This window comes from Duganella zoogloeoides, assembly GCF_034479515.1.
Lineage (GTDB): Bacteria > Pseudomonadota > Gammaproteobacteria > Burkholderiales > Burkholderiaceae_D > Rugamonas > Rugamonas zoogloeoides.
Map to the genome: position 1 here is coordinate 3726048 of NZ_CP140152.1, position 113797 is coordinate 3839844.

Sequence of the window (113797 nt, forward strand, 5' to 3'; positions counted from 1 at the left end):
CCCGGTTCCACAATTCGGCGCAGGCCTTGAGCTTGTCGTCGGTAACGGGTTCCACGTCGTAGTACAGGCCTGCCGGCATGACGATGAAGTTTTCCACCCCCAGGCCCTGGCTCGAGCGCATGATGTGCTGGGCGTAGTTGAAGAGATGGTCGTGGGTGCTGCGGATGTGCGGCGCGCTCTGGCGCTCGTCGTACATCACCGCGTGGAACAGGCTCAGTACCTTGTCGATGCCGCGCTCCTGCATGAAGGAGCGGGCATTCTCCAGTGAGCCGAACAATTCGCGCAACGGTCCCAGGTGGAAGTCGAACGTCTCGATGGCCTCGTAGCCGATGGCCGAGATCTGCTTGAGGAAGGCGTCGAAGCGCTTGACCGACGTGTATTGCGAGAGCTGCCCTTGCGGGGTGTCGATGCGCCAGTGGTCCATATAGGCCCAGCGCAGTTTCGGAGCAGGTGCAGGTATAGATGAACTCATGCCGATTCCTTTTCTAGAATTAGAATGTTGATTATGTTTCAGGCGAATGCCCTGGATGCGCGACCTGGCACGCGGCGAACGCCGCGCACCACGCCCGGTCAGCGCTTGGGAGGCGTAAACAACAGGAATGCCAACATCATGTCACTGAGGTCGTCGAGCAGATCGTGCCAGTCGGCGTCCTCGCCCTTGCCGCCAAAGCTGTCCAGGCCCAGAAAACGCGCCTGGGTGGCATAAACCAGCAGCAGGCCCGAGTCGATGGCGCGGTCCGGCTGCGGGTGGCGGATCTCGTTGGCGCATGCCTTGAGCAGGCGGATGAATTTGGCGTGGTTCTCGTCGGCCGACTTTTTGCCGGCCGTGTTGATGGCCGCATCGGTGGGGCCGCGCAGCATGAACGAGCGCAGCACGCTGGCGTTCTCGCGCAGCAGGTTGCCCAGGCTTCGCACCACGGCCGGCACCACTTGCGCCAGCCCGGTGGCCTCGCGTTCGATGCGCGCCGCCTCGTCGGTGAATTGTTCGGCCAGGCGTTCGAGGAAGCGCACCTGCACCACGCGCAGCAGTTCGTCCTTGCCCGCCACCCGTCCGTACAGAGAACCGGTGGACACTTCCGAGCGCTCGCAGATGTCGGCCAGCGTGATCTGGTCGTATGCGCGCTCGCGCAGCAGGTCGATGGTGCCTTCGATGATGCGCTCGAAAGACAGCCGGCTGCGGCCCTGTTTGGGCGCGCGGGCGTGGGCACTGAGTGGCGGCATGGGTGTCGTGGTCCGGATAAGAATGATGGGTCGGATTATAGCCAAAGGTCGCTGTTAGAGCCGCCCCGCTTTGAGCTCGGCCACCGCGAAGTGGACCGCCCGCACCGTCAGCGCCATATAGGTCAGCGACGGATTGACGGTGCCGCTCGACGCCATGGCCGAACCGTCGGTGACGAACAGGTTGCGCACGCCGTGCACCTGGTTGTGGGCATTGAGCACCGAGGTGGCCGGGTCGTGGCCCATGCGCGCGCCGCCCATCTCGTGGATTGACGTGCCGGGCAGGCTGCGCACCGGCGCCAGCTGCACGCGCGCGGCGCCCGCCGCCTTGAGCATGGCTTCCGCCTGCTTGCCGGCATCGACCGCCATGCGCTTTTCGTTGTCACCGTAAGCGACGTCGAAGCGCAGCTGCGGCAGGCCGAAGCCGCCCTTGTTGCTCTCGTCGAGCGTGACGCGGTTGTGCGCCTGCGGCAGCTGCTCGCCGAACGCGCCCAGGAACGCCACCCATTTGCCGGGACGGGCGATATTGTGTTTCATCCCGGCGCCGAAATCGTCGGTGAGCGCAGCGGTATTGGTCCAGTCGTCGCGCATGGCGCCGCCCTGGAAGCCATAGCCGCGCGTGAAATCGGCGTCCGCATCCTGCCCGCCCACGTTACGGAAGCGCGGGATCAGGATGCCGGTGGCGCGGCGGCCCTTGTAGTTGCGGTCTTCGAATCCCGGCACCTCGCCGAATGCTGCCACGCCATGGTGATCGACCAGGTAGCGCCCCAGCACGTCGCTGTGGTTGCCGATGCCGTTCGGGTGCGCCGCGCTGCGCGACTGCAGCAGCACCTGCAGGCTGCCGTAGGTGGACGCGCACAGGAAAATTACCTTGGCCTTGAACGTGGTGCGCGCGCCGCTCTGCGCATCGATCACGCGCACGCCGGTGGCCTGCTTCGTGCGCGGATCGACATCGATCGCTTCGACCACGCTGTTGGTGCGGATGGTGAGGCGCCCGGTCTTTTGCGCAGCCGGCAAGGTGGAACTGAGCGAACTGAAATACGCGCCGAACGAGCAGCCCCGGTTGCAGATATTGCGGTTCTGGCACGGCCCGCGGCCGTCGTGCGGCACGGTGAGATTGGCCACGCGGCCGATGGTCACGCGGCGGTCCTGCCATTTCGCCTCGATGCGCTGCTTGAGCGCGCGCTCCAGCGCCGTCATTTCCATCGGCGGCAGGTAGTGCCCGTCCGGGAAGCTCTCCAGCCCTTCGGGCTGGCCGCTCACGCCGATGAATTTTTCCACGTGCGTGTACCACTTTTCCAGGTCGGCGTAGCGGATCGGCCAGTCGTTGCCATGGCCGTCGCGCGCATTGGCCTTGAAGTCGTCGTCGCCCCAGCGGTACGACTGCCGGCCCCAGGTCAGCGAACGCCCGCCCAGCACGTCGGTGCGGTGCCAGCGGAATGGCTTGGTTTCCTGGTACGGATTGTCGCGGTCGTTGATCCAGTAATGGCGGTTGGCCCAGCTGAAAGCGCCGCGCTCGATCTTGCTCTGCACCGGGTACTCGCGCGCAAACAGTTCGCGCTCGGGCAAGCCCTGGTTGGGCGCCTGCCATGGCGGCGTGAATTCGTGGATGTAGCCGGTTTGATGTTCGAGCGGCTTGCCGCGTTCGAGTATCAGCACCTTCAAACCCTTTTCGGTCAGTTCCTTGGCGGCCCAGCCGCCGGTGATGCCGGAGCCGATGACGATGGCGTCGAATTGCGTGTTCTGCTGTTTCTGGTTCATGTGCGGTCCCGTGCTTTCAGATGACGACCTGGTACGGCCAGGTCTTGATGTCCACATTCGATTCGAACTTGCCGGGCACCGGCATGTAGCGCAGTTCGCGGTTGCTGCCCACTTCGGACGTGAAGTAGCCGAGCACCACGAGGTCGCGCAGGCGCAGGTAGAACGGCGATTTGGGATCGAGGATGCGGTCGGTCAGCGAGAAGGTGCGCCCGCCATACGGACTGGCGGCGCGCAGCGCTTGCAGCACGTCGGCGCCCTGCTCCGCGCTGCACGCGGCAAAGGCGCGGCCGTGGCGCTGCTGCGCGCCGGCGTCGAGGTCCGCCAATCCCTTGCGGAAGAATGCCGCCTCGTCGGCCGTCATCCAGTTGGCCACCATGGTGGCGACGAACTGCGGCACGCCGGCCTCGGTCGCACCCGGGGTGTCGGTGGCGGGGATGATCGTTTCGGCGGCCGCCGTGAGCGTGGCCAGCTCGGTGGCGGTCAAGGGCTGGGCGGTGCTGGCGGCGGCGGGTGCGCCAGCGGCTTTCAGGGCTTGCGCCGCCGCCGGCGCGGTCCACACGGCAGCGAGCGTGGTGGCTGCCAGCAGCGCGCCCAGCACGTCGCGCCGCGAAACGCCGCGCTCTTCATGCGCCGCGTGGTGCTGGCCGGCGTTACGGTCGAAATGCACTTTGGTGATGTTCATGGTTCGCCTCTCTGCTAGAACTGGGTGCCGGCACGCAGGCCGATGGTGCGCGGTGCGCCGATGCCGAAGCCGCCCGGCACCAGGCTGTCGATGGTGATGGTGTTTTCCAGGTTGCGGGCAAACGCCTGCACGTAAAACTTTTGCGCGGCCGCCGTGTAGGTCACGCTGATGTCGCTCTTGCGGTACGACGGCTGGCGGTAGCGCGAGGCGGACGCCGAATCGCTGAGGAAGTAGGCGCCGTTCAGGCGCGTGCCCACCTTGGCCACGACACTGGCGCCGCTGTCGAACATGAACGTGTGGGCATAACCGAGGCTGGCGTTGTAGGCCGGCGCGCGGTCGATCTGCTGGCCCGACCAGTCGGCCACGCCATCGGGCGTGTACGACTTGAACTTGCCGTCGGCAGTAGCCAGCGAGAAGTTGATGCGGTCGTCCGCCGTGGCCTGCCAGGTGCCTTCCACTTCCACGCCGTCGATGGTGGCGTTGGAGGCGTTGGTGGTGAGCGCGCCGCAGGTGGCTGCCGTCGAACCGGTGCACACCACGGAGGTCAGCTGCATGTCCTTGTAGTCGTAGCGGAACACGGCTGCGCCCAGGCGCAGGCGGTTGTCGAGAAAGCGGCCCTTGACGCCCGCTTCCAGCGACGTGATGTTCTCGGGCAGGTAGGCCGAGCCGCTGGTGTCGTTGAAACCGCCCGCCTTGTAGCCAGTGGACAGGCTGGCATACACCATCACGGCCGGGCGCAGGTCGTAATCAAAGGCCAGCCGGTAGTTGGACTTGCTGCTTTCCACGTGGGCGGTGTAGCCGGGACCGGTGAGGCTGCCGCTGAGCGGATCGAAGCCCGATTTTTCATCGCGCGTGGTGCGCGCCCCGAACGTCACGCGCAGCCGCGGATCGACGCGGTACGTCAGCTGGCCGAACGCCGCCTTCGAGCGGCTGTGGACCGTGGGCGTGAACGGCAGCACGATCAGCGGACCGGGCGTTTGCGTATTGAAGGTGGACGAGCGGAAGATGTCCTCGTCGTAGTGGTACAGCCCCGCTACCCACGACAGGCGCGGCGCGCCGGCGGAATTGAACCGCAGCTCGTGCGTGCGCTGGGTGGAATCGCCAAACATCGGGTTGTACATCGGGAAGCCGAAATAGGTGCCGTTGTTTAGTTCATCGAGTTTCGATTCCAGGCGGGCGAACTGCCAGGTCACATCCACCGCGTCGCCCAGCGTGGTTTTCAGTTCCGAACGCAGCGACGTGGCCACGTCGTCCTTGTAGCTGCCGGTGTCCGTGTAGCGCGCGGCGGCAGTGCGCTGCGTGTCCGCGCCCCGGTCCACGTACACGGGATGGGCCAGGTTGTTGCCGCTGGCGATAGGCGTGCCGATAAAGAAATTCGTCAGCGGCACCGAGCTGGCGCCGTTGCCGCCAGCCTTGCTGCGTTCGGCCGTCAGCAGCCAGGTGGTCGTCGGCGAGAAGGTCAGCAGCGCGTGCACGCGGGCGGCGGTGTCATCCTGGTCGGTCAGGCCCACGGTGTTGGGACCGGGTTTCAAATAGCTGTCGTGACGCACCTTGACGGCGGCCGCGCGCAGCGCCAGCGTGTCGTTGACGGGGATGTTGACCATGCCCTCGACGCGGCGGGCGCCGAAGTCGCCAATCTCGGTATCGATGCGGCCCTCGAGCTTTTTGCCCGGCTTGTTGGTGATCAGGTTGATGGCGCCGGCGGTGGCGTTGCGGCCGTACAGCGTACCTTGCGGGCCGCGCAGCACTTCGATGCGTTCGAGATCGAGGAAGCTGCCCAGTTGCGCCTCGCTGCGGCCGATGTAGGCGCCATCGACGTTGAAGGCGGTGGACGAATCGCCCTTCTCGCTGGTGTCCAGGCTGACCACGCCGCGTATGGCGACCTGCAGTTTGCCGGAGTCGGTGGAGATCTGCACATTGGGCGCCAGCTCGGTCAGCGCCACGGCGTTGGTGGCGCCGCTCTGGCGCAATTCCTCGCCGCCCAGCACCGACAAGGCCAATGGTGTCTTGGACGCCGGCTGCGCGGTTTTCTGCGCAGTGACGATCACTTCGATCAGCGGGTTGTCCTGGGACGGTTGCTGAGCGGCGGCGCTGCCGCAGGCGGCCAGCAGGATGGCGCCGAGGCTGGCGATGCCGACACGGTGGTGAACATGGTTGTGGGCATGGTGGTCAGCATGAGGCGGGCGCGCAGCAACAGCGCGCAAGCCGGGGCTTGCATCGATTTCAAGGGGCACTTTTTGTCTCCGACGTTTGGACTTTTGCAGTCTCGTTCTGGGCCGCGCCATCGGGTGGCGCGTGTCACTTGCAAATCAGGATAGCACGAATTTAGAACCGTAATTCCAGTTTTTATTATGCTGTTGTAACCGGGCTGCGCACACCCACCACCTGCTCTGCCAGCAGGCGCAAACTGCTGGTCACCTGCGGCTCCAGGCACTGGCCGTCACCATCGAACAGGCGCACGCCGGCGGTATTGAGGGTGACGCCCATCGGCGTGGGCCAGCCACGCAGCGCGTGCACGATCGAGCGCATCGCGCCCAGCGTGGTGTTGCAGCCCTGCCAGCCGGCAGCCGTGACGATGCAGCCCACCGGCATGCCGTCGAGGTACACGCGCTCGTCGGCGCGCAGGTCTTCCAGCAGGTCGATGGCGTTTTTCACCAGGCCCGACACGCCGCCGTGGTAGCCGGGCGAGGCGAAGATCACGGCGTCGGCCCGGCGCACCGCCTCCACCAGCGCGCGCTGGCCTTCGGTGCGTTCCGGCTGCTCGGGGTTGTAGCCGGGCAGCGCGGCCAGCGCGGCGCCGCCGAACAACTCGGTGCGCGCGCCCAGTTCGGCCGCGTGGGCCAGCGCCACCCGCAGCGCGGTCTCGGTGCTGGAACCCGGGCGCGTGGTGCCGCCGATGCCGACGATGTAGGGGGTGCGGCCGTTGGCGCGGGCGTTGTTGGTGTAGTGGTTCATGGTGTTCGTCTCCGTTTATATTATTTAGATGGTGATGGTGAATGGCAGGTCGATGCTGGAGCGCCCGACCAGCAGCCGCACCGGTCCGGCCACGCCGGTCCAGCCGCCATCCCACACCTGCATGCGGCGCGCGGCAATCGCAATGCGCAGTTCCTGCTCCTCGCCGGCGGCCAGCGTGGCCTTGGCAAAGCCCACCAGGGTCAGCTCCGGCTGGTCGCGGTACACCTGCACCACTTCGGCGCCTGCGCGGAGGCTGGTGTTGCGCAGCTTGACGGTGACCTCCCAACCGTCCGCCATTTCGTGCAGCTGCGGTGCATCGAGTTCAAAGCTGGCGTAGCCGAAGCCGGCGCCAAAGGCCTGGCGCGGCGCCACACCGTTGGCGGCCAGGCCGCGATAGCCCACGCGCACGCCATCGCTGTAATGCAGGTCGCCGTTGGCGTCCGGCTGCAGGGAGAGCGCCGGGTAGTCGGCGTCGGCAGCGGCGATGGTGACCGGCAGGCGGCCGCCCGGTTCGCGGTCGCCTGCCAACACCTGCGCCAGCGCCGCGCCGAATTCCTGCCCCGGGTACCAGCAGTGCAGCACCGCCTGGGCCATTCCTTCCCAGCGAGTGTCGAACGCGTGGCCCACGTTGGTGACGATGACGGTGTTCGGATTGGCGGCGCATACCTGCTCGATCAGCGCGATCTGTTCGCTCGGCAGGTGGGTGTCGGGACGGTCCTTGCTTTCCACGCTGGCGTCCGATGTTTCGCCCACCATCAGGATCACGGCGTCGGCCTGCTGCGCCGCTGCCACGGCCTGCGCCATCATCGACTGCGCGCTGCCCGGGCCGCGCACGCCGTACCACAGGCCCTGGCACCGCGCCGCCGCGTAGCGCAGCTCCGCCACCACGGCCACCGTTTGCCCGGCTGCCAGTTGTACGGTCACGCTGTCGGCATCACCGCTTTTCAGGCGGCCCATCACGTCGCCGGGCGCCAGCTGCTCGTCGCGCCGGAAGACTTCCTGGCCATCGACCAGCAGCCGCAGCGCGCCGGTGCCGCCCACGTAGAACAGGTGGCCGCCGGTGTCGGAAGCCGTGTAGCTGCCGCTGGCGCGGGTGGCGGCGTCGCGCTGCAAGGCGCCCGCCTCGTGCACACCGTGGAACCAGGTGAGCGAGTTGGTGTCGCGCGTTTCGCTCACCAGCGGTGCGCCGTCGCAGTCCTGGTTGTCGAAGTAATCAATGGTCATGCCGCGCACGCAGCCGTCGCCGAGGTCGCGCGCCGGCCGCGCCGCCATGCGCGGCAGCTTCGGTTGCGGATCGACGCCGGGCGTGTAGCCGGTAATCGCTGCGCCGAAGCGCTGGCGCAGCGCCTCGATCGGCAGCACGGCATCGGGTTTCACTGCGATCTTGGCAAAGGTGCCGCCCTGGAAACACGGTGCGCTGGCGTTGGGGCCGATCACGGCGATGCGCGGGCAGCGCGCCGGGTCCAGCGGCAAAATCCCGCCTTCGTTGCGCACCAGGGTAAAGCCGGCGGCGGCGGCTTGCACCAGCAGGTCGGCTGCCGCGCTGTCGTTCATCGGCGTGCCCTTGGCGCCGCCGAACCGGCGCGCGGTCTTCGCCACGCGGGCGGCAGCGTCGGCCAGCCGGGCCGCCGGTACCGCGCCCTGCTCCACCGCGGCGGCGCTGTGCGCGCCCAGGAAGCGCGCCGGTCCCGGCATTTCCAGGTCCAGGCCGCCCTGCAGCGAACCGACCGTGGAATGGGTGCCGAACCAGTCACTCATGAACACGCCGGGAAAGCCCCATTCGTTCTTGGCGATCGCCGTGACAACCGGCGCCGCTTCCGCGCACCAGCTGCCATTGACCTTGTTGTAGGCGGTAAGCATGCCGGCGCAGCGGGCTTCAGCCGCCAGCTCGAACGGCAGCAAATACACTTCGCGCAGCGTGCGCTCATCGACCACGGCGTTCATCTGGTCGCGCGCGGTTTCGCTGTCGTTGCACACCAGGTGCTTGGCCACGGCGCCGGTGCCGGTGGACTGACAGCCGGCTATCCACGCCGCGCCCAGCTGGCCGCACAGCAGCGGGTCTTCGGAAAAATATTCAAAGGCGCGCCCGGCCAGCGGGCTGCGCGCCAGGTTCAGGTTGGGCGCCAGCATCAGATCGACGCCCCGGCGGATCGCCTCGCCGCCCACCAGTTGCCCGACCTGCTGCACCAGCGCCGGGTCCCAGCTGGCGCCCAGCGCCATTGGCGCGGGCGTGAGCAGCGAGACGTCGCGCTCATCGACACGGGCGCCGGCCACGCCCATCGGGCCGTCCGCCATCGACAGCGACGCGATATCCGCCGCCGGCACTGCCGCCGTGGTCCACATCGTGGCGCCGGCGGTCAGCATGGCCATGTCGGCCACGCTCAAATGTTGTTCCATGCTGGTCTCCTCCAGTGGGCGGCCCTGGTACGGGCGGCCATCATTATTTGAATGCGGGTACCACGTGCTTGGCCAGCAGTTCCAGGGTCTGGTTGGCATAGGCCAGGCGCTTGGCGGTCAGCGGTCCGGTCGTGGTGCCGCACAGGATGTTGCCGATGCCGATATCCTGGTACGCGCGCAGCTTGTTGATGACGGTTTCCGGACTGCCGTACAGGCACCAGGTGGCCATCCAGTCTTCGGTCAGCGCATGGCCGGTGCGGTCGGTCTTCTTGTTGGCGTCGTCGGCTTCGGCCTTGGCGTTGAAGGCTGCTTCGCGGTCGATCGCTTCCTGGTAGTCGGTGAGGATTTCCTGCACTTCGCGGTGCGCCTGCTCGTCGGTGGGCGCCAGGTGCACGCACTGGTAGCTATGCGTGGTCCACGACAGCGCGTCGGCCACCGTTGCGTCGCTGTGGCCGGCCGCCAGCAGCTGGCGGTGGTAATTGCCGAAGTGCTTGGTAACGTGGCTGAGCGGATCGGTACCGCCGATTTTCGGTGGCGTAAATGCCGGGATGAAGGTGGGCCAGCCGTTGACGGCGGCGCGCGTGGCGCTGCTCTCTTTCAGGGCCACCGGCATCAGGCGCGCATGTTTCGGGCCATAGGACGTGGGCGCGATCCGCTGCAGCACGCGGCCCTGGTGGAAGCCGGTCAGCTCCACCGGCGCGTCGTCGATCTGCTTGGCCCACAGCGCTTCGGCCGCTTCCAGGTTTTCTTCGGCGATGCGGCCGGCGTCCTTGTAGTTGACGCCAAAGCCGATCATCTCCTCCGGCGTGGTGCCCGAGCCGATGCCGACCAGCAGCTTGCCACGGGTGAGATGGTCGAGGATGTTGATGCGCTCGACAAAGCGCACTGGGTGATGCAGCGGCACCGACGTCACCGAGAAGCCAAAGTGCATGTCCGGCAGCTTGGCGGCCAGGTACGACGCGAACATATAGCTGTCGCTGGCCACCGGCATGTAGCCGTTGAAGTGGTGGTCGGGCATGAAGATGGCGTCGAAGCCGAGTTTGCCGGCCAGCAGTGCGTGCTGCTCCAGGTCCACGATCAGCTGTTTGTCGGCGTCCGCGCTCATGGTGCGGGCATTGAGGAAGACGGAGAAGCGCATGGGGAAATCCAGTCATATGGTTACGGGTCACGGATTCGGCCGCCTTGCAGCGCGCCACCCTTAAATCAGAATCCGAATTCTAATTATAGTATTTGAGGTGATTTTGGAAGTCAATGCCGATTTGTCACGCGGATGGCAGCTATCCAAACTACGGATGCCGGGCGCGTGGGGGCGCCACTACAATGGTCGCTTTTAAACCAAGGAGACTGCTGTGAAGTACTCGACTACCATGAGATCGATGGCGCTGGCCGCCACGGCCACGTTAATGGCCGCGCCAGCGCATGCCAACCCCGACCTGGCCAAGGCAAAGAACTGCATGGCCTGTCACGCCGCCGCCACCAGGCTGGTGGGGCCGTCGTTCAAGGATATCGCCGCCAGATACAAGGGCCAGAAGGACGCCGAAGCACTGCTGGCGACCAAGGTACTCAAGGGCGGCGCCGGCGTGTGGGCACCGATTCCGATGCCGGCCAATCCGCAGGTGTCGGATGCCGAGGCGAAAACCCTGGTCAAGTGGATACTGGCGCAAAAATAGACGACCCGGGAAGCGAAGCAAAGTATGCCTGCCCCGCTGCGTCGCACCAGCCGCATCACGCCAGCGTTGCCACCAGCGCCACCAGGCTGGCCGGGTCGATCGGCTTGACGAAGTGGTGGTCGAAGCCGGCGGTGGTGGCTTGTTGCTTGGCTTGCTCGTCGCCGTAGCCGGTGACCGCGATCAGTACCACGCCGTCCAGGCCCGGCGTGGCGCGCAGGCGGCGGGCCAGTTCGTAGCCGTCCATGCCGGGCAGGCCGATGTCGAGCAGGCATACGTGCGGCTTGAATGCCAGCGCGCGTTCCACCACGCGCGCCGGATCTTCTTCGGTCAGCACCTGGTGGCCGTGGATTTCGAGGAACATGGCCAGCATGTCGGCAGCGTCCTCGTTGTCGTCCACCACCATGGCGCGCAGCGCGGCGCTGGTGGTTAGTACCGGCGCGGGCGAGGCGGCAACGTCGCCGCCTACCGCAACGGGCGCCGGTTGTTCGACGATTTGTGGCAGCGTGATGGTGAAGCGGCTGCCCTGCCCCAGTCCCGGGCTCTGCGCGGACACCGTGCCGCCGTGCAGTTCCACCAGGCTTTTCACCAGCGCCAGGCCAATCCCGAGGCCACCTTGCGAACGGTCGGTTTCGCGCTCGGCCTGCACGAACAGGTCGAACGCGTGAGCCAGCACGTCGGCCGTCATGCCGATGCCGTTGTCGATCACGGCCAGCCTGACCTGGCCGCCGCCGGTGTCGAGCCGCAGCATGATGTCGCCGCCGCCCGGCGTGTATTTGACCGAGTTGCTCAGCAGGTTGGCCAGCACCTGCACCAGGCGCTTGGCGTCGCCCATCACCAGCGCCGGCGCCGGCGGCGTGCTGACGGTGAGGCGGTGGCCGTGACTGTCGATCAGCGGGCGCACCTGCTCGATGGCGTCGGCCACCACGCGCCGCACGTCGGTGGTGCTGGCATTCAAGGGGATCATGCCGCGCGTAACGCGCGACACATCGAGCAGGTCGTCGATCAGGCCCGTGATGTGGCGCACCTGGCGCCCGATCACGGCGCTGGCGTTCTGCACGCGCGCCGCATCGGCGCCCGGCATCTGCAGCAGTTCGGCGGCGGCCGAGATGGGCGCCAGCGGGTTGCGCAGCTCGTGCGCCAGCATGGCCAGGAATTCGTCCTTGCGGCGGTCGGCGGTGCGCAGCGCCTGCTCGCTGCGGGTGCGGTCGGTAACGTCGCGGAACATCAACGCGACCATCAGGTCTTCTTTCGAGCCCACCGGCGTGGCGTACACCTCGAACCAGCGGTTCATCGGCTCCGAGCCCTCCAGGAAGCGCACCGATTCGCCGGTGAGCGCCACCTTGCCGTAGATCTGGAACCAGCGCTCCTCGAGGTCGGGCACCAGCTGGCGCGCGGTCTTGCCGACCACGTCCACCAGGCCGGTCTGCCGCTCGAACGACGGGTTCACTTCGAGGAAACGGTAGTCGGCGGGACGGCCGGCGTCGTCGAGGATAATGCGGATCACGGCCAGGCCTTCGTCCATCGACTCGACCACCGTCACGTACGACTGCTTGAGCAGTTGCCGCGTGCGCATGTCTTCGGTGACGTCGGCACACACCACCAGTACCCCGCGCACGCGCTCCTCGTCCTGGATCGGGCTGTAGCCGTAGGTCCAGTACATGTCCTCGCGCTTGCCATTGCGGGTGAGCTGGACCAGCGCATTCTCGTGCCAGGTGGCGCCCTGGCCTGTCATTACGTGGTCGATTTCCGGACCGACCTTGTGCCAGACCTCGGCCCAGCAGTCGCGGCAGCGCTGGCCCAGCGCGACCGGGTGACGGTCGGCGCCCATGGTGCGGCGATAGGCGTCGTTGTAGAACTGGTAAAGCTCGTCGCCCCACCAGATCAGCATCGGGTGGTTGCTGGTGAGGATCAGGCGCAAGGTGGACTTGAGCAGCAACGGCCAGCCAGCCGGTGGACCAAGCGGATGGCCGCTCCAGTCGTGATCGCGCGTGAGCACGCCCATTTCGCCGCCGCCATCGAGAAACGCCGGCAACCCGTGCGCGCTGTTGGATACCATTACCAAACTCCACGTGAATAGTCCGGGCGATATTACCATGGGCGCTGGCGGCGATATCGCGTACATGCTACGGGGCGCGGCCGATGGCAGCGTAAAATATCCGCAGCACCGCTCTCCGCACATAACCGCCAGCCCATGACACCGAAACTGCCCGCCTCTGCCCTCGAAGACATCGGCTTCGACACCCTGTTCGACGCCGCGCCCGCACCCTGCCTGGTGCTGTCGCCGCAACTGAGCATCCTGGCGGCCAACGCCGCCTACCTGGCTGTTGCAGGCCGCGACCGCGCCAGCATCGTCGGCCTGAACATCTTCGAGGCGTTTCCCGACAACCCGGACGATCCGCATGCCGATGGCGTGGCCAGTCTGCGCGCGTCGCTGCAGCGGGTGCTGGCCACCGGCCGGCCCGACAAGATGGCCGCCATGCGCTACGACGTGGCGCCGGAACCCGGCGGCATCAACTTCCTGCCGCGCTACTGGCGGTCGGTCAACACGCCGGTGCTGGATGACAACGGCGCGGTGCGCTGCATCATCCAGTCGGTGGAAGAAGTGACCTCGGCCTTCCTCACGCGTGGGCGCGGCATGCGCGAGGTGCTCTCCAACCTGACCGACGTGCTGCGCGACCTGAAGACGCCGGAGGACATCGGCTACCAGGCCGCCGCCATTCTCGGCGACGCGCTTGGTACCAGCCGGGTGGGCTTCGGCACCATCGACACGGTGCGCGACACCCTGCACGTGGTGCGCGACTGGTGCGCGGACGGTGTCGAAACACTGGCGGGGAAAACCGAATTGCGCCACTACGGCCACTTCATTGACGACCTCAAACTGGGCAAGCTGATCGTCATCGGCGACGTTGATCACGATAGCCGCACCGCGCATGCGGCAGCAGCTTTGCGCGGGCGCAGCGCCGGCGCTTTTGTCAATGTGCCGGTGGTCGAACATGGCGCCCTGGTCGCCGTGCTGTTCGTCAACAACGCCGCTGCGCGCGACTGGTCGGTGGAGGAACTGCTGCTGATCAAGGAGGTGGCCGCCCGTATCCGCACGGCCGGCGAGCGCCTGCGCGTGACCGCCGCGCTGCGCGAGAGCGAGGCGCGCTTTCGCATCATCACCGAGGCCATGCCGCAGATGGTGTGGTCCAACCGGCCCGACGGCTACAACGACTACCACAACGAACAGTGGCACGGCTTTACCGGCGCGCCGCGTAACGCCACCGACGGCCACCGCTGGAGCGAGATGTTCCACCCGGACGACCGCGCGCGGGCGTGGGAATTGTGGCAGCACTGCCTGCGCACCGGCGAGACCTATGAAATCGAGTACCGGCTGCGCCACCACAGCGGCGCCTACCGCTGGGTGCTGGGCCGCGCGCTGCCGCTGCGCGACGACGACGGCCGCATCACGCGCTGGCTCGGCACCTGCACCGACATCGACAACCAGAAGCGCGCCGAGGAAACCCTGCGCGAAGCCAACGGCCGCAAGGACGAATTCCTGGCCATGCTGGCGCATGAATTGCGCAACCCGCTCGCCCCCATCAGCAGTGCCGCCCAGATCCTGCTGCTCGCCCGCACCGATCCGGACAGCGTGCAACGGGCGGGAGAAGTCATCCTGCGCCAGGTGCGGCACCTGACCGGCCTGGTGGACGATTTGCTCGACGTTTCGCGCGTCACCCACGGCATGATCGGCATCGACCGCCAGCGGCTCGACCTGCGCGACGTGCTGCACCACGCCGTGGAACAGGCGCAGCCGACCATCGACGCCCGCCAGCACCGGCTGGTGCTCGACCTGGCGCCCGGCGCCACGCTGGTGCTGGGCGACCGGCTGCGGCTGGTGCAGGTGGTGGTCAACCTGCTCAACAACGCCGCCAAGTACACGCCGCCCGGCGGCGCCGTCACCCTGGCGCTGGCGGCGGCGGACGGCCAGGCGCGCATCGAAGTTACCGACACCGGCTGCGGCATCGAGCCCGCGCTGCTGCCGCACGTGTTCGACCTGTTCATCCAGGCCAAGCGCACGCCTGACCGCCAGCAGGGCGGCCTGGGACTGGGCCTGGCGCTGGTGCAGCGCATCGCCGCCCTGCACGACGGCAGCGTGCGCGCGTTCAGCGACGGCGCCGGACTGGGCAGCCGGTTCGTGATCACCTTGCCGGTGTTGTCAGTGTTGCCGGGGGCCGACACCGCTGGTTGAAACAAGCGCGCGCCGATTCTGGTATTGTCGATGTGGGAATGCAAACATTGTCCCGTATCCGGTGCCGCAACCGCGCACCGGTTTCATTATTTCGACCTGAACGGAGAATTACGATGGCTTACGAATTACCGCCTTTGCCGTACGCGTACGACGCCCTCGAGCCGCATTTCGATGCGCGCACGATGGAAATCCACCACACCAAGCACCACCAGACCTATGTCACCAGCCTTAATAACGCGGTGAACGACGCCGGCATCGAGCCAGTGGCGGTCGAAGAACTGATCAAGGACATCGGCGCCCTGCCACAAGCGGCGCAAACCGCCGTGCGCAACCACGGCGGCGGCCACGCCAACCATGCACTGTTCTGGACCGTGCTGAGCCCCAAGGGCGGCGGCGCGCCGACCGGCAAACTGGCAGACGCCATCAATAACGACCTGGGCGGCTTCGAGCGGTTCAAGGAGCAATTCATCAAGGCGGCGCAAACCCGCTTCGGTAGCGGCTGGGCCTGGCTCACCGTGGGCAAGGACGGTAAGTTGCTGGTGGAAAACAGCGCCAACCAGGACAGCCCGTTGATGGGTGACTTCGTCGGGCTGTCGGGCGGTACGCCCATCCTCGGCCTCGACGTGTGGGAACACGCGTACTACCTGAATTACCAGAACCGCCGTCCAGACTATATTTCGGCCTTCTTCAACATCATCAATTGGGAAGACGTCGCGCGCCGCTACGAGCAAGCTGTTACTTCCTGATCAACGGTTCCATGTAACTTTCGAGGGCAAGCCAACGAGGAACTGCCGTGTTCGCTCCTAGCCGCCCTTTATTATCGCCTGGCAGTCATACGCGCGCGACCGTCACTTGCATCACACTATATAATGGACATAATTTTAACAGTCCAGCAGGCGCTGCTTGTCGCACCGGCCTGATCCCTCATGAATTTAACCGTACGAAACAATGTCAAGATTCATGGCGGCGATGGACTGCCCACCATGATCATGGCCCATGGCTTTGGCTGCGACCAGAGCATGTGGCGGCACCTGGCACCCGAATTCGCCAGCCGCTACCGCGTCGTGCTGTTCGACCTGGTGGGCAGCGGCAACTCCGACCTGGCCGCGTACGACCGGCAAAAATACGGCTCGCTGCAAGGCTATGCCGACGACCTGCTCGAACTGATCGACGCGTTTGCCACCGGCCCGGTGATTTTCGTGGGTCACTCCGTCAGCGCGACCATCGGCGTGCTGGCGTCGAACCTGGCGCCGGAAAAATTCGCGTCGCAAATCATGGTCGGTCCGTCGCCGCGCTATATCGACGATGACCCGTACCGCGGTGGTTTTTCCGAAGAAGACATCGCCGACCTGCTCGACACCATGGAAGCGAACTATCTCGGCTGGTCAAGCACCATGGCGCCCGCCATCATGGGTGCGCCCGACCAGCCGCAGCTGGGCGAAGAACTGACCAACAGCTTCTGCCGTACCGATCCCGCGATTGCCAAGCATTTCGCCCGCGTGACGTTCCTGTCCGATCACCGTGCCGACTTTTCCCGGTCGCGCACCCCGGCACTGATCCTGCAATGCAGCGACGACCTGATCGCGCCGGTGGAAGTAGGCGAATTCATGCACCACGCCATGCCCGACAGCACGCTGGTGATGATTGCCAACCACGGCCACTGCCCGCACCTGAGCGCCCCCGACGCCAGCATCGCCGCCATGCAGGCGTTTCTTTCACCGCCACCGCCCACAGCATGACCGCCGCAGCGGCGGCAGCGCCGGACAGGTGGGACGATACCCCGTGCGGCCTGCTGGTCGTCGGTGTCGACGGCGTCATCGTGCGCGCCAACCTGACCGTATGCCGCTGGCTCGGCTATGAGCAGGCCGAACTGGTCGGCATTAAACGGTTTTCCGAGCTGATGCCGATGGGCGCCCGGGTATTTCTGCACACCCACTGGACGCCGCTGCTGCAAATCCAGGGCTCGGTCTCGGAAGTGCAGCTGGACCTGTTCGACAAGGACCGGCGCCGCCTGCCAATGATGCTCAGCGCCATCCGGCGCCAGCACGACGGCGTGATCCACGACGAGATCGCCCTGCTGGTGGCCACCGACCGCAAACTGTACGAGCGCGAATTGCGCGCCCAGCGCGAACGCGCCGAAGCAGCTACCGCCGAGCTGGCCATGGCACAGGCCCAGCTCAGCGCTGCCAACGCCGCGCTGTCGCTGCAGCACCGCCACAAGGACGAGTTCCTGACCACGCTGGCGCATGAATTGCGCAACCCGCTTGCGGCCATGCACAACGTGATCGAGATACTGCGGCTGCGGGCGCACGCGGCGAACGGCAGCGACCGCCCCACCGAGATCCTGGGCCGGCAGATCGCGCAGATCACGCGCCTGGTGGACGACTTGCTCAACGTCTCGCAGATCGGCCAGGGCAAGGTATCGCTGGCAATGGCGGCAACCGATATCGTCCCTACCCTGCGCCACGCGGCCGACGAGGCGCTGCCGGCCATGCTGGCGGCCGGCCAGCACCTGACGGTGGAGCTGCCGGCGCAGCCGCTGCAAGCAATGGTGGACCCTGCACGCCTGACGCAAATCCTCGCCAACCTGCTCAACAATGCCAGAAAATACAGCCCCGCCGGCGCCGCCATCGCGCTGCGGGCCGGCACCCGCGAGGACCGGCTCTGGATCGAGGTCAGCGATACCGGCATTGGCATCGCACCGGAACAACTGGCGCTGGTTTTCGACAAATTTCTGCAGCTTGCGCCCGGCCTCGACCGGGCCCAGGGAGGACTCGGCATCGGCCTGTCGCTGGTCAAGGGGCTGGTGGAGCTGCACGGGGGCGACGTCTCCGCTCATAGCGACGGCGCCGGTGCCGGCAGCCGTTTCACGGTCTGGCTGCCGCTGCTGGACAACCGCACCAGTTGAGACGTGGCTAGACCACCACAGCGCCGACACTTTCCACTCGGAAATACGTTAGAATGACGCAACGCCGCAATTGCGGCGCTTTTCTGCGGCCCCACCCCCGCCGCCTTTAGCGTTCCCAGCAAGTATCCCAATCCATGCCGCCCCGGTTTCATCGGTGCGCGGCGGCAGGCCGCCTGCCGATCAGGCAACGGGGAACGCACTTAACCTGTCTACAAAGGTGGTCCTGTGAAACTCGGCAACTTGAAAATCGGTGTCCGGCTCGGCTTGTTGTCCGCGCTGTTCTTTATCGCCCTGTTGATCGTGGGCGTCGTCGGCTGGCGCGCAGTTGACGAGGGCAATACCCGCGCCAGCGCAGCCATGGCGCGCCTGGTGGCAATGGCCGAGGCCAGCGACACCGCGCGCAGCGCCCAGGTGGCATTCAAGATCCAGGTGCAGGAATGGAAAAACATCCTGGTGCGCGGCGACGACCAGGACACACTCGACAAGTACCGCAACGCCTTCATCAAGGGCGGCAATACGACCCGCGCTGAACTGGCCAGCCTCGACGCCATGCTCGACAAGCTCGCCATCGCCACGCCAATGGTGGACGACGCCCTGCGCACCCAGGACGCGCTGACCAAGCGCTATCTGACCGCGCTGGAGCAATTCGACCCGGCCCAGGCCACGTCGGCCGACAAGGTCGATGCGCTGGTCCAGGGCGCCGACCGCGAACCGACACGCAAGATCGACGAGATCGTGGACTACATCGGCAAGCAGGCCCAGGAACTGACGAAACGCATCGAGGCCGACAATGCGGCGGCCCACCAGCGCGCCACGCTGACCATCGCCCTTGCACTGGCGCTGGTGCTGGCGATCGGCTCGATCACGGTATTGTGGCTGATCCGCAGCATCACGCTGCCGTTGTACGCGGCGGTCGCCGTCGCGCAAACGGTGGCGGCCGGCGACCTGCGCACCGAGGTGCGCGCCGACACCACCGACGAAATCGGCGACCTGCTGCAAGCGCTGCGCCAGATGCAGGACAACCTGTCCGGCATCGTGGGCCGGGTGCGCGACGGCACGGTCGCCATCCACGCCGCCTCCACCGAAATCGCCACCGGCAACCTGGACCTGTCCTCGCGCACCGAGCAGCAGGCCGGCGCGCTGGAAGAAACCGCCGCCTCGATGGTGGAACTGACCAGCACCGTCAAGCAGAACAACGACAACGCCAGCGCCGCCGGCGAACTGGCCGACAGCGCCTCGGCCATCGCCGTCAAGGGCGGCCAGGCGGTGGAACAGATGGTCGCCACCATGACCGCGATCAGCGCCTCGTCCAACAAGATCGTCGACATCATCAGCACCATCGACGGCATCGCCTTCCAGACCAATATCCTGGCGCTCAACGCTGCGGTGGAAGCGGCGCGCGCCGGCGAACAGGGGCGCGGCTTTGCCGTGGTGGCTACCGAGGTGCGCAACCTGGCGCAGCGCTCGGCCACGGCGGCGCAGGAAATCAAGACGCTGATCAACGACTCGGTGGGACGCATCGCCTCGGGCAACGACCAGGCAGCGGTGGCCGGCGCCACCATGGGCGACGTGGTGGCCAGCGTACAGCGGGTGACGGCGGTGATCGCCGAGATCACGGTGGCGGGCCAGGAGCAGACCGAGGGCATCGCCCAGATCAGCTCGGCCATCAGTCACATGGACGGCGTTACGCAGCAGAACGCCGCGCTGGTCGAAGAAGCGGCAGCGGCGGCCGACGCGCTGCAACAGCAGGCAGCGGCGCTGACCGAGGCGGTGGCCGTGTTCAAGCTGCGGGCATAGCTGCCCCGTGCACGGCGGGGAACGCCACCACCACCCGTAAGCCGGTCGGCGCCAGCGGCGCCGTATCGAAGCTGACCGTGGCGCCGGCCTTGTCGGCCACCGCCTTCACGATCGCCAGGCCCAGGCCCGAGCCGGTGGCTTCGCCGCTGCCCAGGATGCGGTAAAAGGCGTGGAACACCCGCTCGCGCTCGGGCTTGGGGATGCCCGGGCCGCTGTCATCGACAATCAGGTCCACGCCAGCGGCGTGGCGGCGGAACGCTACATCGACGCGGCCGCCAGGCGGCGTGTAGCGCAGCGCGTTGTCAACCAGGTTTTTCACCAGCATGTGCAGGTCGAGCGGCGCGGCGGCCACTTGCGCGTCGTCGGTGCTGAGCACGCCGAGGTCGATGCCGCGCTGCTCGGCCAGCGGGTACAAGTCTTCGATCACCGCGCGCACCACCTGCTGCAACGATACCGGCGCTGGCGCGGTGAGGTCCGGCGCGCCCTGCTGCGAGCGGGCCAGCGCCAGCAACTGGTCGAGCATCACGCGCGTGCGCTGCAGGCCGGCGGCCAGCGTCTGCATGCGCCGGCGGGCTTCGTCCGGCATATCGGCGGCCGCCAACCGTTCCGTTTGCAGCGACATGGCCGTCAACGGCGAGCGCAGTTCGTGGGCGGCGTCGGCCACGAAGCGGCGCTGGGTTTGCATTGCCACGTCCACCCGCGTGAGCAGGCGGTTGATTTCAGCCACCAGCGGCTGCACTTCGTCGGGCAGGCCGGCAGCGTCGAGCTGGCGCAGGTCGTAGTGGGAACGGCGGCCCGCCTCGTCGGCTACCGCACGCAGGGGCCCGAACAGTTTGCGGATCAGCCAGTGCACCAGCAGCGGCAGCAGCACCGCCAGCAATCCGAACGGCACCAATGCCCGCCAGGCGTTATTGATCGCCACCGCATTGCGCACGCGGGTTTGCTGGGCCACGGCCAGGCGTACCCCGCTGTTATCGGTGCGCACGAACACGCGCCACGAATCGCGTTCCATGTCCACCGTTTGCAGGCCATCGACCAGCGGCGTGGAAAACACGGGCAGGCCGTCGGCGGCTTCGGGTTCGCCCGGGGTGGGATTGAGAAAGCGCACCACGATGCGTTCGTCGAGCGTGATGCCGCTGATCTTCTGGCGCGCGGCCAGCGTAACGGGCCCCGTTTGCAGGCGGCCGATCAGGTGGGCGATCTGGCGCAGCTGCTTGTCCTGGGCGATGTGGGCGTCGTTCCACGATGCAATCAAGGTGAACATGGCGGCGCTGCCGGCCATGAGCACCACGGCCAGCGCGATGGTGGCGGACAGCCGGTACTGGAGCGAGGTGCTCATGGCGTCTTGGAGACCATCCAGCCCACGCCGCGCACGTTCTTGATGGCGTCGGCGCCGAGTTTTTTGCGCAGTGCGTGGATCAGGAATTCGACCGCGTTGCTTTCCACTTCCTCGTTCCAGCCGTAGATGCGGTTTTCGAGCTCGCTGCGCGAGAGGATGGCGCCGGGGCGCACCATCAGCGCTTGCAACAGCGCGAACTCGCGGCCGGTCAGGCGCACTTGCCGCCCTTCGCGGCAGGCTTCGTGGGTGGCCGGATCGAGCGTGATCACGCCGTTGCCCAGGTTGGGACCGACGGCGGCCGCCTGGCGCCGGGTGACGGCGCGCATGCGCGCCAGCAGTTCCGACAGCGCGAACGGTTTGACCAGGTAGTCGTCGGCGCCGCCGTCCAGGCCCGCCACGCGGTCCTCGGTGGCGTCGCGCGCGGTGAGCACCAGTACCGGCACGCCACGGCCGGCGGCGCGCAGCGTGTGCAGCACCGACATGCCGTCGCGGCGGGGCAGGCCCAGGTCGAGCAGCACCATCTGGTATGGATTGCAGGCCAGCGAATCGAGCGCGGCGTCGCCATCGACCACCCAGTCCACGCCATAGCTGGCCTCGCGCAGCGCCTGCTGGATCGCATTGCCGATCATGTCATCGTCTTCCACCAACAGCACCCGCATCGCATCCCTTCGATTTCCGCGCCGACTGGCGGCACAAGACGGTATTTTAACGGCTTCGTTCATCGAACGTCCGCTAAGTGACTGCTAAGTGTGCGTGCCTACCATGCGGACGTTGTTATTCCAGCCTGGGCCCCGCTGCATGAAAAGCATGAAACTACTGAAGCCATTGATTTTTTCGTTGATTTGCCTGGTGGGCCTGCAAGCGCCCGTCGATTCGTATGGCGCCGAGTCGCGCCACAAACAGAATTCCGGCAAGACCAGCAAGGGGAAGGCCACCAAGGCCACCAAGGCCGTGAAGGCCAGCAAGGCCAAGCCGGTCAAAGCCAGGCGGGTCAAAGCCGTCAAGCCACTGCGCCAGCGCAAGATGGCGCAGGCGGTGGCCGTCTCGCAAGCCCCCAACGCGGCGCACCTGGCAGCGCTGCGTTCGAGCGCGGTGGTAATCATCGATCCGAAGACGCAGGACGTGCTGTACCAGAAGAACCAGAACACGGTAATGCCGATCGCCTCGCTCACCAAGCTGATGACGGCGCTGGTGGTGCTCGACGCTAACCAGAGCATGACCCAGCAACTGACGGTGACCAGCGCCGACGTCGATCGCCTCAAGTATTCGACCTCGCGCCTGCAAGTGGGCACGACGCTGTCGCGCACGTCGATGCTGCACCTGGCGTTGATGAGTTCGGAAAACCGGGCCGCGTCCGCGCTGGGCCGCAACTATCCCGGCGGCACGCGCGCCTTTGTCGCCGCGATGAACCGCAAGGCCCGCGCGCTGGGCATGCGCAATACGCGCTACGTGGAACCGACCGGCCTGTCGAGCGCCAACGTGTCCACGCCGAGCGACCTAGCAAAACTGGTGATCGCCGCCGAAAAGAGCGCCCTGATCCGGCGCTACTCGACCGACCACCAGTTCAGCATCCGCCAGGGCCGCAGCACCAGCGTGTACCACAATACCAACCGCCTGACGGCGAGCAGCAACTGGCGCATCCGCCTGCAAAAGACCGGCTACATCTCGGAAGCCGGTCGCTGCATGGTGCTCTACACCATGGTCAACAACCGCCCGACGGTGATGGTATTCCTCAACTCCCAAGGCAAATACTCGCACGCAGCCGATGCCAACCGGGCGCGGTCGTGGCTGGCGGGGTATCGGGGAGCCAAGGTGCAGCGAGCGGTGAAGCGGCGGCAGTAACGCCGCTTCCCCCTAGAAGTAATACCCCGCCTGCAAATTGATGCGGCGGCTGTAGCCCGGATGCTCGGCCGAGGTAGCGCCAAGGCCGCCGAAGTCGGGCGAGATGTACGGGTGGTGCTTGCCCAGCATGAAGTCGGCCGAGAAGGCCCATTTGCCCGCGGAGAAGCTCAGGCCCGTGACGTTTTGCGCCGAGTCCTTGTAGCCGCCCACGCGCTTGTGCAGCATGCTGTAGTCGTTATAGACCTTGAAGCCGGAAAACGGCCCCACCTTGCCGCCGATGTCGTAGCTGGCGTTGGCGATATAGATGTCGCCTTTCGATGCCACCGGGTACGGGTAGCCGAAGCCGCCGATCATCACGAAGCTGTTGGCGTCCAGGCCGCCATAGGTCTGGGTTGCTTCGTGGCTGGTGTGGTAGTCGTAGCGCATCGCTTGCAGCATGACGTTGACCGGTCCCGACTTGCCCTTGAAGTGCACCGCGAACGCGTTGCGGCGGGTGTTGACGGCGCCGTTGGCGCGCGCTTCGTTGCGGATTTCGCCGGTCAGCGCGGAGACGCCCACCTCGTGCTGGCCCTGGTCGCCCACCTTGAAGGCCACGCGGCCGATCAGTGTGTTGCGCTCGGTGTCGCGCTGGCCGGTGCCGAAGCCTTGCGCGTCGTCGTCGGCAACGATGTTGTACGAGTAGCGGTTGGCCGAGGGCGCAGTGTTGCTGCCGCCGCCATACGAGCCGCCGTCGCGCGGATAAAAGCCCAGCTGCCATTCGACCGGTCCCGGCTTGCTGAGGTAGGTCACACCGAGGTCGTACTTGTCTTCGAAGCCGGCGTAAAACGCGATCGACTCGTAGAAATTGTTCGATGCATACGGTTGCAAGCCGAACAGGTTCTTGTCCACGCCGATGTGCAGCTCGCTCTTGTCGGCAAAGCGCCGGCCGATCCAGCCGTGGTGCAGGAAGTGCTGCCAGTAGCCGCCCTGGCCTTTCGGGAAATTATTGTAGCGATACTGGGCCGAACCGAGGTTGGTGCCGTCGTCGTAGTTGACGTCGAGCCGCGCCGTGTCGAGGCCGAAGAAGCCGTTGCGATACTCGTCCTGCCAGCTCTTGTACACGTAATTGAAGCGGATGGCGCCGCCCACGGTGAGGGGCGAAGCGCCCGCGTCGGCGGCCATGGCGACAGCGCCGGGCAATAGCAGGGTAGCGGCCGCTGCGCATGCGCACCAGCCTTTGACATTTTTCGACAACATATTATTTCCTTTAAAACGGTGGCGGCGCTTCCTGCGCATCGATCTGCCATTGGCCCGAACAGGTGCGCAACTTGGCTGCGCGCCGGGACCGGAAGCTGTTGCGGGTGGCTTCAACAGCCTGCACCCGCTCCGCCTGGAACGAAATCCCTGCCGTGCGCTGGATAGACCGGGTGTAAACGCCAGTCGCGCGGGTCAGTCACTGCACCGTGACCGGTGCAGGCATGGTGAACAAGGCCTGCCGCGAGCGAAACGAGCGCCCGGATCGCAGCATGACTACTGACAGAAGTTGGCAGGAGGGGCCGATATAGTACCACCGGTCGCGACCATTACCGCGTCCGGTTGACCGGCAGATACCGGCCCGGAAAACTCATCACCAAGGAGAGTCTTGCATGTCCATCAAGTCCGTAGCCCATGTCAACCTGTGCGGCACCGCCCGCCAGGCAAGGCGGTCGCCGGTGTAAGGCATGCTCAAGGGCCGCTTCGGCGTGGCCTGGATCCTCAACGTCGCTATTGCGCCAGCCGGGCAAGTTGACTACAATTGAGAATGATTCTTGTTCTGCTTTATAGGCATGCCAGCAACCAACCACCTGCCCCAGCCGGACATCGGCGCCCTGTACAGCGACCACCACGGCTGGTTGCAGGGCTGGTTGCGCCGCAAGCTGGGCAATGCCGGCGATGCCGCCGACCTGGCGCAGGACACCTTCATGCGGGTGCTGAGCAAGCACGAAGCGCCCGACGTGCTGGCGCCACGGGCCTACCTGAGCACCATCGCGCGCGGCCTGGTGGCCGATTTTTTCCGCCGCCAGGACCTCGAACGCACCTATCTCGATACGCTCGCCGCGCTGCCCGAGCAGCACACGCCCTCGCCCGAGGCGCGCGCCCTGATTCTCGAAGCCTTGAGCGCCATCGACGCCATCCTCGACGGCATGAAGCCGGCCATGCGCCAGGCGTTTCTGCTCTCGCAACTGGAAGGCCTGACCTACCCGGCGATCGCCGAACGGCTCGGCGTGTCGCTGCGCACGGTGAATACCTATATGGCAGACGCCATCGCCCATTGCCACCGGGTGGCGCCCGGCATGGACTCGGTGCGCGGCATGATGCAGGCGATCCCGCCGCACATCGGCGCGCCGGTGCTGCAGGCGCCGCTCAAGGGCCGGCGCCAGGCGCTGCGCGGGCTGGCGTTGCTGGCCTCCGGCGGCGCTGTCGGCTACGCGGTGTACGGCAGCGCCGAAGACGCCGCGCCGTGGCGGGCGGCGCTGGCCGAATACCGCACCGGCGTCGGCGAACAGCGCAGCGTTCGCCTGGCCGACGGTTCGCTGCTGATCCTCAACACCGACAGCGCGGTCGATGTGCGCTTCGACGCCGGCCAGCGCACGGTGCTGCTGCGCAGCGGCGAGATCGTGATCGAAACCGCGCACCGGCAGCACGCAGGCGCGCCGCCCGATACGCGGCCGTTCGTGGTGCAGACCGCGCACGGCGCCATGCGGGCGCTCGGTACGCGCTTCACGGTGCGCCACGCGCCGGAGTCCACCACGCTGGTGGTGCTCGAACACGCGGTGGCCGTGCGCCCTGCCCGCGCGTCGCTGCAAACGCCGCCGGTACTGGTGCGCGCGGGCCAGCAACTGGTGTTCAACGCGGCCGGCGCCGCGCCGCTGCAAACCGGCGACGACCTGGCCGACGCCTGGCGCCACGGCAGCATCGTGGTGGACAACTGGCCGTTGAGCCGGCTGGTGGCGGAACTGGGCCGCTACCGCACCGGCCACCTGGCCTGCGACGGCGCTGTAGCCAACCTGCGCGTATCGGGCGCGTTCCCGGTGGCCGATACCGCCCAGGCGCTGGCGGTGCTGGCGCGGTCGTTGCCGGTGCGGGTACGGCGCCTGACCCGGTACTGGGTAACGGTAGGCGCCGCATAAATATTTTTCAAAAACTTCTGCATGATTTTCGATCTGGTACGGCCTACAGGGAGCAAATGATCCAAATGCTCCGACCAACCATCGATTGAAGAAGCCATGTCCCTGCAAAAATCGTCCCACCCGACCGCCCGCCCTGCGCTGGCCCCCGTTGCCCTGGCGCTGCTGGCCGCGCTGCCGCTGTTGTCGCTCGTGCCGTTAGCTCCGGCCCATGCCCAGACCGCACCACTCGCCGCCCAGGCTGGCACTGCGCGCAAGACTTACCAGATCCCGGCCGGCCCGCTGGCCGGCGCCCTGGCCCGTTTTGCCGCTGCCGCCGGCGTGGCGCTGTCGTTCGACCCGGCCCTGGCCGAAGGCCGGCAGTCAAGCGGTTTGCAGGGCGACCATGGCGTGGCCTCGGGCTTCGCCGCCCTGCTGGCGGGATCGAGCCTGGAAGCGGTGAGCAGCAGCGACGGCGGCTACGTGCTGCGCCAGTCGTTATTGGCCGACGCGCCAGTGAGCACGCTGCGCGAGGTGAAGGTGCAAGCGCAGGACCTGGGCAACCTCAGTGACGGCAGCGGCGCCTACACCATAGCCGCGACCAGCACCGCCACCAAGCTGTCGCTGGCGCTGCGCGATACGCCGCAGAGCATCAGCGTGATCACGCGCCAGCGCATGGACGACCAGAACCTGAACACCATGGCCAGCGTGCTGGAACAGACGCCGGGCATCAATATCCAGCACATCGACAGCGAGCGCTTTTCGATTTTCTCGCGCGGTTACGGCATCGACAGCTACCAGTTCGACGGTGTGCCCACCACGCTGGTGATCACCACCACCGCCACCCCGCAAAGCACCGGTGACATGGCGCTGTACGACCATATCGAGGTGCTGCGCGGCGCCGCCGGCCTGATGACGGGCGCGGGCGAACCGTCGGGCACCATCAACCTGGTGCGCAAGCGCCCCACCGCCACCTTGCAGGGGAGCGCCGGCGCGGCGCTGGGTACGTGGGACATGCGGCGCGCCGAAGTGGATGTATCGGGCCCGCTCAATACCACCGGCACCGTGCGCGGGCGCGTGGTGGCGGCGCACCAGCAGAGCGACAGTTTCATCGATTACTACTCGCAAAAGAAGCAGGTGCTGTACGGGATCGTGGAGGCGGACCTGGCGCCGGGCACCCTGGTGTCGGCCGGCATCGACTACACCCGGTCCGATCCGCGCGGCGTGTCGTTCGCCAGTTTCCCGCTGTTCTACAGCGACGGCGGCCAGACCGATTTTCCGCGCTCGGTCAACCCCGCTTCGCGCTGGAGCAGCCGCAAGCAAAATACCTTGAACGCGTTTGCCACGCTCGAACACAAGTTGCCGTCCGACTGGAGTGTCAAGCTGGCGCTCAACCACATGTACAGCAAGCGCACCAGCAAGCAGGCCTCGGCCAGTTGGGGTTTCCCCGACCGCGCAACCGGCGAGAACATGATGCTGTTCGGCGGCGTCGGCATCGGCTGGCAAAAGCAGGATGGCGTGGACGTGCAGGTGCAGGGCCCGTTCGAACTGTTCGGCCGCAAGCACGAGGTGGTGGCGGGCTTCAACTACGCCAAATTCGACGACCGCAGTTCGCCCGATGTCACCGATGTCGAAGGCCGCCCGGTCAACTTCTATACGTGGAACGGCTACACGGCCGAACCGTCGCCGGCACCGGTGCTGCTCAACAACGACACCAAGATCCGCCAGAACGGCGCCTACCTGGCCACGCGCCTGAAACCGACCGACGACCTGGCCGTGATTGTGGGCGCGCGCACCAGCAGCTACCGCTACCATTACACCTTCGACTACCTGCAGCCGGGCTACACCGACCAACTGACCGAGTACCGGGCCTCCGGCGAGGTCACGCCGTATGCGGGCGTGGTGTACACGGTGACACCGGACCACACCCTGTACGCCAGCTTTACCAGCATCTTCAAGCCGCAAAGCGTGCGCGATCGCAACGGCGTGGGACTGGACCCGCGCGAAGGCAAAAGCTACGAAGCCGGCTGGAAAAGCGCGTGGCTGAACCGGCGCGTGGATGCGGCCGTGGCCCTGTTCGAAACACGCCAGGACAACCTGGCCGAGCGCGACCCGGGCCAGGTCGTCCCCGGCAGCCTGAACCAGCCGGCCTACCTGGCCGTGGCCGGCGCCAGAACGCGCGGCATCGACCTCGAAGTGACAGGCCAACTGGCGCCGGGCTGGAACCTCAGCACCAGCTTCAGCCACAGCACCACCGAGGACAGCAAGGGTGTGCGCATCGCCACGGCCGCGCCGGTGAACCTGTTCAAGCTGTGGACCACGTACCGCCTGGGCGGCGCCTGGCAGGGCCTGACCATCGGCGGCGGCGCCAACCGCCAGAGCAGCATGCACTTCACGGCCACGCCGTGGCAGCTGGGCAAGGCTGTCACGGCGCGCCAGCAAGGCTACACCATCGCCAACCTGATGGCGCGCTACCAGTTCAACCCGCGCGTGGCGCTGACGGTCAACGTCAACAACCTGTTCGACAAAACCTACCTGAGCTCGCTCGATACGACGTTCTACGGCGGCTACTTCGGCGATCCGCGCAATGTGGCGGCGAGTTTGAAGTACCAGTTCTGATCGAACTCTGTCTTCAGCAGGCTGGCAGGCATGGGGGACGGCCGCTAGAATCAGGTTTTCATCGATACGGAGACCGTCGTCATGCGCCGTTTGCTCATCCCGGTTTTGCTTGCCGCCGCCGTCACCAGCGGTTGCGCCACCCCGCACCAGGTTGATGCGGCCCAGGCCAACCGCGAGGTGGTACTGAAGTTTTACGAGGCCGGCCTCAATCGCAAGGATGCCGACGCCGCCTTGCAATACGTGGGGCCGCGCTACGTTCAGCACAATCCGAACGCCGCCGATGGTCCCGAAGGCTTCCGCCAGTTCATCGCCTTCTTGCGCGACAAGTACCCGGACTCGCACAGCACCATCGTCAAAAGTTTTGTCGATGGCGACTTCGTCATCCTGCACGTCCACGCCGTACGTGAGCCTGGCACGCGTGGCAACGCCATCGTCGATATTTTCAAACTGGAAAACGGCAAAGTCGTCGAACACTGGGATGTGAACCAGGCCGTGCCGGAGCGCACTGCCAGCGGCAACCCGATGTTCTAGTCAGCGAGGCGGGGATTTCTTTGCCGGTTTTTGCTCAAGCATTTATTAGGAGACCTAATACCGCGCCGCCATCGGTGGTAAAGTCTGACGCCATGGCACAAAACAATCTCAATGACATCCTCGCCTTCATCGCGGTCGCGCGCGAAGGCAGTTTTACCAAGGCGGCGGCCAGGCTCGGTGTGTCGCAATCGGCGCTGAGCCAGACCGTGCGGGCGCTGGAGCAGCGCCTTGCCCTGCCGCTGCTGGTGCGCACCACGCGCAGCGTCTCGCCCACCGAGGCCGGGCTGCAGATCATGGCCAACATCGCCCCGCATTTCGAGGAAATCGAGGCGCAACTGGCGTTGCTGGGCGAACGCCGCCTGAAGCCGGCCGGCACCATCCGCGTCAGTGCAGGCGAGCACTCGGCGCTGACCATTTTGCAGCCGGCGCTGAACAAGCTGCTGCCCGACTACCCCGACATCCGCCTGGAAATCCACTCGGAAAACCGCCTGACCGACATCGTCGCCGAACGCTACGACGCCGGCGTGCGCATGGGCGACCAGGTGGACAAGGACATGATCGCCGTACGCATCAGCGCCGACCTGCGCTGGGCCGTGGTGGGGTCGCCCGGTTATTTCGCGCGGCGCCCGGCGCCGCAGGTGCCGAGCGACCTGACCGAGCACAACTGCATCAATATGCGCCTGCCCACCCACGGCGCGATCTATACCTGGGAATTCGCCAAGGATGGCCGCGAGGTCAAGGTCAAGGTGGACGGGCAACTGGTGTTCAACAACCTGGCGCTGCGCATCCAGTCCGCGCTCGACGGCCTGGGCCTGGCTTACATTCCCGAAGACCAGGTGCAGCCGCACATCGACGCCGGCCGGCTGGTGCGGGTGCTGGACGACTGGTGCCCCGCCTGCCCCGGCTACCGCCTGCCCCGGCTACCGCCTGTATTACCCGAGCCGGCGCCACCCGTCGGCCGCGTTTACCCTGTTCCTCGACGCGGTGCGCTACCAGCCCTAGCGGGACGCTTGCGACCGATAAAGGCCAGCACCAGCAGCAAGGCCATGGCCAGCAAGCTGGCGGAACAGGCCAGCTGGGTTAATGTGAAGCACCGGAGCTGGCGGCGTCATCGGCGCACCGTTTGATCAGCTCCTTGTACAACTGGGGTTCGCTGGCTTCGAGCTGCTTGAGAGCATCGACCGCCGTGTGCAGCACGGTGTTTGCTTGGGTCTTCTTGATTTCGTTGATGTCCTCTACCGCCTTTTTCACCTTCTTGAGTACATCGGCATCGACCGCCTGCTGTTCCGCCAGCTTGATGACCAGCTCGTTGAGCCAGCCTATCTGCTTGCCATAACTGGCCACCTCCGACACCACCCGCTTCTCGATCCCGGCATCGCCGGCGAAATTGAAGGTGGGAGAAAACCACGGCAAACTGATGCGCTGCATAACGTCGCCCGACAGCGGCAGCTTGAACAGCCAGAACGGATCGAATTCGGTAGCCATGATTCCTCCACGGGTAGAGGACGCCGGGCGGCGCCTTCCGTCCAGTGTAGCCATCGGTCATACCGCCAATTTGACCATTTCGCGATACAGGTCGGCCTTGCCCTCGAAACCGATGCCGGGCAATTCCGGCAGCACGATGTGGCCGTTATCGACGGTCACGCCGTCGGGGAAGCCGCCATAGGGCTGGAACAGGTCGGGATACGACTCGTTGCCGCCCAGCCCCAGGCCGGCCGCGATGTTGAGCGACATCTGGTGGCCGCCGTGCGGGATGCAGCGCTTGGGCGACCAGCCGTGTTCGCGCAGCATGTCGAGCGTGCGCAGGTACTCGACCAGGCCGTAACTGAGCGCGCAGTCGAATTGCAGCCAGTCGCGGTCGGCGCGCATGCCGCCATAGCGGATCAGGTTGCGCGCATCCTGCATCGAAAACAGGTCTTCGCCGGTGGCCATCGGGTTCTTGTAGTAATTGCGCAGCGTGGCCTGCAGTTCGAAGTCGAGCGGATCGCCTGGCTCTTCGTACCAGAACAGGTCGTACTGCGACAGCGCCTTGGCGTACTTCACCGCCGTGTCGAGGTCGAAGCGGCCGTTGGCGTCCACCGCCAGTTTCTGGCCGTCCTGCAGCACGCTCAGCACCGAGTCGATGCGGCGCAGGTCTTCGTCGAGATCGGCGCCGCCGATTTTCTTTTTCACCACCGTGTAGCCGCGGTCAATGTAGCTGCGCATCTCGTCCTTGAGCTTGCCGTGATCCTGGCCCGGGTAGTAATAGCCGCCGGCCGCATACACGAAAATCTTGCGGTCAGCCTGGCCGTTGCCGTAGCGGTCGGCCAGCAGCTGGAACAGCGGCTTGCCTTCGATCTTGGCCACCGCATCCCACACCGCCATGTCGATGGTGCCGATCGCCACCGAGCGCTCGCCGTGGCCGCCCGGCTTTTCGTTGGTGAACATGCAGTTCCAGATTTTATGGGGATCGAGATTGGTGCCGGCATCGTCCACCAGGCTGGCCGGGTCGGCTTCCAGGATGCGCGGAATGAAGCGTTCGCGCATCAGGGTGCCCTGGCCGTAGCGGCCGTTGGAATTGAAACCGTAGCCGATCACCGGCTTGCCGTCGCGGATGACGTCGGTCACCACGGCCACCAGGCTCAGGGTCATCTTGCTGAAGTCGATGTAGGCGTTGCGGATCGGGGAGCTGATCGGAACGGTTTTTTCGCGGATTTCTACGATTTTCATGCGGTTCTCCTGTCAAAGTGCGATCAGTCTACTCTTGACTTACACTGGTAAAATTCACCTGAATTGAAACCTTTATTCACTTTAAATGAAAACCGACACCGCCCCCGACCTGACCTTTTTCGTGCTGCTGGCCAAGCTGGGCAGCATGAGCGCCACCGCCCGCGAGCTGGGCGTGACGCCCCCTGCCGTCACCAAGCGTTTGAGCCTGATGGAGCAGCGCCTCGGGGTGCGCCTGGTCAACCGCACCACCCGCCGCATCAGCCTGACCAACGAGGGTGAGTCGTACCTGGCGCAGGCCTCGCACATCCTGCACCAGATCCGCGAGATGGAGGAGTCGGTCGCCAGCGGGCGCGCCGCGCCCAAGGGTCTGCTGCGGGTAAACGCCACGCCGGGCTTCGGCCGCACGCGCATCGCGCCCATCGTCTCGCGCTTTGCCCATGCCTACCCGGAAGTGGAAGTGGAGCTGCACCTGACCGACCGTCCCATCAGCCTGGTGGAAGAAGCGTACGACCTGGCGATCCGCTTCGGCGAGCTGCCCGACACGCGCCTCACCGCCCGCAAGCTGATGGCCAACCGGCGCTTTCTATGCGCGTCGCCCGGCTACATCAAAAAAGCGGGCGAGCCGCACACGCCGGCCGAACTGCACCGCCACCGCTGCATCCTGCATCGCCAGAACGACGACGTGTACGGCACCTGGCGCCTGCAAAAGGGCAAGGTGGAAGAACTGGTGAAGGTGCGCGGCGCCGTCTCCAGCAACGACGGCGACATCGTCATGCTGTGGGCGCTGGCCGGCCACGGCATCGTTCAGCGCTCCGAGTGGGATGCCGCCAGGTACCTGGCCAGCGGGCGCCTGCGGCAGGTAATGCGCGACTACACCCTGCCCGACGCCGACCTGTACCTGTATTACCTCAGCCGCCAGAACCAGCCGGCCAAGGTGCGCGCATTCATCGACTTCATCGCCGGCGAATTCGAGCAGGCATCAAACTTCGCCTGATGCCTCGAGCTGCGCAACGTGAGCCAGCCAGCGGGCCACGGTGTCCAGTTCGGCTGCGGAGAAGCCGTCCGCCAGCCGCACATTGAGTTCCTTGAGCACGGCGCCGGCCTGCACGCTGGCTTGCGCGCCGGCGGCAGTCAGTTGCAGGCGCGTGAGCCGGCCATCGCGCGCATCGCTCACGCGCTCCACCAGCAAAGCCGCTTCCATGCGCTTGGACAGGTTGGTCACTGCCGCCGGCGCCACGGCCAGCGCGGTCGCAATCTCGCCCACCGTGGCCTGGTTGCGCGAGGCCAGGAAGAACAGCAAGCCCGCCTGCGCCGAACTGGCACCGTCCCACGCCTGCGGCCGTGTCTCGACCCAACGCTGCAAGGCGCGCTGCGCGCGGTTGAGCAGGAACACCAGGCGCGGCCTGGCGCGCTGCGCGCTCATGACGCTTCCTTCGGCGCGGTCGCCTTGTCGCGCAGCCAGTCCACGACCCGTGGCCACAGCAGCGCGCCGACGCGCTGGCGGAAAAACCCCATGTGACCGATGGCGGCCAGGCCGGCATCGCGTGGCGCGATCTGGCGCCGCGCCACGCTGGCATTGACCAGCGGCGCCACCAGCATGCCGATGGCATGCGGATTGGCCCACGGATCGTCCGCAAAGCCCAGCACCAGCAGCGGAGTGCGCACGCGCGCCATGCGCGCCTGCGCATCCATTGCCGGGTCGTCGAAAAAATAGCGGGGCAGCGCAGTCCAGCGGCTCCATTGGCGCATCACGCCGGCGGGCAGATCCTCGCCCAGTCCCAGTTTGCGCGCGGGCATATAACCGTAAATGGTGGTGAGCAGAGGCGTAAGCACCCGCATCACGAGCCCGATGCGCAACCGCTCGGCCAGCCCGGTCACGGTGGCCGTCACGCCCGCGTGGGAGGCCACCAGCACCGCGCCGTGCAGCAGGTTTGTCGTGCTGTTCAGGGCCAGCGCGTGGCCGCCCAGGCTGTGGCCCACAGCCAGCAGCGGCAGTTCAGCAAACCGCGCGGCGGCCCAGCGCGTGACGGCGCCCACGTCATCCTCGAGCCAGTCGGCCATGGTGATGTCCATGCCCCGCAGACTGGCCGGGCGCGAACGGCCGATGCCGCGATAGTCGTAGGTCACCACGTGAAAGCCGGCTGCGGCCAGGTGGCGCGCGAACGGCTCGTAATAGCGCTGGGCGATGCCGGTGCCGGGGTGAATCAGCACCACGGCGACAGGCGCGGTGCTGGTCCACACGCTGGCGGCGATGGTTTGCCGGTTGGGCAGGACGATGATGACGGATTCCATGAAATTCCATTTTCGTTAACGTGTTAACGTGTTAACGACTTTATAGCATGGTTTGACCGACTTGCTGAAATTGCCATGAGCACCGGCACCCGGTATCATGGCGCAGTTTTGGTGCTCGCGGTCGTCATCGGCCGCAGTTAAACGGGAAACACGCGTCGGGAGGCCGGCGGTAAACGTGTGCTGTCCCCGCAACGGTAAAACAGGCGCCAGCGCGTTGTCACGATGCGCCGGCAGGTCAGCTCAATAGTCCACTGTGCAGCGAGGTTACCCTCGGCATGGGAAGGCGGGGTGATTTGTCCTGTTAGCCCGGATACCGGCCAGGACGGATGGAAGCAAGCGGCCGGGACCTGTCGTATTGGCGGAGCATGCCATGCCGGCGCGGTAAAACGCGCCGGGCGCTCGCATCGCCCGCCCTGGCTGCATTGCTTCTTTTTATTCGGCCCACTGAGGATGGGTCGAAGAAAAGACCGCAATCCGGTCACCACCCGCTAGCCAATGAAAACCACACCACGCATCCCCCACCCACTGCGGCTGCTGCCGGCTATGCTGTTGGCCGCCCTGCCCGCGCTAGCCCATGCCATCGCCGACGACAACCAGCCCGTCCAGCCAGTGCAGCAAATTGAAGTCTCGGCCAGCCTGATCCCGCTCGGCGTGGCCGATTCCGCCAACCAGGGCACGGTCACCGCCAAGCAGCTGGAAAATCGCCCGCTGCTGCGCACCGGCGAACTGCTCGAAGCGGTGCCGGGCCTGATCGTCACCCAGCATGCCGGCGACGGCAAGGCCAACCAGTATTTTGCGCGCGGCTTCAATCTCGATCACGGCACCGACTTCCGCACCACTGTGATGGGCATGCCGGTCAACCTGCCCACCAACGCCCACGGCCAGGGCTACTCGGACCTGAACTTCGTGATCCCGGAACTGATCAGCACCATCCAGTACAAAAAGGGCACTTATTATGCCGAGGAAGGCGATTTTTCCGCCGCCGGCGCCGCCGCTTTCGACTACGTTAAACAGCTCGATCAAGGCTTGCTGAGCGTGGAAGCGGGCCAGCACCGTTTTCACCGCGCACTGGTGGCCAACTCCACGCCGCTGGCCGGCGGCGCCCTGCTCTACGCGCTCGAGCGCGCCGGCCAGGACGGCCCGTGGGATACGCCCGAAGATTACCAGCGCACCAACGGCGTGCTGTCATATAGCTGGTCGCGCGGCGACGACGATGTGCGCGTGACCGCCATGGGCATGCACTCGTCGTGGAACTCCACCGACCAGGTGCCGCAGCGTGCGCTGGACGCCGGCCTGATCGGCCGCTACGGCGCGCTCGACCCCAGCGACGGCGGCGAGACCTCGCGTTACAGCCTGTCGGGCGACTGGACCCGCCAGTACGCCGACGGCCATGGCCATGTCGGCGCCTACTTCATCAAGTCGCGCCTGGACCTGTACAGCAATTTCACATATGTGCTGGACGACCCCGAACACGGCGACCAGTACCAACAGGCCGAGAGCCGGCAAATCCTGGGCCTGAACGCCGAGCGCACCTGGCAGCACAAGCTGGGACCTTTCGCGTCGGAGACCGCCATCGGCGTGCAGCTGCGCCAGGACCGCCTGTCTCCGGTGGGCCTGTACCTGAGCGAGCAAAAGCGCCGCCTGTCCACCGTGCGCGAGGATGAAGTAAAAGAGCGCAGCGGCGCGCTGTACGCGTCCAACAGCACCACGTGGGCGCCATGGCTGCGCACCGTGGCCGGCGTGCGCGCCGACCGCTACAGCTTTGACGTGGACAGCGATAACGCTGCCAACTCGGGCAAGGTCGACGCCAGCATCAACAGCCCGAAATTCACCGCCATTTTCACACCGGGCAAACACGCCGAGGTGTACCTGAACTGGGGCCGTGGCTTCCACAGCAACGACGCGCGCGGCATCACCGGCACCGTCGATCCCAGGACCGGCCTGGCGGTGGACGCCGACGGCGCCGCCATCGAACGCGCCACGCCGCTGGTCAAGGCCACCGGCAAGGAAGCGGGCCTGCGCCTGGTGGGCCTGGTACCAGGCCTGCAAACCACCCTCGCCGCGTGGCAGCTCGACCTCGATTCGGAACTGATCTTCATCGGCGACGCCGGTACCACCGAAGCGGGCCGTCCCAGCCGCCGCCACGGCGTGGAGCTGACCAATTTCTACTCGCCGGCCAAGGACTGGATCATCGACGCCAACCTGGCCTGGTCGCACGCGCGCTTCCGCGATCACGATCCGGCCGGCGACTTCATCCCCGGCTCGATCAGCCGCACCGCATCCGTCGGCGTATCGGGCGAAGCGGGTCCATGGTCGGGCGGCATGCGGCTGCGCTACTTCGGCCCGCGCGCGCTGGTGGAGGACGACTCGGTGCGTTCGCCGTCGTCCACGCTGGTTAACATGAAGCTCGGCTACCAGCTGGCGGCCAACCTGAAGCTGACGGTGGAGGTACTCAACCTGCTGAACCGGCGCGTGAGCGACATCGATTACTACTACGAATCGCAACTGCCGGGCGAGGCGGCGCCGGTCGCAGATATTCATACCCATCCGGGCGAGATGCGCACGCTGCGGGCAGGACTGGCATGGCGGTTTTAGCAACCAGCCATAAAAAAGCCCCAACCAGCCAGTGAAGGCGGGTTGGGGCTTTTAGCTGATACGGAAACCGGGGCTTAAGCCACCTTCACCGTATCGGCCACCGCGCTGAATTCCTCGATCTTGTCGAAGTTCATGTAGCGGTAGATGTCGGCCGAATTCGCGTCGAGCACGCCGGTGTGCAGCATGTACTCTTCGCGGGTCGGGATGCGGCCCAGCAGCGAACACACCGAGGCCAGTTCGGCCGAACCGAGGTACACATTGGTTTCGATACCGAGGCGGTTCGGGAAGTTGCGCGTCGACGTCGACATCACGGTGGCGCCCTTGCGGATCTGCGCCTGGTTACCCATGCACAGCGAGCAGCCCGGCATTTCCATGCGCGCGCCGGTGCGGCCCAGGGTGCCGTAGTGGCCTTCGGTGGTCAGCACCTGCTGGTCCATCTTGGTCGGCGGCGCGATCCACAGGCGTACCGGGATGTCCGATTTGCCTTCCAGGACTTTCGAGGCGGCGCGGAAGTGGCCGATGTTGGTCATGCACGAACCGACGAACACGTCGTCGATCTTGGCACCGGCCACGTCCGACAGCGTCTTCACGTCGTCGGGGTCGTTCGGGCAGGCCACGATCGGCTCATGGATGTCGGCCAGGTCGATCTCGATGACGGCAGCGTATTCGGCGTCGGCGTCCGGCGCCAGCAGTTCCGGCTTGTCCAGCCAGGCTTGCATAGCCTTGATGCGGCGCTCCAGCGTGCGCTGGTCGAGGTAGCCGTTGGCGATCATCCACTTCATCAAGGTGATGTTCGAGGTCATGTACTCGATGATCGGCTCTTTATCGAGGTGTACGGTGCAGCCGGCAGCGGAGCGCTCGGCCGACGCGTCGGACAGCTCGAACGCCTGTTCCACTTTGAGCTGCGGCAGGCCTTCGATTTCCAGGATACGGCCCGAGAAGATGTTCTTCTTGCCCTTCTTGTCCACCGTGAGCATGCCCTGGCGGATCGCGTACAGCGGAATCGCGTTGACCAGGTCGCGCAGCGTCACGCCCGGCTGCATGGTGCCCTTGAAGCGCACCAGCACCGATTCCGGCATATCGAGCGGCATCACGCCGGTCGCTGCGGCAAACGCCACCAGGCCCGAGCCGGCCGGGAACGAGATACCGATCGGGAAGCGGGTGTGCGAGTCGCCGCCGGTGCCGACGGTGTCGGGCATCAGGAGGCGGTTGAGCCACGAGTGGATCACGCCGTCGCCCGGACGCAGGGCCACGCCGCCACGGTTTTCGATAAAGGTCGGCAGTTCGCGGTGCATCTTGACGTCCACCACTTTCGGATAGGCGGCGGTGTGGCAGAACGACTGCATCACCAGGTCGGCCGAGAAGCCCAGGCAGGCCAGGTCTTTCAGCTCGTCGCGGGTCATCGGACCGGTGGTGTCTTGCGAGCCCACGGTGGTCATCTTCGGTTCGCAGTAAGTGCCAGGACGAATGCCCTCGCCTTCGGGCAGACCGCAGGCGCGGCCGACCATTTTTTGCGCCAGCGAGAAGCCACGGCCGCTGTCGACCGGATTTTGCGGCAGGCGGAACAGGGTCGATGCGGGCAGACCCAGCGCTTCGCGTGCCTTGGTGGTCAGACCACGGCCGATGATCAGCGGGATACGGCCACCGGCGCGCACTTCGTCGAACAGCACCGGCGACTTGACGGTGAACTCGGAGATCACGACGCCATCCTTGAGTGCCTTGCCGTCGTATGGACGCAGTTCGACCACGTCGCCCATTTCCATTTGGGTGACATCGAGTTCGATCGGCAGCGCGCCGGCGTCTTCCATGGTGTTGTAGAAGATCGGGGCGATCTTGGTGCCCAGGCACACGCCGCCGAAGCGCTTGTTCGGGATGAACGGAATGTCTTCGCCGGTGAACCACAGCACCGAGTTGGTGGCGGACTTGCGCGACGAACCGGTACCGACCACGTCACCGACGTAGGCGACCAGGTGGCCCTTGGCTTTCAAGGCTTCGAGCTGTTTCAATGGCCCGATCTTGCCCGGTTCTTCCGGGTTGATGCCCGGACGCGGGTTCTTCAGCATCGCCAGCGCGTGCAGCGGAATGTCTGGACGGGTGGTGGCGTCCGGCGCCGGCGACAGGTCGTCGGTATTGGTTTCGCCGGTGACCTTGAACACGGTGATGGTCAGGCTTTGCGGTACTTCCGGACGCGAGGTGAACCACTCGGCGTCGGCCCACGATTGCAGCACTTCCTTGGCGCGCGCACTGCCCTGGTCGGCCAGCTCCTTGACGTCGTGGAAGTAATCGAACATCAGCAAGGTCTTTTTCAGGCCTTCGGCAGCGATGGCGCCGACGACCGGATCGTCGAGCAGGTCGATCATCGGCTTGATGTTGAAGCCGCCGAGCATGGTGCCAAGGAGCTTGGTGGCCAGCTCGCGCGAGACCAGCGGCGAGGTTTCCGCACCCTTGGCCACGCTGGCCAGGAACGCGCACTTGACCTTGGCGGCATCGTCGACGCCAGCCGGTACGCGGTTGGTGATCAGGTCGACCAGGAACTGTTCTTCGCCGGCTGGCGGATGCTTCAGGAGTTCGACCAGGTCCGACGTTTGAGCGGCGGACAAAGGCAACGCAGGGATCCCGAGGGATGCACGTTCAGCGACGTGCTGGCGGTAGGCAGCTAGCATGAAAAACTCTCATTGAGGGTGGATAGCGGAAGGAATCAGGCCGGATACACCTGCTCCGGCCGCTATTGTACCTCAATGAGTCTTATATAAGACATATAACAGGAGACTACGCCGAATTGCATCTTTGGCGCAACATTTTCCAGGCTGCGTCAGATTGACGCTATGTTTGAAGTTCGCTGCATGCGGGTGTACACTGGTTCGATCATCAAGTGCCATGCTGGCTAGAGAGGTAGATCATGAATGCACCGGAAAGCAGCGACCGCATTACCAACCGCATTCCGCAATCCATCACCTTAAAAATTCAGGAAGCGGCGGAACTAACTGGATCGACCGTGAATCAATTCATGGTCCAGGCATCGCTTGAAAAAGCCGAGAAGATTATCGACCGGGAAAAATTCATCCAGTTCTCGGAAAATGACGCTGCAGTGATCATCAACCTGCTTGATAACCGTTCCAAACCCAATGCTGCCCTGGTGCGAGCGTTTGAAAGATTTCAGCAAAGGGAAATTGAAAATGGCAACCAGAGTGGTCCCGCTGGAGAGCTCCCACCAGGCCAAAAAGTTTGATTGTGAAAACGCGGACCTGAACTTTTTCTTGCAGGCCACAGCCGCACAGCATCAACGAAAGTTTCTCTCCAAAACTTATGTTCTGCCATTCCCCGATGATCCACTGACACTGTTGATGCCATTTGCAGAGATACCTCGGTAGCGCAACTGGCAGACCGGCGCTATCGAAGATGCTTCCATCAACGCCGCGCCAGGGCGGCAACTGCGCCATCATTCTGCGCTGGCTGCCAGCCGCCGCCAAGCGCCTTGAACGCCGCCACCGCCGCGCGCGCCGCCTCGGCCTGCGCCTGCACCCGCATATCGGACGCCTGCAGCAGCTTGTCGTCCGCTTGCAGCACCTCGATCAGGCTCACCACGCCCTTCTGGTACGCGGCAAACGACGCCTGGCGCGCCTGCTGCCACGCCTGCACGCCCTGCTCGAGCGTGGCGGCCTGGCGGTGGCGCTGCTGCATGTCGGTCAACGCATTTTCCACGTCGGCCGTGGCGCGCAGCGCGGACTGGCGGTAGGCCGCCAGCGCTTCGGCTTCCTGCCCGCGCGCCTGGTCGATCTGGGCGTTGATGCGGCCGAAGTCGAACAGGCGCCAGCGCAGGCCCAGCATGGCCGACGCCTGGCTGGCGTCATTGGTAAACAGGTTGCCGCCCGAGATGGCGGTGGCGCTGCCAATCATGCCGCTGAGCGAAAACTTCGGATAGAACTCGGCAATCGCCACGCCGATGCGCGCATGCGATGCGGCCAGCCGGCGCTCGGCCACGATCAGGTCGGGGCGGCGGCGCAGCAGGTCGCCGGGGGTGCCAGTGGCCGTGATGGCCGGCGCGACCGGAATGGCGGATGCTGCTAGCAGTTGCGCGCGATGCGTACCGGGCGCGCTGCCCAGCATCACGTCGAGCGCATTCATGGCGGTGTCCTGCGCCGCTTCCAGCACCGGCACCGACGAGCGCACCTGCGCCAGCGCGCCCTCCACCTGGCGCACTTGCAGTTCCGGCACCAGGCCCTTGCCCAGCAACAGATTGAGGGTGGCCAGCAAGCCCTCCTGTGTGCGCACCTGCTTGCGGGCGACTTCGAGGCGCGCCTGCAGGCCGCGCAAGGTGATATACGTGTCGGCCGTCTGCGCAGCCACCGCCAGCCGGGTGGCGGCCGCGCCGGCGGCGGACGCCTGGTACTCGGCCAGCGCTGCCTCGCGCCCGCGCCGCAATCCGCCGAACAGGTCGATTTCCCAGCCGGCGCCGATGTTCGCCTCGTAGGCGCTGCCGTAACGGTCGAAACCCGGCTGCGCATTGGCCACCTGGCCCAGCGGCGTTTCCACCGACTGGTACGCGCGCGCCGCCTGGGCATTCACGTTCGCCGACGGCAGCAGCGCCGCCTGGGCGGCGCCGAGGCCCGCGCGCGCCTGCGCCACGCGGGCAGACGCCTGCGCCAGGTCGAGATTTTGCGCCAGCGCCAGCGTGACCAGCTGATCGAGTTGCCGATCGTCGAAGCCGCGCCACCATGCGGACAGGTCGCCCACCGGCTCGGCGGACTGTGCCAGGTAGCGCTGCGGCAGTTGCAGGTCGGGGCGCGCATAGTCGGGCCCCACGGCCGGAGCGGTGGCGCAGCCTGTCACAATGCAGGCTGCCGCCAGCGCGATCAATGGTCGGGTCGGGATCATGGAATTCCACTAAAGAAGAAAAGATATGAGTGACTATATCACTATTTAGTCACTTATTGTGCAAATCGGGGATGGGGGTTAAGCTGTCGTCCATGACTATTGCAACCATCAACCATGGCCCGGCCCGGGGCCCCGCCGACCACGACGTGCGCGACCAGATCGTCACCGCCGCCACCGCCCACTTCCGCCTGTATGGCTACGAGAAGACCACGGTTTCCGACCTGGCCAAGGCGATCGGCTTTTCCAAGGCCTATATCTACAAGTTCTTCGAATCGAAGCAGGCCATCGGCGAACAGATTTGCGCCACCTGCCTGCTCGAGATCGAGACCGATGTGCGCGCTGCCGTGGACAGCGCCGACGGCGCGCCCGAGAAGCTGCGCCGCCTGTTCAAGACCATCGTGGCCTCGAGCATGCGGCTGTTCTTCGAAGACCGCAAGCTGTTCGACATCGCCTCCTCGGCCGCCTCGGAGCGCTGGGATTCCGCGCGGCGCTACGAGCTGCGCATCCAGGGCCTGCTGACCGACATCCTGCGCCTGGGCCGCGAGAACGAAGACTTCGAGCGCAAGACGCCGCTGGACGAAACCGCCAGCGCCATCTATCTGGTGCTGCGGCCATACCTGAACCCGCTGCTGCTGCAATACAGCTTCGACTCGGTCGACCATGCCCCCGCCCAGTTAGCGAGCCTGGTCCTGCGCAGCTTATCAAGATAACCATCTTAAATCGCTAGTGACCGTTGACATAATTGGTCACTAGTCTCAAAATGAAATCCTGTTTTGTTCACTCACGGGATTTCCATGCCTCGCCGCCTCGTCGCCTCCACTGCCCTCTCCGCAGCCTTCCTTGCTGTCTGCCTGCCCGTTTTGCTGCTGGCCGGCTGCGGCAAACCTCCTCCCTCCGATCCGCGTACCGAAGCGCCGCTGGTGCGCACCACCATGCTCACTGAAGCGGCGCGCGGCGCGCGCGCGTTCACTGGCACCGTCGCCGCCCGCGTGCAGAGCGAACCGGGGTTCCGGGTGGCCGGCAAGGTCCTCGAACGGCTGGTCGATACTGGCCAGCAGGTCAAGCGCGGCCAGGTCCTGATGCGGATCGATCCGATCGACCTGAAACTGGCTGCCACCGCCCAGCTGGAAGCGGTCGCCGCAGCCCGCGCACGCGCCCAGCAAACCGCGCAAGACGAGGCGCGCTACCGCGACCTGCGCGGCACCGGCGCCATTTCCGCCGCCGCCTACGACCAGGTGGCCGCGGCGGCAGACGCCGCGACAGCGCAATTGAAGGCAGCCGAGGCCCAGGCCGAAGTGGCGCGCAACGCCAGCCGCTACGCCGAACTGGTGGCCGACGCCGACGGCATCGTCATGGACACCCTGGCCGAACCGGGCCAGGTGGTGGCCGCCGGCCAGCCGGTGCTGCGCCTGGCGCGCGCCGGCAGCCGCGAAGCCGTGATCGCGCTGCCCGAAACCTTGCGTCCGCGACTCGGTTCGACCGGGCTGGCCACGCTGTTCGGCCAGAGCGCTCAAGCTGTACCCGCGCGCCTGCGCCAGCTGTCCGACACCGCCGACCGCGCCACCCGCACCTACGAAGCACGATATGTTCTCGAAGGCGCGCTCGCTGCCGCGCCGCTGGGCGCGACGGTGACCATCGAGCTTGCCGATGCGGCGTCGGCCACCGCGACACCAACAGCCGCAGCCTATACCACGGCCGACGCGAAATCCGCCACGCCCGCGGACGCCCGTGCCGACACCCAAACCGTTCGCGCCTGGTCGGTGCCGATGGGCGCCCTGCACGATGCCGGCAAGGGCCCGGGCGTGTGGCTGATCCAGGGCCAGCCGGCCAAGGTCACGTGGCGGCCGGTGGCCGTGCAGCGCCTCGGTGACGACGTCGCCTTTGTGACCGGCCCGTTCAAGTCCGGCGAGCGTATCGTGGCGCTGGGCGCGCACCTGCTGCGGGAGGGCGAAACAGTCAGGCTGGCGGCAGAACCAGCGCCGGCCAGGGCGGCAGCGGCAGCAGCTACACCGGCAGCGACGGCCGGTGCGCCGGCATCGGCAGCAGCAGCCACCACCACCGGAGCCAGCCAATGAGCGCGGGCCGCTTCAACCTCTCCGCGCTGGCCGTGCGCGAGCGCGCGATCACGCTGTTCCTGATCTTCCTGATCTCGGTCGCGGGCGTGGTCTCGTTCTTCAAGCTCGGTCGTGCGGAAGACCCGGCCTTCACCATCAAGGTCATGACCGTGATCACCGCCTGGCCCGGCGCCACCGCGCAGGAAATGCAGGACCAGGTGGCCGAAAAGCTCGAGAAGCGTTTGCAGGAACTGCGCTGGTACGAACGCAGCGAAACCTACACCCGTCCCGGCCTCGCCTTCACCACCCTGACGCTGCAGGACAGCACGCCGCCGGCCGAGGTGCAGGAGCAGTTCTACCAGGCCCGCAAAAAGGTGGGCGACGAGGCGGGCAACCTGCCGCAGGGCGTGATCGGTCCGATGGTCAACGACGAATACGCGGACGTCACGTTCGCGCTGTTCGCCTTGAAGGCCAAGGGCGAGCCGCAACGCCTGCTGGTGCGCGATGCCGAGACGCTGCGCCAGCGCCTGCTGCATGTGCCAGGCGTCAAAAAGGTCAACATCATCGGCGAGCAGCCGGAGCGCATCTACGTGGAATTCTCGCACGAGCGCCTGGCCACGCTGGGCGTGGCGCCGCAGCAGGTGTTCGCGGCGCTCAACAACCAGAACGTGCTGACGCCTGCCGGTTCGGTCGATACCAGCGGCCCGCAGGTGTTCATCCGCCTGGACGGCGCCTTCGACCAGCTGCAAAAAATCCGCGACACGCCGATCGTCGTGCAGGGGCGCACCCTCAAGCTGTCCGACATCGCCACCGTCAAGCGCGGCTACGAGGACCCATCGAGCTTCATCCTGCGCAATGGCGGCGAACCGGCCCTGTTGCTGGGTGTGGTGATGCGCGACGGCTGGAATGGCCTGGACCTGGGCAAATCGCTGGACACGGAAGTCGGCGCCATCAACGCCGAACTGCCGCTGGGCATGGGCCTGTCCAAGGTCACCGACCAGGCGGTCAATATCAGTTCGGCCGTCGATGAATTCATGGTCAAGTTCTTCGTGGCGCTGCTGGTGGTCATGCTGGTCTGCTTCGTCAGCATGGGCTGGCGCGTGGGCATCGTGGTTGCTGCCGCCGTGCCATTGACGCTGGCGGTGGTGTTCATCGTGATGGCCGCCACCGGCAAGAACTTCGACCGCATCACGCTCGGCTCCCTGATCCTCGGACTGGGCCTGCTGGTGGACGACGCCATCATCGCCATCGAAATGATGGTGGTCAAGATGGAAGAAGGCTACGACCGCATCACCGCTTCGGCCTATGCCTGGAGCCACACGGCCGCGCCGATGCTGGCCGGGACCCTGGTCACGGCCGTGGGCTTCATGCCCAATGGCTTTGCACGATCATCGGCCGGCGAGTACACCAGCAATATGTTCTGGATCGTCGGTATCGCGCTGATCGCGTCGTGGGTGGTGGCGGTGGTGTTCACCCCGTACCTGGGCGTCAAGATGCTGCCGCAGCTAAAGCCGGTCGAAGGCGGCCACGCAGCGTTGTACGACACACCGCGCTACCAGCGCTTCCGCCATGTGCTGGGCCGCGTGATCGCCCGCAAATGGGTCGTCGCCGGCGCCGTGGTGGGCCTGTTCGCGCTGGCTATCGGCGGCATGGCCGTGGTCAAGAAGCAGTTCTTCCCGGTCTCCGACCGGCCGGAAGTGCTGGTGGAGGTGCAGATGCCGTTCGGCACCGCGATCGGCCAGACCAGCGCCGCCAGCGCCAAGGTCGAGGCATGGCTGGCCAAACAGCCGGAAGCGAAAATCGTCACCGCCTATATCGGCCAGGGCGCGCCGCGCTTTTATCTCGCCATGGGGCCGGAGATGCCCGATCCGTCGTTTGCCAAGATCGTCATCCGCACCGACAGCCAGGACCAGCGCGACGCGTTGAAAGCGCGCCTGCGCGAAGTGGTCGCCGCTGGCCTGGCGCCCGAGGCGCGGCTGCGCGTGACGCAGCTGGTGTTCGGCCCCTACTCGCCCTATCCGGTTGCCTACCGCGTGAGCGGCCCCGACCCGGTCAAATTGCGCGACATCGCGGCCGACGTGCAGCACGTGCTCGAAGCGAGCCCGATGATGCGCACCGTTAACAACGACTGGGGCGTGCGCACGCCGTCGCTGCACTTCACCTTGCAGCAGGACCGCCTGCAGGCGGTGGGCCTCACTTCCACCTCGGTGGCGCAGCAGCTGCAGTTCCTGCTCAACGGCGTGCCATTGACGGCCGTGCGCGAAGACATCCGCACCGTGCAGGTGATGGCGCGCTCCGCCGGCAACAACCGGCTCGACCCGGCCCGCATCGCCGACTTCACGCTGTCGGGCGCCGACGGCCAGCGCATTCCGCTCTCGCAGGTGGGCACGGTGGAAGTGCGCTCTGAAGAACCGCTGGTGCGCCGCCGCGACCGCGTGCCGACGATCAACGTGCGCGGCGATATCGCTGACGGCTTGCAGCCGCCCGATGTCTCCGGCGCCATCACGGCCCAGCTGCAACCGCTGGTCGCGAAGCTGCCCAGCGGCTACCACATCGTTGAAGCGGGTTCGATCGAGGAATCGGGCAAGGCCACCACGGCCATGCTGCCGCTGTTCCCGATCATGCTGGCGATCACGCTGTTGATCATCATCTTCCAGGTGCGCTCGATCGCGGCAATGGTGATGGTGTTTTTGACTAGCCCCCTGGGCCTGATCGGCGTGGTGCCGACCCTGATCCTGTTCGGCCAGCCGTTCGGCATCAATGCGCTGGTGGGCTTGATCGCGCTGTCGGGCATCCTGATGCGCAACACGCTGATCCTGATCGGCCAGATCGACGACAACCAGAAGGCAGGTCTCGATCCGTTCCGCGCGGTGGTGGAGGCAACGGTGCAGCGCTCGCGGCCTGTGATCCTCACCGCGCTCGCTGCCGTGCTGGCGTTCATCCCGCTCACCCACTCGGTATTCTGGGGCACGCTCGCTTACACGCTGATCGGCGGCACCATTGCAGGCACCGTGCTGACGCTGGTGTTCCTGCCGGCCATGTATGCGATCTGGTTCAAGATCGCGCCGCCGGACGGGCCAAAGCCCGCCTGATCAGGCGATGGGTTCAGGCGTGGGCCGGGAGCGACGCATCTCGGCCCACTCGATCAGCGCCTGCATCGACGGTCCCAGTGCAAAGCCCATGTCGGTGAGCGCGTATTCCACCCGGGGCGGCACCTGCGCGTACACCGTGCGCAGCACGATGCCGTCCTGCTCCAGCTGTTTGAGCTGCTGGATCAGCATCTTCTGATTGACGCCGTCGATCAGCCGCTCCAGGTCCGAGAACCGCAGCGGCGCCTTGGCCGCGAACAGCTGGCACAGGATGATGATCTTCCATTTCCCTTCCAGCACGCGCAGCGTTTCGGTGGTGCTGGCCGCCCATTCGCGGCGTTTTTCGGGATCGCTGCAGTTCCATACGCGTTCTGTCTCGGTCATCGTGATCACACTTCGGTTGGTTACTTACTTTTTAGTCGGTACTTCCCATTATCACATGGACTCCCTAAACTGCCTGCCTGACGTATTCACACAGGAGAATTCATATGCGCATCGGAATTATCGGCACCGGCAATATCGGCGGCACCCTCGCCCGCAAACTGGTCGCGGCAGGCCATGACGTCCGCATCGCCAACACCCGGGGCGCCGCAGGCGCGCGCGAACTGGCCGACGCGATCAAGGCCACGGCAGCGAGCGTGCAGGACGTGGTACAAGGCGTGGAAGCGGTCATCCTGGCGATACCGCTGCCGGCCATGCGTGGCCTGCCCGCCGGCCTGTTCGACGCGGTGGCACCCACGGTCACCGTGATCGACACCAGCAATTACTACCCCGGCCTGCGCGATGAACGCATCGCGGAGATCGACGCGGGTACGGCGGAAAGCATCTGGGTGGTGCAGCAGATCGGCCGCCCGGTGGTAAAGGCGTTCAACAACATCCTGGCCTACAGCCTGGCCGAGCTGGGACGTCCGGCCGGGGCGGCGGACCGCCTGGCGGTCGCGGTGGCAGCCGACGACGAGGCAAGCAGGAAGACGGCCATGACGCTGGTCGACGATGTGGGCTTCGATGCGGTCGATGCGGGCTCGCTGGAGGAATCGTGGCGCCAGCAGCCATCGACGCCAGCCTACTGCTGCGACGATGACGCAGAGACCATGCGCACGGCGCTGGCCGCCGCCGTCAAGGGCGAGGCGGCCGCCAGGCGCGACCGCTTGCCGGCGCTGTTTGCGGAACTGGGGCCGGCGCCCAGCCACGCCGATGTCGTGGCCATGAACCGCCGGGTGAATCGGCAGGTGGGCGCCAGCTGACCGCTGCCTAGCGCGCAGCCGCCCTGGCGCGCGCCGCGTGCAGCTTCTTGTAGCTGTCGATCAGGCGTGCGTGGCGCTCCAGACCTTCGAGCTGCATGCTGGTTGGCGCGAGGCCGTGGAAACGCACCGTGCCCGCGACGGAGCCGAGCACCGCGTCCATGCGCACATCGCCAAACATGCGGCGGAAGTTGACTTCGTAGTCTGCCAGGTCCATGTCGTCGTCGAGTTCCACTTCGAGCACCACGTTGAGCGCCTGGTAGAACAGGCGGCGCTCGACCGTGTTGTCGTTGTACTGGAGGAAGGACTCGACCAGTTCCTTGGCCTCGTCGAAGTTTTTCAGCGCCAGGTTGATCAGGAGTTTCAGTTCCAGCGTGGTGAGCTGGCCCCACTCGGTGTTCTCGTCGAACTCGATGCCGATCAGGGTGGCGATGTCGCCGTATTCATCGAGCTCATTATCGTCCAGGCGTTCGAGCAGCGCTTCGAGCGCGGCGTCGTCCAGGCGGTGAAGATTGAGCACGTCTTCGCGGAACAGCAGCGCCTTGTTGGTGTTATCCCAGACCAGGTCTTCCACCGGGTAGACTTCCGAGTAGCCGGGCACCAGGATGCGGCAGGCCACCGCACCGAGGTCGTCGTACACGGCCGTGTAGACTTCCTTGCCCATGTCCTTGAGGATGCCGAACAGCGTGGCCGCCTCCTCGGCGTTGGAGTTCTCGCCCTTGCCCGAAAAGTCCCAGTCGACGAAATCGTAATCGGCCTTCGCGCTGAAGAAACGCCACGAAACGATGCCGCTCGAATCGATGAAGTGTTCGACGAAGTTGTTCGGCTCCGTCACCGCTTCGCTGGCAAACGTCGGCTGCGGCAGGTCGTTGAGGCCTTCGAAGCTGCGGCCTTGCAGCAGTTCGGTGAGGCTGCGTTCGAGCGCCACTTCCAGGCTCGGATGGGCGCCGAACGAGGCGAACACGCCGCCGGTGCGCGGGTTCATGAGCGTGACGCACATGACCGGGTAAACGCCGCCGAGCGAGGCATCCTTGACCAGCACCGGGAAGCCCTGCTCTTCCAGTCCCTTGATGCCGGCCACGATGCCGGGGTATCGGGCCAGCACGTCCTGCGGCACGTCCGGCAGCGCCATTTCGCCTTCGATGATTTCGCGCTTGACGGCGCGCTCGAAGATCTCGGACAGGCACTGCACCTGCGCTTCGACCAGCGTGTTACCGGCGCTCATGCCGTTGCTGACATACAGATTTTCGACCAGGTTGGACGGGAAGTACACGGTGGCGCCATCGGACCGGCGCGTGTACGGCAGCGCGCAGATGCCGCGCTCGATATTGCCGGAGTTGGTGTCGATCAGGTGCGACCCGCGCAGTTCGCCGTCGGCGTCGTAGATGGCGCGCGTGTAGTCGTCGAGGATCTCGGCGGGCAGCTTGTCGCGGCGGGCCGGCTTGAACCAGCGCTCGTTCGGGTAGTGGACGAAATCGGCGTTGGCGATATCCTGCCCCCAGTAGCTGCCGGCGTAGAAGTGGTTGTTGTTCAGGCGTTCGATGTACTCGCCCAGGGCCGAGGCCAGCGCGCTTTCCTTGGTGGCGCCTTTGCCGTTGGTAAAGCACATCGGCGAATGGGCGTCGCGGATGTGCAGCGACCACACATTGGGCACGATGTTGCGCCACGAAGCGATTTCGATCTTGATGCCCAGGTTGGCCAGCACACCCGACATATTGGCAATAGTCTGCTCGAGCGGCAGGTCCTTGCCGGGGATGAAGGTGCGGGCGGCGGCGTCCGGGTTAAGCGTGAGCAGCGCCTGCGCGTCGGCATCGAGGTTGGCCACTTCTTCGATCACGAAGTCGGGGCCTTCCTGCACCACTTTTTTGACCGTGCAGCGGTCGATCGAACGCAGGATGCCCTGGCGGTCCTTGTCGGAGATATCGGCCGGCAGCTCCACCTGGATCTTGAAGATCTGTTTATACCGATTTTCCGGATCGACGATGTTGTTCTGCGAGAGGCGGATATTCTCGGTCGGGATATTGCGCGTATTGCAATACAACTTCACGAAATACGCTGCGCACAGGGCCGACGACGCCAAAAAATAGTCGAACGGGCCGGGGGCCGAGCCGTCGCCCTTGTAGCGGATGGGCTGGTCGGCGATGACCGTAAAATCGTCGAACTTGGCTTCGAGCCGCAGCTTGTCGAGAAAGTTGACCTTGATTTCCATGGGAGGCTTCCAATTCTGGTGCTAAAAATGAGATAGCCAGCATTATCGGTCAAATCGGGCCACTGCGGTCGGTCGGTGTGGTTGTTGGTGCGGCTGTCGCCATGTTGATAAAGGCGCGCAGCTTGGGCTGGCTCTGGGTTTTGGCGGCGAAGTACAGGAACAGCCCGGACGTACGCGGCACGAAAGGCTGCAGCACGCGCTCGAGCTGCCCCGCCGCCAGGTCGGCAGCGATCTCGATGACGGGCAGGTAGGCCAGTCCAAGGCCGGAGCGCACGAAGTCGGCGATCAAACCGGTGTCGTTGACGACCAGGTGCTGGCCGGTCTCCACCTGGAAGCGGTCGCCGTCGCGCACGAAACTCCACGGCGCCAGCGCCCTGGAGCGGTGGAACCGATAACGCACGGTGGCGTGGCGCACCAGGTCTTCGGGGATGCGCGGGCGCCCGGCGCGCGCCAGGTACGCCGGCGCGCCCACCACGGACCAGGCCAGATCGTCGGTGAGGCGCACCGCCACCATGCCTTGGGCCACCTGCTGTCCCAGGCGGATGCCGGCATCGAAGCCCTGTTCGAGCAGATCGACCTCGCCATCGTCGAGCGAGATATCGAGCGCCACATCGGGATATGCGCGCTGGAAGCGCGGCGCCAGATCCTTGAGCACCAGGGCGCCCAGCGCACGCGGCACGGTGAGCCGCAGGGTGCCCGCCGGCCGGTCGCGGTAGCGCGTGAGCGCGAGAAAAGCCTCGTCGATCTGGGTGGTTGCGGCCAGCAGGCTGGCATACAGGGCGGTGCCCGCTTCGGTCAGCGCCACCCGGCGCGTATTGCGCACCAGGACGATCACGCCATGCTGCGCTTCGAGCAGCTTGACGGCCTTGCTGGCGGCAGCCGGCGTGACGCCCAGCCGGATCGCCGCCGCCGTGAAACTGCGCGCTTCGGCCACGGCCAGGAAGATGCGGATCGCTTCCATCGAATAGGGTTTCATCGGATCGACTATTAACTTTGGGTTGATAGTTTATACCGCAAACCAGCGTATCGCGTCCGAAACGTCGCACCTATGATCAGTACTCACCTTACTCACCTCACAGGAGCATGACATGACGATCGAACTGCCAGCCGTGGTTGCAGCTTACTTCAATGCCGAAAATGCGCACGATGCCGATGGCGTGGCCGCGTGCTTTGGCGCAGACGGCGAAGTGCGCGACGAGCGCGAACGCCACCAGGGCCCCGACGCCATCCGCGCCTGGAAACAGGCATCGAGCGCAAAATACGCGGCCACCGTCGCGCTGCTCGACTGCACGCCGAGGGCACACGGTTGCGTGGTCGAGGGTGAGGTGTCGGGCAATTTCCCGGGCAGTCCGGTGGTGCTGGGGTTTGATTTTCAGATCGAGGGAGAGAAGATCGCGGTTTTGGAGATCAAATAGCGACTTGAATCGGGCGGTGATTTATCGCCCACCCGGCATAATGGACAGCTGGATATGGGAGGATTACTTGATGACCAAATTTCATTCCAACACCACATCGGAACGCCTATCGCGGCAGGCCGACATCATGAACCAGGCACGGGAGCTGTTCGGTGACGAAGAAACAGCCATGGTCTGGCTGCATACGCCCAATCTTGCCTTTCAAAATGCTGCGCCGGTAGACTATCTCGACACGGACCAACGAGCCCTCGCCGTGCGTCAGGCCTTGAACGCGATCGCTGCTGGGGGCATGGCGTGAATAGCGCTGAATAGTTGACACCCCGCAAAACAACGATTAACCTATTAACAAATTCGTTAATAGGTTAATCGCATCATGGCCCTCGATCTTGTTTTTGAAGCGCTGGCGTCCAGCCCGCGTCGGCAAATCCTCGCTTACCTGTCGGAGGCTCGGTTGTCGACGTCCGACCTGGCCCAGCGTTTTTCAATGAGCGCACCCGCCATCTCGCGCCACTTGTCTGTCCTGGAAAACGCCGGCTTGGTCACGCGCGAGCGCGAGGGGCAATTTGTGTACTACCAGCTCAATCGCGACCACTTGGTCAACACCCTCACCGGCTATGCGTTCGAAGTGTGCCCGGTCGCCGGGCCGCTCAAGCGCGAGTCGCGCGCATTGAAAAAATCCAGTACCTGACCAGCAGTTTAACTCTTACCAGGGGATGATCATGACCGAACGGGCGGCAAGTCTGCTGCAACACCGGGTGCGCTGCGCGGACGATGCCTGCATGATCGATGGCGACGTGCGCTACGCACCCGTCAAATCGCTGTGGTTGATCGCCATGGCGGGAGCGGGAATCATCGGCGGCACGATCCATTTCAGCATGGGCGCGTTTGCCGTCTTCGTGGTATCCACGGCAGTGGTACTGCTGTTCGGCCATTCGCTCGGCAGCCATCGAAAACTGATCCATAACAGCTACCAATGCCCCAAGTGGCTCGAGTACGTGCTGGTCTATCTCGGCGTGCAGGTCGGTCTGGCGGGTCCGCTCGGACTGCTGCGCCAGCACGAACTGCGCGACTACGCCCAGCGACTGCCGGTATGCCACGACTATCTGCGCCATGGCCGCAGCATGTGGACCGATGCGTGGTGGCAGCTGCATTGCGACCTGCACCTGGCGTCGCCGCCGCACATCGAGCTCGAAGCACGAGTGGCCGGCGACCGTTTCTACCGATCCCTCGAACGCACCTGGATGCTGCAACAGCTGCCGCCGGCGCTGCTGCTGTACGGGTGGGGCGGCTGGGGTTTCGTGTTCTGGGGCGTTTGCGCGCGCGTGACGGCCGGCGTGATCGGGCACTGGCTGATCGGCTATTTCGCCCACAACCATGGCGCCATGCGCTACGAAGTGGCCGGCGCAGCGGTGCAAGGCCGGAACATCCACCTCACATCGCTCTTGACAATGGGCGAGTGCTGGCACAACAATCACCACGCCTATCCGGGGTCAGCCCGCCTTGGCCTTGCCGAAGGCGAATGGGATCCGGGATGGTGGGTACTGCGCGGCATGCAGTGTGCCGGACTGGCATGGGATTTCAGGCTGCCGCGCGACCTGCCGGCGCGGCCAGAGCTGCGCGAGACAGGCGCTCGCTCCACGCCTGCCGATGCGGCAGCAGCCCTGCCCGCGCCGATTGCGCCGAAAGGAACTTGAAACTGACGGCGCGACGGTGCCACGACCTGGAGCGCACCATCTTCGCCCTACCCCTGCTCACCCACCGCCTGCGCTGGTACGCCACCACCACTGCACGCCTGCTGCTGCGGCGCTGGCAGGCGGCCGTGCTGTTCTTCGGTTTGAGCGCCGCCTTGGGCAGTTCGCTGCTCAGCAATATCGCCACGCTGGCCTATCCCCTGCTCTCCTTGCTGGCGCCGCACCATGATGTGGTCCAGCGCAGTCTGCACCTGGCGGCGCTGCTGGCGTTCGCGGGCCTGTGGGCCGGCATGCAGCGCGCACAGATCGAGGGTGGGCCGTTTATGGCGTTCCTGAAATCGCTGCCGTTCACGGCGCGCCAGTTGCGCCATGTCGATGTGCTGGTACTCGTGCTGGCTAACGGACCGTTGCTGCTGCTGGCACTTGGCGCGATGGCGGTCACCATCGGCCACCAGCGCCCGCTCGCGCACACGCTGCTGCTGGGCGATGTGCTGGTGCTGGCCCTGGTGGTGCAGGTGGCCGTGCTGGAGCAACGGCTGGCCAGCCTGCAAACGCTGGTGCTGGTGGCGGCGTGCGTGCTGCTCGCGGCCAGTTTCGGCACGCGCGCTGCACTGGCCATCGAAGTGCTGGTCGGCGCCTGCGCGTTGGTGGTGCTGTGGCGCGGTCCCCCGCCTGCCGACCCGACCGCGCGCAACAGGATACAGGTGCCGCGCATCGGTCGCACCGGCACACGCACCGGTGCAGTCGCGCGGTTCGCTCCTTTGCACCTGTCACTGGCGCTGCTCTGGCGCGAACGCCGCAACGAATTGACCGGCAAGGCGCTGACGGCGCTGGCCATCGCGGCAGGCGCCTGGAGCCTGGCCCGCATATTCGAGGGCGACGCGCGCAGCTTCCCCACCATCGTGATCGCGCAAGGCGTGGTAGTGCTGATCATGAGCGGCATGCTGCGCTTCCTGCACCTCACGCATGTCGATAGCGCCAGCTATTTCGGCGCGCTGCCGCTGGCGCCGCGCTGGTGGCGGCCATTCGACCTGGCGGTGGTGGCCGCGTGCTGCCTGCCGTTGCTGGCGGCGCTGTCAATCGCGGCCTGGGACATGGGCGCGACCACGCCGTGGCATGCGACAGCGTCGGTTGCGTCATACCTGCTGCTGCTGGCGGCGTTGTCGTTACCGCACCTGGTCACCGACCGCCACGCCGTGGTGATCGGCACCATCGTGACCGGCTTGTGGATTGCCGTCACCTTCGTTTGCCTGACTTGAGGAATTCCCATGCTGCGTGTTGAACAAGTGTGTAAATCGTATGGCGCGCGGAAGGTGCTGCGCTCGATCAGTCTGACCTGCCAGCGCGGCGCCTACATGCTGCGCGGTCCCAATGGCGTGGGCAAATCGACGCTGCTGCGGGTGCTGGCCGGCGTCACGCCACCGGACAGCGGCGCCGTGTGGATAGACGGTCATGCGCTGCATCAGGAGCCAATCAGGGCCAAGCTGCGGCTCGCGTACGCGCCCGATGAATGTCCGATCTACCCGTTCATCACCGGCAGCGAATTGCTGGCGTTCGTCGCACAGGCCAAGCGCTGCTCGCTGACGCCGCAGGTGCATGCGGTAGTCGAACGCTTCGGCCTGGACCGCCACCTGGGCACGCGCTGCGGCGACATGTCGCTTGGTACGCAAAAGAAGCTGATGCTGGCGGCAGCGTGGATCGGCGAGCCGTCCGTGCTGCTGCTCGATGAACCGTCGAACGGTCTCGATGTCGCTGCGCACGCGGTGCTGGTCGATCTGCTGCGCGAAAAGAGCGCCAAGGCCGTGGTATTCGTGTCGAGCCATGACCAGGCGTTTGCCCGGGCGGTGGGCGCGCAGGTACTGACATTCGACAGTTTGTCTGGACCGGCTGCCGAACTGTAGCCGCCGGTGCGCCGCTCCTACCGCGTGGCCCCGATCAGCGACTCCAGCGACGCCGGCTTGGCCAGGTGGCCGTCGAAGCCGACTGCGGCCATGGTGGCGCGGGAGGCGGCGTCGTTCATCGCGGTGAGCGCCACGATGCGGGCGGTGCTGCCGCTGGCGCGCTGGCGCAGTGCGGTGGCGGCCTGGTAGCCATCCATGCCGGGCATGTTAATGTCGAGGAAAATGACGTCGGGCTTGAAATCGTCGGCGATCGACAGCGCCTGCTGTCCGCCGTAGGCCACCATGATGGCGCAGCCGCAGGCCTCGAGCAGCGCGCCGACCATGTCGGCGGCATCGCAATTGTCGTCGACGATCAAGACCCGGCGTGGCGTGAGTAGTTTTCCCATATTGCGGTCCTGCTGTAAGCGGCTGTGTAACTGATGGTCCAGGAAGCGGTAACGCAGGGCTGACGCTGGCGGAGTAGATCCGTGAGGATTTCCTTAAAGGCATCATAGCACCCCGGGCACGATCGAGCCCCTGCCTACTTCCTACAGAACACGCCACGTATCGCTCACATGCCTGATCGTGCGCCATCCGCGCAGCCCCACCGCCTGCCTCAGCCGACCAGTGTCGCCACTGTTTTGCCCGGCGTGGACCCGGTGCGCTGGCGCTCGATCGCCGCCGGCAGGTCGTCGAAGCGCACTACCGCAGCTACTTTCGATTGCAAGCGCCCGTGCACAACATCGTCGGCGACCGCCTGCAGGCGCGCGGTGTCGGGCGTGTTCTGGAACCACAGGCCGCGCCGCCCGGCAGGCGTGCTGGCCACGATGTCGGGCGTGGCGGCGCTGACGATGGCGCCATGCCCGGCCAGCACCGCCCACGAGCGGGCCACCACGTCGCCGCCCGCATAGTCGAGCACCAGGTCGATGTCGCGTACTTCGTCCTCGAAGCGCTGCCTGTCATACGCGATCACGTGGTCGGCGCCCAGGCTGCGCACGTAGTCCATGTGGCTGCTGCGCGCGGTGGCGTAGATCACGGCGCCGGCCTGGCGCGCGTACTGCACCGCGAAGCCACCGAGGCCGCCGGCCGCGCCGTGGATCAATATTCGCTGGCCGCCATGAACCGGGCCGGCCAGGTGCAGGCTGCTCCATGCCGCCACCGCTGCCAGCGGCAGGGAGGCGGCGGCGGTCATGGACATCGAGGGCGGCACCAGCGCCAGGTTGGCCTCTTTGACGGCCACCAGTTCGGCGTAGGCGCCCAGGCCGCCCAGTGGCCCCATTACGCGGTCGCCCACGCGCAGCCGGGTCACGTCCGCGCCTGCCGCTGCGACCACGCCGGCCAGTTCGATGCCGAGCACCGCCGGCAGCTGCAGCGGGAATGCCTGGCGCACGTAGCCCTCGCGCAGCTTCCAGTCCAGCGCATTGAGGCCGGCCGCGTGCACCCGCACCACCACCTGTCCCGGGCCGGGCACCGGCGCGGCCACCGCTGCAAGCTTGAGGGCGTGGGCGCCGCCGTATTCAGTCAATACCAATGCTCGATTGCTGTTCATGTGAGACCTCCTTGATTGGGTAAGGCTGCACGATAAATTGTTTCATTTGTCCTGCGAAGCCTCTAAAATCGAGACTCTGCGTATCATTATTGGAACAGCATTGATTACAACGCACTCGGTGATTTTCAGCTGGTGGCCGCGCATGGCGGCTTCGGCAAGGCCAGCCGCGCCAGCGGACGGTCGAAGGCCACGCTGTCGCGGCGGGTGGCGGAGCTGGAGGAGGCGCTGGGCATCCGCCTGATCGAACGCGGCGCCCGGTCGCTCGAGCTGACCGAGGCCGGACAACTGCTGCGGGGCCGCACCGCGGGGCCGATGCACGAGGTGGCCGAAGCCGTGGCGGCGGCGCGCGACAGCGTGGCCACGCCGCGCGGCAGCTTGCGGGTGGCCGCGCCGCTGCTGTTTTCGCAGGTGGCGCTGGGCGGCATTGCGGCGCGCTTCCTGGCCCTCTACCCCGAGGTACAGATCGACGCCGTGGCCGAGGACCGGCTGGTGAATATCGTCGACGAACACTTCGACGTCTCGATCCGCATCAACCCTGCAAAGGAGAGCGCGCTGGTGGGTCGCTGCTTTGCCAGGGACAGGATGGTGCTGGCCGCAGCACCTTCAGTGGCCAGGCCAGCGGCCGGTGGGCCCGTGCCGGCCGTGGTCACGCCCGGCTACCGCGACGGCGATACCTGGACGGTCGCCGGCGGTTACGCCGTCGCGCCGCAGCCGGTGTTGCGGGTGTCGTCGCTGCTGATGGTGCGCGATGCGATCGCCGCCGGCGCCGGCGCGGCACTGGTGCCGCGCTCGATCATCGGCGCGCTGCTCGATGCGGGCCAGCTGGTCTCGTGGGGCATGGCCGGCGAGGAAGTGGAACTGTGGGTGCTGCACACGTCGCGCCGGCTGCAAAGCCCCAAGGTGCGCGCGTTCGTGGACTTCATGTGCGCGCAATATCCTGGGGGCGAGTTCCATGTTCCGCTTCCAGCCGCTGCTTGATGAATTCGATGAAGCGCTGGGTCTTGGCCGGCAGCAGGCGCGTCTCGGTCACCGCGTACACCGGTACCGGCTTGCCGTGCCATGCCGGCAGCACCTGGCGCAGCCGGCCCGCCGCCGCGTCGTCGGCCACGATGGCCGGCGGCATCAGGATGATGCCCTGGTCGAGTGTGGCCAGGCGCCGTAGCATTCCCACGCTGTTGAGCGCATAGCGGCAGCCCACCGCAACTTGTGTCACCACGTCCCCGCCGTGCAAGGCCCATAACCCGTTTTTGTTCATGTTGAAGCACTGGTGGCCCGCCAGGTCCGCCGGCGTGGCCGGCTCGCCCTCGCGTTCGAGGTACGTGGGCGACGCATACAAAAATGGTGTCAATGACGCCAGGTGGCGCGCCACCAGGTGCGAGTCTTCCTGTTCGCCGATACGGATGGCGACATCGAACGGTTCCGTCACCAGGTTGATCTGGCGCGGCGTGAGGTCGAAGTCGAACGTAAGGCCCGGGTACAGCTGCGCAAATTCGGCGATGAGCGGCGCCATGTAGATCACCGCGAAATCGACCGGCAGCGACGCCCGCAAGGTGCCGGTGGGCTGCGCCAGCATGTCGCCCAGTTGTTCATGCGCGAGCCGCGCCTCGTCGACGATGCGCTTGCAGCGTTCGTAGTACACCTGCCCCGCCTCGGTCAGCTCGACCTTGCGGGTGGTGCGGTGGAGCAGGCGCAGGCCGATCGCCTTTTCCAGCAGGCCGATACGGCGCGAGATGGTGGAATTGGGCATGTGCAGCGCCTCGGCCGCGCCGCGAAAGCCCCTGGCCTTCACCACCTCCACGAAAATTGCCATGTCGTTCAAGAACTCCATCATTGCTCCATTTTTGGATCAGTGTATTGCAATAAACTGGATTTATCCCATTGCGTAAGCAGTGCATGATAGCGCATCGACTCCACGAAAGGACCATCATGAGCACACTGTTTCAACCCGTCCGCGCCGGACGCTATGATCTGACCAACCGCGTGGCCATGGCCCCGATGACGCGCTCGCGCGCCCGTTACGACGGCACGCCCGGCGCGCTGGCCGCGCTGTACTACGGCCAGCGCGCCAGCGTGGGCCTGGTGATTACCGAAGGCACGCAGCCGTCCGCCGACGGCCAGGGCTACCTGTCCACGCCCGGCATCTACACCGATGCCCACGTCGCCGGCTGGAAGCCGGTGGCCGACGCGGTGCACGCCCACGGCAGCCGCCTGTTTATCCAGTTGATGCACGCCGGCCGCATGTCCCACCCGGACAACACGCCGCACCACCGCACACCGGTCGCGCCGTCGGCTGTCGCCCCCGGGGTGCCGATGTTTACCGCCACCGGCATGCAGGACATCCCGGTGCCGCGCGCCCTGTCCACCGCCGAGGTGCAGGCGACGGTAGCCGACTTCCGCCTGGCCGCGCGCCGCGCCATCGACGCCGGCGCCGACGGCGTTGAAATCCACGGCGCCAACGGCTACCTGGTGCACCAGTTCTTCGCGCCCAACGCCAATACTCGCAGCGACCAATACGGCGGCGACATTGCCAACCGCGTGCGCTTCGCGCTCGAAGTGGCAGCAGCCGTGGCCGACGAAATCGGCGCCGACCGCACCGCCATCCGCCTGTCGCCCGGCAGCACGGCCGGCGGCATCGCCGAGGGCGAGCAAGGCCCGGACCTCTACCGCCACCTGGTGGCCGGACTCGATCGGCTGAACCTGGCCTATTTGCACCTGATGGACCAGGGCGACGAGGCGCTGCTGCGCGACCTGCGCGCCGCCTGGCACGGCACGCTGGTACTGAATCGGCCGGGCCGGCCGCGCGAGAACATCGGCGCCGACGTGGCCAGCGGCCTGGCCGACGTGGAAGCCTACGGCCAGCTGGTGCTCGCCAACCCCGACTTCATCGCCCGCCTGCAGGCGAATGCGCCGATGAACGCGCCGCAGCACGCCACTTACTGTGGCGGCGCCGAGGCGGGATATACCGACTATCCGGCGCTGGCTTGAATTAACCCGCGCCCGGGCCGTTGAGCGCGGCGACAGCGGCGAACTTGGCCGCAATGAAATCCATGAACACGCGCACCCGCCTCGGCATGAGGCGGTTGGCCACGTACAGGATCTGGATCGGCACCGGGGGCGGCACGTGCTCGCGCAGCAGCACGCGCAAGCTGCCGTCGCGGATGCCCGCCGCGAACAACCACCGCGGACCGTAGCCGATGCCAAGGCCGGCGGCTACCAGCTCGCGCGCGGCCTCCGGCGAATTGACGCTGACGCGGCCGGTGACCGGCACTTCGGCGCCGCGGAAGCGCCACGTGGTGCCCGACGACAGCAGCGTGTACAGCACGCACTGGTGGTCGCGCAGGTCGTCGGGCTTGTCGGGACAGCCATGCTTGGCGATATACGCTTCGCTGGCCACGCACACCCGCTCGAACTCGCCGATGCGCAGCGCGCGCAAGGCGCTGTCTTCGAGGTGGCCGATGCGGATCGCCAGCTCGGCGCTTTCATCGAGCAAATCGACATAGCCGTCGTTGAACTGCAGGTCGAGCGCCACCGCCGGATACAGCGCCAGGAACTCGGGCACGTGGGGCAGGACGAAGGTCTGGGTCAGCAGGGTCGGACACGCCACGCGCAGCAGTCCCGATGGTGCCACGTTGTCGCGGATCGCCAGCTCGGTCTCGGTGACGGCGGTGAGGATGCGGCGCACCTCGGCGTAATAGCGCTCGCCTTCGGGCGTGAGACCGAGCTTGCGCGTGGAGCGGTGCAGCAGGCGGACCTGCAAATGCTCTTCCAGCGCGGCCACGTAGCGGCTGACGTTCGGTTGACTGAGCCCGAGATCGCGCCCGGCGGCGGAAAAACTGCCGGTTTCCACCGCGCGCGCAAAACACGTCATCAACAAGAAGCGGTCCATGGGATCCATTCATACACTGGGAGTATGAATTATATGCAAAATCGATGACTTATCGGATCTTCCGATCAGGTTCATTGTGTCGGTCGGGATACTCCCGACCCGATCAATCGAACCAACAAGGATTTCCATGTCACGCTTACAAGGCAAACGCACCCTCATCACCGGCGGCACCAGCGGCATCGGCCTCGAAACGGCCAAACAATTCTTGAACGAAGGCGCGCGCGTGGTAGTCACCGGCGTCAATCCCGATTCCCTCGCGCGGGCCAGGTCGGAGCTCGGCTCCGAGGTGCTGGTGCTGGGTGCCGATTCGGCCAGCGTGACCGCCCAGCGCGCACTGGCGCAGGCGGTACAGGACCACTACGGCCAGCTCGACGTGGCGTTCCTGAACGCCGGCATATCGGCGTGGCTGCCCATCGAGAACTGGACCGAGGAGATGTACGACCGCTCGTTCGACATCAACGTCAAGGGCCCGTACTTCCTGATCCAGTCGCTGCTGCCGGTGTTTGCCAACCCGGCCTCGGTGGTGTTGAACACGTCAGTCAGCGCCCATGCCGGCGCTGCGCATTCGTCGGTCTATGCCGCCACCAAGGCGGCCTTCCTCAACCTCTCCAGGACGCTGTCGAGCGAACTGCTGCCGCGCGGCGTGCGCTTCAACGCGGTGAGCCCGGGTCCTGTAAATACGCCGCTGTACGACAAGCTGGGCGTGCCCGACGCCTACCGCGCCCAGCTCGACCAGGAGATTACCGCCAGCATTCCGGCCGGGCGCTTTGGCACTGCGGAAGAAGTGGCCAAGGCCGTGCTGTACCTGGCTTCCGACGAATCGCGCTGGTCCCTGGGCACGGAAATCGTGGTCGATGGCGGCCGGCTGCTCAATGGCTGAAGGCCGGCGGCATATCAGATGAGTATCGGCTGACGACCGCGCGCGCCCCGGTCATGGCGATTCGCTGGCGCGCCCCACGCCAGCGATGCCGGGACGGCGCCGGACCGCGCAGCGCCGCCCCTGCAACGGCTTACTTCAGCTGGTAGAAGTGGAACACCGTGGTCTGCGAGTAGTTCTGGCCCGGGTCCAGGCGGGTCGATGGGAACGCCGGCTGGTTCGGCGCGTCGGGATAACCCTGTGCCTCGAAGCTGATCGACTGGTACTTGGTCAGGCGCTGGCCGCCCTTGCCCACGATTTCGCCCTTGAGGAAGTTGCCGGTGTAAACCTGCATGCCTGGCTCGGTCGTGGCGATTTTCAGGCCGCGGCCGGACTGGCGGTCTTCCAGCGTCACGGCCGGTTTCGGCGTGGCGGTTTTGCCGCCGCGCAGAACGTAGTTGTGGTCGATGCCGCCGTTGGCCAGCGCCAGCTGCGGGTGCTCGGCGCGGGCGCGCGCGGTGACGTTGGCGGGCGTGCGGAAGTCGAACGGCGTGCCGGCCACCGGCAGCGGCGTGCCGGTCGGGATCAGGGTTTTATCGACCGGCAGGATGGCGTCCGATTCGATGGTGAGATCGGCGTCGGTAGCCAGGCGCGAGGCCGGGATGCCCGACAGATTGATCATGCTGTGGTACGTCAGGTTCACCACGGTCGGCTTGTCGGTGGTGGCGCCGTAGCGGATGGTCAGGTCGTTATTGTTATTGAGCTCGTAGGTCACGTCGGCGACGACGGTGCCAGGGAAGCCCTGGTCGCCGTCCGGCGAGGTCAGGGTGAAGGTGACCGAGGCCTTGTCGGCCGTCTGGTCCACCGATTTGACGACCCAGTTGCGCTTGTCCCAGCCGATGGTGCCGCCGTGCAGGGTGTTCGGCGGTTCGCTCAGCGACAGCGGATAGGATTTGCCATCGAGTGCGAACGTGCCCTTGGCGATGCGGTTGGCGTAGCGGCCGACCGTGACGTTGGTAAAGCCCGGGGTGGTTTCGTAGCCGGCCAGGTTGTCGTAACCGACCACCAGGTCGGCGGCATTGCCCTGCTTGTCCGGGAAGCGCAGGCTTTGCACGGTGGCGCCGTACGAGATCAGCGTGGCCGACATGCCGGCGGCGTTTTTCAGCGTGACCGCTTCGACCTTGGCGCCATTCGACAGCGTGCCGAACGTGGCGCGCGAGGCCGAGATGGCGGAGGCCTTGTCGCCCGCTGGCAGCTGGCTGCAGGCCGAGAGGCCGACCAGGGTGGAGAGCAGGATCGTCGTTGCGGGTCTGATGGAAATATTCATGTCGTTGGCAGTCTCTTGAGATATGCAGGCCGTGGGACCAGGTCCGCGACCGCAATTGTTAGATGAACATCCGGCGCTACGCTGGACAGGTGCCATCTGCATCGCGTAAATCGGCGCTGGCGCAAATGGCAACATTTGTATTATCCACCAAAAAGCCCAACTACGGTCTCAACCATCCGCGATCGATCAACGGCGCGAGCAGACGGCGGTACGCGGCCACCACCCAACCGGTAACGGTGGCATTCAGCGCCGCCAGCCAGTGCAGCCGGAACACGGCCACCAGCGCCACTGCCAGCACCAGCGCGCCCAGCATGTCCATGGGCCAGTGCACGCCGATGAACACCCGCGACCACGCCACCAGCCCGGCCAGCGGCAACAGCACCAGCCCCCAGCGCCGGGCCAGCGGGGCGTGGCTGGTGGCCAGCATCAGCGCCGATACCAGCATGATGGTGCCGTGGTTGCTGGGGAAGGAGCTGGTGGGCGCATGGTCGAGGAAGCATGCGCCGATGCCGGCCGCGAACGGCCGGTCGTGGAACCACAGCGCGCCGATCGCCCCGCTCACCGCCAGGCCGCACAGTACCGCCAGCGCGGCCTCCACGGCCGCCTGGCGCGCCCCGCGCCGACCCGACAACCACAGCACCACCAGCGCTGCGGGCGCCAGCAGGATCACCCGCTCGGCGGCAAACAACGCGCCGGCCAGTTGCCAGCCATCGAGGCCGGGATTGGCGTTGATGAGCGAGAACCACGCCAGGTTCAACTGGCGCAGGGTATCGAACAGCGGCCCGGTCATCGGGACGCCACCGGTTTGCCAAACAGCTTGAGCCAGACAAAACCCGCCACGCCGGCCGCCAGGGAGGCCAGCAGGATCGCCATCTTGGAGGCGTTGATCAGCGCCGGGTTCGTGGCGAAGGCAAGGTTGGTAATAAAAATCGACATGGTAAATCCAATTCCTCCGAGTAGTCCGGCGCCGATCACGTGGCGCCATTTGAGGTCCGCCGGCAGCGTGCACAGGCCCACGGCGACGGCCAGCAGGCACGCCAGCGCGATGCCGAGCGGCTTGCCCAGCACCAGCCCGGCCAGGATGCCCAGGCTGTTGTGCGATGCCAGCTCCTGCATCGCGCCGGCGCCGATCACGATGCCGGTGTTGGCCAGCGCAAAAATCGGCAGGATGATGAACGCCACCGGCGTGTGCAGGAAGTGCTCGAGGCGGTGCGCCGGCGATTGCTCGTCCTGGTCCCTGGTCGAATACGGAATCGCGAACGCCAGCAGCACGCCAGCGATGGTGGCGTGCACGCCGGACTTGAGCATCAGGAACCACATCACCGCGCCGCCAACGAGGTACGGCGAGAGCGCGCGCACGCGCAGCACCCGGTTCATGCCGAACAGCGCGGCAAATACCAGCAGCGCACCGAGCAGATACCACGGCGCCAGCGTGGACGTGTAGAACACGGCGATGACAATGATGGCGCCCAGGTCGTCCATCACCGCCAGCGCGGTCAGGAACACCTTCAACGAGGTCGGCACCGCGCTGCCGAGCAGCATCAGCACCGCCAGCGCAAAAGCGATGTCGGTGGCCATCGGAATGCCCATGCCGGCCTGGCTGGGCGTGCCGCCGTTGAGGGCGAAGTGGATCAGCGCCGGCACCGCGATGCCGCCCACGGCCGCCACCATCGGCAGCAGCGCGCTGCGGATGGTCGATAACTCCCCGCTCTGGATTTCGCGCTGCAGTTCGAGGCCAATCAGCAGGAAAAAGATCGCCATCAGCGCGTCGTTGATCCACAGCTCGACCGACAGGCCGGCCAGCGGCAGGTGCCAGAAATGCAGGTACGGTGCGGCCACCGGCGAGTTGGCCAGCAGCAGGGAAACGATGGTGCAGCCGATCAGCAGGATGCCGCCGGCTTTTTCCGATTCGACGAAGCGGTTGAAGGTGCTGGAAATGGGCTGGGGAAGAATATTCATGGGCGCTCGAGACGATAAGGTGCAGCGCGGCGGCCCGACCTGACGCATTCCTGCCACACGATGCGTGTGGTCACCCAGGCGCCATGATAACAGAAGCGCGCTTGGCCTGGCGGACGGTACAGGCTCGTGTATCGGAATATAATGGCACCCTTCTCTCCCGATTCCCCTGCCCCATGCACCCGCCAGACAAAACCCCGCACGACATGCGCACCGCCTTTCGCCGCGAGTTCGCCTCGCCGGAGGTATGGATCACCCGCACCGTGGTGGTGGGCGCGGCGGCGGTGGCCGGCCTCGTGGTGGTCGGCTTTACCTGGCTGGCCGAACAGGCGCTGGGGCTGTTCCTCGATCTCGCCAGCGTGGGCTGGTGGTTGCCGCTGCTGTGGACCCCGCTGCTGTGCGGCGCCATCGTCTGGGTCACGCGGCGCTTTGCGCGCGGCGCGGGCGGCTCCGGCATTCCGCAGGTGATGGCCGCGCTCGACCCGGCGCTGTCGGGCGGCCGGCGCCCGCTGCTGGTGTCGCTGAAACTGAGCCTGGCCAAGATCGGCCTCACCTCGGCCGGCCTGCTGGGCGGCCTGTCGCTGGGCCGCGAAGGCCCCTCGGTGCAGATCGCTGCCGGCGTGATGCTGACCGCGCGCCGCTGGCTGCCGCGCGGCAGCGGCGTCAGCGCCCATTCGCTGCTGGTGGCCGGCGGCGCGGCCGGCATCGCGGCCGCGTTCAACACACCGCTGGCCGGCGTCATGTTCGCCATCGAAGAACTGTCGCGCACGCCCGAGCAGCGCAACAGCGGTTTGATCGTCTCCGGCATCGTGCTGGCCGGCCTGATCGCCGTCTCCGTGTACGGCAACGGCACCCACTTCGGCGTGATCCACCCGGGCCCGATCGGCCTGGCGCTGGTGGGCCCCGGCCTGCTGGTCACCTTGGTCACCGGCCTGGCCGGCGGCCTGTTCGCCCGCCTGCTGCTGGCGTCCCTGCGCGGTACCTCGCCCGACGCCCCGAGCCGCTGGCGCCAGCGCTACCCGGTGCGCTTTGCCGTCGGCTGCGGGCTGGCCGTGGCGGTGATCGGCGCGGTAACCGGCGGCGCCACCTACGGCAGCGGCAACGAGGCCACGCGTGCCCTGCTCGACAGCAACGGCCATGTGCCGGTCGGCTTCGCGCTATTCAAGTTCATCGCCACCTGGGTCACCGCGTGGTCGGGCGTGCCGGCCGGGATATTCGCGCCGTCGCTGTCGATTGGCGCGGCGCTGGGCCACGACGTGGCCTGGCTGACCAACTACCCGTATGCACCGGCCGTGATCGCGCTCGGCATGGTGGGCTTCCTGGCCGCCGCCACGCAGGCCCCGCTCACCGCCTTCATCATCGTCATGGAAATGGTCGATGGCCACGGCATGGTCCTGAGCCTGATGGCGTGCGCGGTGATTGCCAGCACGGTCTCGCGCGTGCTCAGTCCACCGCTGTATTCGGCGCTGGCGATGATCCAGCTGCCGCCCCGGCGCGCTTACCCTGCGCCCGGGCGCACCGACGACGCCGGCGCCGCCCAGCCGTGAGTCCGCACCAGGGCTGATGGTCAGACGCCGGCCGCCTCGCGCGCGCTGGCCTGCTCCAGCGCCGCCAGCGCGGCGGCAGCGCCGGCCCGGTCGCCGCTGCGGCAAGCCGCTTCCAGCACTTCCGCACACTGCCCGGTTGCGGGGCAGCCGAAGGTGGCCGCCGACCCTTTGATCGAATGGGCTTCGTAGATCACTGCGGCCAGGTCGTCGCCGGCCAGCGCGGCAGCAATCCCGGCCACCCGCTGCGCTATCCCGTCCCGGAAGGTCGCAGTCAGCGCTGCAAACCCTGGCAAGTCCGAAAAGTGTGCCGCCAGCGCCGGCTTGGGCAGGTGCTGCGCCACTACGCGCTGGAACGCTGCGCGGTCGATCGGCTTGGCCAGGCAATCGTCGAAACCGGCCGCCAGGTAGCGGGCCCGGTCCTTCGTCATCACGTCGGCGGTGAGCGCCACCACCGGCCGCTGGAAGCCGGCCTGGCGCAGGCGCCCGGTGGCGGTCACGCCGTCCTGTACCGGCATGTGGATATCCATCAGCACCAGGTCGGGCAGCGTGGCCAGTGCGCGCTCCACGGCCTGCTCGCCGTTGTCGGCGACCAGCACCTCCACGCCCATGCTCTCGAGCAGCGCCCGCACCAGCATGCGGTTGTCGGCGCCATCTTCGGCGACCAGCACCCGGCCGGCCAGTTGCGGCGGCGCGCAGTCGGCGCACGGCGCCACTTCAGGCAGGGCCAGCGCCGCCGCCGGCGCGTGCACCGACACTGTCATCGTGGTGCCGGCGCCCGGGCTGCTCTCCACGGTCACGCCGCCGCCCATGGCACTGGCCAGCTGGTGCACCAGGTACAGCCCCAGGCCGGTGCCGCCGAACCGCCGGGCCACGGTGCTGTCGGCCTGGTTAAACGGCGTAAACAGCGCGGCCACCTGCTGCGCATTCATGCCGATGCCGGTATCGCGCACGCTGCAGGACAGGACCTCGTGCTCGTGGTCGTACCACAACGCCACGTTGACCGTGCCCTCCTCGGTAAACTTGATGGCGTTCGAGACCAGGTTGAGCAGGATCTGGCGCCAGCGCGTGGGGTCGCCCAGCACTTGCCGCGGCACCGTCGCGCGCAGTTCGGCCGTGTAGGCGATGGCGCGCTGGCGCGCTGCGCCAGCCATCAGTGCCGACACCGTATCGAGCACCTGCGCCGGCGAAAAGGGCAGCTGCTCGAGCACCAGCTTGCCCGATTCCACCTTCGACATGTCGAGCACGTCATTGATCAGTTGCAGCAGGTGCTGGCCATTGCGCGCAATGATGCCGCCCAGTTCCCCCGCTTGCGTGGGGCCTTGTTGCGCCAGCTGTTCGGCAAAGCCGATGATTGCCGTCAGCGGGGTGCGGATCTCGTGGCTCATCATGGCCAGGAATACCGACTTGGCTTCGTTGGCCTGGTCGGCTGCCGCCTTGAGCGCGCGCTGCTCGCGCAGCGCCAGGTCGCGCTTGTGCATGGCGCGCCAGACCGTCACGCAGGCCGCCAGCACGGCCAGCCCGCATACGGCGCCCACCAGCCCCAGTTGCCGGGCAAAGAACAGCCATTGCTCAAGAAATACCTGCTCCGGGATGGCGACCTTGATCATCAGCGGATAATGCGGGATCACACGCTGGGCTGCCAGCGTGCGGGTCTGGCTGGCGCCCGGCGCCGGGTACGGCGCATGGTCCACCGCCGTGCCGGCCGTGCGCAACTGGCGCTCGATCTCTTCGTAGCTGCGCATGTCGCGGGCCGTGGTGCCCAGCACGGCGTCGTCGGCGGGCCAGCGCGCCAGCACGGTACGGTTGCGCTGGAACAGCGTCACCGTGGCCTGGACATCGAGCTTGATCTTGCCGTAGAAATTGCTGATCTGCCGGCTCGATATGCCCACCAGCACCACCCCGATAAAGCTGCCATCGGGCGCCGCGATACGGCGCGAGAGATAGAAGGTCCAGGCGCCATTGCCCTTGTTGCGCACCGGCGCGCTGATGAACAGGCCCAGGCCGGCGCGCGCGCGGTGCGCCTGGAAGTAGTCGCGTTCGGCCAGGTTGATCGGCGGTGTTGGAAAACTGCGGGTGAAGTTGATGACCTGGCCATCGGCTGCCACGATGCTGGCCACGTCGATCTGCGGCAGCACGCGGTTGCGCTCCTGCAGCCGCTCGAATTCTTCGCGGCCGCCGAGACGCCGGCGCAACTCGTCGCCGTCGCGCACCCCCAGCAGCCGTATGCGTTCGAGCATGCCATCGAGTACCAGGTCGGCAGCGCCCATCTCGTGCGCCGTCTGTTCGGCCAGCAGCAAGGCCGTGCCGTCGAGCTGTTCGCGCCACTCCTCGATTTCACTATCCCTGGCGCCGTACAACGCCACGCCCAGCGTCACCCCGATGGTCAGTAGCAGGGCGGCGCCGGTGGCGACGATGAGGGTGCGGGAGCGTCTGGAATCGGGCATGAGGGCAGTACAGGCGGTTGCAAGTCGTTATGTTTTTTTGACCATAGCATTCCTGCTGCTACCGTGCCGGCTTTTCGGTATCCGGCCTCATCCGTTGTTGCTAATTTGCATCTTCCAGCGGTTGGTGAAAGCGGTGCTGGATGGCCAGGATGGCGTCCATGTCGTGCAGCAGCGCCTCCACGCAGGCCGGGTCGAAGTGCGTGCCCTTCTGGCTGCGCAAAAACTCGACCGCCCGTTCCAGCGGCCAGGCCGGCTTGTACGGACGGGCATTGGTCAGGGCATCGAACACGTCCGCCACGGCGATGATGCGGCCGTACAGCGGGATCGCTTCACCGGCCAGGCCGTGCGGGTAACCGCCGCCATCATAGCGTTCATGGTGGCTGATGGCGATCACGGCGCCCGCCTGCAGCAGCGGCGATTCGCTGCCGGCCAGGATATCGGCGCCGATCTGCGGATGGCGCTGCATGATCTTGCGCTCCTCGTCATTGAGCGGGCCGGGCTTGAGCAGCACGGCGTCGGCAATGCCCACCTTGCCGATGTCGTGCATCGGCGCCGCATCGCGCACCAGGTCGCACTCCGCTTCCGGCAGGCCCAGCTGGACTGCGATCAGGCGCGAATAAGCAGCCATGCGCGACAGGTGGAAACCGGTGTCGGCATCACGGAACTCGGCCGCGCGGGACAGGCGGTGGATGGCTTCGTGTTCGCGGGCGACGATGTCGGCAGTGGCCTTGCGCACCGCGAGGTCGAGCGTCTCGGCGCGCTGCGCCAGTTGCTGGCGGGCTTGCTGCAACGCCAGCAGGTTGCCGATCCGCACATTGAACTCGATGCCGTTGACCGGCTTGGTGAGAAAATCGTTGGCGCTCAGGCGCAGCGCCTCGTGGCGCACCGCCATTTCGGTGGCGCCGGTCACCATCACCACCGGCACCTCGCGCATGCCGGGCAAGGCGCGGAAGCGGCGCAGGAACGTCAGGCCGTCCAGGTCGGGCATCAGGTAGTCGACCACGACCAGGTCGGGCGTATGGTCGGCGCACCAGTCGAGCGCCGCCTGGGCGTGCCTGACCGGCACCGGGGCGGCCATGTCGAGCATGCTGAGCATCAGGCAGAAGAGATCGAGGTTGATCTGGTCGTCGTCAATTACCAGTACTTTCATGGCGTCATCCAATATGTGCGGCCGCCTTTGCGCTTGTTACTGTCTCGACGGTCGAAACGCGATTTATTTTATTATGATAATTATGCCCGAAAACAATAATCTAAAAATTGAAATATTTTTAATAATAATTTCCTGTTAAAAATTTTACTAGCGTGATAGTCAGGCTGGCTGCGAATCCTGTTGTCGCAATACCAGCACCGGTATGGTGCTGTGCGACAGGACCTTGTGGGTTTCGCTGCCGATCAACCACGCACGCCAGCCGCCCAGTCCGTGCGAAGCCATCGCCACCAGGTCGCAATGTTGCGTGCGAGCCGCTTCGATGATGGCTTGGCAGGGGGACTCATGCTCCACGACCAGGGTGTCGCATGCAACGCCGTGAGCCCTGGCGACAGCGGCCACCTGCTCTGCGCAGGCGTTGGCCACGTCATGGCGATGGACTGAATACAGCGGCGCCATGTCGGTCAGCAACCCTGGGCGCACGGTGAGGAAATGCAGCGGCGCGCTAACGTGCAGCACCGTCAGCCGGGCACCGACCGAGAGCGCCAGCCGTGCGCACGGCACCATCGCTTCGAGCGATGGCGCGCCGCCATCGGTGGGAAATAATATATGTGTGAACATCGTCGTCCTGTCAGAACCGGGGAAGCCTTGGTGGGCCGCCCCATTATGCTGACCTGTATCATGCCGGGTATATGATCGAGATCAAATAACTCGCCAATGGGGATGGCCCTGCTCAGGCAACCGCCGCCAAACTGACCAGCACCAGCGTGCCCTGCCCGTTCGCGCGGGTCTGCACCAGAATATGGCCCTGGTGCTGCTCGACGATTTCCTTGACGATCGCCAGTCCCAGGCCATGGCCGCCGGACTGCGCGCCCGGCACCCGGTAGTAGGGGGTGAAGATGTGCGCCAGTTCGGCCTGCGGGATCGGCGGACCGTCGTTGGCCACGCCCAGCAACACGCTGCCATCGACCATGTCGAGCGTGACCGCAATGTCGCCGTGCGGGTCGCCGTGCGTCGAGGCATTGTCGATCAGGTTTTGCAGCAGCCGCTGTAACTGGGTCGGCTCGCCCCGCACGTGGCACGGCTGCTGCACATCGAGGCCCACGCTTTGGCCGCGCCGCGCCACCAGCGGTTCCACCGCGCCGATCACCTCGCAGCACAGCTCCGGCATCGATAGCCGGCGCAGCGGTTCGGCGTCGTTGCCGGCGGTCAGGCGGCCCAGCGCCAGCAGCTGCTCGGCCAGCTTGCTGGTGCGGCGGGCGCCGTCCATCGCGCATTGCAGCGACGTTTGCAGCTGTTGCGGCCCTTCCGCACGCAGCGCGTTTTCCATGTGCAGCTGGACAGCGGCGATCGGCGTGCGGATCTCGTGCGCGGCGGCGTTGAGGAAGCGCTGCTCGCGCTCGAACGCGGCGCGGATGCGATCGAGCAGGTGATTGAGCTCGGTGATGATGGGCGCCAGCTCCACCGGCGTGGCGGGCAGCGCCAGCGGCTCGAGCGACTCCGGCTTGCGTGCGGCGATGCGGGCGGCCAGCTGCGCCAGCGGCCGCATGCTGCGCAGCAGCAGCAGGTTCACGGCAATGAGCATGAACACGCCGCCCACGGCCAGCGGCGTCAGGATCGACATGCCGATGTCGTGCGACATTTCCTGGCGCACCTCGTCCTTTTCGGCGGTCAGCACCCACACGTTGGCCGAGCGCAGCGCAAACACTTGCCACGGCACGCCGTCGATCATCTGTTCGGAAAAACCGGCCTTCAGCGGCGCCAGCGCCTCGACCGGGGACGACGCCGACTTGGCCAGCAAGGCGCCGTCGTCGCGCCACACCTGGAACGCGATCTTGGTTTCGTAGCGGTGGCCGTACATCCGGGGCAGGTTGCTGGGATCGGTTTCCAGCTCGTGCGGCAAGGCGATCACCAGCGGCCGGCTGATGGTGGCCGACGACACCTGGTGCGCCACCAGCGCTTCGAGCACGCGCGCGGACGTGGCCAGCCTGGCGCTGAACAGCTCGTCCGATTCGCGGCGCGCCACGTGGTGCGCGCCAAGACCGATGCCGGCAAAGATCAGCAGCATGCACAGCAGGGTGGCGCCCACCAGGCGCCAGCGGCCGGAATAGAGCCGGGTCGTCATGCGGCCAGGTCGCCGAGGCGGTAGCCGACGCCGCGGATGGTCTTGATGACGGCGGGGGTGATCTTGCGCCGCAGGTGGTGGACGTGAACGTCGATGCTGTTGCTCTCGACGCCCTCGCCCCAGCCATACAGCAGTTCCTCGAGCTGGGCGCGGTTGAACACGCGTTGCGGGTGCTCGGCCAATTGCAGCAGCAGCATGAACTCGAGCCGCTGCAGCTCCACGCCCTGCCCCTGCCACTGCACGCCAAGGTTTTCCGGCTCCAGTTTGAGCGCGCCTACCTGCACCTGGTTGACCAGGCGCCCGGTGCGGCGCCGAGCCAGTACCCGCAGCCGGGCCAGCAACTCGTCGAGTTCGAACGGCTTGACCAGGTAATCGTCCGCGCCCAGGTCGAGTCCCTCCACGCGGTCGCGCATGGCGTCGCGCGCCGACAGGATCAGCACGGGAATCGGATTGCCGGCGCGGCGCGCCGCTTTCAGCACCTCGGTGCCGTCGATCCCGGGCAAGCCGAGGTCGAGCACCATCAGGTCGAAGGGATTGTCGGCCACGGCAGCGACCGCAGCGACGCCGTCGCCGACATGCTCGACCAGGTAATGCGCCTGCCGCAACGCCACCAGCAGGCCCTGCGAAATGAGCGGATCGTCTTCGACCAGTAGTATTCTCAACGCGTCTCCCCCTTGCTGTGCATTATTTGGCTTTCGCCGCGATTTTGTCCAGCAGTTGATCGATTTCCTTGCGGCGGCCGTCGTCGGCGATGGCGCGCCCGGGCCGCGGCGGCGCCTGCAACGCCTTGTTCAGTACGCGGGTTGCTTCCGCATAGTCGCCCTTGCGGAACAGGTAATCGCCGTAAAAATAATTGGCGTCGATGCCGTCCGGATTGACGGCCAGGCCCTTCTTGAGCAACTCCAGCGCCTTCTTGTCGTCGCCGAAGCCGATCGGCCAGCCCGGCACCTGGTAATACAGCGAGCCGAGGCTGGTATAGGCGGAACCGGCCAGCGCGTCCGGGTTGATGGCCAGCGCCTGCTCCAGCGCGGTCCTGGCGGACTTGGCGTTGGACAGTGCGCCCAGCCCGCCCTTTTCGCCGGCATAGGTCGATTCGATGATGGCTTGCCAGATCAGCAGGTCGGCGCTGCCGGGGTTGGCGGCGGTGGTCTTGCGGGCCTCGCCCAGCAGGCGCTCGAGCTGCGCTTCGCGCGCCGGCGCCGGTGTGCGGTAGCGGATTTGCTCCCATTGCTGTTGCAAGCGTACGAGATCGTCGCTGGCTGCCGCCCACGCGGTGCGCGTGCAACACAGCATCATGAGCAACAGCAGGACAAAACGATAGTGGATTTTCATGGTGGCGCCTTTCAAAAAAAATTTATATGGGCAGGAAGTTGCGAATGATGCGCAGCTGCTTGCGGATGGCCGCGTCCGGCACGGCCGGCAGCAGGCCGTTGAGGCGCACGAAAAAGCGCTCCTTCGCGCCCAGCGTCAGGTGGCCGCGCTGCCCGCCCAGGAACGCGACAAAGGCGGCAGCCACCTGCTGCGGCGTGTCCTGCGCTGTGCCAAGCTCGCGGTTCATGGCGGTGACGGCATCGGTATTGATGGCGGTGTCGGTGGCGCGCGGCGCAAACGAGCGCACTTCCACGGCCGTATCGGACAACTCGCGCCGCAGGGCCTGGGTAAAACCGTGCAGACCCGCCTTGCTGGCGCCGTACGCGGCAAAGCCGGGGAAGCCAAGCAACCCGAGCACGGAGCCGACGTTGACGATCTGCGCGGCTGGCACAGCCTTCAGCTGCGGCAGCAGCTGGCGCGTGAGCAGCATCGGCGCCAGCAGGTTGGTGTCGAGCAGCGCGCGGATCGCGTCCACCGGCTGCGATTCGAAGCTGTGGAAGTCGCTCAGGCCGGCGTTGTTGACCAGCAGGTTGAGGCCGCCCAAGCTGCGCGCCGCCGCGTCGATCGCGGCCAGCGTGGCGGGGTCGGTCAGGTCGCCGCCTACCACTTGCGCCGGCACGTTCAATTCGGCGCGCAGCGCGTGCAGCGGCCCTTCGCGCCGTCCCACCAGGATCAACGCGTCCGACAGCGGCGCCAGTTCGCGCACGATGGCCGCGCCGATGCCGCCGCCGGCGCCCGTGATCACGGCCCGGTAACGCGGGCGCTGCATGGCAGCCATTACGCGTCTCCTTCGAACACGGCTGCGCCGCGCGGCAGGCTGCGGAACACGTCGCCGTACAGGCCATACATCCTCCGCGCGACATGCAGCACCGCGTCGCGGTCGTCCTGGCGCGCGAGCCGGTTGACCAGCGCCTCGAAAAAGGCCACGTGTTCGAGGTCGAGGCTGCCGTGCGAATTGAGGTAGCTGAACGCCTCCGGCGGCAGTGCCAGCGCGCTGCGCATGGTGTCGGCGGCGTGGGTGGCCAGCGCCGTGCTGGTGCCTTCGAGTACGTGCACCATGCCGAGGAAACCGACCGGGTTGCGGCGGTCGACCTGGTGGTAGGCGTAAGCGACCATCAGCTCGGTGCTGGCGTGCGGCTGGCTGTGGCGCACGGCGTCGGCATCGCCGCCGCAGGCGGCAATATCGGACAGGATCCATTCCTGGTGCCCCACTTCCTCCTCGATGTATTCGGCCATTGCCTCGCGCAGCCACTCGTGGCTGGCGTCGAGGCGGCTGCCGCACGCCATCAGCAGCGGCACCGTGTGGCGCACGTGGTGGTAGGCCTGGGTGAGGAAGGCGATGTACTGGCCCTTGGTGACCTGCCCGCGCAGCGCATCCTGGATGATCGGGATGGAAAACAGCTGCTGGCGTTCGAGGTCGGACTGCGCTTTCAGGGTGTCGAAGAAGTTCATGCAATGTGCTCCAGGTTGTCGTACAGCGCGGCGATGTCGGTCGCGTAATGGCGGGCAATGGCGGCGCGGCGCGGCCGGCCGTTGGCGGTGGACAGGCCGGTGGCCGGGCCCCACGGCGGCACCACGCGCCAGCGCCGCACCTGCGCGTAATCGGGCAGGTCGCGGTTGGCCAGCGCCACCGCTGCTGCCAGCTGCTCCGGCGTCAGCGCGGCGCTGACGGGCACCACCAGCGCCGCCAGGTAAGGCATAGCGTCCCCCACCACCACGACCGCAGCGAACGCGCCGCTGCCCAGCAGGGCAGATTCCGGCCACTCGGGCGAGACATTGCGCCCGAACCCGGTGATCAGCACATCCTTCTTGCGGCCGTCGATGTGCAGGAAGCCGTCGGCGTCGAGGTGGCCCAGGTCGCCGGTGGCGAGCCAGGTGCCGACAGCGGCGGCCGGTGCCTGGCCGAGGTAATGGCCGGCACGCCCGCCCACCTCGATCTCGCCGTCAGCGGCAATGCGCACCGGGCGGTGCGGCAGCGGCCGGCCGACACTGCCCACCCGCTCGCTGCCGGGCAGGTTCAGTGCCACCACCGAGCAGCACTCGGACAGGCCATAGCCTTCGAAGACCGGGATGCCGCGCGCACGGGCCGCCTGCAACAGTCGCGGCGGCATGCGGGCGCCGCCCACGGCGACAAAGCGCAGGCTGGCCAGGCGCGGATCGTGGTCGGCGGTGACCGCCACCAGCGCCTGCAGCATCTGCGGCAGCACGATGATGCTCTGCGCCTGGTAGCGCGCAATGGCCGCCAGGCAGCGCTGCGGATCGAACTGGCTGGCGCCGGACAGCCCGGTCTCGGCCAGCGGCGGGCAGATCACGGTGGCGCCGCTGAGCAGCGCCGTGTACGGCCCGGCGATGTTTTCAAGCAGCACGCTGAACGGCAGCAGGCACAGGTGGCGGTGCAGTTGCAGTCCGGCCAGCCCGTGCTGGAGTGCGGCAGCCAGTTGCCACTGCTGGTCTGCATCGAGGCACACGCCCTTGGGGCTGGACGTGGTGCCGGACGTGAACGTGATTTTTTGCGTGGCGCCCAACGCCGCGCCGCCGGCCCTGGTGGCCGCCTCGTACAGGCCCAGCGGCCCCGTCAGCAGCGATTGCGCGCCGAAGCCGAGTGCGGCGGCCTGTTCCGGCAATGCGCACAGCAGCGCCGTGCAGCCGCTCTCCATCAGCACGTGGTGCCATTGCGCCGGTGTGAAGAACAGCGGTAGCGGCACCAGCGTCACGCCCAGCTGCTGAGTGGCCAGGTCGGCCACCAGCCACCCGGGGCCGTTGTCGGCCAGGATGGCCACCGGGGCGTCGGGCCAGCGGCGGGCCGCCAGCGCGGCGCACACCTGGGCGACCCGGGCGCGCACCTGGTCGGCATCAAGCGCGGTGACGCCGTCGGTCAGCACCGGCACGCCGGGGGCGTACGCATCAAGCAAGTTGTCCATAGCCGTATCGAATATCGCCATACATCACCTTGGGTTGGGTTTCATAATAATTGCCCCAGCGCCGGCCGGTATCGGCCAGGCGCGCGGGGTCCGCCACCGCCAGCACCTGGGGCTGGAGTCGCAGTCGGGTAAAGGAATTGAGCAGGCTGACCGTGGCCGTAAAGGCCACCCAGCGCAGGCCGAGCTGGTGCAACAGGCGCGTGGTGCTGACGATCAGCGCGCGCGCCGCACCGGGATGGACGGCAGCCAGATTGCCGACTTCGACGATCTCGGCGCGCGCCACCGGGTCCGCCATGCGCGCGCCCAGCGCCGCTTCGAGCGGGTGATCGAGATACTGTTCCAGGAACATCGGACCGGCTGCGGCCAGCGTATAGCCGAGCGCGGCCATCCAGCGCCCCTGCTCGTCGCGGCAACCGAGCAGCACGTCGCAAAAATGGCTGATCTCCGCACCGTAAGAATCGAAAAAGGCATGCGCGATGAACGCTTCCAGTTCGAGCCGCCCGGGCTGGCCACGGACGAAGGTCTCGACCTGGAACTGCGGCGGGGTTGCCGGCGCCGTGCGCGGCGTGGCGGCAGGTGCATAAGATTTGGCAAGAACATCTGGCATGGCATTATTCTCAACGTTATTGTTGCGTTGGAATAACTCTATCCGGGGAACATTATCCCCAGATTAACCGGCCGTCAGGACAGCCGCGCTGCCAGCGCCGCCAGGGTAAGCACGAGGACCGGCACGGTCAGCACAACGCCGACGCGCACGTAGTAGCCCCACGAGATGCGGATGTCCTTGCTGGCGAGGACGTGCAGCCACAGCAGCGTGGCCAGGCTGCCGATGGGCGTCATTTTCGGCCCCAGGTCGCTGCCGATCACGTTGGCATAGATCATGGCCTCGCGCACGGCGCCCTGGGTGGCGGTGGCGTCGATCGACAGCGCGCCTACCAGCACCGTGGGCATATTGTTCATCACCGACGACAGTAGCGCGGTCAGGATGCCGGTGCCGAACGCCGCGCCCCACACGCCGTAGGCGGCGCACCAGTCGAGCGCAGCGGTCAGACAGGCCGTCAGCCCCGCGTTGCGCAGGCCATAGACGACCAGGTACATCCCCAGCGAGAACACCACCACCTGCCACGGTGCGCTGGCCAGCACGGCGCGCGTGGCAATGTGCGGGCCGCGCGCGGCCACTGCCAGCAGCACCGCCGCGCCGCCGGCCGCCACCGCGCTGATCGGCACGCCGAGCGGCTCGAGCCAGAAAAAGCCCACCAGCAGCAGCGCCAGCACCGACCAGCCGGCGTTGAACGTGGCGCGGTCGCGGATCGCGGTGCGCGGCACGCGCAATGACGCCACGTCGTAAGTGGCTGGAATATCGCGCCGGAAGAACCACAGCAACGCGCCCAGCGTGGCCGTCACCGACACCAGGTTGACCGGCGCCATGACGGCAGCGTAGCGCGCAAAGCCGATGTCGAAATAATCGGCCGAGACAATGTTGACCAGGTTGGACACCACCAGCGGCAAGCTGGCGGTATCGGCGATGAAGCCGGCCGCCATCACGAATGCCAGCGTGGCTTGCGCCGAAAACTTCAGCGCGCGCAGCATGGCAATGACGATGGGCGTGAGGATCAGCGCCGCGCCGTCGTTGGCGAACAGCGCAGCCACGGCAGCGCCCAGCAGCACCAGCAGCACGAACAGGCGCGTGCCGCTGCCCTGCCCCCACCGCGCCACGTGCAGCGCCGCCCACTCGAACAGGCCGGCCCGGTCGAGCAGCAGGCTGATGATGATCACCGCGACAAAGGTGCCGGTGGCGTTCCAGACGATATGCCACACGACCGGGATATCGCTGGCATCGATCACTCCGGCCAGCAAGGCAGCGGCGGCGCCGGCAGCGGCGCTCCAGCCGATACCGAGCCCGCGCGGCTGCCAGATCACCAGGGTCAAGGTGACAAGAAAAATCAGCACGGCAATGAGCATGGTGTTTCCCGTGTCAGTTGCGCTGCAAGGCGCCGATGGTGTCCAGCGCCGCCTTGAGCGCAGCGCGGTCACCAAGCAGCTGCGCCAGCGGCAATGCCAGGAAAGCTTCGATGCGGGCGCGGATCAGGCGGTAAGCGTGGTCGAACGCGGTGTCGATCTGCGCTGGCGTGCCCACCACGTGGCTGGGATCGTCCACGCCCCAGTGTGCGCGCACGACCGGCCCGAGGTAGGCCGGGCAGGTTTCGCCGGCGGCGCTGCCGCACACGGTGATGACGATATCAGGCGTGACGTCGAGGTCATGCCACGATTTGCTGTAATAGCCGTCGGTGGATATGCCCCTGGCGTGCAGCAGCGCGACCGCGTGCGGATGCAACTGGCCGGCCGGCTGGCTGCCGGCGCTGAGCGCCCGCCACCCCGCTGGCGCCAGGTGGTTGAAAATCGCCTCCGACAGCACCGAGCGGCACGAGTTGCCGGTGCAGAGGAACAGAATGTGGCAGGGTTTATTTTGCACGTGTCTTCTCCGGGATGCTGGCGGTGGCGCAGGCGGCCGGCCCGCACGGCGCGCCGCCGCAGCAGTTTTCGGTGAGGTAGCCGATCAGGCCATTCATCACGGCCACGTCGGCCGCGTAGATCACGAAGCGGCCCTCGCTGCGCGACGTGATCAGGCCGGCGTGCACGAGCTCCTTCAGGTGGAACGACAGCGACGATGGCGCAATGTCGAGCTGTTCGGCGATCTTGCTGGCGGCCATGCCATCGGGGCCGACTTGCACCAGCAACCGGAAAATCGCCAGCCGGCTTTCCTGGGCGATGGCCGACAGCGCGGCGAGAACTTGCCTGGTTTCCATGGCTTTACTTTCATAGTTCAACGATAGTCAAAGTATTTTACCTGCAAAACCTACGACAATTCAACAACTATCGAAATGACTCAATTCGCACCACGCGGCGCGAAAGATCGAGGCGCAAGCCGCCCGAGGCATTGGATGTGAGCGCGCTGCCGGTCACGCCCGAGCCGGCAGCACGCTCACGCCATGCGCCGCAATCGTCGCGCCGCGATCACGACTGCCGTGGCGCTCAGCAGCAAGCCGCCCGCGCTCAGCGCGATCAGCACCGCGATGCGCGCCGCGCCATGCACTGGCGACAGCCACGCCGGCACGTCCCAGCTGTGCAAAAAATTGAACAGCCAGCGCCCTATCCGCTGGGTACTGTCGATGCTCAGCGCCACCTGGCCGGTGGCCGCGTCGAGATACACCCAGGTATGCCCCGGATCGTCGAACACCACGCGCAAGGCCGGCAGGCGCCGCTCGTTGCCGCCGTACATGGAGGCGTCGCCGCGCTGGTAGTAATACGCGTCGGCCTTCGTCACCAGCTCGAACGCACTGACCGGGTAAGGCAGCAGCTTGCGCGCGACCGCCTCCAGACGCGCCGGCTCCCACTGCTTGGTCACCGTCAGTCCGTCGCCGCAGATTGCGGAGATGCGCGTGTCGCACTGCTTCGTCACCGTCAGTCCGTCGTCGCAAGTTATCCCGATTTGCGTGTCGCACTGCTTCGCCGTGGTCAGTCCGTGACCGCCGGCCACAACGATGCGCGTATCGTTGTGGCCATCGCGCGCCACGATGAACGGGGCGCCACCGAGCACGCGCCATTCCAGTTCGCGCGGCGCAAACGACTGCGCGTGCAACAGCGCCAGCACTTGCACCACCGGCTGCGTCAGGCGCACGCTGGCCGGCGCGCCGCCCTGCATGGCTGCCGCATCGGGCTTTGCTCCCCGCGCATTGAACACACCCAGCGGATTCATCGACATCAGGCCGCTGAACATCCAGGTGCACAGCACCAGTCCGAAGCCAAGCCCCAGCACGTGATGCCAGCGCATGGCGAACTCGCGGTACGGCGTGCGCGCGCCGCTTTTGTAGCGGCCCTTGAACCGCCAGCGTTGCACGCCGTTCACCATCCCCGTCACGGCCGACAGCACGCCCACGGCGGACAGGCCGATCAGGGTCCAGGTCCACACCGGATCGGTGTTCTGTTGGCGCAGCATGTACAGCCAGTGCAGCCAGGCGCCGGCGAAGTTCCAGTACCGCTCGGCGCGCGGGGCATCAAGCATCACCTGCCCCGTTGCCGACGACACGTACACGCGCGTGGCCGCGTCGTCATCAAGTTCCACCACGTGCAGCGGCCGGTGCGGGTTCAGTCCGCGCGAGTGGGTCCAGCGGTCTTCCTCCACCAGGCCCGCGTAACGGGCCGGCGCGCCAGGCTTGAACATGCGTGCCGCCGTCACCGCCGCCTGCGCATCGGGCTTCGGCGCAAGCGCGCCGGTCGCAGCATCCACCTGCGTGGTGCGGCCATCCTGCTCCAGCAGCTGGTAATGCGCACGGCCGGCGATCGAGGTCAGCGTGATGGCTTGCACCGCAGCCGGGTGATGGCTGCGCGCCAGCGCCTGCGCCGGTTCGATGCAGCAGTCGGCGGCCAGCAGCGGCAAGGCGGCCAGCCGTTCGGCGGGCGTGAGCTTGGGATAGCCGACGAACAGCATCACCATGCCGCTGACGAACCATAGCGCCATCAGTGCGCACATGGCGATCCCCGTCCAGCGATGGATCAGGTACAGGATGCGGCGCATTGCCCGTCTCCGTCAGAAGCGGTGGTCGACGACCAGGTCTGCGCGCCGGTCCTGGCCGTAGAACCACTGGGTGGGCGTGTAATACGCCGTGGTGAAATAGCGCCGGTCGAACAGATTGGCTACCCGCAGCGATACGCTGGTGGCGCCGGAGACCTTCCAGCGCAGCGTCGCATCGGTCACCGCGTACGACGGCAGCTTGAGCGTATTGGCATTGTCCGCATTGCGCTCGCCCACGTAGCGCAGGCCGGCGCTGGCGGTCCAGCCGCGCGCCAGTTCGTGGTGCAGCCACAGGTTGGCCAGGCGCTGCGGCACGTCCGGCGGCGTATTGCCGGCCCGCGAGACCAGCACGCCGCCAGAGGCTTCGCTGAAGTCCGCGAAACGCGCGCGCAGCAGCGTGGCATTCGCCTCCACGCGCCAGCCGGGAAGCAAAGCCGCCATCACCGTGGCCTCCACGCCGCGCGACGTGCGCTCGCCCACTTGCAGGCTGCGGCTCGGATTGGCGGGGTCGCGCGTGAGCAGGTTGTTCTTGGTGATGTCGTACACGGCCAGCGTCCATTCGGCGGTATTGGCCGCAAAGGCCTGCTTGACGCCCACTTCCACCTGGCGGCCGGTGGCGTTCTTGAACGCGCTATTGGCGGCCGACAGGAAGAACAGCGAACTGATCGGATCGGCAGCCTTGGCCACCTGGCCATACAGCGCCAGCGACGGCGTGGCCTGGTACACCGTGCCCAGACGCCAGCCGACGTTGCTGAAGGTTTTATCGTAAGCGAGGCGGTCGGCCACCAGGTCGGTGCGGCGCACGCTGGCGTGGTCGTAGCGCACGCCCGCCAGCAGCGACCACTGGCCGGTCAATGCCAGCCGGTTTTCGGCAAACACCGCGTACTGGCGCGCCTTGCTGGCATAGCGCGGAATGGTCGGCACCGGGCTGGCGAACCAGCCAGGGTCCGGGTGGTACGGATCGACCGGGGTGGCGTCGCCAACGTAGGTGTTGTTGGTGTGTTTGAACGCGCTGGAATTGATGTCGAAGCCGAGGGCGAAGCGGTTGTCCAGCCCCAGTAATTGCCCCTTGAAGGCGGCGTCGGTGGTGTTGCCGGTCTGCGACTGGTCGTGATAGATCTCGGTGGCGTCGGAGCGGTCGATCAGGCCGGTGGCGGTGTTGTAGGCATACGCTTCGACATCGCGCCAGTGGCGGCTGCTGTCGATGTTGTAGAAGCGGCTGCGCATGGTCGTGCTGTCGTTCGGGGTCCAGTTCAACAAAGCGTCAAGCCAGCGGTCGTCGTACTGCATCACGCTGTCGGCGACGTTGTAGTTCTTCGTTGCCAGCGCCGGATCGGGCTTGCCGTTCACCAGTGGCGTGCCGAAATATTGCATCGGTTCCTGCCGGCCCCGGGCCGCGCTCAGACGCACGTTGAGGCGGGGCGAGATGTCGAGCCGCAGCGCGCCGGAGACGGCACGGTTGCTGTACCGCCCCCGGTCCACCCAGCCGTCCGACCGGTCGGTGCTGGCGTCGAAGCGGTACGACCAGCGTTCGTCAAGGGCGCCGCCGCTGCCGATGGCAAGGCGGCGGCTGTGCTCGGTGCCAAAGCCTGCCTGCACGTCGGTCTCGATGGCGCCGCGCGTGGGCTGCTTCGGCACCACGTTGATCACCGCGCCGATGGCGCCGTCGCCGTAGATCACGGACGCCGGCCCGCGCAGCACTTCCACGCGCTCGATGGCCCAGGTATCGAACGGGAACGTCAGCCCGGCGCCACCGTACTGGCGCATGCCGTCGTACAGGCGCATGACCGACAAGGTGTCGGTAAAGCCGCGCGCGGCCACCGACGAGCCGCCATTGCCCGGATGCGGCATGGCGCTCACGCCCGGTGCGCGGGTGATGGCATCGACCAGGCTGCGGTCGCCGCGCTGCTCGAGCTGCTGGCGGGTGATGGCGTCCACGCTGGCCGGGGTGTCGAAGCGGGACAGGTCGAGGTTGGAGCCGGTGCCGGCGGCAGTATGGAGGCCACCGCTGTCGTCGCGGGCGGTGATGACGACGGTGGGCAAGGTGCTGTCTCCGCTGGCACCGTCCGCTGCGGCAGCGGGAGCGGCAATGGCGGAGTACCACGGCAGGGCCAGCGCGCCGCAGGCAAGCATGGTGACAACGGTGGCGCGAGCCACGGAAAAATGGTAATGAGTCTGGATGAGAGTGGGCATGGAAAGTGTGCGTGGTAGCGATACCGATACGCGCAAAAATATCCTGGCCGCCATGGGCGGACCTCGGCCAGGGCGCCGGTACGGCGTCCCCTGGAACAGGCAATGCGGGATATCAGGCGGCCGGTGGACCGCGCGGGTGTGCCACCACCCACGCATACAGCGGCTTGGGCGCACGGTAGAACAGCGCAGGCCGTTCAGGAAGGACGATAAATTGCGGCACCGCCAGCGGCGACGGCGGCAGTACCGGCAGGTCGGCATGCACGCGGCAATACGGGCAGTCGTTCATGGCGCCGGCGCGCTTGCCGGTGCCGTCCTGCGTGTCCGGGCTGTCGGCACCGGGCGCCTTGATATAGCGGGTGCCCATGGCCGAACAGATCTCGAGCCACGCGGGACTGGCCGTCCGCTCCGGCGCAAACGCGCGCGACAAGGCCGGCATCAATGCCGTCATCAGCATGGCAGCGCAAAGCAGCCATGCGAGGAAAGATCGGCGTTGTCGGGACGTGTGCATCCGGCTATTTTAACGCACGGACGCCAGTTGAAACGCATTGAGACCAGGGCATTTTGTCGCAGACAGGCAGCGCGGTGGTCTTATCAGGTTTTATCAAAAATTAACGCAAACCCGCATATTGTCAACGGAGTGTTGCTGTACCGGGCGCACTGCAACAGCAACGATACAAGGTGTATCAAACGGTAATTGACGGCTGGTCACGGCCCACCGCTTGTTAAGCTTGGCGCCCCGGAAGTGATTTCCGGCTCCACAGCGGCGCGCTGCTTATCTTTTTCCGAGGCTACCATGATCTTATTATTTTGCGGCTTGTCCGGCGCCGGCAAATCGACGCTGGCCCACAGCGTGCAACGCCGCCTGCACCAGTGCGCCGTGCCGGTCGAAGTCGTGGACGGCGACCCCTACCGGGCGCGCCTGTTTACGGACCTGGGCTTTTCGCGCGCGGACCGCAGCGAGAATCTGCGCCGCCTCGGCTTCATCGCCGACAAGTTCGCCGCGCACGGCATCGTCACCATCATCAGCGCCATCAGCCCGTATGACGAAGTGCGCAAGGAACTGGTGGCCAGCTACCCCAACGTCAAGATCGTCTTCATCGACTGCGACCTCGACGAACTGCAACGGCGCGACACCAAGGGCCTGTACCGCCGCGCCAGCCTGCCCGACGACGCTGCCGACAAGCTGCAATGCCTGAGCGGCGTCAACGACCCGTTCGAGCGGCCGTCGGAACCAGACCTGTATCTGCATACGCGTGAGACCAGCATTGCCGACTGCACTGCGCGCATCTGCGATTACGTGTTGTGCCAGACCGCGGTGGCGCGGCGCCGGAAGGCCTGAGATGACCAACGATATCCTGGTGGTAGCGGGCATGCACCGCTCCGGCACGTCGCTGATGGCGCAGTGGCTGCACGCCTGCGGCCTGCCGCTCGGCGACCACCTGGTAGGCGCCGGCAAGGGCAATGTCGAAGGCCACTTCGAAGACCTGGAATTTCTGCACCTGCATGAAACCATCCTGCGCGCCGGCGGCGCCGACGCGGCCGGCCTGCATGGCCCCTACGCCATCACGCCCAGCCATGAAGAGCGCGAGCAGATGCAGGCGATGATCGAGCACAAGAACGCCAGGTATCGCCAGTGGGGCTGGAAGGAACCCCGCACCAGCCTGTTCCTCGACACCTATGCGCAGTTGCTGCCCGGCGCCCGTTACCTGGTAGTGCTGCGCGATTTCCAGGAAGTGACGCACTCGCTGCTCAAGCGCGATTTTTTGTACCTCGATGAAAAGTACCGGTCACGCGGCCCGCTGGTGGCGCTGGCCTGGCGTACCGTGTACCGGCCGCTGCGGGTACGCCAGCACCAGCGCAAATACTACAACCGCTACCTGCGCGCCTGGATCGCTTACAACCGCGCCATTCTCGACACCCTGCAAACGCTACCGGAACAGCGCTACCTGGTGGTCACCTACCAGATGATGCGGCGCCAGTGCGCGCAGGTGTTCGAGGTACTGACCTCGCGCTGGCACTTCCAGTTGCGCTACACCAGTTTCGCCAGCATTTACCGCGGCGAACTGATCAGCCCCACCGGGGCCAGCGCACCAGGCGCCGCGTGCCCGCACCTGCTGGCGGAAGCTGAGCTGCTGGCCGAACGCCTGCGGCAGTACTTGCAACGCAGTGCGATGCGCCTGGAACGGCACGGGTAGCAGATGCCCTGGCTCAGGCGCGTTTCTGTTCCGCCAGGCGATACCACGTTCCCCCGGATGCCCCGCTTTCTTGAGGTCAGTCGTCCAGCATCGGGCGAACGAGCGTACCGCTGCCTTGCTGGCGTTATAAAGAGACTGGCCTGGCAGACCTTTACTGCCAGCGATGGAGCCGTTGAGGACGACCATACCGCCCGCGGCCATTAGCGGCAGTGCTTTCTGCACACTGAACACCATGCCTTTTTACGTTGAACATCGTATCGACATGCGTATCGTCGATCGCATCGAGCGCAACGACCTCGGCATCGTCGCGAGAAGAGCAACCTATGACGTGGACTTCGCGGTTGCAGTAAGAGACTGGCAGCAGTTCGATGCGCTGCGCGCCAGACTTCTATCGCGCGGAAACGTCAAGGAACAGGGGACGGCAAGGCAACGCCTCTACTTTCTTGACGGGTAACATGGAACGTGTCTACGATCAGGAAGCCGTGATCGAGCCCGGCGAGGCCGATCCGGATTCGGCCGGCGTCTATTTACTTGGCAAAGACAGCCAGCGTGTAGCGCGGGGAAGCAACGCGTTGCGCAAGAGCTTTACTCGGCATGCTGACCACGGGCGTGGTCGTGTATGCCACTACGTTTTCGACGAAACAGCACGCGACAGCCCCATGCGACGACCGTTGCCAGACTCGCAGCTATCAGGGTCAGCTTCGCCCATCCGGACCATTGCAGCCAACGTATGTACTCAGTATGCGCATTGTCCGCAGCAGCATCGAAGCCGCGCGCCCGACAGTCCTGTTCCACCTGCGGGCACGCCAAGGCGACCTCAATTTCGATTGAAAACGCAGGACAACTTCGACTGACGCTTACCCAACAAGCGAATCGCGCATTGTGTGCCTCTAGCGCCGCCTTCTCGGCCCAATGCAACATGGCTTCCACACCCAACCATGTCAGGGTGGCAACCAGCAGCGGCAAGCCAATTAGAAGCCACGGGAGACGCCCACACCGATTTGTCGATCTCATATCACTGGCCTTATCACTGGCCTTCCCCCATCGTCACGGACACTCCCGCTAGGCGCATTTTAAATTTTCAAACTGAATCGGGCTAATGTAGCCGATAGTGGAATGACGCCGACGTGGATTGTAAAACCTTTCGATGTAGTCGAACACATCTGCCCGCAAATCATCTCTGGTCCGGTAGTGCTTTTTGCTAAGACGTTCGGTCTTAAGCGTCGAGAAGAAGCTTTCCATTGCAGTGTCCCAGCAGTTACCGCGACGGCTCATGCTACAAACGATGCCGTGGGATTCGAGTAGCCGCTGAAAATTCTCGCTCGTGTATTGGGCGGATTCAACCGGTCCTCGCAACACCAGATTATTGAGCAGATTTTAGATACTCGTCCAGTGCTTCGGCCGGAGTTTTCCAACCCAGTGTTTTTCGTGGTCTGGAATTCAATGCATTAGCAACGGCTTGGATTTCATGAGCGCTCCACCGAGACAGGTCTGTTCCCTTTGGGAAGTATTGCCTCAGGAGGCCATTCGTGTTTTCGTTTGTACCGCGCTGCCATGGACTATGTGGATCGGCAAAGAATACCTTCACCCCTGATTCAACTGTGAAGCGGGCATGATCAGATAGTTCCTTACCGCGATCCCAAGTCAACGACTGCCACAAAAGGGCAGGCATGTCGGTCACGGTATTCTTGAGCGCATTAGCCATCGTTACAGCTCCGTAGCCAGCGAGGGCGGGGCCATTCTTCATCCTCGGCACCAACCCGTAGCCGTCCTCACGAGGCAGGTGGACAAGCATCGTAAATCGGCTTGATCGCTCGACCAAGGTGCCGATCGCGGATCGGTTTAGGCCAATGATCAGGTCACCTTCCCAATGCCCTGGCACAGCACGATCTTCGGCCTCTGCGGGCCGCTTAGAGATCATCACATCCTCCCTGACGTGTGCCCAAGCCTTAGCTTGGGCCCTTGCCCTCGGCACGCGCAACGCCCGTCCAGTGCGCAGACAACTAACCAACTCGCGCCTGAGGGCCCCTCGTCCTTGGATATAGAGTGCTTGATAAATGGCTTCGTGAGAAATGCGCATAGATTCGTCGTCAGGGAAATCGGTCTTCAGCCGGTTAGAAATTTGTTCGGGCGACCAACCACTGACCCATTTACGGTCACCGCGATGCGGCTTGTTTCTCCCAATGAACGGCGCTTGCTGCGGCCCAGAAACTTGACGACCATTGGCGTCTCGAATCCTACCTTCAAGACGGTCTTGAACGTAGTCGTGCAAGCGTTCATTGATTGCCAGTTTCGAAGGTTTAGGTCTCTTGGCAACCAGCTCTGCCTTCCACTGCGCGACCGAAGCTCGATACTCAAGTCGACCGCCGCGAGTTGCAGCGTTACGTGTCAGTTCGCGGGAAACCGTTGATGCACTGCGTCCGATAAGACGAGCAATCTCGCGTACTCCAGCACCTCGGCACGAAAGAAGTCCGATTTCTTCTCGCTCCGCGAACGACAAGTACCGCCCGGAAACCGGGCTCAAAATAGAAAGTGGCATGCCGCCATTATGGCGGAACCATCGCGTCCCAACCGCTTGAGAAACGCCCACCGCCTCAGCAGCCTTCTCACTCGTAATGCCAGTTGTTATTTGCTCCCAGAATAGCCGCATTGTTTCGCGGCGATGCGACGGCGCACCTGGTGAGCGCATCGCTCCACGCCCCGTCAATTTTTCCATCCACCTCGCGGGTCGTCCCATAAACACCTCCTTGATTTAGGGTGTTGCGAGGACCGGTTGAATCCGCCTTGCGCTCCCTGGTCTGAATGATGCAGCACGGCACGAGGACGGCCGCGACGGAAAATAGCCATCATCAGTGCATCCATTACGAGCTGCGCCGTCATCGTCGGTTGCATCGACCAGCCCACCACACGCCGTGAGTACAGGTCGAGGACGACAGCAACGAATAGCCAGCCTTCGCCGGTCCACACGTAGGTAAAGTCTGCTGCCCATTTCTGGTTCGGCCCTGTCGCTTCAAATTGCCGGTCCAGCAGATTCGGCGCAATGGCATGGACAGGGGAATCAAGCTGCCCTGGTGCTCGACGCCGCTTGTGACGAGCCTTAATGCCAGCAGCGCTCATTAACCGTGCCACACGGTTCTCGCTACAGGTGAAACCAGCGTCGATAAGGTCTCGCACTACGCGCGGTGAACCATATGTGCCATCGCTGGCTTCGTGACTATCCTTGATTGCCTTGAGGAGCTCGGCATTCTCGCGCTCGTGAGCGCTCGCCGGCCGCCCAAGCCAATCGTAAAAGCCGCTGCTCGATACGCCGAGTAGCCGGCACATCGTTCGCGTCGGCCAGATGGTTCGATATTTGGCGATGAAGCCGTACTTCACTTGAGGTCGGCTGCGCCTTTTTTAATATGTCGCGCTCCATCTTGACCTTCGCAAGCTCGCGCCGCATACGCTCGTACTCCTGGGCCGACACTTTCTCGCGCCCGACTGCGACCTCTGCATCGACGTTGGCGTCTCTGCACCACCGTCCCAGCAAATTGGCGCCAATGCCAAGGTCACGGGCTATCGCCGCCTTGCTCGCACCAGGCTGGCCTACCAGCTTGACTGCTTCGCGCTTAAACTCTTCTGAAAATACTCGTCTTTCACGTGCCATTTGATACCTCCGATAGGAACATCATACCTATCGAAAGTGTCCGTCCTGATGGGGGAAGGCCAGATTGCCAATTGGTTTCCCTGGGTAGTACTACGACATTGAGTCTGGCCTGTGGTATAACTGGCATCGGTATTACGACGCGTCGCTGGGCCGATATCTCCAAAGCGGCGCACTTGGAATACTGGGTGGTACTAACACGTATGCGTATGTTATTGTCAATCCATTAAGCCTAACCAATCCGACGGGAAATTGCCCGATGTGCTTCGGTATTGTGGTGGGCGCTGGCGCTGATATAGGCTACCAGATGCTTTTTATGGACCGTTCTATAAATGAACTTAACTGGATTTCAATAGGATTGTCAGCAGCATCCGGAGCCGTTGGGCTTGGGTGGTGGGGTGTGTACAAATCGGCAGGGTCATCTGTTTACCTCGCGGAGAAATTTGGAGAGCTTACAATGAAAGACCTCTTGTTCATTCAGGGAATGAACACAGCAGTAACAAAAATTTTAAAAAAGGAAGTGATAGAAAAGAAAGCGCATGATCGGAAGGCGAAGGAGCGGCAAGCTAAGAGCATAAATAAGGTCAGAAAACGTGAATGAACTGGAGATAAGGCAATGAAACGAGTTTTTGGAAACCCGTGGTTTATGCTGTTTTTTTTCCCGATGGTCAGCGTGTTCTCAATCAGCCTGATGAAAGGATGGGCAATTTCCAAACCACAATTGATCGCGGCAGCTCTTCTGGGATTTTCGCTGGCTGTGGTGAACCTTTTTGACTTTTTCTTTTCCAATTCAAATTGGCTTGCAGCTTTTTTAAACGGGATTATCGGAGCGGTGACAGGCGTAATAATTGCTAATCTGCTGGATAAAACTTTTGAGATAAGTATCTGGTGTTTGGGGATGGGAGCACTCCTTGGAGTTAGCGCCAGATTTTGGATACGATATATTTAATTTCTAATTACTAGTATTCACTAATCAATCGGGTGGCGATCATGAAGCTGGACCTGCAGAAAATTGCCGCAGGTTGATGTTGAATGCCTGGTACCACTCGGTATTGCCGACCTACGCCAGCCAGCGGATAAGCGAGCGTTGCGCGGTGTATGCATCGCGGAGATGCGTTCACGCGTATTGCAATCATGCGTGACAACTTCTTGATCGCACGAAAGTCAATTCATTTACTTTCGCGTACCAGCCCGCTCAAGCAGTCCGACCAACGTATGGCCATCAAATACGCACTTGACAAAGGCCGGGCATCGGTTGCACCAAGTGCGTACCACGACGCGATCAAGCCATTCTGCACGGCGCAGCACACGCGCATCACCCCGAATGTCTTGGTCACGGAGGCTTTCAGGTCGTCACGGATACCGTCGTCATTGCACTCTGGAACGGCGAGTTCCGTAACTTCGCGAGGGTTGGCGGCCCTGGCCCGTCTCCGCTGCCAGTGCGCCTGAAGACGTAGCAGTCCAGAACAAAACAGCGCCCGCCATTACGGAATGTAGTTTGAAATATCTGCGCACGGCGCCTGTCTCGCGCCATGTCGATGCTGCATTTCAGCGCTTGAGCTTTCTGCGATTTTCCCCGTCCCAGCGCTTGACCGTAAACGCCTGAAACGGCGTAAGCAGAGCAGTCACACGCACCAGCCCTTCCGGCAAGCTCTGGCTCGCTTGACCACCCATCAGCGACGCCATGGTGGCCTCGTCGAGGTCGGTGATCTCCAGCAAAGCCGGCAGCGCGGTGTTGAGGGCGCGGGCGATCGCGTCGAGCACCTTGGGAGAGGGGTTCGCCTTGGCGTTGGTCAGGTCGGACAGGAAAGATACCGAGATACCGGCCCTCTCGGCCAGCTCGCTCTTGGTCAAGCCCTGTTCGTCGAGCGTGCGCAGGACGTTGGTGAAAAATATCTGGTTGTACATGGTGTGATGCGACCTCCATTGCACGCATTTCGCCCTGGCGTGGCAGACATGCCAGCGGCGGCCGCTAGCGCCTCCTGCCGCGCCGCGCTTGCTGCCCTTCCTGCTCGCAGGTGGCGCTACCCTGCCCGTACTCGATCCATGCCGCTTCGCCGTGCGCGGGTTGCTGCGCGAACGCGCCGGCGTCGTGCCTGATGAGCGACTGCCCCGACTGCTGGAAGACGGACTGCCGGTCCGCGTGGACGATCACGCCAAGATGGGCCTTGGTCTTGTCTGCCGGCTGGGCGGCATCGAGGCGGTAAATGCCTGGCTTGAGCTGGCCCGCCTTGTCGACCTTGTTGGTCACCCATTTGCCGTCGCTCTCGCTCTGCAGCAGGCGCTGGCCATTCATTACCAAGACCCTCTCGTTCATCTATTTCTCCCTGCATGGAGCGTTCGCGCGGTCACTGCCGCTTCCGTTCACTGTAGTCTTTTGCCAAGGGAATTCTGTCGCCGATCGCACCCGAAACCATCTGCATCAAGTGCAGCATCTCGGCGCGGACCGTAGCCAGCTCCGCCTGGCTCGCCGCTTCCTTCGCCACCTGGGCAGCGTTCGCTGCGTGGGAACGGTCGAGTTCGACACGTAGTTCCTGCGCGCGCCGTTCGATCTCTGCCGCGCGCGCGGCATGGGTGCGGGACTCGGCCTCCGCTGCGTTCAGCTTCGTCTCCATGCGGGAGACTGATTCCACGTGCGCATGAGCTTCGGCTTCCAGCTGGGCGATGCGCTGCTGGTAAGCCGCATGCTCGGCATTGGCATGTTCCAGTTCGGTTGTTTGTGCCTCGAAAGCTGCGACCATTTCGCAGTTCAGCTGTTCATTTTCGGCGCGCTCCGCATCCCACGCAACCCGCATGGCCGCCATGCTCTGGCTGGCATGCTCCTGCGCTGCAAGCCACAGTGTTTCTAGCCCGGCGCGATGGATGTCGTGCAGGGCTGGAGGTACCTCGACCGGGGCTGGCCCGCGGCCGGCCAGTTGCGCACGGCGCCATTGCTTCATGACGTTGGTGGCATCGTTCATGCTGACGTGCGCTGCCTTGCGCACAGCGTCAACCCTCGGAAACTGGGCGCGGTTTCCCTGCTCGAACAACTCGTCTGCGGCGGCCATGATGCGGGCGGTGCTGTCGGCGTCGTGGTGCATGATCGTCCCCTCCTTCGGTAATAAGAGTATTCCTCTCACGACGCTCAGGCTTGCGACAGATCAAATAAGAACAGTAGTAATAATATTTCGACGATAGGAATAATATTCTTATTATTACCACACCAACTTTGTACAGACGCCGCCATCAGCTCTCAAGCGGAGATGCCCAACCTGATACCCGCAGCGCCGCCAGAGGTGCCTCAGCGACGCCGCCATCCGCGTAGCGCACCCATACCACCGCAGGTCCGGATGGTCGTCGCCGCAGCAGCGGCGTACAAGCTCTGCCCTCGTGCTCGAACATGAGCACGCCATGGAAAGCGGATACGACTATCCTCGCTGATACGCCTGCTTCCGCGACTGGTACGGCATTGGCGATAGCGGCGTCAACGATGGCATCGTGGACGGGCTCCTGGCACAGGAATTCGCGCAGCAGGCGCACCGTGCCGCGCGTAACCTCCTGGCCCGGTTCCGCTAACCATCCGCCCACGGTCTCAGGCTCCACCTTGTAGACCGACACAAGTTCGTTGATCAACGTCACGTCACGCACGCGCCCTGTGTTGAACGCCTCGGCAATTGGCTCCGGTAGGTCGAGCAGCGCTGCGTGCTGCGTGATGTAGGCGGCAGACTTGCTGATCCGCTGTGCGATGTCCTTCCTGCGCAGTCGACGCGCCAGCTCGCGGCCGATGTAGTCGGCGATCTCGCGCGCGGTCAGGTCATTGCGGTGCAGGTTTTCGATGACCTGGTCGGCTTCGTTGTAGTCATCATCGACAAAGGCGGGAATGGTTTGCATCCCGGCCAGGCGCGCCGCGCGATAGCGGCGCGCGCCATGATTGATGATGTAGCGGCCAGGCTGCCGGGGGTGGCGGCGCACGGACACCGGCGTCTTGATGCCGCGCCGCCGGATCGATTCCGCCAGCTCGCGCAGGCTGCCCGCAGCAAAACCCGGACTGTCCGCTGCCCTTGGCTGCAGCGGATCCTCGTCGATCAGCTCAAGCGGCAGTTGCAGGGGATGGCCGCTCCCCGAAAGGGTCACGCCGCTCGCCATCTTCTTAGCAGCAGGCAAGCTGACCACCACGGTGTGCCACCACGGTCACCATCCTGAAGGACATCGCGCTCACCTCCATCCATGCTTTGGCGCGCATTGCAGCACGCATGGCAGGCCATGCAGAGGGCGCCGTTTGCACCCTCTGCAGGCAGCTTGCCTGGCGCAGGCGCGGAATGACGGCGAAGGGAACATAACGGAGCATGGGGCATCCTGCTGGTGGATCACGGGGCAATGTTGCCTGACGCCACCAAGACTCAATTGATATCCATCAATGCTGATCGCCACCCCGGTGAATTTAGCCGGTGAAGTTCGGCCCGCGCAGCAGCGTGCGAGCGGTTTGATGCATTCGATATTTCCGTCGCCTTTCGCTTGGCCGCGTACGCCAGCCCTCGCATACTGGTGTCGTCATTTCGACATACTGATCGCGCGGCAGTTCCGCGCCACGCCAGGAGGCTATGATGAGCGAACGTATGCTGCATTTCATGGGACCATCGCGCTGGGACGAAGTCGGCGCCATCGTGGGGGACAGGGTCGCGCTGCTCGAGCTGCGCGCAGCCGTCGACACCGCGCTGAGAACCGGTGCAGGCGGCACCTACAGTTTCCAGTCGGACGGCGAACCCTACGCCCTGGTGGTGGCCCTCGAGCACGACATGCACCCGGTGCACACGGCGTATGCGGCCGAGAAGCCGAGAGGCCGCTCCCTGCGCGAGACGGTCCCGATGCGCACCGTGGCACACTTCAACGACGGCTATCGCAAGGCGCTGGAATTTCGCGACCATCTTTTCCGGGGCGATGTCATCGTGCCGGCGCTGTCGGTGGAGGCCATGAGCGACAACGCGCAATCGTCACACGGTGCTTGACCATGGAAGCCCAGGACACTTTCAACGCCCTGGGTGCGGCCACCCTGCTCCATGCGGACGTGGAGACGGTGCTGGCGCTCGCCCGCAAGGGCGAGTTGCCGGGCACGAAGATTGGCAAGTCCTGGGTTTTCCTGCGTACCGACATCCTCGATTTTCTGCGCGAGCGCGTCAGGCACGACACCGCGCTGCGTCTGCAGGCACAACGCGCAGCCTCGCTGCCCGCGCCTGCCGCCCTGCTGGTGCCACGGCCTGCATCGCGCAAGCGGCGCGAACTTCCCGTGCTGCCATCGCTGCCGGAGCCATCTCCCCTTTCCGCGCCCACCGGCACCAGGTAATCCTCTACCAGAGATGGCTGGCCAGATCGCTGCCGCGCAGGCTCGCATACCGCTTGAGCTGGCGCAGGTCGCGGTGGCCGGTAATGCGCGCAATGAGCACGTCGGTCAGCTTGGTCTTTTCGTAGAGCCGGCACGTCGCTTCGTGGCGCAGATCGTGGAAGTGCAGCGTTGGCGCGCCGGCCGCTTCGAACACCAGTGCGAACACGCGCGACAGGTCGCGGGTGACGATATCGAGTTCCTTCACCGCCCGCGCGCCACTCCAGTAGGGGAACAGCCGTCCGCTGCGCTCCTTGATGGCGGCGCGGTCGTTCGTCATGTGGTCTGCCAGCGCTCTGATGGCCGTGGAGGATAGCGGTACCTGGCGCCGGTCGCCGTTCTTGCTGCGGTCGAGGTAGATGGTGCGCTGCTCGAGGTTTATTTGTGTCAGGTCGAGCGTGTAGCACTCGCGCATGCGCATGGCCGTCTCCAGCGCCAGGATAAAAAAAGTCAGCTCCACCGGCCGGTCGGCCAGCACTTCGCGGATCCGCGCCTCCTCCTCGATACCGAGCCGGCGGTCGCGCTCTTCGGCGAACTTTGGCCCCCTGCCTTGTCGGGCGAGGAAAGCGACATCGTCGGGCGTGTAGGTGGAAAAACCGCGCTTGAGCAACCGCAGCGGGTTTTGCACCATGATCTCGGGGTGCCTGCGGACCATCCAGTCGAAACACCGCGCCAGCGCGCCTTGGCGGTGCCGGATCGTCGACGGCGACAAGTTCGCGTCGCGCTTCATGCTGCGTATCCAGCTTTCGGCCCAGTCATAGTTCAGGTAGCCGGTCGCCACCGTGGCAAGCTGGGGCTGGATCGTGTCGAGCAGCTTGACCTCGGAGAGCGCCAGCGCGTTGTGCCGCTGGTACTCGACGATGCACCGCGTGACTGTCCAGGTTTCCTGCTTTGGCGTCGGGCGCTCGAGCAGCGTGGAAGGAACGATGCCCTGCTTTAACAACGCCTCGAGCTGCTGGCCATAAGACTCCGCCTCTGCCTTTGAATCGAAGGTCGCCCACAAAGGCTTGGGCAGCATACGGTTACGAATGCAGAGCTGGTAGGTACCGGACGGTGTTTTTTTGACGTAGGCCATACGTCAATCATACGGTCACCGCTCAAACGTGCGAAGACCAGATGGCCGCTGCGACGAGAGGTGCACCGCTTTTTTTGAGAGGTGACAAACCATGCTCAGTTTGTTTAAATGACGCTAAGTACTTGATTTTATGGAGGCGAGGATCGGAGTCGAACCGACCTAGACGGCTTTGCAGGCCGCTGCATAACCGCTTTGCTACCTCGCCGGAGGAAGACTTGATACGAGAACACAGCCGGTTATGTGCTGTGCTCCGAATTCTGGAGCGGGAGAAGAGTCTCGAACTCTCGACCTCAACCTTGGCAAGGTTGCGCTCTACCAACTGAGCTACTCCCGCGTAGGAGGTGATACTTTTTACTGCACTTCACAACAGCCAATCAGCTTCCGAGGAAACTGGAGCGGGAGAAGAGTCTCGAACTCTCGACCTCAACCTTGGCAAGGTTGCGCTCTACCAACTGAGCTACTCCCGCATTTGGAGTCAAACATTTTAACAGCTCGCTATCGTTATTACCAGTACTACCTGTAACAACCACCAGCTTTGCAACTGGAGCGGGAGAAGAGTCTCGAACTCTCGACCTCAACCTTGGCAAGGTTGCGCTCTACCAACTGAGCTACTCCCGCGTCGCTGTCATCAACAACAGGCCAGCATTATAGAGGATCTGGACGGGCTGTCAATGGCAAAAACCTTGTTGAACAAAAAAGATTGAAAACGGTTTAGCTCCTTTTACAAGTGGCCGCCCTTTTCCTTGATCATCGGCCACGCCAGGCGCATATAGTAGAACATCGACCACACCGTCAGCACCGCCGCCACTTCGAGGAAGCGCGCGCCCCAGAACTGGGTGTCGATGGCGCCGAACAATACGTCGTGGTACAGCAGCAGCGGGATGGCGGCCATTTGCGCAGTGGTCTTGATCTTGCCGATAGAGCTGACCGCAACCGATTTCGAGGCGCCGATCTGCGCCATCCATTCGCGCAGCGCCGAGATGGCGATTTCGCGGCCGATGATCACGAACGCGATCACGGCGTTGGCGCGGTCCAGTTGCACCAGTACGATCAAGGCGCCAGCGACCATCAGCTTATCCGCGACCGGGTCGAGGAAGGCGCCGAAGGCCGAGGTCTGGTTCCAGCGGCGGGCCAGGAAGCCGTCGAACCAGTCGGTGACGGCCGCGATGATGAACACCAGCGTGGCGGCCAGATTCTGATCGGCCACCGGCAGCACCGACGTTGGCAGATAGTAGACGCCCACCACCAGCGGAATGAGCGCGACGCGCAACCAGGTCAACAGAATCGGGATATTAAATGGCATGACGAAGGGGCATAAACTTGCTGAATAAGTACGACCATGGGAATTGTGGAAATGCGCCGCTAGTCTACCTTGCCAACGTGTATTAAACCAGCACGTTTGCCCCGGACGGTTAATGTAGCTGTTTGTAAATTTCCTCAGCCAATGCGCTGGAAATGCCCTCGACCTGTTTCAAGTCTTCCACGCTGGCATTGACCACGCCGCGCAGTCCGCCGAAGCGCGCCAGCAAACGCTGGCGGCGCTTGGCGCCGATGCCTTCGATTTCTTCCAGGCGCGACGTCTGCCGCGTCTTGGCCCGCTTGGCGCGCATGCCGGTGATGGCGAAGCGGTGCGCCTCGTCGCGGATTTGCGCGACCAGCATCAGCGCCGCCGATTCCTTGCCCAGTTCCTGCGCCGGGCGGCCATCGACAAACATCAAGGTCTCCAGGCCCACGCGGCGCCCCTCCCCCTTGGCCACCCCGACGATCAGGCTGATGTCGAGGCCCAGTTCGGAAAATACCTGGCGCGCCATTTCGATCTGGCCCTTGCCGCCGTCGATCAGCACCACGTCGGGCATCACGCCGTCGCCGTTGGCCACTTTTTCGTAGCGGCGGAACAGTACCTGGCGCATCGCCGCGTAATCGTCACCGGGCGTGATGTCATTGATGTTGTAGCGGCGGTATTCGCCGTTCTGCATCTGGTGATGATGGAACACCACGCACGACGCCTGCGTGGCTTCGCCCATGGTGTGACTGATGTCGAAGCATTCCACGCGCAACGTGTCGATGTCCTCCGGTTCCAGCGACAGCGCATCGACCAGCGCGCGCGTGCGCGACTGCTGCGAGCCTTGTTCCGACAGCAGGCGCGCCAGCGATATCTGCGCGCCTTTCTGCGCCAGCTCCAACCACTTGCGGCGCTGGTCCTGCGGCTGGAAGATCAGGTTGATGCGGTGGCCGCACTGCTCCTGCAAGGCCTGGATCAACGCCGGGTGGTCGAACTCGATATTGAGGATCAGGATGCCGGGGATGAACTTGTCGGCGTAATGCTGCGCCAGGAACGCGGCCAGCACTTCCACTTCGATCGGTTCTTCGGCAATCGCCTCGGCGTCGCTGACGTGCGTGGGAAAATAGGCGCGGTCACCGAGGTGGCGGCCGCCGCGCACCATCGCCAGGTTGACGCAGGCGCGCCCGCCCTGCACCAGCACAGCGATGATGTCGACGTCGGCGTCGCCCACGGTCTCCATGCTCTGCTGGTGCAGCACGCGCGAGAGCGACTGGATCTGGTTGCGCACGGCGGCGGCCTGCTCGAACTTGAGATCAGACGCATACGCATGCATCTTCGCCTCGAGATCGGCCAGCACTTCGCTCTGGCGGCCACGCAAAAAGCGCGCGGCGTTATCAACATCCAGTTTGTAGTCTTCCTTGCTGATCAGGTCCACGCATGGCCCGCTGCACCGGCCGATCTGGTTGAGCAGGCACGGGCGCGTGCGGTTGGCGTACACGCTGTCCTCGCAGGTGCGGATCTGGAAGACCTTCTGCAGGATCTGCATCGATTCCTTGACCGCCCACGAGCTGGGGAACGGCCCGAAATACTGGTTCTTCCGATCCACCGCGCCACGGTAATACACCATGCGCGGCGCATCGCCGCCGGTGATCTTCAGGTACGGGTACGACTTATCGTCGCGGAACAGGATGTTGAAGCGCGGACTCAGCGCCTTGATCAGGTTGTTCTCGAGGATCAGCGCCTCGGCCTCGCTGTGCGTGACCGTGGTTTCCAGGCGCGCGATGCGCTCGACCATCATGGCGATGCGCGGGCTGGCCAGGTTTTTCTGAAAGTAGCTCGACACGCGTTTTTTGAGGTCGCGCGCCTTGCCGACGTAAAGGACCTTGTCCTCGGCGTCGAAGTAGCGGTACACACCCGGCAGATTCGGCAGCTTGGCGACGGTGGCCAGCACTTGCTCGCGCGGGTCGGGGGTTGGCACCGGGGGTACGTTGTTGGGGACTACCTGGTCAGTCAATTTTCGCCTGCTCCACGATCACGAATGCCACTGCATATTCCGCCTCGTCACTCACCGTCACCTGCGTGGTAAGCCGATGCTTGTCCATGAATTCCTTGAGCACGCCGCTGCACACGATCATCGGCTTGCCGCTGGGGGCATTGAGCATCTGCGCCGCCGGCCACGTCATCGGCATGCGGATGCCGAGGCCGATCGCCTTGGCAAACGCTTCCTTGGCGGCGAACCGGGTAGCGACGAAGCGGATGCCGCGCACCGGATTCTTGGCCTTGCGCGCCAAATATTTTTCCATCTCCTGCGGTCCCAGGATCTTTTGCGCGAAGCGGTCGCCGTGGCGCTCCAGGGCCGCTTCGATGCGCGGGATCTTGCAGATGTCGGTGCCGATCCCGTAGATCATTTTCGGCCCAGGCGGGTGGACACCATGATCGCCTTCATCTCGCGCACCGCGTTTTCCCAGCCGACGAATACCGAGTGGGCAACGATGGCGTGGCCGATGTTCAGTTCCGCGATGTCGGGGATGGCGGCAATCGCCTGCACGTTGGTGTAATGCAGGCCATGGCCGGCATTGACTTTCAAACCCTTCGAGGCGCCATACAGCACGCCGCGCCGCACGCGCTCCAGTTCGGCTTCCTGCTCGGCGCCTTCGGTATCGGCGTAGCGGCCCGTATGCAGCTCGATGACGGGCGCGCCGACAGCGATGGTGGCATCCATTTGTGCTTCATCGGCGTCGATGAACAGGCTCACGCGGATGCCCTCGGCCTGCAGTTGCCTGACTGCCGCCTGCACCGCGTTGAAATTGCCGGCCACATCGAGGCCGCCTTCGGTGGTCACTTCGGTGCGTTTTTCGGGCACCAGGCATACGTCGGCCGGGCGGATTTTGCAGGCGAAGTCGATCATCTCCTGCGTGACGGCCGCTTCCAGGTTCATGCGCGTGAGCAGCTGCGGCGCCAGGGCGATGACGTCGGCGTCCTTGATGTGGCGGCGGTCTTCGCGCAGGTGCAGGGTGATGCAGTCGGCGCCAGCCTGCTCGGCCAGCAGCGCGGCGCGGATCGGGTCCGGGTACCTGGTGCCGCGCGCGTTGCGCAAAGTGGCCACGTGGTCGATATTGACGCCGAGGTCGATGATGGTGCCGGAAGGGTGCAGGAAGCTCATTCGTTCTATACCGTTTATAGAGTAATCAAGGTTCTTTTGGAAACCTCGAAAAACCGCGCAGTGGGTTTTTCGAGGTTTCCTTATAATTGTGACAGATCGACGAGAATCTGCCGGGTATTCAATGGCGCGCCGTTCAGGTGGTGCGCCACCAGGAAGCGCATCAGCTGCTTGCTCTGCGACTGCGTGGCGGCGTCCTGGTAATCTTCGCGCTCCATGTCGAGTAAGGTTTTGCCTGCCACCCGCGGCCACGGGTCCGCCGCGCGCTCGGGGCGCGGTCCGCGCTCGGGGTCCACCACGTACGTCACGTCGGCCTGCACCGGGGCGCGCGTACTGGTGCAGCGCCCCAGGTCCGCCGCCACCCCTGTCTCCTTAAGTAAGGCCCGTTCGAATTTTCGCAAGACGATGGTGGCAGGTTCGTTGTGGGCGAGCTGGTTGAGGGTGGAGACATAATGGTCGAACAGCGCCGGGTGAGCGTCGTCGCGGGCCAGCAGCTTGACCAGCAGTTCGTTCAGATAAAAGCCGCACAGCAGCGCGGTCTTTTCCAGCGGCAGCATGCCACCGACCCATTCGGCGTCGGTCAGGGTACGCAGCTCGGACTTGCCCACCCAGCTCGACGACAGCGGCTGGAAGGTTTGCAGCACGCCGCGCAACTGCGAGTGCGGCCGCTTGGCGCCCTTGGCGATCAGCGCCACGCGGCCGAAGTCGCGCGTAAACAGGTCGATGATCAGGCTGGTTTCTTTGTAGGGATAGCTGTGCAGCACGAAGGCCGGTTGGCCGGCGACCTTGGTGCCGATGGTGCGTTCGCGTGCGGTAGCGCGCGGACGTTTGGGAGGCGTTTCCGCGACGGGCGCGAGCACCACCCCGCCCTGCGCGTCAGGCGCGGCCTGCTGCGGTGACGCTGGCGCGATCTCTGGCGCGGCGTCGGGCGTGGCGGGCGGCATGGATTTATTCGTAGCCGTAGGCGCGCAAACCCGCTTCGTTATCGGCCCAGCCCGATTTGACCTTGACCCAGATTTCCAGGTACACGGGGCCGCCGAACAGTTTTTCCATGTCCAGGCGGGCCTGGGTGGAGACTTCCTTCAGGCGCGCGCCCTTGTTACCGATGATCATCGATTTGTGCGTATCGCGCTCGACCAGGATGGCGGCAAACACGCGACGCAGGTCGCCTTCCTGCTCGAACTGCTCGATCAGCACGGTGCTGGTGTACGGCAGTTCGTCGCCGACAAAGCGGAACAGCTTTTCGCGCACGATCTCGGACGCCAGGAATTTCTCGCTGCGGTCGGTGATGTCGTCCGGTCCGAAGATCGGTGCGTTCTCGGGCAGGAAGCGCTTGATCTCGTTTTGCAGCCCTTCGAGCTGGAAGCGCAGCTTGGCCGACACCGGCACAATCGCGGCGAAATCGAACTTGGCAGCCACCTGCTGCGCGAACGGCAGCAGCACGGCCTTGTCTTTGACGCGATCCGATTTGTTGATGACCAATACCACCGGCACCTCTTTCGGCAACAAGTCGATCACTTGCTGGTCGGCCGGGCCAAACGTGCCCGCCTCGATCACGTACAGGATCAGGTCCGACGAAATCAGGGTGTTGGTCACCGTCTTGTTCAGCGTTTTATTGAGCGCATTCGAGTGGCGGGTTTGAAAACCCGGGGTATCGACATAGATGAACTGGGCATCATCGTACGTCATGATGCCGGTGATGCGGTGGCGCGTGGTTTGCGCCTTGCGCGAGGTGATGCTGACCTTGGCGCCGATCAGCGTGTTCATCAGGGTCGATTTGCCCACGTTGGGGCGGCCGACAATGGCGATGTAACCACAACGGAAGTTGGCGGGGGTCGTTTCGGTAGTCATGATCGTTTCTTTTAAGTCGTTACTTGTTGGCTGCCTTGGCCGATGGTGCAGATTCTGCGTCGTCATCGGTTTGCACGGTGGCGATGCCGGCCAGCTTGAGCTGGGCGGCACGCGGCTTGGCCTTGCGCACTGCGGCCGGGGTCTTCAACAGCGCTTGCTGCGCCGCTTCCAGTGCCAGCTTGGCGGCGGCCTGTTCGCCGGCGCGGCGGCTGCCGCCACGGCCGAACAGCTGGATGCCCAGCTTGGGAATCTGGCACTCGATCTCGAATTCCTGGCTGTGGGCGGCGCCGTGGGTGGCCACCACATTGTACAGCGGCAGCGAAATCTTCCGGCTTTGCAGGAATTCCTGCAGCAGGGTCTTGGCGTCCTTGCCCAGGGTTTGCGGGTCCACCGTGTCGAGGATCGGGATGTAGAAGGCGCGGATCGCCTCGGCAGCCGGGTTGAAACCGCCATCGAGGAAAATTGCGCCAAGGATCGCTTCGAGCGTATCGGCCAGGATCGACGGCCGGCGGAAGCCGCCCGACTTCAGCTCGCCCTCGCCCAAGCGCAGGAACTGCGACAGTTCGAGCTTCTGGGCGATTTCAAACAGCGACTGCTGCTTGACCAGGTTGGCGCGCAAGCGCGACAGGTCGCCTTCGTCGATGGTGGTGTAGCGCTCGTACAGGATGGTGGCAACGACGCAGTTGAGCACGGAGTCGCCAAGGAACTCGAGGCGTTCGTTATGCAAGCTGCTATGGCTACGGTGGGTCAAGGCCTGCTGCAGCAGGCCGGCATCCTGGAACGTATAGCCTAGACGGGTTTGCAATAACTGAAGATTCATTGGTTCGTTTTCTGGTTTTTAATGAGGTTTGCCGGCTGCGGCGGTAGTGCCCTGGTATTCCAGGAGCAGGCTGGCCGGTCCGACCAGCGGGATTTTCTTTTCGTAGGCGAAGCTGACCTCGACGCTGTCACCCTCGCGCTCGATAGTCAGGTCGCTGCCGGAAATGGCGGTGATGTAAGCGACGGTCGCGTTGGCATCGAAGGCCTTGCGGATCTCGGGCACCGAATTGCCACCGGCGGCCTTGGCCGTCACGATGGCATTCTTCACTGCCCGATATTCCGTGTACGTGGGCAAGATCTTGAGGGCCAGCACGGCCACCACGCCCAGCACGGCCAGGACCAGGATCAACCCGGTCAGGGAAACGCCGTTTTGCCGATGTGTTCGCATTTCAGCTCTCCCTGTGCGGCCCTCGGGCCGGTGAATTTACTTGATGCTGCCGATACGCTTCAGGTTGCTCAGGTTCATCCAGACAAAGAATGCTTTGCCGACGATATTCTTGTCCGGGACAAAGCCCCAGTAGCGGCTGTCGGTACTGTTGTCGCGGTTGTCGCCCATCATGAAGTAATGACCGGCCGGCACCACGCACGTGAAGCTGTCGTAGGTGTACGTGCACGACTCTTGCCGCATCGGGAAGTCCATCACTTGCGGCAGACTCAGCGTAGGCGCGTTCTCGAAGTTGAGAATGCGGTGGCTGACGCCGGACAGCGCTTCCTGGTACTGCTTGTTATAGCTGAGCTGCTTTTGCTCATCGCCACCGAGGTAGTCCGGCAACGCGGTGTACTGCACCGCCACGCCGTTCACGGTCAGCTTCTTGTTCTCGTACGTGATCTTATCACCAGGCACGCCAATCACGCGCTTGATGTAATCCTGGGTCATGTCCAGCGGATATTTGAACACCATCACGTCACCGCGCTGCGGATCGTTGATCTGGAAAACTTTTTTGTTCAGCACCGGCAGGCGGATACCGTAGGTGAACTTGTTCACCAGGATCAGGTCGCCAATTTCCAGGGTCGGCACCATCGACGACGACGGGATCTTGAACGGCTCGTACAGGAACGAACGCAACACGAACACCAGGGCGATCACCGGGAAGAAACTGCCCGAGTATTCCACCCAGGTTGGCTGGCGCAGGATGCTCGCTTCCAGCGCGGCGCGGTTGACGTTGTTGTCGGCCTGGTAGCCGTCGGCGGTGAGCTTGGCGGCGCGCGCATCGTACTCGGCCAGCGCGCGGTTGGCGGCAGCGCGGCGCTGCTTGGCCAATACGAACACATCGAGACACCAGATCACGCCGGTGATCACCATCAACACGAACAGGATCAGCGCGAAGTTACCCAAAATCACTTGCATGGTCATTTATCATCCACTTGTAAGATTGCCAGGAACGCTTCTTGTGGAATCTCGACCGAGCCCACCTGCTTCATGCGTTTCTTACCGGCTTTCTGCTTCTCCAGCAGTTTCTTTTTACGGCTGATGTCGCCGCCGTAGCACTTGGCCAGCACGTTCTTGCGCAATGCCTTGACGTTTTCACGCGAAATCACGTTGACGCCAATGGCGGCCTGGATCGCCACGTCGAACATCTGGCGCGGAATCAGTTCGCGCATCTTGGCAGCCACTTGGCGGCCGCGATAGGCGCTGTTCGAGCGGTGAACGATAATCGCCAGCGCATCGACCTTCTCGCTGTTGATCAGCATATCGACCTTGACCACGTCGGAGGCACGGTACTCCTTGAACTCGTAGTCCATCGACGCGTAACCACGCGAGGTCGATTTCAGCTTGTCGAAGAAGTCGAGCACGATTTCGCCCATCGGCATCTCGTACACCAGCTTGACCTGGCGACCGTGGTAGCTCATGTCCATCTGCACACCGCGCTTGCCGATGCACAGCGTGATCACCGATCCGACATACTCTTGCGGCATGTACAGGTTGACGGTAACGATCGGTTCGCGGATTTCGTTGATCTTGGTCGGCTCGGGCATGCGCGATGGATTGTCCACCTTGACGATGCTGTTGTCGCGCATTACCACCTCGTACACCACGGTCGGTGCGGTGGTGATCAGGTCCATGTCGAACTCGCGCTCGAGGCGCTCCTGGACGATTTCCATGTGCAGCAGACCGAGGAAGCCGCAGCGGAAGCCGAAGCCCAGCGCCTGCGATACTTCCGGCTCGTACATCAGTGCGGCATCGTTGAGTTTCAGCTTTTCCAGCGAGTCGCGCAGCGCGTCGTACTGGTTCGCTTCCACCGGGAACAGGCCGGCAAACACTTGCGGCTGCACTTCCTTGAAGCCTGGCAGCGGCGCCGGCGCCGGACGGTTGGCCAGGGTAACCGTATCGCCCACCTTGGCAACCTTCAGTTCCTTGATGCCGGCGATGATGAAGCCCACCTGGCCGGCCGACAGTTGCGGCAGCGACAGCGAACGCGGCGCGAAAATGCCCACGTCTTCCACCAGCTGCACCGAGTCGGTGGCCATCAGCTTGATCTTGTCTTTCGGTTTCAGGGTGCCGTTCATCACGCGCACCAGCATCACCACGCCCACGTAGGCGTCGTACCACGAGTCCACGATCAGCGCCTGCAGTGGCGCGTCCGGGTCGCCTTTCGGTGGCGGCACCTTGGCGATGATCGATTCGATCACGTCTTCCACGCCCAGGCCGGTCTTGGCCGAGCAATGGACGGCGTCGCCCGCTTCGATACCGATCACGTCTTCGATCTCGGCGATTGCGGTCGGCGGATCGGCGTTCGGCAAGTCGATTTTATTGAGGACGGGCACCACTTCCACGCCCAGGTCGAGCGCGGTGTAGCAGTTGGCAACCGTTTGCGCTTCCACGCCTTGCGACGCATCGACCACCAGCAGCGCGCCCTCGCACGCCGACAGTGAACGCGACACTTCGTACGAGAAGTCGACGTGGCCGGGCGTATCGATCAGGTTCAGGTTGTAGATGATGCCATCGCGCGCCTTGTATTTCAGGGCCGCAGTCTGGGCCTTGATGGTAATGCCGCGTTCGCGTTCCAGGTCCATCGAATCGAGCACCTGCGCCTCCATCTCGCGGTCGGACAGGCCGCCGCAAAGCTGGATGATGCGGTCGGCCAGGGTCGATTTACCGTGGTCGATGTGGGCGATGATGGAGAAATTGCGTATGTTGTTCATTAACAAATAATCAAAAAACAGGTCGAAACGACGGGTGCGCGCATCGCTAAAACACGGCGCGCAATACAAAAAGCGCTCAAAGCTGGGCATGATTGCCCTGGCGAGCGCCTTGGACTGCCAAACGTGATACCCGGCATTTTACCGGATTTCAGAGTGGAAAGCCCGACTTATACAAAGCACAGCCTTTTTGCCATGAATTTTGACTATTTCACCAGCAATGCGCGGATTTTGGCTTCGTCGAGGTGGTAATGGCACAGCTCGGGATCAGCCAGATCGGCAAACAGCACCGGCACCAGTTCGTCGTACCGGGCCAGCAGTGCAGGATCGCCGGCCTGGTCGATGTCGATCACGTCCACCGTAAAAATGACGCCCGGCGGCTGCAGGCGCAGCAGCGCGTCGTGCATGTCCTGGCACAGGTGGCAGTAGCTGCGGGAGTAGAGAGTGAAATGCATGGAAGTCTGGCAGGCTGCCACCGCCCGCGTATGCGGACGGTGGCAATATCACTTACTTGGCCAGCTCGCTCGGACGCAGCGAAATGAACTGCGTCTGGTCACCGCGGCGCACCAGCACTACCGAGCGCTTCTTCGGATCGAGCTTGGCCACCAGCGCGTTGAACTGCTTGGCGTCCTTGATCGCGGTATTGTTCAGCTGCAGCAGGATGTCGCCTTCATCGAGGCCAGCCGCTTCGGACACGCCATCGACATCGGCAATCACTACGCCACCATCGACGCCCAGCTCCTTGCGCTTGTCGGCCGGCAGGTCGGTAACGATCAGGCCCAGCGCGTTGGACTTGGCCTGCTCCGGCTCGGCTTTGCCGCCCTTACCCTTGCCGGTTGCGCCCTTGCCGGTCTTGTCGGCATCCATTTCCACCACGTTGACCGGCAAGTCCAGTTGCTGGCCCTTGCGCCACACGGTAATGGTCGCCTTGCTGCCAATCGCCGTGCCGCCGACCACGCGCGGCAGGTCCGACGAGCGGGCAATCGCCGTGCCATTAAATTTCAGAATGATGTCACCCGGCTTGATTCCGGCCTTGTCGGCAGGACCGTCGGGCTCCACCATGGCCACACCGGCACCTTGGGCATTTTTCAGGCCCAGCGACTCGGCCACTTCCTTGTTCACCTCGGAAATCTGCACGCCGATGCGGCCGCGGGTGACCTTGCCGCTCTTCTTGAGCTGCTCGGACACGCGGATCGCCTCGTCGATCGGCACCGCGAACGAAATGCCGTTATACGCGCCGGACAGGGTGGCGATCTGGGAATTGATGCCGATGACTTCGCCGCGCATATTGATCAGCGGGCCACCCGAGTTGCCGGGGTTGACGGCCACGTCGCTTTGAATCAGCGCCAGGTAGTCGCCGGTATCGCGCTGCTTGGCCGAGATGATGCCGGCGGTGACGGTGTTCTCCAGGTTGAACGGCGAGCCGATGGCGATCACCCACTCTCCCACGCGGATCTTGTCGGAGTCGCCCATCAACAGGAATGGCAGTTTTTCACCTTCGATTTTCAGCACGGCCACGTCGGTGCGGGCGTCCGCGCCCAGTACCTTGGCCTTGAATTCGCGCTTGTCGGTCAGCGTGACGAACACCTCGTCGGCGCCATCGACCACGTGGGCATTGGTCATCACGTAGCCGTCGGCCGACAGGATGAAGCCGGAGCCGACGCCGCGCGGCACTGCTTCTTCAGGTACCGGGGTGCGGCGCGGTGTTTTGCGGCCCTGCCCTTGCGGTGGCACCGGCATGGCGCCGCCGAAGAAGCGGCGCATGAATTCGGCCATTTCGTCTTCGCCGACTTCGCCACGACCGCCCGGCTTGACCAGCTCGGTGGTGCGGATATTGACCACGGCGGGGCCAACGCGGTCAACCAGGTCGGCAAAGTCGGGCAAGCCCATCACGGCGCCGGTGACCGGCGCGGCGGCAACTGCCGGACTCATGCCCAGTACGGCGGGCGACATCCAAACGCTTGCGCTGACCAGCAGCGCGGAGAGAGTTTTACTGCCGACAGATAAATTATTTTTCAAATTATTTTTCATGGAGATCGTTCTCTAAAGGTTCTGGAATGCAGGCAGCACGCGTCGCGGTGCGAGGCGCGCGCCATGAGGCTAGCACAGGGCGGGATAAAAGTCCCGCACGCGGCACACCGGGTAATTATACGAGCAGGAAGAAATAAAACGGCTTAAGGGAAGATTACGTCGGCGCTGGAGGCATCCTGGCCGTGGGACGTGGCGCCGGCGGCAGCGCTGGTGGCGAGCGTATTTGCAGCGGCGGCAGTAGCGGTATTGGCGGCGTTGCTGGCATGGGCGGCAGCAGCGCCGTTGGCCGATGCGGCAAACGGTGGCGCAGCAGGGTCGGTGGCGCCTGGCGCAAGCGGCGAGAGCTCGTGCGCAGGCTCGTTGTCGAGGCGCGCCGCCAGCGCCGCGCGGAACCCATTGCTGAGCGCGCCTTGAGCGCTGTCGCGCAGCACGTCGCCGACCAGGTGATAGGCCTGCCACGCCGCCCTGCCCTCGGTGGTTTCCAGCGCCGCGAAGGCAAGTTCCTGCTCGCTCTGCGCCAGCTCGCCATCCGCCAGCGCCGAAATGTTTTCGTGCAGTCTTTTATGGGTATCCATCGCTTGCTCCGCCTGTCAATACATTGCCACCACGGCCGACAAATTGCCGGGCGCCAATGCCATCATTCCTGCCTTACCAGCGCTTGTCAACCGGCATATCGAGCAGAGGCTTTAACTTTTCAGCGATGACTTCTCGGGCACGGAAGATACGGCTGCGGACCGTGCCGATGGGGCAAGCCATGATATCGGAAATCTCTTCGTAGCTGAGCCCTTCTATTTCGCGCAAGGCGATCGCAGTCCGTAAATCGAGTGGCAAGGCGTCCATGGCCGCGTTGACGGTCTGGGCAATTTGCTTGCTGGCCAGCATGGATTCCGGCGTATTGATGTCGCGCAAATTATCGCCATCTGAAAAACCCTCGGCATGTTCGGCGTCGGTTTCCGTCGACGTGGGCGTGCGCCTGCCCTGCGTCGTCAAAAAATTCTTGGCCGTGTTAATTCCTATGCGATACAACCACGTATAAAAAGCCGAGTCGCCACGAAAATGCCGCAACGCGCGATAGGCCTTGATAAACGTCTCTTGTACCACGTCTTCGGCTTCCACCGGGTCGTGCACGATACGCGACAGCAGGCGCATGAGGCGGCGCTGATATTTGGCCACCAACATGTCAAACGCCTGCTTGTCGCCGGCCCGGACCCGGTCGACCAGCATCTGGTCACACTCACGTTCTGTCGTCACTCCGGAATTCCTCGGTGGCCTGCAACGTCGCCGCAACCCTTTATGCTATAGAGTTAGCCCGCTGCAAGAAGTTCACAGTGTTGGCGCATTTATTTCGCTGCGCGCGGCGGCGGCCCGACAGGCCAGCGTCAACGCGCGCAACTCCGCCCCGCTTACGCAATCGGGCAACACCAGCACCGACCGCACGCTGCCATCCGCACCACCCAAGCGCAGCAGCAGCAAACCGCGCCACACGGTCGATCCATCAAGCAGGCGCAGCGGCGTTCCCGCATGTTGGTATAGCGCAGTGCGGAATTGCCCGACTGCGGTTATATCAACCGCCATTGCAATACCGCATGGTTGCCCGCAGACATAGCCACAGATAGCGGCCACCACGCACGCCAGCGGCGCCAGCACGCCGGGACAGGCAGCGGCGGACGCCAGCACGCAACAGCACAACCCGGCGTGCAACAAGCGCAAACCAGGCGAGGGACGAACGATGACGGACACCGCGATCGACATGACTGCAGCACGGATAGAGACAACACAAAAAATCTACACGGATGGGGAGCGATAAAACTGGATGCGCCGGCGCGGGGCCGGGCAATTCAGGCGCTGGCGAATGCCAGCGCCGAATCCTCGCCCACCATGCTTTGACATGGCGGGCGCGGTTTTAGTTCAACATAAAGTTAAACTTTTTTACTACCTAGATCTTGCCGAAGACAAGGCTGCCGTTGGTTCCGCCGAAGCCGAACGAGTTTTTCACTGCATACTCGATCTTCATGTCGCGGGCGACATTGGCGCAGAAGTCCAGATCGCACGACGGATCCTGGTTGAAGATGTTAATGGTCGGTGGCGACACCTGGTGGTGCACCGCCAATACCGTAAACACTGCTTCCAGGCCGCCGGCGCCGCCGAGCAAGTGGCCGGTCATCGACTTGGTCGAATTGACCACCAGCTTTTTGGCGTGGTCGCCGAACGTGCGCTTGATGCCCTGCACTTCGGCCACGTCGCCTTGCGGCGTCGAGGTGCCGTGCGCATTCACGTACTGCACCTGGTCCGGGTTGAGGCCGGCGTTGGCAAGCGCGGCTTGCGCCGACTTGCTGCCACCGCTACCGTCTTCCAGGGGCGACGTCATGTGGTAAGCATCGGCGCTCATGCCGAAGCCGACCAGCTCGGCGTAAATCTTGGCACCGCGTGCCTTGGCGTGTTCGTACTCTTCCACGACCATCACGCCGGCGCCTTCGCCCAGCACGAAGCCGTCGCGGTCCGTATCCCATGGACGGGATGCGGTGGCCGGGTCGTCGTTGCGCGCGGACAGGGCTTTTGCCGAAGCAAAGCCACCGAGACCCAGCGGCGAAACGGTCGACTCGGCGCCACCGGCGATCATCACGTCGGCATCGCCATACTCGATCATGCGAGCGGCAGCGCCAATGCAATGCAGGCCGGTGGTACAAGCGGTGACGATCGACAGATTAGGACCGCGCATGCCGTACTTGATCGACAGGTTGCCCGAAATCATATTGATAATCGAGGCAGGCACGAAGAAGGGCGAAATACGGCGCGGACCGCGCTTGTCGTAGTCTTCCTTCTGCTCTTCGATCATCGGCAGACCGCCGATGCCGGAACCGATGATCACACCGATACGATCGGCATTGGCGTCGGTCACTTCGATACCCGAATCCTGCACCGCCTGGATGCCGGCCGCCATGCCGTAATGGATAAACGTATCCATGTGGCGCGCTTCCTTGGCCGAGATGTAGTCCTCGATATTGAAGCCTTTGACTTCACCGGCAAAACGGGTACTGAAAGCTTGTGCGTCAAACTTGGTGATGGTGGCAATGCCGGATTTGCCCTCGAGTGCCGCTGCCCAGGTATCGGCAACATTGTTGCCAATCGGGGTAACGGCGCCCAGGCCGGTAATGACAACACGACGGTTTTTAGAACCTCTCAAGCGATTCTCCTAAAGTCGATCGGGCGGCAATTACGCCTTGACGTGCGCGGTGGCGTAGTCGATGGCTTGTTGCACGGTGGTGATCTTTTCTGCTTGTTCGTCAGGGATTTCCATTTCGAACTCGTCTTCCAGGGCCATCACCAGTTCCACGGTGTCCAGGGAGTCAGCGCCCAGATCGTCAACGAACGAGGATTCGATCTTGATGTCCGCTTCTGCGACGCCCAGTTGTTCTGCGACGATTTTCTTAACGCGTTGTTCGATATCCGACATGTTATGGCTCCATTTGTTTGTTACGGAAAGCGCGCATTTTATCAGGTTTGCGCACTGAAAAACTAATTTCGGTGTTTGCTACGAGTTTCCCCATAAGTGCACCGAAATCGCTGGTAAAAGATGGGAAATCCCATCAGTTCATATACATACCGCCATTCACGTGCAGCGTGGTGCCGGTAATGTAAGCCGCTTGCGGCGAGGCCAAAAAGGCGACCGCAGCAGCGATATCTTCAGGTTTGCCCAGGCGGCCCAACGGGATCTGGGTGAGCAATGCAGCGTGCTGGTCGTCGCCCAGCGACTTGGTCATGTCGGTATCGATAAAGCCCGGCGCCACGCTGTTGACGGTGATGTTGCGGCTGCCGATTTCACGCGCCAGCGCGCGGCCCATGCCCTCCACGCCAGCCTTGGCGGCAGCGTAATTCATCTGGCCCGGGTTGCCGGACGAGGCCACCACCGACGTGATGTTGATGATGCGGCCAGCCTTGGCCTTCATCATGCCGCGCAAGACGGCGCGCGACAGGCGGCCGACGGCGGACAGGTTGGTGGCGATCACGCTGTCCCACTCGTCGTCCTTCATGCGCATGGCCAGGTTATCCTGGGTGATGCCGGCATTGTTGACCAGGATGGCGACCGCGCCGTACGTCTTGGTAATTTCGTCGATGACGGCCGCGCAGCGCTCGGCGTCGGTCACGTTCAGGACCAGGCCTTTACCGGCCTCGGCATTGATTTCAGCCAGGTAAGCTGAAATCGCTTCCGCGCCCGCTTCGGTGGTGGCGGTGCCGATCACGCGCGCACCCTGGCGCGCCAGCTCCTGGGCGATGGCCTTGCCGATGCCGCGCGAAGCGCCGGTCACCAGCGCCACTTGATTTGCTAAATTCATGTGTGTCCTAACTAGTTAGTGCTAAACGATAGTACTCTGCGCCGCAGTCTTACTTGAGCGAGGTCAAGATGCGCTCCAGCGACGCCTGGTCGGTGATGGCGTCGCCTACCAGCGTCGCATCGATGCGCTTGGTCAAGCCCATCAGCACCTTGCCGGGACCGCATTCGATCACCTGAGTAATGCCTTGTGCAGCAACCTGCTGCATGGTTTCCACCCAGCGCACCGGTGCGGCAGCCTGGCGTACCAGCGCATCCTTGATTGCATCGACGTCGTTCAGCACAGCCACATCGACGTTATTGATCAGCGGGATTTGCGGTGCGGCGAAGGTCAGGTCGGCCAGGTAGTCGCGCAGGCGATCCGATGCAGGTTTCAGCAGCGACGAGTGGAACGGCGCCGAGACCGGCAACTTCATGGCGCGCTTGGCGCCCTTGGCCTTGGCGATATCGCAGGCGCGCTCGACCGCAGCAGTATGGCCGGCGATCACGACTTGCGCCGGCGCGTTGAAGTTGACCGCTTCCACCACCGAGTCCGACACGGCAGCGGTGGCTTCGGCGCAGGCGGCGCGCACGTCGTCGTCCGACAAACCGAGCACGACAGCCATGGTGCCGAGTCCGACCGGTACGGCTTCCTGCATCGCTTGCGCACGGAAGCGCACCAGCGGCACGGCGTCCTTGAACGCGATCACGCCGGCAGCGACCAGCGCCGAGTATTCGCCCAGGCTGTGGCCGGCAACGATGGTTGGCGCCGGGCCGCCTGCGGCGATCCATGCGCGGTACACGGCCACGGCAGCGGTGAGCATCACCGGCTGGGTGTTGGTGGTGAGGTCCAGCTCTTCTTTCGGACCTTCGGCAATCAGCTTGCCGAGGTCAAAGCCCAGCGCGCCTGACGCTTCGGCGATGGTTTCTGCCACCACCGGGTTGCCGGCAAAACCGTCCAGCATGGCGATCGCCTGCGAGCCCTGGCCCGGGAATACAAATGCAAATTTAGTCATACGTCATCCATTCGAAGGGAATCAATTCTTGTCGGCCTGAAGTATAGCCGTTAGAACTCTAACTCTAATTCTGGCGCAACAAGTCGCCGCTTACAGCGTATCCGGCAAGCCGCTCATGGTGGCCAGTACCGCGCCCCAGGTAAAGCCGCCGCCAACACCTTCCATCATGACGTTGTGGCCGTTCTTGATGCGGCCGTCGCGCACGGCAGCGTCCAGCGCCAGCGGGATCGAGGCAGCCGACGTATTGCCATGCTGATCGACGGTCACCACCATTTTGTCCAGCGGCAGGCCCATCTTCTTGGCGGTGCCGTTCATGATGCGGATATTGGCCTGGTGCGGCACCAGCCAGTCGATCTGGTCAGCCGACATGCCAGCCTTGTTTAACGCTTCGTGCGCGACCTTTTCCAGTACCGAGACGGCCAGCTTGAACACCGCCGGACCGTCCATGTACAGGTAGGCTTCGCCGGCGGTGGCGCCGCTGAACGAGTTGGGCATGCACAGGATGCCCGAGTGGCTGCCGTCCGCGTGCAGCGCGGTGGCCAGGATGCCAGGCTCGTCCGAACCGGTCACCACCACGGCGCCGGCGCCGTCGCCGAACAGCACGCAGGTGGTGCGGTCGTTAAAATTGAGAATGCGCGAAAACACTTCGGCGCCGATCACCAGCACGTTCTTGTGCACGCCGGCACGGATGAACGCATCGGCCGTGGACAGCGCATACACGAAGCCGCTGCAGACAGCCTGCACATCGACGGCCGCGCCATTGTTGGTGATGCCGAGTTTTTGCTGGACGATGCAGGCGGTGCTGGGGAAGCTGCCAAAGAAGTCGGGGGTGGAGCTGGCAACGATGATCAGGTCGATATCGTTGGGCGCCAGGCGCGCCATTTCCAGCGCCTTTTTGG

At 64.8% G+C, this 113797-nt stretch carries 106 protein-coding genes, 4 tRNA genes, 5 pseudogenes and 1 riboswitch (2 of these 116 only partly in view); of the genes and pseudogenes, 37 read left to right on the plus strand and 78 right to left on the minus strand.

The window, feature by feature from the left end; translation table 11 throughout:
- The 8 genes from SR858_RS16340 to SR858_RS16375 form a co-directional block, all read right to left on the minus strand.
- Positions 1 to 472, minus strand: the 5' portion of a protein-coding gene (locus tag SR858_RS16340; RefSeq protein ID WP_154819712.1) for a sugar phosphate isomerase/epimerase family protein. Its footprint begins 491 nt before the window's first position; 472 of the gene's 963 nt are visible here — the first part of the coding sequence; it begins with the start codon at positions 470 to 472; the stop codon falls past the left edge of the window.
- Between the two features lie 98 nt (positions 473 to 570).
- On the minus strand, positions 571 to 1221 hold the full coding sequence (locus SR858_RS16345) for a TetR/AcrR family transcriptional regulator (RefSeq protein ID WP_019920071.1): 651 nt from the start codon (positions 1219 to 1221) through the stop codon (positions 571 to 573).
- Positions 1222 to 1275: 54 nt separating this feature from the next.
- Positions 1276 to 2979 (minus strand): GMC family oxidoreductase, encoded by a 1704-nt coding sequence (locus SR858_RS16350; protein ID WP_019920072.1) that lies wholly within the window; start codon positions 2977 to 2979, stop codon positions 1276 to 1278.
- Between the two features lie 16 nt (positions 2980 to 2995).
- A complete protein-coding gene (locus SR858_RS16355) occupies positions 2996 to 3661 on the minus strand; it encodes a gluconate 2-dehydrogenase subunit 3 family protein (RefSeq protein ID WP_019920073.1) in 666 nt (221 codons plus the stop codon).
- 14 nt (positions 3662 to 3675) lie between these two features.
- Entirely contained in the window at positions 3676 to 5895 is a 2220-nt protein-coding gene (locus tag SR858_RS16360; protein ID WP_322533667.1) for a TonB-dependent receptor, read from the minus strand.
- Positions 5896 to 6010: 115 nt separating this feature from the next.
- Complete coding sequence (locus SR858_RS16365; RefSeq protein WP_019920075.1) at positions 6011 to 6616, minus strand: NADPH-dependent FMN reductase; 606 nt, start codon at positions 6614 to 6616, stop codon at positions 6011 to 6013.
- A gap of 24 nt (positions 6617 to 6640) precedes the next feature.
- The gene (locus SR858_RS16370; RefSeq protein WP_019920076.1) at positions 6641 to 9013 is read right to left on the minus strand and encodes a glycoside hydrolase family 3 protein; all 2373 of its coding nucleotides are present in this window, start codon (positions 9011 to 9013) and stop codon (positions 6641 to 6643) included.
- Positions 9014 to 9056: 43 nt separating this feature from the next.
- Complete coding sequence (locus SR858_RS16375; RefSeq protein WP_019920077.1) at positions 9057 to 10151, minus strand: LLM class flavin-dependent oxidoreductase; 1095 nt, start codon at positions 10149 to 10151, stop codon at positions 9057 to 9059.
- 238 nt (positions 10152 to 10389) lie between these two features.
- Between SR858_RS16375 and SR858_RS16380 the strand changes: the two genes are divergently transcribed.
- Positions 10390 to 10683 (plus strand): c-type cytochrome, encoded by a 294-nt coding sequence (locus SR858_RS16380; protein ID WP_019920078.1) that lies wholly within the window; start codon positions 10390 to 10392, stop codon positions 10681 to 10683.
- A 55-nt stretch (positions 10684 to 10738) separates the two neighbouring features.
- Here the strand turns inward: SR858_RS16380 and SR858_RS16385 are convergent, their stop codons facing one another.
- Entirely contained in the window at positions 10739 to 12739 is a 2001-nt protein-coding gene (locus tag SR858_RS16385) for a PAS domain-containing hybrid sensor histidine kinase/response regulator (protein WP_019920079.1), read from the minus strand.
- A 135-nt stretch (positions 12740 to 12874) separates the two neighbouring features.
- On the opposite strand from SR858_RS16385, the gene SR858_RS16390 reads away from it, so the two are divergent.
- The 5 genes from SR858_RS16390 (at position 12875) to SR858_RS16410 (ending at position 19619) form a co-directional block, all read left to right on the plus strand.
- Entirely contained in the window at positions 12875 to 14914 is a 2040-nt protein-coding gene (locus SR858_RS16390) for a sensor histidine kinase (protein ID WP_019920080.1), read from the plus strand.
- A gap of 113 nt (positions 14915 to 15027) precedes the next feature.
- Positions 15028 to 15660, plus strand: coding sequence for a superoxide dismutase (locus SR858_RS16395; RefSeq protein ID WP_019920081.1), 633 nt, complete (start codon positions 15028 to 15030; stop codon positions 15658 to 15660).
- A gap of 180 nt (positions 15661 to 15840) precedes the next feature.
- Positions 15841 to 16653 (plus strand): alpha/beta fold hydrolase, encoded by an 813-nt coding sequence (locus SR858_RS16400; protein ID WP_019920082.1) that lies wholly within the window; start codon positions 15841 to 15843, stop codon positions 16651 to 16653.
- Positions 16650 to 17822, plus strand: coding sequence for a PAS domain-containing sensor histidine kinase (locus SR858_RS16405; protein ID WP_019920083.1), 1173 nt, complete (start codon positions 16650 to 16652; stop codon positions 17820 to 17822). Before SR858_RS16400 ends, SR858_RS16405 begins: the two co-directional genes overlap by 4 nt.
- A gap of 225 nt (positions 17823 to 18047) precedes the next feature.
- Positions 18048 to 19619 carry a methyl-accepting chemotaxis protein gene (locus SR858_RS16410; RefSeq protein WP_026636954.1) on the plus strand — a complete coding sequence of 524 codons (1572 nt, stop codon included), beginning with the start codon at positions 18048 to 18050 and terminating at the stop codon, positions 19617 to 19619.
- On the opposite strand, the gene SR858_RS16415 is transcribed toward SR858_RS16410, so the two are convergent.
- Both SR858_RS16415 and SR858_RS16420 read right to left on the minus strand, forming a co-directional pair.
- The gene (locus SR858_RS16415) at positions 19603 to 20958 is read right to left on the minus strand and encodes an ATP-binding protein (RefSeq protein WP_019920085.1); all 1356 of its coding nucleotides are present in this window, start codon (positions 20956 to 20958) and stop codon (positions 19603 to 19605) included. The genes SR858_RS16410 and SR858_RS16415 overlap by 17 nt on opposite strands.
- Positions 20955 to 21617, minus strand: coding sequence for a response regulator (locus SR858_RS16420; protein WP_019920086.1), 663 nt, complete (start codon positions 21615 to 21617; stop codon positions 20955 to 20957). Before SR858_RS16420 ends, SR858_RS16415 begins: the two co-directional genes overlap by 4 nt.
- 148 nt (positions 21618 to 21765) lie before the next feature.
- Between SR858_RS16420 and pbpG the strand changes: the two genes are divergently transcribed.
- The gene (gene pbpG, locus SR858_RS16425; protein WP_019920087.1) at positions 21766 to 22800 is read left to right on the plus strand and encodes a D-alanyl-D-alanine endopeptidase; all 1035 of its coding nucleotides are present in this window, start codon (positions 21766 to 21768) and stop codon (positions 22798 to 22800) included.
- Positions 22801 to 22812: 12 nt separating this feature from the next.
- Here the strand turns inward: pbpG and SR858_RS16430 are convergent, their stop codons facing one another.
- Positions 22813 to 24036 carry a hypothetical protein gene (locus SR858_RS16430; RefSeq protein ID WP_019920088.1) on the minus strand — a complete coding sequence of 408 codons (1224 nt, stop codon included), beginning with the start codon at positions 24034 to 24036 and terminating at the stop codon, positions 22813 to 22815.
- Between the two features lie 569 nt (positions 24037 to 24605).
- Here SR858_RS16430 and SR858_RS16435 point away from each other — a divergent pair.
- The 4 genes from SR858_RS16435 to SR858_RS16450 all read left to right on the plus strand — a co-directional run bounded on the left by SR858_RS16435 (position 24606) and on the right by SR858_RS16450 (position 30202).
- A complete protein-coding gene (locus SR858_RS16435) occupies positions 24606 to 25949 on the plus strand; it encodes a sigma-70 family RNA polymerase sigma factor (protein ID WP_019920089.1) in 1344 nt (447 codons plus the stop codon).
- A gap of 96 nt (positions 25950 to 26045) precedes the next feature.
- On the plus strand, positions 26046 to 28544 hold the full coding sequence (locus SR858_RS16440; protein ID WP_019920090.1) for a TonB-dependent siderophore receptor: 2499 nt from the start codon (positions 26046 to 26048) through the stop codon (positions 28542 to 28544).
- Positions 28545 to 28625: 81 nt separating this feature from the next.
- Entirely contained in the window at positions 28626 to 29075 is a 450-nt protein-coding gene (locus SR858_RS16445; RefSeq protein WP_019920091.1) for a nuclear transport factor 2 family protein, read from the plus strand.
- Between the two features lie 92 nt (positions 29076 to 29167).
- Positions 29168 to 30202 carry a LysR family transcriptional regulator gene (locus tag SR858_RS16450; RefSeq protein ID WP_407654675.1) on the plus strand — a complete coding sequence of 345 codons (1035 nt, stop codon included), beginning with the start codon at positions 29168 to 29170 and terminating at the stop codon, positions 30200 to 30202.
- On the opposite strand, the gene SR858_RS16455 is transcribed toward SR858_RS16450, so the two are convergent.
- On the minus strand, positions 30156 to 30560 hold the full coding sequence (locus tag SR858_RS16455) for a hypothetical protein (protein WP_019920092.1): 405 nt from the start codon (positions 30558 to 30560) through the stop codon (positions 30156 to 30158). The genes SR858_RS16450 and SR858_RS16455 overlap by 47 nt on opposite strands.
- Before the next feature lie 57 nt (positions 30561 to 30617).
- Positions 30618 to 31784 (minus strand): mandelate racemase/muconate lactonizing enzyme family protein, encoded by a 1167-nt coding sequence (locus SR858_RS16460; RefSeq protein ID WP_019920093.1) that lies wholly within the window; start codon positions 31782 to 31784, stop codon positions 30618 to 30620.
- Positions 31785 to 31869: 85 nt separating this feature from the next.
- Here SR858_RS16460 and SR858_RS16465 point away from each other — a divergent pair, with 85 nt between their 5' ends.
- Positions 31870 to 32778: a LysR family transcriptional regulator gene (locus SR858_RS16465; RefSeq protein ID WP_019920094.1), complete on the plus strand. Its 909-nt coding sequence runs from the start codon at positions 31870 to 31872 to the stop codon at positions 32776 to 32778.
- Here SR858_RS16465 and SR858_RS16470 read toward each other — a convergent pair.
- A complete protein-coding gene (locus SR858_RS16470) occupies positions 32764 to 33207 on the minus strand; it encodes a MarR family winged helix-turn-helix transcriptional regulator (RefSeq protein WP_019920095.1) in 444 nt (147 codons plus the stop codon). The two genes, SR858_RS16465 and SR858_RS16470, sit on opposite strands and share 15 nt — an antisense overlap.
- The gene (locus SR858_RS16475; RefSeq protein ID WP_019920096.1) at positions 33204 to 34076 is read right to left on the minus strand and encodes an alpha/beta hydrolase family protein; all 873 of its coding nucleotides are present in this window, start codon (positions 34074 to 34076) and stop codon (positions 33204 to 33206) included. The genes SR858_RS16470 and SR858_RS16475 overlap by 4 nt, the downstream gene beginning before the upstream one ends.
- Positions 34077 to 34168: 92 nt before the next feature.
- A riboswitch (cobalamin riboswitch) is annotated at positions 34169 to 34412 on the plus strand.
- A 159-nt stretch (positions 34413 to 34571) separates the two neighbouring features.
- Here SR858_RS16475 and SR858_RS16480 point away from each other — a divergent pair.
- Complete coding sequence (locus SR858_RS16480) at positions 34572 to 36671, plus strand: TonB-dependent receptor (RefSeq protein ID WP_019920097.1); 2100 nt, start codon at positions 34572 to 34574, stop codon at positions 36669 to 36671.
- 74 nt (positions 36672 to 36745) lie between these two features.
- On the opposite strand, the gene SR858_RS16485 is transcribed toward SR858_RS16480, so the two are convergent.
- A complete protein-coding gene (locus tag SR858_RS16485) occupies positions 36746 to 39334 on the minus strand; it encodes a bifunctional aconitate hydratase 2/2-methylisocitrate dehydratase (RefSeq protein ID WP_026636957.1) in 2589 nt (862 codons plus the stop codon).
- Positions 39335 to 39570: 236 nt separating this feature from the next.
- On the opposite strand from SR858_RS16485, the gene SR858_RS16490 reads away from it, so the two are divergent.
- Positions 39571 to 39900 (plus strand): type II toxin-antitoxin system TacA family antitoxin, encoded by a 330-nt coding sequence (locus SR858_RS16490; protein ID WP_019920099.1) that lies wholly within the window; start codon positions 39571 to 39573, stop codon positions 39898 to 39900.
- A 179-nt stretch (positions 39901 to 40079) separates the two neighbouring features.
- Here the strand turns inward: SR858_RS16490 and SR858_RS16495 are convergent, their stop codons facing one another.
- Positions 40080 to 41546: an efflux transporter outer membrane subunit gene (locus tag SR858_RS16495; RefSeq protein WP_026636958.1), complete on the minus strand. Its 1467-nt coding sequence runs from the start codon at positions 41544 to 41546 to the stop codon at positions 40080 to 40082.
- Between the two features lie 92 nt (positions 41547 to 41638).
- Here SR858_RS16495 and SR858_RS16500 point away from each other — a divergent pair, with 92 nt between their 5' ends.
- The 3 genes from SR858_RS16500 to SR858_RS16510 all read left to right on the plus strand — a co-directional run bounded on the left by SR858_RS16500 (position 41639) and on the right by SR858_RS16510 (position 46692).
- The gene (locus SR858_RS16500; RefSeq protein WP_026636959.1) at positions 41639 to 42256 is read left to right on the plus strand and encodes a TetR/AcrR family transcriptional regulator; all 618 of its coding nucleotides are present in this window, start codon (positions 41639 to 41641) and stop codon (positions 42254 to 42256) included.
- 84 nt (positions 42257 to 42340) lie between these two features.
- Complete coding sequence (locus SR858_RS16505) at positions 42341 to 43621, plus strand: efflux RND transporter periplasmic adaptor subunit (protein ID WP_051120251.1); 1281 nt, start codon at positions 42341 to 42343, stop codon at positions 43619 to 43621.
- Positions 43618 to 46692, plus strand: a complete 3075-nt coding sequence (locus SR858_RS16510) for an efflux RND transporter permease subunit (RefSeq protein ID WP_019920103.1) — start codon at positions 43618 to 43620, stop codon at positions 46690 to 46692. Before SR858_RS16505 ends, SR858_RS16510 begins: the two co-directional genes overlap by 4 nt.
- Here the strand turns inward: SR858_RS16510 and SR858_RS16515 are convergent, their stop codons facing one another.
- Positions 46693 to 47073 (minus strand): winged helix-turn-helix transcriptional regulator, encoded by a 381-nt coding sequence (locus SR858_RS16515; RefSeq protein ID WP_019920104.1) that lies wholly within the window; start codon positions 47071 to 47073, stop codon positions 46693 to 46695.
- Positions 47074 to 47177: 104 nt separating this feature from the next.
- On the opposite strand from SR858_RS16515, the gene SR858_RS16520 reads away from it, so the two are divergent.
- Positions 47178 to 47933: an NADPH-dependent F420 reductase gene (locus SR858_RS16520; protein WP_019920105.1), complete on the plus strand. Its 756-nt coding sequence runs from the start codon at positions 47178 to 47180 to the stop codon at positions 47931 to 47933.
- A 7-nt stretch (positions 47934 to 47940) separates the two neighbouring features.
- On the opposite strand, the gene SR858_RS16525 is transcribed toward SR858_RS16520, so the two are convergent.
- Positions 47941 to 50139 (minus strand): OsmC domain/YcaO domain-containing protein, encoded by a 2199-nt coding sequence (locus SR858_RS16525; protein WP_019920106.1) that lies wholly within the window; start codon positions 50137 to 50139, stop codon positions 47941 to 47943.
- 49 nt (positions 50140 to 50188) lie between these two features.
- Entirely contained in the window at positions 50189 to 51115 is a 927-nt protein-coding gene (locus SR858_RS16530) for a LysR family transcriptional regulator (RefSeq protein WP_051120252.1), read from the minus strand.
- Between the two features lie 112 nt (positions 51116 to 51227).
- Here SR858_RS16530 and SR858_RS16535 point away from each other — a divergent pair, with 112 nt between their 5' ends.
- The 6 genes from SR858_RS16535 (at position 51228) to SR858_RS16560 (ending at position 55146) form a co-directional block, all read left to right on the plus strand.
- Complete coding sequence (locus SR858_RS16535; protein ID WP_019920108.1) at positions 51228 to 51554, plus strand: nuclear transport factor 2 family protein; 327 nt, start codon at positions 51228 to 51230, stop codon at positions 51552 to 51554.
- Positions 51555 to 51624: 70 nt separating this feature from the next.
- A complete protein-coding gene (locus SR858_RS16540; RefSeq protein ID WP_322533668.1) occupies positions 51625 to 51852 on the plus strand; it encodes an MbcA/ParS/Xre antitoxin family protein in 228 nt (75 codons plus the stop codon).
- 75 nt (positions 51853 to 51927) lie between these two features.
- Positions 51928 to 52242 carry a metalloregulator ArsR/SmtB family transcription factor gene (locus SR858_RS16545; protein WP_026636960.1) on the plus strand — a complete coding sequence of 105 codons (315 nt, stop codon included), beginning with the start codon at positions 51928 to 51930 and terminating at the stop codon, positions 52240 to 52242.
- Positions 52243 to 52273: 31 nt separating this feature from the next.
- Positions 52274 to 53248 (plus strand): acyl-CoA desaturase, encoded by a 975-nt coding sequence (locus SR858_RS16550; RefSeq protein WP_154819714.1) that lies wholly within the window; start codon positions 52274 to 52276, stop codon positions 53246 to 53248.
- Positions 53245 to 54504, plus strand: coding sequence for a hypothetical protein (locus SR858_RS16555; protein WP_019920112.1), 1260 nt, complete (start codon positions 53245 to 53247; stop codon positions 54502 to 54504). Before SR858_RS16550 ends, SR858_RS16555 begins: the two co-directional genes overlap by 4 nt.
- A gap of 9 nt (positions 54505 to 54513) precedes the next feature.
- Positions 54514 to 55146 (plus strand): ABC transporter ATP-binding protein, encoded by a 633-nt coding sequence (locus SR858_RS16560; RefSeq protein WP_019920113.1) that lies wholly within the window; start codon positions 54514 to 54516, stop codon positions 55144 to 55146.
- A gap of 17 nt (positions 55147 to 55163) precedes the next feature.
- Here the strand turns inward: SR858_RS16560 and SR858_RS16565 are convergent, their stop codons facing one another.
- Positions 55164 to 55532, minus strand: coding sequence for a response regulator (locus tag SR858_RS16565; protein ID WP_026636961.1), 369 nt, complete (start codon positions 55530 to 55532; stop codon positions 55164 to 55166).
- Between the two features lie 209 nt (positions 55533 to 55741).
- The gene (locus tag SR858_RS16570) at positions 55742 to 56674 is read right to left on the minus strand and encodes an NADP-dependent oxidoreductase (protein ID WP_026636962.1); all 933 of its coding nucleotides are present in this window, start codon (positions 56672 to 56674) and stop codon (positions 55742 to 55744) included.
- Between the two features lie 99 nt (positions 56675 to 56773).
- On the opposite strand from SR858_RS16570, the gene SR858_RS16575 reads away from it, so the two are divergent.
- A complete protein-coding gene (locus SR858_RS16575; protein WP_026636963.1) occupies positions 56774 to 57652 on the plus strand; it encodes a LysR family transcriptional regulator in 879 nt (292 codons plus the stop codon).
- Here the strand turns inward: SR858_RS16575 and SR858_RS16580 are convergent.
- On the minus strand, positions 57594 to 58502 hold the full coding sequence (locus SR858_RS16580; protein ID WP_322534622.1) for a LysR family transcriptional regulator: 909 nt from the start codon (positions 58500 to 58502) through the stop codon (positions 57594 to 57596). The two genes, SR858_RS16575 and SR858_RS16580, sit on opposite strands and share 59 nt — an antisense overlap.
- Positions 58503 to 58600: 98 nt before the next feature.
- On the opposite strand from SR858_RS16580, the gene SR858_RS16585 reads away from it, so the two are divergent.
- On the plus strand, positions 58601 to 59659 hold the full coding sequence (locus SR858_RS16585) for an alkene reductase (RefSeq protein ID WP_019920118.1): 1059 nt from the start codon (positions 58601 to 58603) through the stop codon (positions 59657 to 59659).
- Between the two features lies 1 nt (position 59660).
- Here SR858_RS16585 and SR858_RS16590 read toward each other — a convergent pair whose 3' ends face one another.
- On the minus strand, positions 59661 to 60560 hold the full coding sequence (locus SR858_RS16590) for a LysR family transcriptional regulator (RefSeq protein WP_019920119.1): 900 nt from the start codon (positions 60558 to 60560) through the stop codon (positions 59661 to 59663).
- Between the two features lie 127 nt (positions 60561 to 60687).
- Here SR858_RS16590 and SR858_RS16595 point away from each other — a divergent pair, with 127 nt between their 5' ends.
- Entirely contained in the window at positions 60688 to 61440 is a 753-nt protein-coding gene (locus tag SR858_RS16595) for an SDR family oxidoreductase (RefSeq protein ID WP_019920120.1), read from the plus strand.
- A 130-nt stretch (positions 61441 to 61570) separates the two neighbouring features.
- Here the strand turns inward: SR858_RS16595 and SR858_RS16600 are convergent, their stop codons facing one another.
- From SR858_RS16600 to nhaA, 3 genes are all read right to left on the minus strand, one after another.
- A complete protein-coding gene (locus SR858_RS16600) occupies positions 61571 to 62743 on the minus strand; it encodes an aldose epimerase family protein (RefSeq protein WP_019920121.1) in 1173 nt (390 codons plus the stop codon).
- Between the two features lie 160 nt (positions 62744 to 62903).
- Entirely contained in the window at positions 62904 to 63533 is a 630-nt protein-coding gene (locus tag SR858_RS16605) for a phosphatase PAP2 family protein (protein ID WP_019920122.1), read from the minus strand.
- The gene (gene nhaA, locus SR858_RS16610) at positions 63530 to 64702 is read right to left on the minus strand and encodes a Na+/H+ antiporter NhaA (protein ID WP_019920123.1); all 1173 of its coding nucleotides are present in this window, start codon (positions 64700 to 64702) and stop codon (positions 63530 to 63532) included. The genes SR858_RS16605 and nhaA overlap by 4 nt, the downstream gene beginning before the upstream one ends.
- A gap of 173 nt (positions 64703 to 64875) precedes the next feature.
- On the opposite strand from nhaA, the gene SR858_RS16615 reads away from it, so the two are divergent.
- Complete coding sequence (locus SR858_RS16615; protein ID WP_019920124.1) at positions 64876 to 66246, plus strand: chloride channel protein; 1371 nt, start codon at positions 64876 to 64878, stop codon at positions 66244 to 66246.
- Between the two features lie 20 nt (positions 66247 to 66266).
- Here the strand turns inward: SR858_RS16615 and SR858_RS16620 are convergent, their stop codons facing one another.
- The 16 genes from SR858_RS16620 to SR858_RS16695 form a co-directional block, all read right to left on the minus strand.
- Positions 66267 to 68690 (minus strand): hybrid sensor histidine kinase/response regulator, encoded by a 2424-nt coding sequence (locus SR858_RS16620; RefSeq protein ID WP_019920125.1) that lies wholly within the window; start codon positions 68688 to 68690, stop codon positions 66267 to 66269.
- Between the two features lie 100 nt (positions 68691 to 68790).
- Entirely contained in the window at positions 68791 to 69840 is a 1050-nt protein-coding gene (locus SR858_RS16625) for an HD domain-containing phosphohydrolase (RefSeq protein WP_019920126.1), read from the minus strand.
- Positions 69841 to 69999: 159 nt separating this feature from the next.
- On the minus strand, positions 70000 to 70458 hold the full coding sequence (locus tag SR858_RS16630) for a universal stress protein (RefSeq protein WP_019920127.1): 459 nt from the start codon (positions 70456 to 70458) through the stop codon (positions 70000 to 70002).
- 112 nt (positions 70459 to 70570) lie between these two features.
- Positions 70571 to 71962, minus strand: a complete 1392-nt coding sequence (locus tag SR858_RS16635; RefSeq protein ID WP_019920128.1) for a sensor histidine kinase — start codon at positions 71960 to 71962, stop codon at positions 70571 to 70573.
- On the minus strand, positions 71959 to 72624 hold the full coding sequence (locus SR858_RS16640) for a response regulator (RefSeq protein WP_019920129.1): 666 nt from the start codon (positions 72622 to 72624) through the stop codon (positions 71959 to 71961). The genes SR858_RS16635 and SR858_RS16640 overlap by 4 nt, the downstream gene beginning before the upstream one ends.
- Positions 72625 to 72646: 22 nt before the next feature.
- The gene (locus tag SR858_RS16645) at positions 72647 to 73294 is read right to left on the minus strand and encodes a tetratricopeptide repeat protein (protein WP_019920130.1); all 648 of its coding nucleotides are present in this window, start codon (positions 73292 to 73294) and stop codon (positions 72647 to 72649) included.
- A 22-nt stretch (positions 73295 to 73316) separates the two neighbouring features.
- Entirely contained in the window at positions 73317 to 74111 is a 795-nt protein-coding gene (locus tag SR858_RS16650; RefSeq protein WP_019920131.1) for an SDR family oxidoreductase, read from the minus strand.
- The gene (locus SR858_RS16655) at positions 74111 to 74785 is read right to left on the minus strand and encodes a TenA family transcriptional regulator (RefSeq protein WP_019920132.1); all 675 of its coding nucleotides are present in this window, start codon (positions 74783 to 74785) and stop codon (positions 74111 to 74113) included. Before SR858_RS16655 ends, SR858_RS16650 begins: the two co-directional genes overlap by 1 nt.
- Positions 74782 to 76254, minus strand: coding sequence for an AMP-binding protein (locus SR858_RS16660; RefSeq protein ID WP_019920133.1), 1473 nt, complete (start codon positions 76252 to 76254; stop codon positions 74782 to 74784). The genes SR858_RS16655 and SR858_RS16660 overlap by 4 nt, the downstream gene beginning before the upstream one ends.
- On the minus strand, positions 76238 to 76861 hold the full coding sequence (locus SR858_RS16665) for a thermostable hemolysin (RefSeq protein ID WP_019920134.1): 624 nt from the start codon (positions 76859 to 76861) through the stop codon (positions 76238 to 76240). The genes SR858_RS16660 and SR858_RS16665 overlap by 17 nt, the downstream gene beginning before the upstream one ends.
- A 74-nt stretch (positions 76862 to 76935) precedes the next feature.
- Positions 76936 to 78216: an arsenic transporter gene (locus SR858_RS16670; RefSeq protein WP_019920135.1), complete on the minus strand. Its 1281-nt coding sequence runs from the start codon at positions 78214 to 78216 to the stop codon at positions 76936 to 76938.
- A 13-nt stretch (positions 78217 to 78229) separates the two neighbouring features.
- The gene (locus SR858_RS16675) at positions 78230 to 78727 is read right to left on the minus strand and encodes an arsenate reductase ArsC (protein ID WP_019920136.1); all 498 of its coding nucleotides are present in this window, start codon (positions 78725 to 78727) and stop codon (positions 78230 to 78232) included.
- A complete protein-coding gene (locus tag SR858_RS16680; protein WP_019920137.1) occupies positions 78717 to 79061 on the minus strand; it encodes an ArsR/SmtB family transcription factor in 345 nt (114 codons plus the stop codon). The genes SR858_RS16675 and SR858_RS16680 overlap by 11 nt, the downstream gene beginning before the upstream one ends.
- Positions 79062 to 79237: 176 nt before the next feature.
- Entirely contained in the window at positions 79238 to 80830 is a 1593-nt protein-coding gene (locus SR858_RS16685; RefSeq protein WP_019920138.1) for a PepSY-associated TM helix domain-containing protein, read from the minus strand.
- Positions 80831 to 80842: 12 nt separating this feature from the next.
- Positions 80843 to 82960, minus strand: a complete 2118-nt coding sequence (locus SR858_RS16690) for a TonB-dependent receptor (RefSeq protein WP_019920139.1) — start codon at positions 82958 to 82960, stop codon at positions 80843 to 80845.
- A 172-nt stretch (positions 82961 to 83132) separates the two neighbouring features.
- A complete protein-coding gene (locus SR858_RS16695; RefSeq protein ID WP_026636966.1) occupies positions 83133 to 83528 on the minus strand; it encodes a DUF2946 domain-containing protein in 396 nt (131 codons plus the stop codon).
- Positions 83529 to 83813: 285 nt separating this feature from the next.
- On the opposite strand from SR858_RS16695, the gene cysC reads away from it, so the two are divergent.
- Together cysC and SR858_RS16705 are read left to right on the plus strand one after the other, a co-directional pair.
- Positions 83814 to 84359, plus strand: a complete 546-nt coding sequence (gene cysC / locus SR858_RS16700; RefSeq protein ID WP_019920141.1) for an adenylyl-sulfate kinase — start codon at positions 83814 to 83816, stop codon at positions 84357 to 84359.
- Position 84360: 1 nt separating this feature from the next.
- The gene (locus SR858_RS16705) at positions 84361 to 85215 is read left to right on the plus strand and encodes a sulfotransferase (protein WP_019920142.1); all 855 of its coding nucleotides are present in this window, start codon (positions 84361 to 84363) and stop codon (positions 85213 to 85215) included.
- Between the two features lie 120 nt (positions 85216 to 85335).
- On the opposite strand, the pseudogene SR858_RS27760 reads toward SR858_RS16705, so the two are convergent.
- A pseudogene (locus SR858_RS27760) lies at positions 85336 to 85449 on the minus strand (oxidoreductase); the annotation flags it as partial.
- Between SR858_RS27760 and SR858_RS16715 the strand changes: the two are divergent.
- Both SR858_RS16715 and SR858_RS16720 read left to right on the plus strand, forming a co-directional pair.
- Positions 85448 to 85669: a hypothetical protein gene (locus tag SR858_RS16715; protein WP_322533670.1), complete on the plus strand. Its 222-nt coding sequence runs from the start codon at positions 85448 to 85450 to the stop codon at positions 85667 to 85669. The pseudogene SR858_RS27760 and the gene SR858_RS16715 overlap by 2 nt on opposite strands.
- Position 85670: 1 nt before the next feature.
- Complete coding sequence (locus SR858_RS16720) at positions 85671 to 86069, plus strand: hypothetical protein (RefSeq protein WP_154819715.1); 399 nt, start codon at positions 85671 to 85673, stop codon at positions 86067 to 86069.
- A gap of 208 nt (positions 86070 to 86277) precedes the next feature.
- On the opposite strand, the pseudogene SR858_RS16725 reads toward SR858_RS16720, so the two are convergent.
- The 4 genes and pseudogenes from SR858_RS16725 to SR858_RS27765 all read right to left on the minus strand — a co-directional run.
- A pseudogene (locus tag SR858_RS16725) lies at positions 86278 to 86556 on the minus strand (IS3 family transposase); the annotation flags it as partial.
- Between the two features lie 22 nt (positions 86557 to 86578).
- Complete coding sequence (locus SR858_RS16730; protein ID WP_084669785.1) at positions 86579 to 87931, minus strand: IS30 family transposase; 1353 nt, start codon at positions 87929 to 87931, stop codon at positions 86579 to 86581.
- A 68-nt stretch (positions 87932 to 87999) separates the two neighbouring features.
- Positions 88000 to 88590: pseudogene (locus SR858_RS16735) on the minus strand (IS3 family transposase); the annotation flags it as partial.
- 61 nt (positions 88591 to 88651) lie between these two features.
- Positions 88652 to 88861, minus strand: a pseudogene (locus SR858_RS27765) (transposase); the annotation flags it as partial.
- A 97-nt stretch (positions 88862 to 88958) separates the two neighbouring features.
- Here SR858_RS27765 and SR858_RS27770 point away from each other — a divergent pair.
- The 3 genes and pseudogenes from SR858_RS27770 to SR858_RS16745 form a co-directional block, all read left to right on the plus strand.
- A pseudogene (locus SR858_RS27770) lies at positions 88959 to 89096 on the plus strand (RHS repeat-associated core domain-containing protein); the annotation flags it as partial.
- A gap of 21 nt (positions 89097 to 89117) precedes the next feature.
- Positions 89118 to 89459, plus strand: coding sequence for a hypothetical protein (locus tag SR858_RS16740; RefSeq protein ID WP_322533671.1), 342 nt, complete (start codon positions 89118 to 89120; stop codon positions 89457 to 89459).
- Between the two features lie 15 nt (positions 89460 to 89474).
- Positions 89475 to 89807, plus strand: a complete 333-nt coding sequence (locus SR858_RS16745; RefSeq protein ID WP_154819717.1) for a hypothetical protein — start codon at positions 89475 to 89477, stop codon at positions 89805 to 89807.
- Between the two features lie 599 nt (positions 89808 to 90406).
- On the opposite strand, the gene SR858_RS16750 is transcribed toward SR858_RS16745, so the two are convergent.
- The 4 genes from SR858_RS16750 to SR858_RS16765 all read right to left on the minus strand — a co-directional run bounded on the left by SR858_RS16750 (position 90407) and on the right by SR858_RS16765 (position 93013).
- Positions 90407 to 90766 carry a transcriptional regulator gene (locus SR858_RS16750; RefSeq protein WP_019920147.1) on the minus strand — a complete coding sequence of 120 codons (360 nt, stop codon included), beginning with the start codon at positions 90764 to 90766 and terminating at the stop codon, positions 90407 to 90409.
- A 64-nt stretch (positions 90767 to 90830) separates the two neighbouring features.
- Entirely contained in the window at positions 90831 to 91175 is a 345-nt protein-coding gene (locus SR858_RS16755; RefSeq protein WP_019920148.1) for a KfrB domain-containing protein, read from the minus strand.
- A 31-nt stretch (positions 91176 to 91206) separates the two neighbouring features.
- The gene (locus SR858_RS16760; RefSeq protein WP_019920149.1) at positions 91207 to 91938 is read right to left on the minus strand and encodes a DNA-binding protein; all 732 of its coding nucleotides are present in this window, start codon (positions 91936 to 91938) and stop codon (positions 91207 to 91209) included.
- Between the two features lie 145 nt (positions 91939 to 92083).
- Complete coding sequence (locus tag SR858_RS16765; protein ID WP_322533672.1) at positions 92084 to 93013, minus strand: ParB/RepB/Spo0J family partition protein; 930 nt, start codon at positions 93011 to 93013, stop codon at positions 92084 to 92086.
- Between the two features lie 425 nt (positions 93014 to 93438).
- On the opposite strand from SR858_RS16765, the gene SR858_RS16770 reads away from it, so the two are divergent.
- Both SR858_RS16770 and SR858_RS16775 read left to right on the plus strand, forming a co-directional pair.
- Complete coding sequence (locus SR858_RS16770; RefSeq protein WP_322533673.1) at positions 93439 to 93843, plus strand: hypothetical protein; 405 nt, start codon at positions 93439 to 93441, stop codon at positions 93841 to 93843.
- A 2-nt stretch (positions 93844 to 93845) separates the two neighbouring features.
- A complete protein-coding gene (locus SR858_RS16775; RefSeq protein ID WP_019920152.1) occupies positions 93846 to 94178 on the plus strand; it encodes a helix-turn-helix domain-containing protein in 333 nt (110 codons plus the stop codon).
- 4 nt (positions 94179 to 94182) lie between these two features.
- On the opposite strand, the gene SR858_RS16780 is transcribed toward SR858_RS16775, so the two are convergent.
- The 25 genes from SR858_RS16780 to SR858_RS16900 all read right to left on the minus strand — a co-directional run.
- A complete protein-coding gene (locus SR858_RS16780) occupies positions 94183 to 95289 on the minus strand; it encodes a site-specific integrase (protein ID WP_019920153.1) in 1107 nt (368 codons plus the stop codon).
- 131 nt (positions 95290 to 95420) lie between these two features.
- Positions 95421 to 95494, minus strand: a tRNA-Cys gene (locus SR858_RS16785).
- Between the two features lie 53 nt (positions 95495 to 95547).
- Positions 95548 to 95623 (minus strand) — tRNA-Gly (locus SR858_RS16790).
- 57 nt (positions 95624 to 95680) lie between these two features.
- Positions 95681 to 95756, minus strand: a tRNA-Gly gene (locus tag SR858_RS16795).
- Between the two features lie 75 nt (positions 95757 to 95831).
- A tRNA-Gly gene (locus tag SR858_RS16800) sits at positions 95832 to 95907 on the minus strand.
- Positions 95908 to 96010: 103 nt separating this feature from the next.
- Complete coding sequence (gene pgsA, locus SR858_RS16805) at positions 96011 to 96592, minus strand: CDP-diacylglycerol--glycerol-3-phosphate 3-phosphatidyltransferase (RefSeq protein ID WP_019920154.1); 582 nt, start codon at positions 96590 to 96592, stop codon at positions 96011 to 96013.
- A 109-nt stretch (positions 96593 to 96701) separates the two neighbouring features.
- Complete coding sequence (gene uvrC, locus SR858_RS16810; RefSeq protein ID WP_026636968.1) at positions 96702 to 98549, minus strand: excinuclease ABC subunit UvrC; 1848 nt, start codon at positions 98547 to 98549, stop codon at positions 96702 to 96704.
- A 28-nt stretch (positions 98550 to 98577) separates the two neighbouring features.
- Complete coding sequence (gene acpS / locus SR858_RS16815) at positions 98578 to 98979, minus strand: holo-ACP synthase (RefSeq protein WP_019920156.1); 402 nt, start codon at positions 98977 to 98979, stop codon at positions 98578 to 98580.
- Positions 98976 to 99734, minus strand: coding sequence for a pyridoxine 5'-phosphate synthase (gene pdxJ / locus SR858_RS16820; RefSeq protein WP_019920157.1), 759 nt, complete (start codon positions 99732 to 99734; stop codon positions 98976 to 98978). Before pdxJ ends, acpS begins: the two co-directional genes overlap by 4 nt.
- An 80-nt stretch (positions 99735 to 99814) precedes the next feature.
- A complete protein-coding gene (gene recO, locus SR858_RS16825; protein WP_019920158.1) occupies positions 99815 to 100675 on the minus strand; it encodes a DNA repair protein RecO in 861 nt (286 codons plus the stop codon).
- A gap of 4 nt (positions 100676 to 100679) precedes the next feature.
- Positions 100680 to 101582 (minus strand): GTPase Era, encoded by a 903-nt coding sequence (era, locus tag SR858_RS16830; RefSeq protein ID WP_019920159.1) that lies wholly within the window; start codon positions 101580 to 101582, stop codon positions 100680 to 100682.
- A 19-nt stretch (positions 101583 to 101601) separates the two neighbouring features.
- Complete coding sequence (gene rnc, locus SR858_RS16835) at positions 101602 to 102402, minus strand: ribonuclease III (protein WP_026636969.1); 801 nt, start codon at positions 102400 to 102402, stop codon at positions 101602 to 101604.
- Between the two features lie 18 nt (positions 102403 to 102420).
- Positions 102421 to 102789: a DUF4845 domain-containing protein gene (locus tag SR858_RS16840; protein ID WP_040377288.1), complete on the minus strand. Its 369-nt coding sequence runs from the start codon at positions 102787 to 102789 to the stop codon at positions 102421 to 102423.
- Positions 102790 to 102825: 36 nt separating this feature from the next.
- Positions 102826 to 103755: a signal peptidase I gene (gene lepB, locus SR858_RS16845; RefSeq protein WP_019920162.1), complete on the minus strand. Its 930-nt coding sequence runs from the start codon at positions 103753 to 103755 to the stop codon at positions 102826 to 102828.
- Positions 103752 to 105545 (minus strand): translation elongation factor 4, encoded by a 1794-nt coding sequence (lepA, locus tag SR858_RS16850; RefSeq protein ID WP_026636970.1) that lies wholly within the window; start codon positions 105543 to 105545, stop codon positions 103752 to 103754. Before lepA ends, lepB begins: the two co-directional genes overlap by 4 nt.
- Positions 105546 to 105748: 203 nt before the next feature.
- A complete protein-coding gene (locus SR858_RS16855) occupies positions 105749 to 105997 on the minus strand; it encodes a glutaredoxin family protein (protein ID WP_019920164.1) in 249 nt (82 codons plus the stop codon).
- A 52-nt stretch (positions 105998 to 106049) separates the two neighbouring features.
- Positions 106050 to 107573: a Do family serine endopeptidase gene (locus SR858_RS16860; RefSeq protein ID WP_084669788.1), complete on the minus strand. Its 1524-nt coding sequence runs from the start codon at positions 107571 to 107573 to the stop codon at positions 106050 to 106052.
- A gap of 143 nt (positions 107574 to 107716) precedes the next feature.
- Complete coding sequence (locus tag SR858_RS16865; protein WP_019920167.1) at positions 107717 to 108148, minus strand: sigma-E factor negative regulatory protein; 432 nt, start codon at positions 108146 to 108148, stop codon at positions 107717 to 107719.
- 73 nt (positions 108149 to 108221) lie between these two features.
- Positions 108222 to 108824 (minus strand): RNA polymerase sigma factor RpoE, encoded by a 603-nt coding sequence (gene rpoE, locus SR858_RS16870; protein ID WP_026636972.1) that lies wholly within the window; start codon positions 108822 to 108824, stop codon positions 108222 to 108224.
- 72 nt (positions 108825 to 108896) lie between these two features.
- A complete protein-coding gene (locus SR858_RS16875) occupies positions 108897 to 109325 on the minus strand; it encodes a hypothetical protein (protein ID WP_152882506.1) in 429 nt (142 codons plus the stop codon).
- Between the two features lie 184 nt (positions 109326 to 109509).
- Entirely contained in the window at positions 109510 to 110757 is a 1248-nt protein-coding gene (gene fabF / locus SR858_RS16880; protein WP_019920169.1) for a beta-ketoacyl-ACP synthase II, read from the minus strand.
- 30 nt (positions 110758 to 110787) lie between these two features.
- Entirely contained in the window at positions 110788 to 111027 is a 240-nt protein-coding gene (gene acpP, locus SR858_RS16885) for an acyl carrier protein (RefSeq protein WP_008449912.1), read from the minus strand.
- 133 nt (positions 111028 to 111160) lie between these two features.
- A complete protein-coding gene (fabG, locus tag SR858_RS16890) occupies positions 111161 to 111907 on the minus strand; it encodes a 3-oxoacyl-ACP reductase FabG (protein ID WP_026636973.1) in 747 nt (248 codons plus the stop codon).
- A 49-nt stretch (positions 111908 to 111956) separates the two neighbouring features.
- On the minus strand, positions 111957 to 112898 hold the full coding sequence (gene fabD, locus SR858_RS16895; protein WP_019920171.1) for an ACP S-malonyltransferase: 942 nt from the start codon (positions 112896 to 112898) through the stop codon (positions 111957 to 111959).
- A gap of 90 nt (positions 112899 to 112988) precedes the next feature.
- Positions 112989 to 113797 carry the 3' portion of a beta-ketoacyl-ACP synthase III gene (locus SR858_RS16900; RefSeq protein ID WP_019920172.1) on the minus strand. Its footprint extends 196 nt past the window's final position, so only the last 809 of its 1005 coding nucleotides appear in the window; its start codon lies beyond the right edge, outside the window; it ends in the stop codon at positions 112989 to 112991.

Coding starts and splice junctions, on each gene's coding strand:
- SR858_RS16345 (WP_019920071.1), bottom strand. CDS start 1,221: ATGCCGCCACTCAGTGCCCACGCCCGCGCGCCCAAACAGGGCCGCAGC.
- SR858_RS16350 (WP_019920072.1), bottom strand. CDS start 2,979: ATGAACCAGAAACAGCAGAACACGCAATTCGACGCCATCGTCATCGGC.
- SR858_RS16355 (WP_019920073.1), bottom strand. CDS start 3,661: ATGAACATCACCAAAGTGCATTTCGACCGTAACGCCGGCCAGCACCAC.
- SR858_RS16365 (WP_019920075.1), bottom strand. CDS start 6,616: ATGAACCACTACACCAACAACGCCCGCGCCAACGGCCGCACCCCCTAC.
- SR858_RS16370 (WP_019920076.1), bottom strand. CDS start 9,013: ATGGAACAACATTTGAGCGTGGCCGACATGGCCATGCTGACCGCCGGC.
- SR858_RS16375 (WP_019920077.1), bottom strand. CDS start 10,151: ATGCGCTTCTCCGTCTTCCTCAATGCCCGCACCATGAGCGCGGACGCC.
- SR858_RS16380 (WP_019920078.1), top strand. CDS start 10,390: ATGGCGCTGGCCGCCACGGCCACGTTAATGGCCGCGCCAGCGCATGCC.
- SR858_RS16385 (WP_019920079.1), bottom strand. CDS start 12,739: ATGGTATCCAACAGCGCGCACGGGTTGCCGGCGTTTCTCGATGGCGGC.
- SR858_RS16390 (WP_019920080.1), top strand. CDS start 12,875: ATGACACCGAAACTGCCCGCCTCTGCCCTCGAAGACATCGGCTTCGAC.
- SR858_RS16395 (WP_019920081.1), top strand. CDS start 15,028: ATGGCTTACGAATTACCGCCTTTGCCGTACGCGTACGACGCCCTCGAG.
- SR858_RS16400 (WP_019920082.1), top strand. CDS start 15,841: ATGAATTTAACCGTACGAAACAATGTCAAGATTCATGGCGGCGATGGA.
- SR858_RS16405 (WP_019920083.1), top strand. CDS start 16,650: ATGACCGCCGCAGCGGCGGCAGCGCCGGACAGGTGGGACGATACCCCG.
- SR858_RS16415 (WP_019920085.1), bottom strand. CDS start 20,958: ATGAGCACCTCGCTCCAGTACCGGCTGTCCGCCACCATCGCGCTGGCC.
- SR858_RS16420 (WP_019920086.1), bottom strand. CDS start 21,617: ATGCGGGTGCTGTTGGTGGAAGACGATGACATGATCGGCAATGCGATC.
- pbpG (WP_019920087.1), top strand. CDS start 21,766: ATGAAACTACTGAAGCCATTGATTTTTTCGTTGATTTGCCTGGTGGGC.
- SR858_RS16430 (WP_019920088.1), bottom strand. CDS start 24,036: ATGTTGTCGAAAAATGTCAAAGGCTGGTGCGCATGCGCAGCGGCCGCT.
- SR858_RS16435 (WP_019920089.1), top strand. CDS start 24,606: ATGCCAGCAACCAACCACCTGCCCCAGCCGGACATCGGCGCCCTGTAC.
- SR858_RS16440 (WP_019920090.1), top strand. CDS start 26,046: ATGTCCCTGCAAAAATCGTCCCACCCGACCGCCCGCCCTGCGCTGGCC.
- SR858_RS16445 (WP_019920091.1), top strand. CDS start 28,626: ATGCGCCGTTTGCTCATCCCGGTTTTGCTTGCCGCCGCCGTCACCAGC.
- SR858_RS16450 (WP_407654675.1), top strand. CDS start 29,168: ATGGCACAAAACAATCTCAATGACATCCTCGCCTTCATCGCGGTCGCG.
- SR858_RS16455 (WP_019920092.1), bottom strand. CDS start 30,560: ATGGCTACCGAATTCGATCCGTTCTGGCTGTTCAAGCTGCCGCTGTCG.
- SR858_RS16460 (WP_019920093.1), bottom strand. CDS start 31,784: ATGAAAATCGTAGAAATCCGCGAAAAAACCGTTCCGATCAGCTCCCCG.
- SR858_RS16465 (WP_019920094.1), top strand. CDS start 31,870: ATGAAAACCGACACCGCCCCCGACCTGACCTTTTTCGTGCTGCTGGCC.
- SR858_RS16470 (WP_019920095.1), bottom strand. CDS start 33,207: ATGAGCGCGCAGCGCGCCAGGCCGCGCCTGGTGTTCCTGCTCAACCGC.
- SR858_RS16475 (WP_019920096.1), bottom strand. CDS start 34,076: ATGGAATCCGTCATCATCGTCCTGCCCAACCGGCAAACCATCGCCGCC.
- SR858_RS16480 (WP_019920097.1), top strand. CDS start 34,572: ATGAAAACCACACCACGCATCCCCCACCCACTGCGGCTGCTGCCGGCT.
- SR858_RS16485 (WP_026636957.1), bottom strand. CDS start 39,334: ATGCTAGCTGCCTACCGCCAGCACGTCGCTGAACGTGCATCCCTCGGG.
- SR858_RS16490 (WP_019920099.1), top strand. CDS start 39,571: ATGAATGCACCGGAAAGCAGCGACCGCATTACCAACCGCATTCCGCAA.
- SR858_RS16495 (WP_026636958.1), bottom strand. CDS start 41,546: ATGATCCCGACCCGACCATTGATCGCGCTGGCGGCAGCCTGCATTGTG.
- SR858_RS16500 (WP_026636959.1), top strand. CDS start 41,639: ATGACTATTGCAACCATCAACCATGGCCCGGCCCGGGGCCCCGCCGAC.
- SR858_RS16505 (WP_051120251.1), top strand. CDS start 42,341: ATGCCTCGCCGCCTCGTCGCCTCCACTGCCCTCTCCGCAGCCTTCCTT.
- SR858_RS16510 (WP_019920103.1), top strand. CDS start 43,618: ATGAGCGCGGGCCGCTTCAACCTCTCCGCGCTGGCCGTGCGCGAGCGC.
- SR858_RS16515 (WP_019920104.1), bottom strand. CDS start 47,073: ATGACCGAGACAGAACGCGTATGGAACTGCAGCGATCCCGAAAAACGC.
- SR858_RS16520 (WP_019920105.1), top strand. CDS start 47,178: ATGCGCATCGGAATTATCGGCACCGGCAATATCGGCGGCACCCTCGCC.
- SR858_RS16525 (WP_019920106.1), bottom strand. CDS start 50,139: ATGGAAATCAAGGTCAACTTTCTCGACAAGCTGCGGCTCGAAGCCAAG.
- SR858_RS16530 (WP_051120252.1), bottom strand. CDS start 51,115: ATGAAACCCTATTCGATGGAAGCGATCCGCATCTTCCTGGCCGTGGCC.
- SR858_RS16535 (WP_019920108.1), top strand. CDS start 51,228: ATGACGATCGAACTGCCAGCCGTGGTTGCAGCTTACTTCAATGCCGAA.
- SR858_RS16540 (WP_322533668.1), top strand. CDS start 51,625: ATGACCAAATTTCATTCCAACACCACATCGGAACGCCTATCGCGGCAG.
- SR858_RS16545 (WP_026636960.1), top strand. CDS start 51,928: ATGGCCCTCGATCTTGTTTTTGAAGCGCTGGCGTCCAGCCCGCGTCGG.
- SR858_RS16550 (WP_154819714.1), top strand. CDS start 52,274: ATGACCGAACGGGCGGCAAGTCTGCTGCAACACCGGGTGCGCTGCGCG.
- SR858_RS16560 (WP_019920113.1), top strand. CDS start 54,514: ATGCTGCGTGTTGAACAAGTGTGTAAATCGTATGGCGCGCGGAAGGTG.
- SR858_RS16565 (WP_026636961.1), bottom strand. CDS start 55,532: ATGGGAAAACTACTCACGCCACGCCGGGTCTTGATCGTCGACGACAAT.
- SR858_RS16570 (WP_026636962.1), bottom strand. CDS start 56,674: ATGAACAGCAATCGAGCATTGGTATTGACTGAATACGGCGGCGCCCAC.
- SR858_RS16580 (WP_322534622.1), bottom strand. CDS start 58,502: ATGGAGTTCTTGAACGACATGGCAATTTTCGTGGAGGTGGTGAAGGCC.
- SR858_RS16585 (WP_019920118.1), top strand. CDS start 58,601: ATGAGCACACTGTTTCAACCCGTCCGCGCCGGACGCTATGATCTGACC.
- SR858_RS16590 (WP_019920119.1), bottom strand. CDS start 60,560: ATGGACCGCTTCTTGTTGATGACGTGTTTTGCGCGCGCGGTGGAAACC.
- SR858_RS16595 (WP_019920120.1), top strand. CDS start 60,688: ATGTCACGCTTACAAGGCAAACGCACCCTCATCACCGGCGGCACCAGC.
- SR858_RS16600 (WP_019920121.1), bottom strand. CDS start 62,743: ATGAATATTTCCATCAGACCCGCAACGACGATCCTGCTCTCCACCCTG.
- SR858_RS16605 (WP_019920122.1), bottom strand. CDS start 63,533: ATGACCGGGCCGCTGTTCGATACCCTGCGCCAGTTGAACCTGGCGTGG.
- nhaA (WP_019920123.1), bottom strand. CDS start 64,702: ATGAATATTCTTCCCCAGCCCATTTCCAGCACCTTCAACCGCTTCGTC.
- SR858_RS16615 (WP_019920124.1), top strand. CDS start 64,876: ATGCACCCGCCAGACAAAACCCCGCACGACATGCGCACCGCCTTTCGC.
- SR858_RS16620 (WP_019920125.1), bottom strand. CDS start 68,690: ATGCCCGATTCCAGACGCTCCCGCACCCTCATCGTCGCCACCGGCGCC.
- SR858_RS16625 (WP_019920126.1), bottom strand. CDS start 69,840: ATGAAAGTACTGGTAATTGACGACGACCAGATCAACCTCGATCTCTTC.
- SR858_RS16630 (WP_019920127.1), bottom strand. CDS start 70,458: ATGTTCACACATATATTATTTCCCACCGATGGCGGCGCGCCATCGCTC.
- SR858_RS16635 (WP_019920128.1), bottom strand. CDS start 71,962: ATGACGACCCGGCTCTATTCCGGCCGCTGGCGCCTGGTGGGCGCCACC.
- SR858_RS16645 (WP_019920130.1), bottom strand. CDS start 73,294: ATGAAAATCCACTATCGTTTTGTCCTGCTGTTGCTCATGATGCTGTGT.
- SR858_RS16650 (WP_019920131.1), bottom strand. CDS start 74,111: ATGGCTGCCATGCAGCGCCCGCGTTACCGGGCCGTGATCACGGGCGCC.
- SR858_RS16655 (WP_019920132.1), bottom strand. CDS start 74,785: ATGAACTTCTTCGACACCCTGAAAGCGCAGTCCGACCTCGAACGCCAG.
- SR858_RS16660 (WP_019920133.1), bottom strand. CDS start 76,254: ATGGACAACTTGCTTGATGCGTACGCCCCCGGCGTGCCGGTGCTGACC.
- SR858_RS16665 (WP_019920134.1), bottom strand. CDS start 76,861: ATGCCAGATGTTCTTGCCAAATCTTATGCACCTGCCGCCACGCCGCGC.
- SR858_RS16670 (WP_019920135.1), bottom strand. CDS start 78,216: ATGCTCATTGCCGTGCTGATTTTTCTTGTCACCTTGACCCTGGTGATC.
- SR858_RS16680 (WP_019920137.1), bottom strand. CDS start 79,061: ATGGAAACCAGGCAAGTTCTCGCCGCGCTGTCGGCCATCGCCCAGGAA.
- SR858_RS16685 (WP_019920138.1), bottom strand. CDS start 80,830: ATGCGCCGCATCCTGTACCTGATCCATCGCTGGACGGGGATCGCCATG.
- SR858_RS16690 (WP_019920139.1), bottom strand. CDS start 82,960: ATGCTTGCCTGCGGCGCGCTGGCCCTGCCGTGGTACTCCGCCATTGCC.
- SR858_RS16695 (WP_026636966.1), bottom strand. CDS start 83,528: ATGCACACGTCCCGACAACGCCGATCTTTCCTCGCATGGCTGCTTTGC.
- cysC (WP_019920141.1), top strand. CDS start 83,814: ATGATCTTATTATTTTGCGGCTTGTCCGGCGCCGGCAAATCGACGCTG.
- SR858_RS16705 (WP_019920142.1), top strand. CDS start 84,361: ATGACCAACGATATCCTGGTGGTAGCGGGCATGCACCGCTCCGGCACG.
- SR858_RS16715 (WP_322533670.1), top strand. CDS start 85,448: ATGCCTTTTTACGTTGAACATCGTATCGACATGCGTATCGTCGATCGC.
- SR858_RS16720 (WP_154819715.1), top strand. CDS start 85,671: ATGGAACGTGTCTACGATCAGGAAGCCGTGATCGAGCCCGGCGAGGCC.
- SR858_RS16730 (WP_084669785.1), bottom strand. CDS start 87,931: ATGGAAAAATTGACGGGGCGTGGAGCGATGCGCTCACCAGGTGCGCCG.
- SR858_RS16740 (WP_322533671.1), top strand. CDS start 89,118: ATGTGCTTCGGTATTGTGGTGGGCGCTGGCGCTGATATAGGCTACCAG.
- SR858_RS16745 (WP_154819717.1), top strand. CDS start 89,475: ATGAAACGAGTTTTTGGAAACCCGTGGTTTATGCTGTTTTTTTTCCCG.
- SR858_RS16750 (WP_019920147.1), bottom strand. CDS start 90,766: ATGTACAACCAGATATTTTTCACCAACGTCCTGCGCACGCTCGACGAA.
- SR858_RS16755 (WP_019920148.1), bottom strand. CDS start 91,175: ATGAACGAGAGGGTCTTGGTAATGAATGGCCAGCGCCTGCTGCAGAGC.
- SR858_RS16760 (WP_019920149.1), bottom strand. CDS start 91,938: ATGCACCACGACGCCGACAGCACCGCCCGCATCATGGCCGCCGCAGAC.
- SR858_RS16770 (WP_322533673.1), top strand. CDS start 93,439: ATGATGAGCGAACGTATGCTGCATTTCATGGGACCATCGCGCTGGGAC.
- SR858_RS16775 (WP_019920152.1), top strand. CDS start 93,846: ATGGAAGCCCAGGACACTTTCAACGCCCTGGGTGCGGCCACCCTGCTC.
- SR858_RS16780 (WP_019920153.1), bottom strand. CDS start 95,289: ATGGCCTACGTCAAAAAAACACCGTCCGGTACCTACCAGCTCTGCATT.
- pgsA (WP_019920154.1), bottom strand. CDS start 96,592: ATGCCATTTAATATCCCGATTCTGTTGACCTGGTTGCGCGTCGCGCTC.
- acpS (WP_019920156.1), bottom strand. CDS start 98,979: ATGATCTACGGGATCGGCACCGACATCTGCAAGATCCCGCGCATCGAA.
- pdxJ (WP_019920157.1), bottom strand. CDS start 99,734: ATGAGCTTCCTGCACCCTTCCGGCACCATCATCGACCTCGGCGTCAAT.
- recO (WP_019920158.1), bottom strand. CDS start 100,675: ATGCCGCCCGCCACGCCCGACGCCGCGCCAGAGATCGCGCCAGCGTCA.
- era (WP_019920159.1), bottom strand. CDS start 101,582: ATGACTACCGAAACGACCCCCGCCAACTTCCGTTGTGGTTACATCGCC.
- rnc (WP_026636969.1), bottom strand. CDS start 102,402: ATGAATCTTCAGTTATTGCAAACCCGTCTAGGCTATACGTTCCAGGAT.
- SR858_RS16840 (WP_040377288.1), bottom strand. CDS start 102,789: ATGCGAACACATCGGCAAAACGGCGTTTCCCTGACCGGGTTGATCCTG.
- lepB (WP_019920162.1), bottom strand. CDS start 103,755: ATGACCATGCAAGTGATTTTGGGTAACTTCGCGCTGATCCTGTTCGTG.
- lepA (WP_026636970.1), bottom strand. CDS start 105,545: ATGAACAACATACGCAATTTCTCCATCATCGCCCACATCGACCACGGT.
- SR858_RS16855 (WP_019920164.1), bottom strand. CDS start 105,997: ATGCATTTCACTCTCTACTCCCGCAGCTACTGCCACCTGTGCCAGGAC.
- SR858_RS16860 (WP_084669788.1), bottom strand. CDS start 107,573: ATGAAAAATAATTTGAAAAATAATTTATCTGTCGGCAGTAAAACTCTC.
- SR858_RS16865 (WP_019920167.1), bottom strand. CDS start 108,148: ATGGATACCCATAAAAGACTGCACGAAAACATTTCGGCGCTGGCGGAT.
- SR858_RS16875 (WP_152882506.1), bottom strand. CDS start 109,325: ATGTCGATCGCGGTGTCCGTCATCGTTCGTCCCTCGCCTGGTTTGCGC.
- acpP (WP_008449912.1), bottom strand. CDS start 111,027: ATGTCGGATATCGAACAACGCGTTAAGAAAATCGTCGCAGAACAACTG.
- fabG (WP_026636973.1), bottom strand. CDS start 111,907: ATGAATTTAGCAAATCAAGTGGCGCTGGTGACCGGCGCTTCGCGCGGC.
- fabD (WP_019920171.1), bottom strand. CDS start 112,898: ATGACTAAATTTGCATTTGTATTCCCGGGCCAGGGCTCGCAGGCGATC.